Source organism: Mesorhizobium sp. M0088 (assembly GCF_040322895.1).
Taxonomy (GTDB): Bacteria; Pseudomonadota; Alphaproteobacteria; order Rhizobiales; family Rhizobiaceae; genus Mesorhizobium.
In genome coordinates, this window is record NZ_JAMYUI010000018.1 from 1 (window position 1) to 113,956 (window position 113,956).

Below are 113,956 nucleotides of genomic sequence, written 5' to 3' on the forward strand. Positions count from 1 at the left end.
GGTTATTTTTTTTAAAATTCCTTGTTGTTTTGGGGTTTTGTCACTTGGTACCATGTTTTTTTTTTTTTTGCCGGGTTTTGCCCCCTGGGGCCCCGCGGGGGGGGCCGTTTGACCCCGCCGGGCGGCTTGGGAGGTCAGCGCAGCGCCTGCTTGGCGAGCTCAGCGACGATCTCGTAATTTTCGGGCGTGACGAAACCGGCGCCGGTGTCGACATTCATCGGCGCCAGCCCCAGAACAACCTGCTGGCAGAGGCTGAGGATCGGCAGATAGCCCTGCAGGAACGGCTGCTGGTCGGCGGTCAATTGCACCCAGCCGCCCTTGAAGCCCTCGACGATCTGCGGGCTGGTGTCGAAGCCGAAATTGAATATCTCGCCCGCCTTGCGTCCGGCCGCCTGCATGTAGGTCGATACATTGCCGAGCATCTGCCCGCCGGGATAGCCGACCGCCTTGACGTCGGGATTGTTGAGCAGCGCCGCGGTAATCACCGGAATGGCCAGATTGGGATCGGACGCCCATTCGCCGCTCGGCGGAGAGGACAACTGGATGACCTCGACGCCAGCGTCCTTGAGCGCCGCCACCGTGCCGCGCTCGCGCGCGCCGCGGCTTTCGTTTTCGAACGGACCGATCATGATCGCCTTGTCGCCGGCCTTCAGCTTGCCCAGCTTGAACGCCTCGGCGCCGAGCGCGCGGCCCTGCTGCTCCTGCTGGGCGCCGACATAGCCGCCGCCGAATGCTTCCACCACCTTCGGCACCGGCACGTTCTGGTACATCATCTTGATGCCGTCCTTGTGCGCCTGTTCGGCGAGCGGCATGATCGACGCGTCGCCCGGGTGGCCCATCATGGCGATGCCGTTGGGCTTGACCGCGACGGCCTCACGCAGTTGCTGCACCATCTTTTCGATGTCCCACTGGGAGAAGATGTAGTCGACCTTCGGCCCGAGATCGGCCTCTGCCTGCTTGGCGCCATTGTAGACGATGGTGCCGAAAGCGTCGCCCTCGGCGCCACCGACGAAGAAGCGGATGTGGACGTCCTTGCACCATTTGGCGTCGAGCGCCCGCGCGGGCAAGGTGGAGATCGCAGCGGCAAGCATCGTGGCGGCGGCCACGACGGTCGAGCGCAGAACTGTCCTTCTCATCGTCATGCTCATGCACTTATCCTCCCTTTTTGTCCTCGCAAGCGAGGGGTTCGACATTCGCTTCGGCAATGTGCGTTGCAGACATCCCGGCCGGCTCCTCCCGCCGGCCGATCCTCACATCGGGTTCGGCAGGTAGCTGGTCCCTCCCCGGCATTGCTTGAGATATTCAAGCGCCCGCACCTGGCCGGTGATCTCGAGGTCGCCGCGATAGACCGGGTCGTGCCAGCCTTCGATATCGATGGCCCCCTTGTAGCCGGCCAGCCGCAATTCGCTGATCACCCGCGTCCAGTCGCTGTCGCCGAAACCGGGCGTGCGCATCTGCACGAAGGGCAACCGGCCGAACACGCCATGCTCGCGGATCACGTCCCAGCGCACCGTCGCGTCCTTGCCGTGCACATGGAAGATGCGCGGCGCCCATTTGCGGATCTGGGGTATCGGATCGATCAGGTAGACGAGTTGATGGCAGGGCTCCCATTCCAGCCCGAGATTGTCATCGGGCACTTCGTTGAACATCAGCTCCCAGGCGTCCGGATTGTGGGCAATGTTCCAGTCGCCGGCGGCCCAGTTGCCGTCCATGGCGCAGTTCTCGAAGGCGATGCGCACGCCCTTGTCGGCGGCCCGTTTGGCCAGCGGACCCCAGACTTCCTTGAAGCGCGGCAGGCTGTCGGTCAGCTTCTTGCCGCGTAGGCGGCCGGTGAAGCCGCTGACCATCGAGGCGCCGAACAGATGCGCGTTGTCGATCACCGTCTCCCAGGCCTTGAGCACGCCGCGATCGACCTCGCCGTCTTCCAGCGGATTGCCGAACACGCCGAGCGAGGACACGGTGACGTCGGCATCGCCGATCGCCTCGCGGATCTGGCCGGCGAGAAGCGCCAGGTCCTTGCCGCCAAGCGTCTGCCAGAAGAAGGGTTGGATGCTCTCGAAGCCGAGCGGCAGGATCTGTTTGACGTAAGCCGCCGGGTCGTCGAGATTGGCCCGCACCATGGTGCCGATCCGGATGTCGAGAAGCGGGTTCGGCGTCATTGTGCGTCCTCTGCGATTGTCACGCGGCGGCCGGTCTCGGCGCTTTCGATGGCGCCAAAAACCATGGCCAGGCTCTTGATGTTGTCGGCGCCGCGCGTTTCCGGCTCGGTGCCGGTCTGGATGGCGTGCACGAAATCCTGAAGAATGCCGAGATGGCCGCCGACGCGATCGGACGCATCGAGCGGCGGCACCGCGATCGGCTGGGTTTTGTCGAACATTCCGTCGCGGCCCGGCATCACTGCTTCCGCCCTCAGCTCGTCATTGCCGTCCCAGATGAGGCTGCCGCGCTCGGCAACGATGCGCCAGTTGCCCTCCCAGCTGGTGCGGAAGCCGGCCGCGCACCAGCTGCCCGCATAGGTGAAGACCTTGCCGCCGCCGAGATCGAAGACGGCACTGGCCGACGATCCCTGCCGGTACCAGGAATTGGCCGGCTCCCATTCCTGGCAGTGGACGCCGGCCGGCTCGCCGGCGACCATATAGCGGGCGGCGTCGAATGTGTGGATCGCCATGTCGAGCAACAGCACATGCGCCATCTCCTCGCGAAAGCCGCCGAAATGCGGCGCGACGAAGAAGTCGGCGTGGATGCTGGTCGGCGTACCAATGGCGCCGGAATCCAGGAACCTGCGGATGCGCCTGACATTGGCGACATAGCGGCGGTTCTGCACGACGGCGTGAATGCGCCCGGCGCGGCGAGCGGCCTCGACGATGGCGCGCGCATTTTCCGGACTGTCGGCGAGCGGCTTTTCCGTCAGCAGATGGCAATTGTGGGCAAAGGCGGAAAAAGCGACTTCGCGCCGGGCGGCTGGAACCACCACGTCGAACACCGCTTGCGGTTTGGTCTGGTCGAGCACGGCGTCGAGATTGCTGCCGATGACGGCATTGGTGAGGTCGTATTCGCGCGCCCTCGCCCGTGCCCTGTCGGCATCGAGATCCACGAGGCCGATAAGGGTGAGCCCGTGGATCTGCCTGATGGCATCGAGCCAGGCCTTGCTCATCGCTCCGCAGCCGACCAGGACGACATCGATCATCCAGCGCTCCTCCTCCGCTCGGTCCCTCCAGACCGATCGTCACGGCATCCACGGCAGGACCGTAAACGTTTTTCCGTAAACGTTTACGAGAACACACCCGAAGGCGTAGAATGTCAATCGGCCCTTGGCGAAATTCGTCTTACCGCCTTGGCCTGAGCGGCTACCGGTGCTAGCCAAGCAAGGGGGAGAAAGTCTCTTGGCGTCCAGCATTCACGACCTTGCCCGTCACCTGAACATTTCGATCGGCACGGTATCGCGGGCGCTGAACGGCCGCGCCGACGTCAACGCCGACACGCGCCAGCGCGTGCTCGAGGCGGCCAGGACGCTGAACTATTCGCCGAACCAGTCCGGCCGCAGCCTGAGGCAAGGCGCCACCCGTTCGATCGCCTTCATGCTGCAGCCGCATCCCGGCGACCAGCAATATGGCGAGCCGTTCTTCATTCCGTTTCTGATCGGGCTGCAGGCCAGGCTTGCCGAAAGCGGGCTCGACCTGACCGTGGTCATGGGGGCGCCGGGCGACTACCAGCAGGAGCGCTTGCGCCGTGTCGTCGAGACGCGCCGCGCCGATGCCGTGCTGCTGGCCTGGACGCGGCGCGAGGACGAGCGCATCGACTATCTCACGCAAGCCGGCTTTCCCTTCGCCACGCTCGGCCGCAGTCGCTCCGGAGCCAAGTCCTATCCTTCCCTCGACCTCGATTTCGAGAAGGCCGGAGCCGATGCCGTCGACCGCCTGGTGGCGCGCGGTCACCGCCGTATCGCCGCTATCCGTCCCTCACTCGACCTCAATTTCGGCTATCTGTTCCTCGCCGGCTACCGCAAGGCCCTGAAGCGGCACGGCATCGAGGTCGACCCGGAGCTGATCGCGTCCGGCTTCATCAACGAGGCCGGCGGCTACAAGGTGACGCCCCAGGTCATGCGCTCCAAGGCCCCGCCGACCGCCATCATCTTCAACAATGATGCAATGGCGCTGGGCGGCTGCAAGGCGCTGGCCGAGATGGGCATCAGGCCGGGCCAGGACATGGCGGTAACCGTCATCGTCGACACGCCGCTCTGCCGCTATTTTTCCCCGGCGTTGACCGCCTTCCGCCCGGCGCTGGAGCCAATGGGACAACGACTCGCCGAAATGCTGCTGGCGTCGCTTCCCGCCTTCGCCGGCCCGGAGGGGCCGCGGATCATCCGCGAAGTCTGGCCGCTGGAACTGGTGGCGCGCGACAGCGATTGATGGTGGCAGCAGGGCCGCCGATGTCGTCTCCCCTCAAACAGCACACCGGTGCCGCAGTGCACCGGCCGCAACCTTGAATGCGCGGGAGGCGCTGCAGGTTCCGGATCGCGCCACAACCAGGGCGATCAGCGAGAGCCGGCCTTAAGACACTGGCGCCGCTCCGCCCTCTGCCGTGCGCCGCGCGATAAACTCATCCAGCACGCCTGATGTGGCGGCAGCCGTTGCCGGCGGCGCGAAATCGGCAAGCACCCGCCTCCAGACGCCGGTGGCGCGCTCGCTCGCTGTCTTCGAGCCGCTCTGCGTCCAGTTGCCGAAATTCGACCAGTCGGCCACCAGCGGTTCGTAGAAGGCGGTGCGGTAGCGCGCCATGGTGTGGCCGGCCGAGAAGAAGTGGCCGCCCGGCTGCACCTCGGCGATCGCCTCGAAGCCGATCGTATCGGTATCGCCGGGCGTCGCGGCGCAAAGTTCAGCCACCGTCTGCAGCGCCTCGATGTCGGTGATCAGTTTCTCGAAGGAGACACTGAGGCCGCCCTCCAGCCAGCCGGCGGCATGGATGCACATCGTCGCCCCGGCCAGCACCGAGCCCCACAGCGCGAACTGCGTCTCGTGCGCGGCCTGCGCGTCTGAGATGTTGGCGGCACTGCCGCCGCCCGATCGCCACGGCAGTCCGGTGAAGCGCGCCAGCTGACCGGCGCCCAGCGTCGCCTTGACGTGCTCGGGCGTACCGAAGGCCGGCGCGCCGGATTTCATGTCGACATTGGAGGAGAACGAGCCGTAGACGACCGGTGCACCGGGCCGCACGATCTGCGCCAGCGTCAGCCCGGCGAGCGCCTCGGCATGCTGCAGCGTCAGCGCGCCGGCGACCGTGATCGGCGCCATCGCGCCAGCCAGGCAGAACGGCGTGATGACGGAGATTTGGCCCGCGCGGGCGAAATCGATGATGCCTTGCGCCATCGGGATGTCGAGCTGGCGCGGCGAGTTGGTGTTGATGACGGTGTAGCAATATGCATTTGCCAGAAACTCGTCCTGCGACAGGCCGCGCGCCAGACGAATCATCTCGAACCCGTCCTCGACTTGCGGGGTGCCGCGCGCGAAGACGAACGGGAGCTTGTCCGACAGCGTCAGCTGCGCGCGGTTGACGGCATAGTGGCGAAAGCGGTTGTCGACATCCTGCGGTTCGATGCAGGGCCCCAGCATATGCAGCACGTCGAAATGCTGCACCAGCCGCATGAGATCCTCGAAATCCGCCAGTGTTCCCGGCCGCCGGCCGCGCTCGAGATCGGTGACGTTCGGCGCCCCGCATCCGGCGAGGAAGGTCATCGAGCCGAGCTCCAGCGTCAGATCCCGGGCGCGCGAACCGGCGTGAGCGTGGATCGATCTCGGCGCCGTGGCGAGTGCCGCCGTCACCATGTCGCGGCCGATGCGCACCATGTCGGTGTCCGGATCGACCAGCGCGCCGGCGCTGGCGAAAAGCTCACGCGCCTGCGGCAGCAGCACCTTGATGCCGAGTTCTTCCAGCACCCGCAGCGCCGTGTCGTGAATCGCGGCCACTTGATCGTCCGAAAAGATCGGCTGCGGCAGGAACGGGTTCTTCAGCGAATGGTAATTGGGACGGCGGCTGCTTTCGCTGCCGGCCTCGCCCGTGCGTCCACGCCGGCGCTCGCGCCTGCCGTCCCGTGCCGCGTCATCGACCATCGGAAATCCTCCTCATTGCCGCATTGCCTTGCCCAGGGGATCATAGGGCGAGGCCGCGACGACATGCGCCGGCCGCTCCTCACCCACGACATGCACGGAGAGCGCGGTGCCCTCGCCTGCGAAATCGCGGTCGACCAGCGCCAGCGCCAGGCTCTTGCCGACCGTATAACCGTAACCGCCCGAGGTGACGAAGCCGACGCGCCGGCCCTGATGCCAGACCGGCTCGAAGCCACCGGCATCGGCGTCGAGCGCATCGATTTCCAGCGTCACCAGGCATTGGCCGCTGCCGGCCTCCCGCTGCTTCAACGCTGCTTCGCGGCCGATGAAGCCGCTCTTGCCGAAAGCGATGAAGCGGTCGAGACCGGTCTGGCCCGGCGTGTAGCCTTGCGTGAATTCGCGCGACCAGATGCCAAAGCTCTTCTCCAGCCGCAGTGCATTGAGCGCGTAATAGCCGATTTCGGCAAGGCCGAGATCCTCGCCCGCCGCCAGCAGCGTTTCGCGCAGAGTGGCATGCATGGTCACGGGGCAACTGATTTCGAAGCCGAGCTCGCCTGATATAGACAGCCGCGCTACACGGGCCTGCACCATGCCGATGTCGAATGTGCCGCAGGCCATGAACGGCAGCGCTGCGCCGGACACATCCTGATGCGTCGTTCGCTCCAGTATCTTGCGCGCGTTCGGCCCCGTCAGCAGGAAACCGCTCATCGTGTCGGAGAGGTCGGTGACGGTGACGCCTTCAGCCGCATAGCTCTCGAACCAGCGCATGTGGAATTCCCGGAGATAGTAGGAGCCCATCAGCCAATAGCTGCCGCCGCCCCAGTTGAAGACGGTGAGGTCGCCCTTCAGCCGTCCGTCATGGCCGAGCATCGGCGCCAGGCCGGCCCGCCCCGGCTTCGGCAGCCTGCAGGCGAGCAGCCGGTCGAGCCAGGCTTCCGCACCTGGCCCCGCCACCGCATAGCGCGAATAGGCCGAGATATCGACGAGACCGGCGGCGCGCCGCACCTGCAGCGCCTCGTCGCCGACGATGTCGAAGGCGTTGGAGCGCCGCAGCGTCGTGTTCTCGGCAAATCCCATCGGCGCGAAATAGGCCGGGATTTCCAGCCCCCAGGAAGCCGTCCATTCGCATCCCGCCGCGCTCATGCCGTCATAGGCACCCGGACGTTTCAGCGGCCGGCCGGCGGGCAGTCGTTCATTGGGAAAGGTCATCACGAAGCGGCGCGAATAGAACTGGCGCGTCGTCTGCCTGAGATATTCCCGGTTGGCGGCGAAGGCGCCGTAGCGAGCGATGTCCATGCCGAAGATGTCGGCCTGCGGTTCGCCGAAAATCATCCACTCGGCCAGCGACTTGCCGACGCCGCCGCCCTGGCTGAAGCCGGCCATGACGCCGCAGGCGACCCAGTAGTTCCTCAATCCGCGCACCGGTCCGACGATCGGATTGCCATCCGGCGTGAAGGTGAAGGCGCCGTTGACCCATTTGCGGATGCCGGCCGTCGCCAGGCAAGGAAAGCGCTCATGCGCCTTGGCGAGTTCGGGGCTGATGCGGTCGATGTCTTCCGGGATCAGCTCGATGCCGTAGTCCCACGGCGCGCCATCCATGTTCCAGTGCTTCGGGTTCTGCTCGTAAACGCCGAGCAGCACGCCCTTGCGCTCCTGCCTGAGATACGAAAAGCCGTCGAGATCGACGGCGATGCCGATTTCCCTGTCCAGCGCCGCGATCTCGGGAATGTCTTCGGTGATGAAATAATGGTGCTCCATCGGCGTCACCGGCAGGTCGATGCCGGCCATGCGGCCGAGCTGCTTTGCCCACAGCCCGCCGGCATTGACGACATGCTCGGCGATGATGGTGCCCTGCTCCGTGACGACATCCCAGCGACCGTCGGCGCGCGGCTTCAACTCGACCACCCGGTTGCGCAGGATGATGTCGGCGCCGCGCTTTTTTGCAGCGCCGGCATAGGCGTGCGTCGTGCCGTACGGGTCGAGATGGCCTTCGTTGGAATCATGCAGGCCGCCAAGCACGCCGGTGACGTCGACGATCGGGCAGATCGCCTTGATCTCATCGGGCGTTACCAACCTAGCGGTCTCGATGCCGACCGACTGGAACACCGCCCAGGCCGATTTCAGCCACTCCCAGCGCGCGGGATCGCTGGCGATGTTGACGCCGCCGGTCATGTGCAGGCCGATATCCCAGCCGGATTCGGCCTCGATCTCGCGGTAGAGATTGATGGTGTAGTCCTGCAGCGCCGCCACGTTGGGGTCGGCGTTGAGCGCATGGAAGCCTGCCGCCGCGTGCCAGGTCGAACCGGCCGTCAGTTCGGCGCGCTCGATCAGCGCCACATCGCTCCAGCCAAATCGCGTCAGATGATAAAGGACGGAGGCCCCCACCACGCCACCCCCGATGACGACTGCGCGGTAGTGCGACTTCAAGGCTTCCCCTCCACGGTTAGTCCGAAGGCTGGAGCATATATGCACTGGACATAAGTGTCTAGTGCCGCGCGCGCGCATCGTTTTTCGTCGACCGTCGGCATGCACTGCGCGCTGTCACGCAAGCATCATGTTCGCGCCGTAGACCGCGTTTCGGGGAGGCTTGCGCGGCATCATCGATGTCGCACCTCTTTCAGTTTTTCGTCCCGCGGCCGCTCCGGCACATCCGTCACAAAGAGGATTATCCATGAAATACCTGTATCGAACCGCGTCGCTTGGCGTCGCGCTGGCCTTGTTCACCGCCGTGACGCCGGCGCTCGCCGACAGCACCGCGACCGTCGGCGGCACGAGCTTTGTCAACAAAGGGCTGGTCGGCGTCGGCCGCATCCCGGCCGCTCAGCGCGACAAGTTCGGCGAGACGTTTGGTTCGGGCTCGGGCATGTCGATCGACACATCAGGCTGGACGCATGAGGCCGCCGGCTACAAAGGTTCGCTCTGGCTGCTGCCGGATCGCGGCTACAATGTCGTCGGCACCACCGGCTACCGGCCGCGCCTCAACACCGTCGCCATCGAGTTTACCCCGGTGGCACCAGGTGCGGCACCTGCTGCCGGCCAGCAGCAGACCGGCGTCAAGGCAACGCTCGCCGACACCATGCTTCTCACCGACGACAAGGGCGCTGATGCCACCGGCCTCGATCCGCTCAACGGCGTGCGCGCGGCGAGCGGCGACATGCCGATCCTGCCCGAAGCCAACGGCAAGCTGGCGCTCGACAACGAAGCCATCGTGCGGCTGCCCGACGGCTCGATGTTCATCTCCGATGAATACGGCCCGAACATCTACCGGTTTTCCGCCGACGGACATCTGTTGTCGGCGACCCAGCCACCGGCTGCGCTGGTGCCGATGCGCCACGGCGCGCCGAACTTTGCCTCGGACAATCCGGGCCCAGGTGCTGCCGAACCCGATCCGAAGGATCCCGACACCGGCCGCCAGAACAATCAGGGCCTCGAAGGCATGGCGATGACGCCGGACGGCAAGTTCCTGATCGCGGTGCTGCAGTCGGCGCCCCGCCAGGATGGTGGCGATTCGCCCGCGACGCGCCAGAACACCCGCGCGCTGGTCTATGACGCCTCCGACCCCGCTCATCTCAAGCTTGCGCATGAGTATGTCGTGCCGCTGCCGGTGTTCAAGGATGCCAAGGGCAAGACCAAGATCGCCGCACAGAGCGAGATCGTGGCGCTCTCCGACAAGACCTTCCTGATGCTGGCGCGCGACAGCGGCAACGGCCAGGGGCTGAAGGGCGACACCTCGCTGGTGCGCCAGATCTTCGTCGTCGACGTCTCGGCCGCGACCGACATCGCCGGCGGCGCCTTCGATGCCGCCGACAAGCCGCTGGCACCCAAGGGCGTGCTCGATCCGTCGGTGACGCCGGCCAAGCTGACGCCGTTCATCGACATCAACGACAAGGGCGAACTCGGTCGCTTCGGCCTGCACAACGGCGCGCCGAACGACAAGAATAACTTGTCGGAGAAGTGGGAGGCGATGTCGGTGGTCAGCGTTCTCGATCCGAAGCTGCCCGACGACTACTTCCTGTTCGTCGCCAACGACAACGACTTCCTCGCTCAGGACGGTTTTCAGGTCGGCGCACCTTACAAGGCGGAAGACGGCGCCGATGTCGACACCATGTTCCTGGTCTATCAGGTCACGCTGCCGGGTCTGGCCAAGAAGTAACCACCCACTGCACGGGCGGGCGTGCTTGGCGCGTCCGCTGGGGCTCGCGGCTGGGCATGAACGGGGCAGCGGCCTTTCAACCGTGCGGCGCGTTCGCAAGGGTGCATCTCGGTCCCGCCTGCGATATCATCGTGGACTGGATCCAAATCACCATCCGCCGAGCTGCCCGCCATGGACGAAAAAATGCCCGCGCGCCGGCGCACCGGCGACCTGACCAGCGGCCCGATCCCGCGCACGCTCTTGCTGTTCGCCCTGCCGGTGCTCGGCTCCAACGTGCTCCAGTCGCTCAACGGTTCGATCAACGCCGTCTGGGTCGGCCGTTTCCTCGGCGAATCGGCGCTGACCGCCACCTCCAACGCCAACCTCGTCCTGTTCCTGATCCTCGGCACCGTGTTCGGCATCGGCATGGCGGCCACCATCCTGGTGGCCCAGTCGGTCGGTGCCCGCGACCTGCCCGAGGCGCGCCGCATCGTCGGCACCAGCGCGACGTTCTTCTTCCTTGTTTCCGTTATCCTCGCGGTCTGCGGCTGGATCTGGGTCGACGCCATTCTCAACACGCTCGGCACACCGGCCGATGCCTTGCCGCTCGCGCGCTCCTATCTGCGCATCATCTTCGTCGCCGTGCCGATGATGAACCTTCTGTCCTTCGTCATGACCGTGCTGCGCGGTGCCGGCGATTCACGCACGCCCTTCTTCTTCATGGCTCTGGCCGTCGTCCTCGACATCGTGCTCAACCCATTGCTCATCCGCGGCATCGGGCCGTTTCCCGAACTCGGCATCGCGGGCTCCGCCACGTCCACGCTGATCGGCCAGACGGTAAGCGTGATCGCCATCCTGATCGTGCTCTATGTGCGCAAGCATCCGCTGCGGCTGGCCGGCGCCAACCTCGCCCTGCTGCGGCCCGATCCCGCCTTGCTGCGCATCGTCGTCTTCAAGGGCGTGCCGATGGGTCTGCAGATGATCGTCATTTCGGCGGCGGCATTGACGGTGATGGGTATCGTCAATTCCTACGGCTCACAGGTCGCCGCCGCCTATGGCATCGCCGCCCAGCTGTGGACCTACATCCAGATGCCAGCGCTCGCCATCGGCGCCGCGGTGTCCTCGATGGCGGCGCAGAATGTCGGCGCCGGGCGCTGGGACCGGATCGGCCGCATCGCCGCCTCCGGCGTCGGCTTCAACCTGGTCCTGACCGGCGCGCTGGTTGCCGTGCTGTCGGTTTTCGACCGTTCGGTGCTGAGCCTGTTCCTGAGCAGCGACAGCGCGGCGATCGACATCGCCGTCCACATCAACAATGTCGCCTCGTGGTCGTTCATCCTGTTCGGCATAACCATCGTGCTGTTTGCCACCGTACGAGCCACGGGTGCCGTGATGCCGCCGCTGATCATCCTGGTGATCTCGGTGCTGGTCGTGCGCACCGGCTTCGCCTATTTCATGCGTGGCGTGATCGGCGAGGAAGCGCTGTGGTGGAGTTTCCCGGCCGGCTCGATCAGCTCGCTTGTACTGGCGGCGGCCTACTACCGTTTCGGCCGCTGGCGCACCACGCACATGATCGAGAACAGGCCGGCGGCCGGCGAGCCGCCGGACACCGGTCTTGGCGTGCCGCGCGGACGCGCGCATCTTTCGCCTGAAACACCGAACGGCTGAAGCCAGGTTGCGCTGGATCGCCCCCAAACTTCAACGCCTCTGTTTCAATCCAAAACCCAGTGCCACCAGCGCAAACGCCACGATCATGCCGGCGAACGCCAGGCTGCAGTGATGGGACTGGCATAGGTCGAAACGATACCGATGCCGATGACAGGCAAGGCATTGCCGACAAAGCAGCAGATGAAGAAGCTGGACACCACTTCGGCGCGACGATCCTTCGGCGCGATCTCGTTCACCACTTGCAGCCCGCCACGGTAACCAAGCGCCGCCGCAACGCCGCAACAGGCCGTCGCAGCAACCATCAGTGTCATCGAGGCCAGTATCTGCGCCGCCACCACCAACACCACGCTTGGGATCATCAATGCCAGCGCAGCCAGCATCGCCTTGTTGCTCTTCATGTGCATCAGAACGACGATGCTGATCGCGGTGACGATCGCCAGTTCGAAGAACAGCGCGCCGGCGACGGCGTGGTTGATCACATGCAGCTGCTGCGCCAGGATGCTCGGCGCCAAGGCGGCGTAGAACCCGACCAGCGCCATCGCGCCGAAGCCGGTCACCGCCGGCGCGACGAAGCGCGCACGGATCTCCTCCGGGATGGAAAGTTGCGGCCGCAAGGAAATCCGCCCGAGGCTGCCCGGCTTCGCCACCGTTTCGCGAGTGCGCCAGACCAGGATCGTCACCACCACAAGTGCTGCCAGATAGACAATGAAGATCAGCCGCAACGGCCATGGTTCATATTCAGCCAGAAGTCCCGAAATCAGTGCGCCGAAGCCGAGGCCGAGGAAATTGGTGCTGGTGGCAATCACACTGGCGCGCGACTTGTCCGCGCCGGGAAGAAGTTCTGCAATCCACGCGGTTCCGGTCCCCGCGCCGACGCCGATGCCAAGTCCGCTCAGGATGCGGGCGACGTCGAGCGAGGCGACGTTTCCGGCAAACAGGAAGACAAGCGCACTGACGATGGCGACAAGCATCGCTGCCAGGCTCGCGGGCCGGCGCCCGACGACATCGGACACCCCGCCGAACATCAGCAATGCCGCCAGATTGCCGACGACATACACGGCGTAGATCAGCGTCAGGGTGATTTGTGAAAAGCCGAATTGCTGCTTGTAGACGATATAGAGCGGCGTCAGCACCGTGCTGCCGGCAAACAGCACCGCAATCATCGCGGCGACGGTGGGGATTGCAAGAGCATCGCTGCGGGCCTCGTTGTGCGTATGCGCCAAACCGCGAATGGTCATGGCCAACCTCGTCACCGGTTTCAGGGATAGCGACCTTAACGCGCTTTCATCTCCGACGTTCCGGCCGGCCGGCAGGCTCCTGACAGCATGGAGGGCATTGACCGGGCGCCACGTTCGTTGTGAGCGCTCAACCCAGGCGATGGCATATTGGGACTTCCTCCCATAACCTATGCTGAGGCCAGGAGGATTTATGGGCAAAGGCAGGGTCGAGGCATTCACCGATGGCGTCGTGGCTATCATCATCACCATCATGGTGCTTGAGTTGAAAGTGCCGCATGGCGAGGACTTCTCCGCCCTGGTGCCGTTGTGGCCGATCTTCTTCTGCTACGTGCTGTCCTTCATCAATGTCGGCATCTACTGGAACAATTTGCACAACATGTTCCACGCCGTGCAGCGGGTCGACGGGCGCGTGCTGTGGGCGAATCTCAATCTGCTGTTCTGGCTGTCGCTGATGCCGGTGACGACGGCCTTCATGGGCGAGAACCACTTTGCACCGGTGCCGGTCGCGGTCTATGGCACCGACCTCGCGCTATGCGCCATCGCCTACACCATGCTCGCCGCCGCGCTGCATCGCCTGCACGGCAACGATACCGCCTTTGCCAGGGCGCTGGGTACTGACCGCAAGGGGAAGCTCTCGCTGGCTGTCTACATCGTGGCCGTCGTGCTGACCTTCGTCAGCCAGTGGATCGGCGTCGCGCTCTATGTGCTGGTCGCGACGATATGGCTCGTACCGGATACGCGCTTTGCGCGGGTGATTGAAAAGTAGCTGTCTTCACGCATTTTCAAGGCAAAGCGCTGCACGTCTTTCCCGGTGTTGCGTTACTTGCGCATCGCTTTCAGTTTTTCCGCCACCGATGCAGCGAGGTCGGCATAGCGCTCCTCCAGCCGTTCCGCGGCCTTGATGATCGAGAAATCATGGCCGAACTTTTCCAGCGCCATGCGCAGCTTCTCGACGAACTCGGCTTGTTTCTCCAGCGCGGAAAAGAGCGTCTTCACCTGCGTTTCGCTGATGTCGGGGTTGGCCAGCATCTGCGGCACCTCGCGGCCCATCTGGTCGCCAATAGCGGTCTGTTCCTTCAAAATTGCAACCCAGTCCGTCAATCAGGAAATCTCCGTTTGTCCCCAGGGCCAAAGTTTGTTTTGTCCCCAGGGCAAAATCTCTTTCGCGGAGGCAAAGGGCAACATGCGCAGCCTCGACCGAACTGGTCAACCCGACAAGGCGAGCAGAGGCTTGCACCGGCCGGTTCCGACGCTAAGTCTGCGCCATCGAACAAGGAACCCATCGCCCATGATCACCGACGCCGAGATCCAGACCGCCCTGCCCGCGCTTGCCCCAGGCAATGCCGCCGTGATCACCGGCGCCGCCAGCGGCATCGGTCTGGCGGCCGCCAAGCGGCTTGCACTGATGGGCATGAAGATCGTGCTGGCCGACATTGGCGGCGCGCGACTGGACGACGCCTCGCGCGCCGTTTCTGCGATTGCCGGCGACGATGCCGTGCTTGCCGTCGCCGCCGACGTTTCGAAGGCGGATGAGGTGGACCGCCTCGCCGAGAGGGCGTTCGGCGCCTTCGGCGGCGTGTCGCTTCTGATGAACAATGCCGGCGTCGGCGACAACCCCGGAAAGCCATGGGAAAACCGCGATGGCTGGAAACGGCTGCTGGACATCAATTTCTGGGGCGTCGTGCATGGCGTGGAGGCCTTCGCGCCGCGCATGCTGGCCTCGGCCAGGCCGGGTCTGATCGTCAACACCGGCTCCAAGCAAGGCATCACCACGCCGCCCGGCAATCTTGCCTACAATGTTTCCAAGGCAGGGGTGAAAACCTTCACCGAGGGTCTGGCGCATGCGTTGCGCAATGAACCCGGCGCCCATGTCGCCGCCCATCTGCTGATCCCCGGCTTCACCTTTACCGGCCTGACCGAGGGCGCGACGGAAAAACCTGCCGGCGCCTGGACCGGCGAACAGGTCGTTGATTTCATGCTGGAATCCCTGACCAGAGGCGATTTCTACATCCTGTGCCCGGACAATGAGGCGGCGCGGCCGCTGGATGAAAAGCGCATGGCCTGGGCAATCGGCGACATCATCGAAAACCGCCCCGCTTTGTCGCGCTGGCATCCGGACTACAAAGCGCCTTTCGCGACCTTCATGAAAGGCTGATCTTCAAGCCGCCTGCTTTTTCGACCCGCGCTTCCTCGCCACAGCCTTCTTCGCCGCCGTGTCGGCGATCTGTTCGTCATGCCGCTTTGCCGCACGCTCGCATTTGGCGCGGATTTCCTCCACTTCGGATTCGGTCAGATGTTCGATGCCGATGAAGTGGTTGTGGCCCTTGCCGACCCGGATCAGTTCGTCGAGCTTGGCCTGGATCGCCGCGCCGTCGCGGTTCTGAGTGTTCTGGATCAGGAAGACCATCAGGAAGGTGATGATGGTCGTGCCCGTGTTGATGACGAGCTGCCAGGTGTCCGAAAAACCGAAGAACGGACCGCTCACCGCCCAGACGGTTACGATCAGGCAACAGACGGCGAATGTCGGCGGCAGGCCGGCTATGCGGGCGACCCAGTTGGCAACCTTGGTGAAATGCTTTTCCATCTATCGAATCCCTCGACGCTGCGGCGCGATGAGAAACAACCAGCGACCGTTTCAGGTTCCCGATGCAAACAAATACCTCGCGCGCAATTGAATACACCCATAAAGTGCATAGGGCGAAAAACACACTTTATGGGTTGAATGTCACAGTAACCGTGCAGGCAAGAGTGCCTGTTCCTTCCGCTTCACAGCGGTTTGCCTCCAGCCCCTTCCGCCGCGCCACCCCCGCATGGCGGAAGGGGTTTCAATCCGACATGTTTGCGCAAGCTCAGACGGCGTCGTTTTCCCAGCGATCGAGGAACGTTTCGATCGGCATGGCCTGCATGTCGGGAACCGCTCTGGCCAGCTTTTCGACCGGCCAGTCCCACCAGGCGAGAGCTTCGATCCGCGCCGCGATATCCGGAGTGAAGCGTGGCCGGAGAGCCTTCGCCGGCACGCCGGCGACGATCGCATAGGACGGCACGTCACGCGTCACCACGGCGTTGGCGCCGATGACGGCACCGTTGCCGATGGCGACCCCAGGCATGATCACCGCGCCGTGGCCGATCCAGACATCATGGCCGATGGTCACGGCTTTTGCCTGCCGCCGCTCGCGGAAGGCGGCATCGACGCCCAGCCAACGAAAATACTCGTTCGGCCGGTAGCTGAGCTTGTGCTGGGTCAGCCGCTCTATGGGATGCTCCAGCGCATTGATACGGCTGTTGGCGGCGATCGAGCAGAATTTCCCGATCGTCGTGTAGATCGCTTCACAGTGGCGTTCAAAATAAGAGAAGTCGCCGACATTCACCTCGCGCAGCACCACCCGCTCGCCGATCGAGGCATAGCGGCCGAGCTTGCACGCCTTCAACTCCGCGGTCGGATGGATGCGCGGCTCAGGGTCTTTCGGGACGAGATTTTCGGAACGGTCCATGCCGGCGGCTTTACCTCCAGGCGATTGGTCCCGCAAGCGGGGCCAATCGTGCGCCCGGGACGGAGCTGAATCGCCTATTGCGGCTTGCCTTTGCTCCACACCACGTTCTGGCCGTAGAGCGGCACGGTGGTGACCGACATTTTGGCCGAGCCGTTCTGCACCTGGCGCGAATGCGAGAGATAGATCAGCGTCTCATTGGGCTTGTCGTAGATGCGGTTCACCACCTGCTTCTTCCAGATCAGGCTGATGCCTTGCTTGAACACCTCCTCGCCGCCCTCGCTCATGTCGATGTCGCCGATCGTGATCGGGCCGGTCTGGCGGCAGGAGATGGAGGAATCGGACGGATCCTCGAACCAGTTGCCCTTGTGCAGGCGATCGATGATGCCGCGGTCGAAATAGGAGACGTGGCAGGTCACGCCTTCCACTTTCGGATCCTTGATCGCTTCGACGATGATGTCGTTGCCGAGCCAGTCGACACCGACCTTGCCGACTTCCTCGGCGACCGCGGCACCGGCGCCAACGACAACACACGCGGCCAACGCGCCGCCGATCAGTTTTCGCCCAATCAGTCCGTGCCCAATCAGTCGTGGCAAGGGAGCCTCCTGCGGTTCGAGTTGCCGGTCACAGGTGGGGCGAGCAGCCCGGCTTTGCAAGCAGATAGGTCGACACCACTGCGGTTGCGGCAACGCGGCACTTTGCCTGTGCGAGGCCGAACCGCTAAGACTGTCGCACAGGCGCGGCATTGAGCCGGCGCGGCGATTTCTGCAGACGGACTTTTCTGATGATGCGTTCTATCCTGGTCGGCATTCTCGTCCTGATGGCCGCCGGTATCGGCTGGCTGACCTTCGACTGGTACCGCGGCCATTATGGAGGCGAGCCCTTCGGCGCTGCCTTCACCCTGGTCGACCAGAAAGGCGCGCCGATCACCGAGGCTGCCTTCAGGGGGCAGCCCAGCGTCGTCTTCTTCGGCTTCACCCATTGCCCCGAGGTCTGCCCGACCACGCTGTTCGAACTGGCCGGCTGGCTGAAGACGCTCGGCGACGACGGCAAGAACCTGCACGCCTATTTCGTCTCGGTCGACCCCGAGCGCGACACGCCGGAAGTGATGAACGCCTATGTCAGCAATTTCTCCGACCGCATCGTCGGCATCACGGGCGATCCCGACAAGGTCCACGCCATGGCCAAGTCGTTCGGCATCTACTGGAAGAAGGTCGACCCCGGCGACGGCGACTACACGATGGACCACACCGCCTCGGTGCTGCTGCTCAACGCCAATGGCGACTTTGCCGGCACCATCGCCTACGGCGAAAGCGCCGATACGGCCATCGCCAAGCTGAAGCGGCTGGCGGCGAAAGGCTAGAGCTTGATCCCGAAAAGTGGGAACCGGTTTTCGGGCAAGATCATGCTCAAAAAGAAACAGATTTCATGACCCAGACGCGCCTTTACTTCACCACCGGAAAGACCGAGTCCGTCAGCATTTTCGCGGCGCTTGAGGCAGCCTTCGAGGAAGAAGGGCTGCCGATCGCCGTCCTGGAGGTCGACGAGGACAAGGACATCCACGAAGTGTCGCTCTATGCCGATGGCGACGTCGATGCGGTCGAGACCCGCTTGAACGACATCCTTGCCGGCCTTTCCCTGTCGAAGCCGATCGAGCGCGAGGCCCTGCCCGACATCGACTGGGTGGCGCATTCGCTGGAAGAGCTGAAGCCGGTGCGTGCCGGACGTTTCTTCGTCCACGGCGCGCATGACCGCCGCAAGCGCCACAGCGGCGAGATCGCCATCGAGATCGAGGCTGGTCTTGCCTTCGGCACCGGCCACCACGGCACCACCGCCGGCTGCCTGGAAATGCTTGAAAGAGTGGTTCGGCGCGAGCATCCGCGCAATGCGCTCGACCTCGGCACCGGCAGCGCGGTGCTGGCGATTGCAGTCGCCAAGCTGGCGCATATTCCTGTGCTGGCCACCGACATCGATCCGGTGGCGGTGCGGGTGGCTGCCGCCAATGCGCGGCTCAATCACGTCAAGGCACTGGTGGAAACGGTGACCGCGCCGGGCTTTCACCACCCGGTCTTCGGCAAGCGCGCGCCCTTCGATCTCATCGTCGCCAACATATTGGCACGGCCGCTGATGCGGCTGGCGCCGCAAATGGCTGGCCACATCGCGCTCGGCGGCTCGATCGTGCTGTCAGGCATCCTCGACCGCCAGCGCGACGCCGTCATCTCGGCCTATGTCGGCCAGAATTTTCGCCACGTCAGAACCTTGCACCGCGAGGGCTGGGTGACGATCCACCTCAAGCATTGAGCCCGGGACCGACCGAGCTTGGACCAAGTTCCCCCGGTTGTCAGTCCAGCGATGCTGTAGCAGGTTGCGCGCAGCCGGAAATCGATTCCGATTTCCCGGTCCATAGGCTACGGTCCCGCCGATATCAGGAGGCCCACAATGTTCCAGACCTTCGATTCCGCCGGCGATCCGGCCGTCGGCAAACCGCGCGTGGCGCTCCTGCGCCAATGGCTTGAAGCCAACGGGCTGGACGGCTTCATCGTGCCGCGTGCCGACGAGCATCAGGGCGAGTATGTCGCCGACCGCTCGGCGCGGCTGAAATGGCTGACCGGTTTCAGCGGCTCGGCCGGTGTCGCCATCGTCCTGCGCGACCGCGCCTTGGTCTTTGTCGACGGGCGCTACACGCTGCAGGTGCGCAGCGAGGTCGACCTGGACGTCTTTTCGATCGAAAGCCTGGTCGACAATCCCCCGGCTGTCTGGCTGAAAGACAATCTTGGCAAGGGCGCACGGCTCGGCTTCGATCCATGGCTGCACACGATCAGCGAGGTCAAGGCGCTGCAGGCCTCGGCCGACAAATCAGGTGCGGTCCTGGTGCCGCTCGACAAGAACCCGATCGACATCATCTGGAAGGATCAGCCCGACGCGCCGGTGGCTCCCGTCGAGCTTCACCCGATCGGCTTTGCCGGCGAGCTCGCCAAGGACAAGCTGGCGCGGCTGGCGGGGGCGATCGCAAAGGACGGCGCCACCCATGCCGTGCTGACCGACCCCTCCTCCATCGCCTGGGCCTTCAACATCCGCGGCGGCGACGTGCCGCACACGCCGCTGGCACTCGGCTTCGCCATTCTCGCCGCCGATGGGTCGCACCAGCTTTTCATGGATAAGCGCAAATTCTCGCGCCAGGTCGCGGCCTATCTCACCCAACTCGCCGAGCCGCATGGGCCCGGCGAATTCCAAGCCGCGATCGTCGCCCTTGCCAAGAGTGGCGCGAAAATCGCGCTCGACCCGGTGCTGGCGGCCGACCGGCTGCGCATGCTGGTCGAGGCCAATGGCGGCGCCGTCGTTGCAGCAGCAGACCCCGCCCGCATCCCGCGCGCCACCAAGAACCAGGCCGAGATCAACGGCTCGCGCGCCGCGCATCGGCGTGACGGTGCGGCCGTGGCGAAGCTTCTGTGCTGGCTGGAGCGGCAAAAACCCGGATCGCTCGATGAGATATCGGTGGTCACCCGGCTGGAGGAGACGCGGCGGCAGACCGGCGAGGAAACGCAGATGCCGCTGCGCGATGTCTCCTTCGACACCATTTCGGGCGCCGGTCCGAACGGTGCCATCATGCATTACCGCGTGTCGCGCGCCACCAGCCGCAAGCTGCAGGCCGGCGAGCTTTTCCTGCTCGACTCTGGTGCGCAGTATCAGGACGGCACCACCGACATCACGCGCACCGTGCCGATCGGCCAGCCGACGCAGGAGATGCGCGAACGCTTTACCCTGGTGCTGAAAGGCATGATCGGCATTTCCACCTTGCGCTTTCCCGCCGGCACGCGCGGCTCCGAGATCGATGCCGTCGCGCGCATGGCGCTGTGGAAGCACGGTTGCGACTTCGCCCACGGCACCGGCCATGGCGTCGGCTCGTATCTGGCCGTGCATGAAGGGCCGCAGCGCATCGCCCGCACCGGCACCGAAAAGCTGCTCGAAGGCATGATGCTGTCCAACGAGCCGGGCTACTACAAGGAAGGCGCCTACGGCATCCGCATCGAGAACCTGATCCTGGTGACGCCGGCGCAAGAGATCGAGGGCGGCGACATCGCCATGCACGGCTTCGAGACGCTGACGCTGGCGCCGATCGATACCAGGCTGGTGCAGTCGGACCTCCTGACGCGCGACGAGTTGCACTGGCTGGACTCGTACCATGCGCGCGTGCTGGCCGAGATCGGCCCGATGCTCGACGGCGAAACGCTGGCCTGGCTGGAAAAGGCCACGGCGCCATTGCCGCACGACGCGAAGATTTGAAATCAGTCTTGGAAGGTCGGCGCCGCCCCTCATCGCCCTGCCGGGCACTTCTCCCCGTATAGTGACGGGGAGAAGGATGCCGTCATCGACGATTTCGCCAACCGCCAACGTTGCAGAAAAGCGCCGAGGTTGAGACAAATCCCTTCTCCCCGTCACTATACGGGGAGAAGATGCCGGCAGGCAGATGAGGGGCAGCGCTAACGGTTCAAGTCGATCGCGCCCAGACCCTAGCCCACAAATTGCCGCGCCAAAATCAGAACCGCAGCCCCCGCCAGAAACATCGACATCAGTCCACCGCGCAGCGAAACCACCGCAGTGACGACCAGTGCGGCCCACTCCGCCGGCCCGGCATTCAACAGCTCGGGCGCCACCAGCGTCGTCAGCACAGCCGCCGGCACGGCATTGAGGCCGGCCTCGACGCGGGGATGGATTGTTTCGAAGCGGGAGATGACCAGATGCCCGCCGATGCGGGTGAGATAGGTGGCGATTGCGCCGGCGATGATGATCCAGAAGGTCGTGCTCATGGCCGTGCCTTTACGCCGCTGTGATGGGGAGGCAGGATGACCGCCAGCAGCACACCGGCGACAGCGCCAATCGAGACATGCCAGGGCGAGCCCACGGTCTTATAGGCGATGATCGAGGCGGCGGCGCTGGCGATGACCACCGGCAGCCACAGCGGCCGCTTGCGGAAGCCCAGCACGAGACCGAGGAAATAGATCGGCAGCAGGAAATCGATGCCGAGCGCATGCGTGTCGGGGATCAGCTTGCCGAACATCGCGCCAAGCGCGCTTTCGACGATCCAGAACAGATAGACCGGCAGGCCAAGCCCCAGATACCAGGCAAAGCCGACCGTCTGGCCCGATTGCGCCCGCGCTTCGGCCACCGCGAATTGCGGATCGGTGAGGATGAAATAACCAAGTGCCTGCTGGATGACAGGCCAGTGCGCGATGCGCCGGCCGATGCCGGCGGAATAGAGCACGTGGCGGAAATTGACGGCGAAGATCGACAGCACGATCAGCCACGGCGCCACATGCTGGCCGAACAGCTGGATGCCGACCATCTGGCTGGCGCCGCCATAGACCAGCGCGCTCATCAGGAAGGCTTCCAGGACCGAGAAACCATTGTCGACGGCTAGCGCACCGAACAGCACCGCAAACGGCGCCGACGCCACCACGACAGGCATCGACAGCCGCACGCCCTGCCAGAAATCGCTTTTATCGCCGCTCTCGGAAATTGCTTGCGCCGACATGGCCTCTCCTTGATCAGGGCCTGATGTAGGAAGCGCTGCCTGCCTTGTCACACGAATTCGCTTGAGCCAAACGATCAGCGGAAATGATCGTCGGGTTACCGGAGCCGGAGGCTAGTCAAGCGAACCTTTGCCCTCGATCGCCCTGCCCCAGTCGAGCAGCGGCTTGGCGCGCAAGGTGAAATCGACGAGTTCGTCGACCAGATCAGCCGTATGGATTCCGGCCGGATCGATGACATGCTGGACATAGAAATGCCGGTGGCGGATGGCGGCGACCAGATCGGGATCGCTGATTTCCTCGAAGCCGCGTGGCGTACGCTTCATACGGCCTTCGGTCTCGAGTTCAAGCCGGTTCTTCTTCAACGCCGCCACCAGGCCACGAAAATTGTCCGGCTTGGTCGCGATGGCTTTGCGCATCGCCAGCAGCAGCGCCGGTTCCGGCTGCCACCAGGCAATGTCGGCAAAACAGCGCTCAAGCCCGATATGCACGTAGAACACACCCTGCTCCATCTTGGTGCCGTCGGGCGACAGGATGGCCGACAAATGCCTGTTGTAGGGTCGCTTGTCTTTGGCGAAGCGCACGTCGCGATTGATGCGGAACAGCGACTTCTTGCGGTCGCCGCGCAGGCCGAGGCCTGCCTTTGCGAAGCGCTCGGTCAGCGTGTCGACGAGATCACTGAGCGGATCGCGCAACTCCTTTTCGAACAGGTCGCGGTTTTCTAAAAACCACTCCCGGCTCTGGTGGAAATCCAGCGCCTTCAGGAACGGAATGGCTTTCGGGCCGAAACCCTTGAATGCGCCTTCCATCACGCCTTGCCGATCCGTACCAGCCAGGCATCCTCGTCGATCACCTCGATGCCGAGTTCGCTGGCGAGCTTGAGCTTGGAGCCGGCACCCGGCCCGGCGACCACCAGATCCGTCTTTGCCGAAACCGAGCCCGCGACCTTGGCGCCGAGGCGCTCCGCCATCGCCTTGGCTTCGGAGCGTGTCATCTTCTCCAGCGAGCCCGTGAACACGACCGTCTTGCCGGCGACCTCGCTGTCGGCCGAGACGTTGACGATATACGGCTTCGGCTTGACTTGGCGGAGCAACGCGTCAAGCACGTCGTCATTGCGCTCATTTCCGAAGAAGTCGCGCAACGCATCGATCACGGTATCGCCGATGCCATTGACCGAGGGGAAAACCGTGTGAGGATCCTCCGCTGCCGCTGTCTCCTTGCCGACCCGGATCAGCTCCTCGATGGTCGAGAAGGTGCGGGCAAGCACGGCGGCCGTCGTTTCGCCGATATGGCGGATGCCGAGCGCGAAGATGAAACGGTCGAGCTCCGGCTCGCGGCGCGAGTCGATGGCGGCGAACAGCTTGTCGAGGCCCTCATAGTTGCGATCCTCGACGCTGCGCACATTCTTGCGCGTCTTGCCCGATGCGGCCTCGCGCTGCCTTGCCTGCTCCTCGCGGCGCTCGGCCAGCGCCCTGGTGACGGCCGGACGGCGATCCCTGAGCGTGAAGATATCGGCGGCGGTCTTGATCAATCCCGCATTGAAGAACGTGTCTATGTTCTCCGCGCCGAGGCCTTCGATGTCCAGGGCGCCGCGTGACACGAAGTGGCGCAATCCCTCCACCGCCTGCGCCGGGCAGATCAGTTCGCCGGTGCAGCGCCGGCGGGAATCTTCCTTGCCGGTCTTTTCGTTGATCTCGCGCGTCGCCGGCGAGCCGCAGATCGGGCAAGTGTGAGGGAACTCGTAAGGCACCGCATCAGCAGGCCGCTTGTCGATGACGACGCTGACGATCTGCGGAATGACATCGCCTGCCCGCTGGATCACGACCGTATCGCCGATGCGCACATCGATGCCGTCGCGGATCGGCTCGCCGGTCGAGTCCAGGCCCTTGATGTAATCCTCATTGTGCAGCGTGACGTTCTCGACCACGACGCCGCCGACTGTGACCGGCGCCAGCCGCGCAACCGGCGCCAGCGTACCGGTACGGCCGACCTGGATGTCGATCTTCTGCACGGTCGTCATCGCCTGTTCGGCCGGGAATTTATGCGCGACCGCCCAGCGCGGTTCGCCGGTGACGAAGCCCCAGCGGCGCTGCAACTCCAGCTGGTCGACCTTGTAGACGACGCCGTCGATATCGTAGCCGAGCGCCGAGCGCTGCTCCTCGATCCGATGATAATGCGCGATCAGCTCCTCGGCCGATTTCGCCCGCACCATCAGCGGACTGATCTTGAACCCCCACTCGGCGAATTTCTGCACCGAATCATATTGGGTCGGAGCGGGATCCGCCGTCGTGTAACCCCAGGCATAGGCGAAGAATTTGAGGTTGCGGCTGGCGGTGACGGACGGATCCTTCTGGCGCAGCGATCCGGCCGCCGTATTGCGCGGATTGACGTAGTCCTGGCCGCCGGCCGCAGCCGATCGCTGCTTCAGCGCCTCGAATTCCGCATAGGTCATGTAGACCTCGCCGCGGATCTCGATGGTTTCGGGCCAGCCCGAGCCTTTCAGCTTCGCTGGAATATCGGCAATTGTCTTCAAATTGGCGGTGATGTCTTCGCCGACGGCGCCGTTGCCACGCGTCGCGCCCTGCACGAACACACCGTTTTCGTAACGCAGCGAGGCCGACAGCCCGTCGATCTTCGGTTCGGCTGTGAAGGCGATGTCGAGCTCCTTGTCGCGATCGAAGAACCGCCGGCCGCGTTCGATGAAATCCGTGACGTCATCGTCGGTATAGGCCTTGGCAAGGCTGAGCATCGGCACGGCATGGCGCACCTTGGCAAAGCCTTCCGCAGGTGCCGCTCCGACCCTGAGCGATGGCGAATCCTCGCGCACCAGCGCCGGAAAGCGCTCCTCGATGGCAAGGTTGCGCCGTGCCAGCGCATCATACTCCGCATCGGTGATAACAGGCGCATCTTCGGTATGGTAACGCCGGTCGTGCTCGGCGATCTCTTCCGCCAGCCGTTTCAGCTCGGCTTCGGCCTCGCTTTCGGTCAGGGCATCAACGGGTTTTTCGGACATGCTTTTCTTCCCCGAACGGTGGCGCTACACAATAGATCAGGATTCTAGGAAAATCATTCCTGAACAGCAGGATGGAGCCATATCCTGACTCGATCCCTGACATCAGCTGTTCTTATGCAGCCGTGGTGTTCTCACGCAGCAATCGCTCCGCGGCGGCGCGCGCCTCGTCGGTGATGGTGGCGCCGGCCAGCATGCGTGCGATCTCTTCCTGCCGCGCCGGCCGGTCCATTTCGGCAATGCCTGTGGCGACACGGTCGGTGGTGCCGGATTTGGAGATCAGGAAATGCGTCGCCGCGCGTGCCGCCACCTGTGGCGCATGCGTCACCGACAGCACCTGGACGCGCTTCGACAGTCGCGCCAGCCGCTGGCCGATGGCGTCGGCGACAGCGCCGCCCACACCGGTGTCGATTTCATCGAACACCAGCGTCGGCGCCGAACCGCGGTCGGCCAGCGCCACCTTCAGCGCCAGAAGGAAGCGCGAAAGCTCGCCGCCGGAGGCCACTTTCATCATCGGTCCGGGCCGCGTGCCTGGATTGGTGCGCACCCAGAACTCGATCTGGTCGATCCCCTCTTCCATACGGCTCTCGGCCTCGCTCTTCATTTCCACGATAAAGGCGGCGCGTTCGAGCTTCAGGGCCGGCAGTTCGGCCATCACGGCCTTGGTCAGGCCGACCGCCGCCGCATGACGCAGCGAGGACAGCTGCGCGGCGGCAATGTCGTAGGTCTCGCGCGCGGCGGTGGCTTGCTTTTCCAGCCCGTGCAGGCGCTCCTCGCCGGCATCGAGATCGGCGAGATCGGCCGACATCGTGTCGCGCAGCTGCGCCAGATCGTCTACGGCGACGCTGTGCTTGCGCGAGGCCGCGCGCAGCGAAAACAGTCGCTCCTCCGCTTTCTCCAGTCGCTGCGGATCATATTCGGTGGCGCGCAATGCTGCCTCGACGCCCGATTGCGCCGCGTCGAGCGACAGCATCGCCTCATCGAGCGATTTGACGACATCGTCGAGCAGTCCGGGCGCCTCCGTCACCTTGCGCTGCAGCCGCCGCAACAGGCTGGCCAGTTGCGGCAGGGGCGAAGATGGGCCCGACAGCACATCCTGCGCGTCATGGATTTCGGAAGCGATCTTTTCGGCCCGCATCATAGACGCGCGCAATTCGGCAAGGTCGGTCTCCTCGCCCGGCTGCGGATCGAGCTTGGTCAATTCCGCCACCGCCGCGCGCAGATAGTCGGCCTCGCGCGCGGCCGCCGCCACCTTGGCGCGGTGGCGCGACAGCTCCTGCTCGCAGGCGCGCCAGTGCCGCCATGACTCGCCGGTCGAGCGGACGGCGCCGAGATGGCCACCGAAAGCGTCGAGCACCTCGCGGTGCGCGCCGGGATCGACCAGCGCACGCTCGTCATGCTGGCCGTGGATCTCGACCAGCGCGCGCCCGACGTCGCGCATCAGGGTGACGCTTGAAGGTTGATCGTTGACGAAAACACGGGTGCGGCCGTCCGCCGTCTGCAGGCGGCGCAGGATGATGTCGCCATCATCCTCGATCGCATTGTCGGCAAGCAGCGTACGGGCCGGATGATTGCGCGGCACGTCGAAGACGGCGATGACCTGGCCCTGTGCCGCGCCATGGCGCACCAGCGACGCGTCGCCGCGCGCTCCGAGCGCCAGCGACAGGGCATCGAGCAGGATGGATTTGCCGGCACCGGTTTCGCCGGTCAGCACCGAAAGGCCCGGCTGGAAGTCGATATCCAGCTTCTCGATCAGGACGATATCGCGGATCGACAGTCTGGAAAGCATCAGAACCCGAATCTAGAACGGCACGCGACCATTTGCAGTCGCAGCGCCGCACTATCTTTTTGTTTGAGCACCGGATCAATCCGAAAAGCGCTGTGGCGCTTCAGTCGATGCTCATACGTCAGGCGCCGGTGATCATCTTCCCGGCTTTGGATATCCACGACCCGGCATTCTCGCGCGGTGCAAGCCCATTGCTCTGCAAGAGCTTGTAGGAATCCTTGTACCATGGGCTGTCGGGGTAGTTGGTGCCGAGCACGGCGGCGGCGGTTTGTGCCTCCGAGGTCAGACCCATCGCGTAATAGCTTTCGGTCAAGCGGGCGAGCGCCTCCTCGACATGGCGGGTGTTGGAATAGTTCTCGACCACGGTGCGGAAGCGCTTCACGGCAGCGATGTATTCACGCCGCTCAAGATAGTAGCGGCCGATCTGCATTTCCTTGCCGGCCAACTGGTCGTTGGCGAAGCGGATCTTTTCCTTGGCGTCTTCGACATATTCCGATGTTGGCCAGCGCGTGACCAGATCCTGCATCGTCTGGACGGTCTGGCGCGCTTCCTTCTGGTCCTGCGTCACGTCCTTGATCTGACGGTAGTAGCTCAAGCCGATGATGTACTGCGCATAGGCGGCGTCATCGGTCGACGGGTAAAGCGTGAGATAGCGCTTGGCCGAGCCGATCGCCTCATCGTAATTGCCCTGGCGATAGTCGGCGAAAGCGCCCATCACCATCGATTTGCGGGCCCATTCCGAATAGGGATGCTGACGGTCGACGGCGTCGAACTTGCGGCTCGCCTCCTGCAGGCGCCCGGCATTGAGATTGGCAAGGCCCTGATTGTAGAGAACATCGGCCGGCTCGGTCTGCTCGACATAGGTCGACAGGTCGATATCTTTCTCCGACGACATGCAGGCCGACAGAAAGAGCGATGGAACAACTACTGAAAGCGCCAGGAAAACAGCCCTCTGCGGTGCTTTCAATTGACCAACTCGCTTGAAGAACATGATTGGATCTCGCCCTTTCGGCGCTATTTCAATGCCAGTTGCATGCCATTGTTTCAAAACTGGTCCCCACTTTTGAACGACATGCATTAATCGACGGCAGCAGCCATAAACCATAACCGCCTTGCCCGGCAACGCTATCTCCGGCCAATCGCGCATTTTTGTGGCGGCCGGACGCCACTTGGACATCAATGCAATTTCACTGGCGGGTGGTGCATTCCTGCAACATTCGCTATCACCATGGAACCCGAAAAAACCCTGGGAAATCAGATCATCCAGGGTGCGTAGAGTGGCGCATTGACGGCGTTCATCTCAGCGCTGCGGCCACGCTCACGGCGCGTCGTCTCGACGATCTCGAACGCCGTGCGGTCCGAGAGCAGACGGCGCAGGGCCGCGGCATTCATCCTGTGGCCGCCGCGATAGGAGCGGAAGCAGCCGATGAAGCGGGCGCCGGCCAGCGCCAGGTCGCCCATGGCGTCCAGCGTCTTATGTCGCACGAATTCGTTGGGGTAGCGCAGGCCGCCCATATTGATGACGCGGTTGTCGTCGCCAATGACCAGCGAGTTCTCCAGCGAGGAGCCGAGCGCGTAGCCTGCGGCCCACAGCCGCTCGACATCCTTCATGAAGCCGAAGGTGCGGGCGCGCGCGATGTCACGACGGAAAATATCGGCATTGAGGTCGGAGGCAAACAGCTGACGACCGATCGCCGGGCTTTCGAAGTCGATCTCGATCTCGAAACGGGTCCCGTCATAGGGCCGAAACTCCGCCCACGAGGCGCCGTTCTCGATGCGGACCGGCTTGATGACCCTGATATAGCGCCGCTTGACCGAGAGCGTCTCGATACCCGCCTGATCGATGGCTTCGACGAACGCCATGGCGCTGCCATCGAAGATCGGAACCTCGGAACCATCGATCTCGACAGCGACATTATCGATGCCGAGCCCAAACAGCGCCGCCATGATGTGCTCGACCGTGGCGATATGCTCGCCGGCGGGATCACCAAGCATGGTGCACAGGTCGGTAGCGCCGACTTCCGAAACCAGGGCACGAAACTCGCGGCCCTGCTCCGCACCGTTGAAAAGCTGGAAAACGATGCCGGTGTCGGCATCCGCGGGCACGAAGCTGATGGACACTTCCTTGCCGCTGTGGACGCCGGTGCCGGTAAGCGACGCGCGCGTCTTCAATGTCGTCTGATAGTCGTGCAAGACAATCCCCATAAGCCCGTAATGCCTAGGTCCGCTTCTCCAGCCCGAGGGCGCGGCTCTTGTGTGAATCGGCTGGCAGGGTGACTTCCCCCGAAATCCCGGCAAACCGATGATGGTAGGCGGCGAAGATAATGTCCCGTCAGGGAGACTCCAAATCACGGTTTCTTACTCTGTGTAACCGCAAAATGGAACGAGTGCGACTTGGTAAGTCGTTGAAATCACATCATTTAAAACATTAACAGGCAAGCGATTCCTCGCTTGCCTGTTAACAAATGTTACAGTCCGTTTACCAATCAGTTGGCCTGGCGGCGCAGGAACGCCGGAATCTCCAGTTGATCGTCTTCCTGAGTCGTCCTCACCTGCGGCGTCAGGCGGCCCTGATCATCGAGCTGGCCGCGGCGCGGCGCATAGAGCTGCGCATCCTGGCTGGCGAGACGGCGCACTTCGGGCGCGGCCTGGCGCAGCTTGGGCTCGCGCGGCTGCGCCGGCTGCAGCCGTGCGGGTTCTTCCTCGCGGCGGGTCAGGCCATTGGTCAGGCGCTTCAGCAGGCCCATCGGTCCGCTGTTGTTCTCGTGGTCGACCGGGCGGCTCTTGGCATCCACCTCGGCCTTGACGACCGGCGGAAAGTCCTCGACGCGCGGCATGCGCTGCGGCGCCATGGCAACCGGCTGCGGCGCCTCGCGCTGCAGCATCTCGCGCGGCTGCGGGGCCGGCTGCATCTGCTGGACCACCGGCTGCGGCATCGGCTGGGCGGGCGGCGCCTGGAAGATCTTGCTCTGCGGGCGGAAATCTTCAGCGTGGGCGACCGGGGCCGGGCGCGCCTGCGCCATGGCCGCGGCATTGGCTTCGGCCAGATGGATGGCTTCCGCGACCGGGTCGATAGCGCGTGGCTCGTATGCCGCCTGCTGGACAGGCGCCGGACGAACCTCCGCGATCTGAGCCGCCGGGCGGCTGGCCGGCTTCGGAGGCGCCGTGCGGATCGAGATCGGTGCGGCGGCGATTTCAGCCGCCGACTTGTCGATGCCGGTGGCAACCACCGAGACGCGGATGACGCCTTCGAGTTCCTCGTCGAAAGTGGCGCCCAGGATGATGTTGGCGTCCTGGTCGACTTCCTCGCGGATACGGGTCGCGGCTTCGTCGACTTCGAACAGCGTCAGGTCGCGGCCGCCGGTGATCGAGATCAGCAGGCCCTTGGCGCCCTTCATCGAGGTCTCGTCGAGCAGCGGGTTGGCGATCGCCGCTTCGGCGGCGGCCATCGCGCGGCCCTCGCCGGAAGCCTCGCCGGTGCCCATCATCGCCTTGCCCATCTCGCGCATGACGGAACGGACGTCGGCGAAGTCGAGATTGATCAGGCCTTCCTTGACCATCAGGTCGGTGATGCAGGCGACACCGGAATAGAGCACCTGGTCGGCCATGGCGAAGGCGTCGGCGAAGGTGGTCTTGTCATTGGCCAGCCGGAACAGGTTCTGGTTGGGGATGACGATCAGCGTATCGACGCATTTCTGCAATTCCTCGATGCCGAAATCCGCGGTCTTCATGCGGCGCTGGCCTTCGAAGTGGAACGGCTTGGTGACGACGCCGACGGTGAGGATGCCCTTTTCGCGCGCTGCGCGGGCAACGACGGGAGCAGCACCCGTACCGGTGCCGCCGCCCATGCCGGCGGTGACGAAGCACATATGGGTGTTGGTCAGGTGATCGAGGATTTCATCGATGCACTCTTCCGCCGCCGCACGGCCGACTTCCGGCTGCGAGCCGGCGCCAAGGCCCTCGGTGACATGCGCGCCGAGCTGGATCAGGCGGCCGGCCTTCGACATGGTCAGCGCCTGCGCGTCGGTATTGGCCACCACGAACTCGACACCGCGCAGACCGGCGGTGATCATGTTGTTGACGGCATTGCCGCCGCCGCCGCCGACACCGAACACGGTGATGCGCGGCTTAAGCTCGGTGATGTCCGGCTTCTGCAGATTGATGGTCATTGTCTCCGTCCTTTGCCTTTCACGCCGCTTCGCCGCCGCGGCCGCCTATGGGGCTGTCCCCGTCAATTTTAGAAACTGTCTCTCAACCACTGACTCATGCGATGCAGTTTTCCGCCCGTTCCGGTCATTTTGAGACCGGAAATTCCTTTCGCCGGATGGCTCTCGAAGCTCGCCATCTGCGGATAGATCAGAAGCCCCACCGCAGCCGAGAAGGCCGGCCCCTTCGCCGCTTCCGGCAGACCGGCCACGCCGAGCGGGCGGCCGATGCGCACATTGCGTCCCAGGATGCGGCGCGCCGCCTCCGGCAGGCCGGCAAGCTGGCTGGCGCCACCGGTAAGAACCACACGCTTGCCCCCTGCATTGCCATAGCCGGACTTGTTCAGCCGGTCGCGCAGGAGTTCGAGCGTCTCGTCGATGCGGGCGCGCACGATGCGCGTCATCACCGAGCGCGGGATCTGCAAGGGCACGTCGCCATCGTCGCCGATCGGCTGGATCGAGACCAGGTCGCGGTCGTCCGCGCTGCCCGGCAGCGCCGAACCATGCATCACCTTCAGCCGTTCGGCGGCATCGAGCGAGGTCGACAGTCCCTTGGCCATGTCCAGCGTGACATGGTTGCCGCCAATGGCGATGGCGTCGCCATGGACGAACCTGCCTTCCGAAAACACCGAGATCGTCGTCGTGCCGCCGCCCATGTCGATGCAGGCCGCGCCCATTTCCAGTTCGTCGTCGACCAGGGCCGCCAGACCGCTGGCATAGGGCGTCGCCACCATGCGCTCGACCGACAGATGCGAACGGTTGATGGAAAGCTCCAGATTGCGCATCGGCGCGGCGTCGCCGGTCAGCACATGCATGTCGACGCCGAGGGCGTCGCCGACCATGCCGCGCGGATCGCGCACGCCGCGTTCGGCATCCAGCGAGAAACCGACGGGAAGCGAATGGATCACCTCGCGCTCGGCCTTCAGCGCCTGCTTGGCGCCGGCGCCGAGAACGCGCTTGATGTCGGCCTCGTCGGCCTCGTGGCCGCCTAGATTGATGGTGGCGGAGAAGGCTTCGCTCTTCAGCCGGCCGGCCGTCATGTTGACGATCAGCGAATCGACCGTCAGCCCGGCCATGCGCTCGGCCGCGTCGACGGAAAGGCGGATGGCATGTTCCGCCCTATCGAGGTCAACCACGACACCCGACTTCACGCCTTGCGATTTCTGATGGCCGATGCCGATCACCTGGATCCGGTGCGAGCGGCCGCGCAGCAGCTTGCCGTCATCGCATGGCTTCAGCTTGGCCACCATGCAGCAGACCTTGCTCGAACCGACATCCAGCACCGTCAGGGTGCCGGACCGGCGCGACGCGGCATCGCCAGGACCGCCAAGCCAGCTCATATCTTCGTCTCCGGCTTGCGCTTCAGGCTCTTGGGTTTCTCGTTGAGGGCGGCTTCGCGCTGCGTCGCCGCTTCCGCCGTCAACTGCACGACCAGCCGGTCCGTCAGGCGCATGTCGACGGCGGCGATGTCGCGCGACAGCAAGCCGTTGTCATGATCCATCTTGACGAGTTCGGCGAGCGCCTGTTCCTCGTCATCCTCGGGAAGCTTGATGGTGATGCCATTGTCCAGCTTCAGGTCCCAGCGCCGTTCGCCGACGCGGATATAACCTTTGATCCGGCTCGCGAGTTCGGGATATTTTTCGACCTTGGCCAGGAAATCGGGCGCGCTCGCCGGCGCGCCGGTGCCGATCAGCAGCGGCAGGAGCACCTGCTTGCCGCCCGAGAACGGCGCGATCATGGCGCCATTCCTCTCGATGACCGAAAGCGCGTCACCCTGCTGCCAGAGCGCGAAAGCCTCACGCTCCTCGACGCGCACTTCCAGAGTATGCGGGTAGACCTTGCGGACGGCCGCAACCTCGATCCACGGCAATGTCGCAATTCGTTCCCGCGCGGCCTCGGCATTAAAGCCGATCAGCGACGTCCAACCGTCGAGCTCAAGCCTGTCGAGTATGTCGATTTCCGAGGTCTGGCGATTGCCGACCACCTTAACCTGATCGACGGCAAATCCGGTACGGGCGGTGATGCTCTGCACGATACCCTCGACATGACCGCCGAGATAGGCGCCATAGGCACTGCTCGAGAAAATCAGCACGGCCGACATCATGGCCGCGGAAAAGCGCGGCGCCTGGAATTCCCCGACGCCCAGGCGCGCCAGAATGCGCACCGGGCGGCGCAGCATGCGCGGCAGCACGAAATGGCCCGACGACAATGGCAGGCCGAACAGCGCCGGCCCCGCCGCGCCCCTCTCCCAACCTTGTCTCCATTTCAACGCAGGCACGAAGCGTCCTCCACCATCCAACTCAACAAATCGCCAAACGAGTGCCCAGCCTGGGCGGCGATTTCAGGCACCAAGGACGTCGGCGTCATACCCGGCTGGGTGTTGACCTCGAGCCAGACAATCTCGCCGTTTTCGGAATGACGATCGTCATAACGGAAGTCCGAACGGGAAACGCCGCGACAGCCGATCGCTTGGTGAGCCTTGAGCGCCAGTGTTTGTATTTTTTGGTAAATATTCGGTGAAACTTTTGCGGGGCATTCGTGCTTTGATCCCCCGGCGACATATTTTGAATCATAGTCATAGAAGGAATGGCCGGTCGGGATGATCTCGCAGACGCCCAGCGCCACATCGCCCATCACCGCGCAGGTCAGCTCCCTGCCGTGGATGTAGCGCTCAACCATGACGGTATCGCCATATTTCCACTCGGACGAGCCGATCACCTGCGGCGGATGCGACTGGCCCTCATGCACGATGACGACACCGAAGCTCGAACCCTCATTGACCGGCTTGACCACATAGGGCGGCTTCATCGGATGCTTGCTCTGGATGGCGAAGCGGCTGGCGACCTTCGATTCGGCGACCACGATGCCGACCGACTTGGCAACCCGCTTGGCCTGCTCCTTGTTCATGGCCAGAGCCGAGGCGAGCACGCCGGAATGGGTGTAGGGAATGCCGAGATATTCAAGGATGCCCTGAATGGTGCCGTCCTCGCCAAAAGGGCCGTGCAGCGCATTGAAGGCGACATCGGGCTTGAGCTCGGCAAGCACGGAGCCGACATCGCGCCCGACATCGACACGGGTGACCTGGTAGCCTTCCTTCTCGAGTTCATCGGCACAAGCCTTTCCCGACGATAGAGACACGGGCCGCTCGGACGAAAAACCACCCAGCAGGACGGCCACATGCTTGTTTTTCATTCCCCGGCATCCCCTCTCTCACGGCGGACCAAAACCAGATTTTCCGCAACATTGAGTCAGAGTCTCCCGGCAGGTTGCCCCCCAGACGGAAAACGCTGAAAACGCGTCGAACGACTCAAATCAGGAAACGCTTTCGAGCAGAGAATCAGAGAGTTGATTCACTGGCAAGTGCTTACGATTCCGAGAGATTCACTTTCTGAGAAAATGGATGCGAAAAGCGTGTCGTTGAGTCTTTGCGGCAACGGTCGCGGACCGTGTCGGCCGTGTTAAAGTTCATGCATCACATGAACTTCAACACGCGCCACGCTGCGCTTTAAAGAAGCTGTCCCAAAAACTCCTGAACCGCATGTCCCGGCCGGAAATTGCCGATGCGCTTGATTTCCCATTGCAGCCGGATACCGGAATTCTCCAGCACCCGCGTGCGCACCGTCTCGCCGAGATATTCTAGGTCGTAGCCGGTCGCGGTTCCCGTGTTGATCATGAAGTTGCAATGCATCGGCGACATCTGGGCGCCGCCGATCATCAGGCCGCGGCAGCCCGCTCTGTCGATCTCCTTCCAGGCCGACGTGCCTTCCGGATTCTTGAAGGTCGAGCCGCCGGTCTTCTCGCGGATCGGCTGCACGGTCTCGCGATGGTTCTGCACGGCCTCCATCGCCGCCTTGATCGCCGCTCTGTCCTCGGCAAAGCCCTCGAACACGGCCGAGGTGAAGATCAGCCCGGCAGGCGCCGCCGAATGGCGATAGGCGTAACCCATATCGGCATTGCTCAGCGTCTGCACATTGCCCTTGCGGTCGAGCGCTCGCACTTCGACGACCCGCTCGCGCGTCTCGACGCCGTTGGCGCCTGCGTTCATCCGCAGCGCACCGCCGATTGCACCCGGAATGCCGTGGTAGAAATGAAAGCCGCCAATGCCGGCCTCGAGCGCCACCGCTGCGACGCGCTTGTCGGGGGTCGCGGCTCCCGCCTTGATCCTGATCGGCGAAATCACCTCGGCCTCGCCGAAGCCCTTGGCTGAAAGGCGGATGACAAAGCCCTCGATGCCGCCGTCGCGGACCAGAAGGTTCGAGCCGACGCCGACGACGGTCAGTGGTATCTCTTCAGGAACGGCTTTGAGGAATGCTGCAAGATCTTCCTCGTCGGCCGGCTGGAACAGCACCTCAGCCAGACCCCCTGCACGGAACCAGGTGATCTTGTCCATCTCGGCGTTCGGCGTCAGGCGGCCGCGCAGGCCGGCAAGCCGGTCGCCCAGTCTGTCGATCAGGGCCTGGCCGTGCATCATGAGACGGTCCCGCCAAGCTCTTTGGGCAATGCATAGGCCCATTGGGTGATGTTGCCGGCGCCCAGGAAGACGACGAAGTCACCCGGCTTTGCCAGATCACGGATGACGGGCGCGATCGCCGCCGGACCCTCGATGTAGCGTGCGTCGCGATGGCCCCCGGCGCGGATGCGCGACACCAGCGCGTCCGAGCTGACGCCGTCGATCGGCTCCTCGCCGGCCGCGTACACCGGCGCCACCATCACCGTGTCGGCGTCGTTGAAGCAGGTGGAAAACTCGTTGAACAGATCATGCAGCCGGGTGAAGCGGTGCGGCTGGGCAATGGCGATGACGCGACCTTGGGTGGCGCTGCGCGCCGCCTTCAGCACCGCCGAGATCTCGACTGGATGGTGGCCGTAATCGTCGAATATTTCGACGCCGTCCCACGAACCGGTATGGGTGAAGCGGCGCTTGACGCCGGCGAAGGACGACAGGCCCTTCTTGATCGCCTCGGCCGACAGGCCGAGCTCATGCGCGACCGCGATCGCTGCCGTCGCGTTGGAGACGTTGTGGCGGCCGGGCATCGGCAGGCGCAGGCCTGCTATGACAGTCTGGCCGCCTGTCTTGCGGTCGCGGATCACCACGTCGAATTCCGAAATGGCACCTGCCATGCGGTGATTGGTAAAGCGCACGTCGGCCTGCGCATTCTCGCCATAGGTGATGACCCGGCGGTCCTCGATGCGGCTGACCAGTGCCTGCACCTCGGGGTGATCGGTGCACATCACGCCAAAACCATAGAACGGCACGTTCTCGACGAACTGGCGGAACGCCTCGCGCACCTTGTCGAAGCTGCCATAGTGATCGAGATGCTCGGGATCGATGTTGGTGACGACCGCGATCTCGGCCGGCAGTTTCAGGAAAGTGCCGTCGCTTTCGTCGGCCTCGACCACCATCCATTCGCCGTCGCCCATGCGCGCGTTGGTGCCATAGGCATTGATGATGCCGCCATTGATGACGGTCGGATCGAGCCCGCCGGCATCGAGCAAGGTCGCCACCATCGAGGTCGTCGTCGTCTTGCCATGCGTGCCGCCGATCGCCACCGCCTGGCGAAAGCGCATCAGTTCGGCCAGCATTTCGGCCCGGCGCACGATCGGCAGCAGCTTTTCGCGCGCGGCCTTGAGCTCTGGATTGGATTTCTTGATCGCCGTCGAGACGACCACCACCTCGGCATCACCGAGATTTTCGGCCCTATGGCCGACGAAGCATTCGATGCCCTTGTCGCGCAGCCGCTGCACATTGGCGCTTTCGGCCTGGTCGGACCCTTGCACCTTGTAGCCGAGATTGTGCAGCACTTCGGCAATGCCGCTCATGCCGATGCCGCCAATGCCGATGAAATGCACAAGGCCGATGGTCTGCGGCATCTTCATGCTTGCGTCCCCTTCCTGAAATCCGAAACGGTTTTTTTGGACGCAATAGCCTCTGTAAGATCAGCGAGCAACCGTGCCGCGTCCGGCCTCCCGGCCGATTTCGCACCCGCCGCCATCACCGTCAGCCGATCGGGGTCTTCCATCAGCTCGCCGATGAGCGCTGCGATGCGTTCGGACGAGAGCGAGGATTGCGGATGCACTTCGCCGCCGCCGGCAGCGGCAAGGGCCGCCGCGTTCGCCGCCTGATCGTGGTCGAGCGCATAGGGGTAAGGCACCAGCAGCGCCGGCCGGCCGATGACGGCGATCTCCGAGACGGTCGAGGCGCCGGAGCGCGAGATCACCAGGTGCGCAGCCGCCATGCGCTGCGCCATGTCGGTGAAGAAGGGCGAGACCTCGACGGCGACGCCAAGCGCGGCATAGGCTGCCTTGACCCGCGCCACGTCATCCGCGCGCGCTTGTTGGGTGATCACCAGCCGCTTGCGCTGTGCGTCGGAAAGCAGCGCGATGGCTCCCGGCACGGCATCGGAAAAGAACTGGGCGCCCTGGCTGCCGCCGAACACCAGCAGGCGGAACGGCTGTTCCCCGGTCGATGCCGCATAATTCATCCTGGCCGCTTCCAGCACGGCCGGCCTGACCGGATTGCCTGTCGTCACCGTCTTCACACCGGCAGCACTGGTGTCCTGCGGCAGGAAGCCGCCGGCGATGGCATCGACACGGCCAGCCAGCGCCCGGTTGGCGCGCCCCATCACCGCGTTCTGCTCATGGATCAGCGTCGGCACCTTGCGCCGTGTCGCCGCGTAGAGCGGCGGCAAGGTTGGATAGCCGCCGAAGCCGACGACGGCATCCGGCTTGATCCTGCCGATGACGGCGGAAGCCTGGCGCACGCCGCGCCAGATTTTCCAGAAGGCACCAAGCAGGGCAAAAGGGTTTTTCGAGCCCATCGTCGCCGACTGGATCGGGTGGACGGCGGCGGCCGGAAAATGGCCGGCGAAACGCTCCGCACGGTCGTCGGTTGCCAGATGCACCGACCAGCCGCGCTCGTTCAACTCATGCGCCAGCGCCTCGGCCGGGAAAAGATGCCCACCGGTGCCGCCTGCCGCGAGAAGGATGACGCCTCTGGCCATATCACTCCGCCGGCACGGCGCGTTGCGACAGGCCAAAGCCCACCTGCTTGCGCTTTTCCGGCCGCTTGCGTGTCAGCGCCAGCACCATGCCCATCGAGATGGCGATGGCGATCTGCGAGGAGCCGCCATAGGAGATGAACGGCAGCGTCATGCCCTTGGCCGGCACAAGCTGGAGGTTGACGCACATGTTGATGACAGCCTGCAGGCCGAACACGGTGACGAGGCCGCCGACCGCATAGCGGGTGAAATCGTCATGCTCCTTCAGCGCCGTGTTGAGGCCGCGCAGAACGATGAAGGCGAAGATCGACATGATGAAGAAGCACATGATCAGCCCGAACTCTTCGCCCGCGACCGAGAAGACGAAGTCGGCATGGCTGTCGGGGATGACGCGCTTGACGGTGCCCTCGCCCGGTCCGACTCCGAACCAACCGCCATTGATCAGCGCTTCGCGCCCCATGTCGACCTGGAACGTGTCGCCCTCGCCGGTGAGGAACTTGTCGATGCGCAGGGCAACGTGCGGGAACACCGTATAGGCGGCAAAGACGCCGCCGACGCCGGCCGCACCCAGCGCGACGATCCACAGCCAGGGCAGCCCGGCCATGAAGAACATGATGCCCCAGGTGCCGGTCGTCAGCATGGTCTGGCCGAGGTCCGGTTGTGCCACCAGCAGCGACACGACCAGCACCAGCAGCAGCATGGCGAACAGATTGCCCGGAATATCGGGCTGGCGCTTGTGCTCGGCGAAAAGCCACGCGCACATGATGACGAAGGCCGGCTTCAGGAATTCCGACGGCTGGATCGACAGGCCGGCAAGCGACACCCAGCGGCGCGCACCCTTCACCTCGACGCCGATGTAGAGCACCGCCACCATCAGCACCAGCATCAGGCACAGGATGACCAGCGCCATGCGCCGGATCTGCCTGGAATCGAGGAAGGAAACTGCCAGCATCACACCGAGCGCCGGCACGGTGAAGATGATCTGCCTGGTGGCAAAGTGGAAACTGTCGAGGCCGATGCGTTCGGCCACCGCCGGACTGGCGGCGAAGGACAAGACGATGCCGAGCCCCATCAGCGACAGGAACGCCGCGAGGAACCAGCGATCGATCGTCCACCACCAGGTTGCCACCGGGCTTTTGTCGAGACGGCTTTGCATTATCGTGCCCCTCCGATGGGTTTCACACCCTCGATAGCATCCGCAGCTTGCCTGAAGGCTTCGCCGCGGACTTCGAAATTCTTGAACTGGTCGAAACTGGCGCAGGCCGGCGACAGCAGCACCACCGCCTCGCCGCTGTCGTCCTTAGCGGCATCATGCGCGGCGTGCTCGACCGCGGCGGCCAGCGTGCCTGAGATCTCGTAGGGAACTGCCTCGCCCAGCGTCGCCGAAAAGGCCGGCGCCGCCTCGCCAATCAGATAGGCCTTAGCGATGCGCGGAAAGAAGCCGCGCAACGGCTCGATGCCGCCTTCCTTGGGCAGGCCGCCGGCGATCCAGTAGATGCGCGTAAAGCTGGATAGCGCGGGTGCTGCCGCATCGGCATTGGTCGCCTTGGAATCGTTGATGAACAGCACATGGTCCTTGCGGCCGACCTGCTCCATGCGGTGAGCGAGGCCGGGAAAGCTTTCCAGCCCCGACTGGATTTCGCCAAGCTCCAGTCCGACCTTGAGGCAAGCGGCGACCGCCGCCAGCGCGTTCTGGGCATTGTGCTGGCCGCGCAGCGAGCCGATGCCTTCGAGGAAGGCGACGCGGCTGTAACGGCCGTGCACCGCTTCCATCAGATTGGTGCCATCGGCGAAATAGCCGTCCGTCAGTGGCAGGCGCTTGGAAATGCGGGTGACATGCCGCCCCGCCCGCTCCAGCCGCTCGGCGATCTGCGCGCACCAGGAATCGTCGATGCCGACGATCGCCGTCTCGCTGCCGGCTACCAGCCGCTCCTTGATCGCGGCGTAGTGCTGCATGGTGCCGTGGCGGTCGAGATGATCGGGCGTCAGGTTAAGCAGGATGCCCGCCGTCGGATTGATCGAGGGCGCGAGGTCGATCTGGTAAGACGAGCATTCGACCACATAGTGCCGATCGGGCTCGGGCGGATCGAGCGTCATCACCGCGCGGCCGATATTGCCGCCCATCTGGGTATCGCGTCCCGCGGCCTTCAGGATATGCGCGGTCAGCGCGGTGGTCGTCGACTTGCCGTTGGTGCCGGTGATGGCGATGAAAGGCGAATTTGGCGCGCTCAGCGTCCGCTCGCGGCAGAAAAGCTCGATGTCGCCGATGATCTCGACGCCTGAACCGCGCGCCAGCTCCACCGTCCAATGCGGCTTGGGATGCGTCAGCGGGACGCCCGGCGACAGCACGAAAGCCGAGAATTTCGCCCAGTCGGCGCCGCGCAAATCAGCGGTCGCAATACCGGCAATAGCGGCCTTGGCAACGCTTTCGGGATTGTCGTCCCAGGCCAGCACGTCCGCGCCGCCCTCGATCAGCGCGCGCGCCGTCGCAATCCCCGAGCCACCGAGCCCGAAGAGGGAAACGCGCTTGCCTGAAAAGGATGCGGCGGGGATCAAAGGGCTTCCTATCTCAGCTTGAGGGTCGACAGGCCGACCAGCGCCAGGATGACGGCGATGATCCAGAAGCGGATCACCACCTGGCTTTCGGTCCAGCCGAGCTTTTCGAAATGATGGTGGATCGGCGCCATCAGGAACACCCGCTTGCCGGTCATCTTGAAGTAGCCGACCTGGATGATGACCGACAGGATTTCCACGACGAACAATCCGCCGACGATGACCAGCACGATCTCGTGCTTGGTGGCGACCGCGACGGTGCCGATCAGGCCGCCCATGGCCAACGATCCGGTGTCACCCATGAAGATCGCCGCCGGCGGCGCGTTGAACCAGAGGAAGCCGAGGCCGGCGCCGATGACCGCGCCGAGCACGACCGCCAGTTCACCGGTGCCGGGCACGAAATGTATCTGCAGATATTCGGCGAACACGGCGTTGCCTGAGAGATAGGCGATGACGCCGAAGGAGGCCGCCGCGATCATGATCGGCACGATCGCCAGCCCGTCCAGACCGTCGGTGAGGTTCACAGCATTGCCTGCTCCGACGATGACGAAGCAGGAGAACGGGATGAAGAACCAGCCGAGATTGACGATGAATTCCTTGGCGAAGGGAAATGTCAGCGAAGAAGAGAACGGCGCCTGGCCATTGTGCATGATCACCCAGGCGGCGATGCCGGCAATGACGAATTCCAGCGCCAGCCTTGCCTTGCCGGAAAAGCCGAGATGCGACTGCTTAGTCACCTTCAGATAGTCGTCGTAAAAGCCGATCGAGCCGAAGCCCAGCGTCACCAGCAGCACCACCCAGACATAGATGCTCGACAGGTTGGCCCACAAAAGCGACGAGCCGATAATGCCCGACAGGATCATCAGTCCGCCCATGGTCGGCGTGCCGGCCTTCTTGAAATGCGTCTGCGGTCCGTCGGCGCGGATCGGCTGGCCCTTGCCTTGCCGCAGCCGCAGCGAATTGATGATGGTCGGCCCGAAGATGAAGACGATCAGCGCCGACGTGATCAGCGCCCCGCCGGTGCGGAAGGTGATGTAGCGGAAGACATTGAAGACCGAGACCTTGTCCGCAAAATCGACGAGCAGTGTAAACATGCGCTTTTCGTCCCCCGACCTAGGTCTGTTTTCTGGCTGTCGATTCAGCCGGGAATTTGCCCAGCAGCGCATCGACCAGTTTTGCAAAACCGATGCCCTTCGACGATTTGATCATCACCACGTCGCCCGGCCTCAGCGCGGCAAGCAGCACCGGCTTCAGCTCCTCGACACCGGCGCGGTATTCCGTCTTGATCTCAGCCGGCAGCGCTTCTGCCAGCACCCGCATTTCCGGGCCGCCGAGAAAGACGGTCTGCGTGCCCGTGCCGACGATGAGGTCGGCAAGGGCTGCATGCAGCTTGGCCGAGTGGTCGCCAAGTTCGAGCATGTCGCCGAGCACGGCGATGCGGCGGCCCTCGCCCGTCACAGGCGTCGCGTTGAGCAATGCCATGGCAGCAGCCATCGATGCCGGATTGGCGTTGTAGCTTTCGTCGATCAGCGTGATCAGTCCACCTGGGTAGCTCGAAGTCGAGCCACCTGGGTGGCTCGAAGTCGAGCCACCGGGATGGCGCAGCACATGGCGCTTGCCGCGCCCGCGCTCGGCAGAGAGATCGGCCAGTGCTGAAGCCACCTTGTCGAGATCGGCGCCGACCAGATGCGCCGCACCCAACACCGCCAGCACGTTCTGCACCATATGGCGGCCGGGCGCGCCGATCCGCGCCGTCACTTCGTGGCCGCCGATCCTGGCGATGATGTCGGAATGATCCGCATGCAGTTCGCATTTGGTGAGCTTGAAGGTAGAGCGCGCATTCTCGCCGAAGCCGTAGACGTGCTCGACACCGGCGGCATGGGCCATCTTGTCGAGCAGCTTAAAGCGCGCATCGTCGCGGTTGAGGATGGCGGCCCCCTCGGGCTCCAGCCCTTCGAAAATCTCGGCCTTGGCCTTGGCAATCTCGTCGAGATTGCGGAAAAAGCCGAGATGCGCCGCCGCGATCATGGTGACGATGGCGACATGCGGCCTCACCATTTTTACCAGCGGCCGGATTTCGTCGGGATGGTTCATGCCGATCTCGAATACGGCATAGTCGCAATCATCAGGCATGCGCGCCAAGGTCAGCGGCACGCCCCAGTGATTGTTGAAGGACTGCGCCGAGGCGTGCACCTTGCCGACGGCTTGCAGCACATGGCGCAGCGCTTCCTTGGTCGTGGTCTTGCCGGCCGAACCGGTCACAGCGATGATTTTCGCGCTCGAGCGGGCGCGCGACGCAACTCCAAGCTTTTCCAGTGCGACCAGCACGTCCTCGACGACGATAATCGGCGCCGTCAGCCGGCCGAGCGACGGCAGCTTGCCTTCGGCCACCACCAGCACGCCGGCGCCGGCCTTGATGGCGGCGGTTGCGAAGTCATGGCCGTCCATCGCCTCGCCCTTGATGGCGAAGAAGGCGTCGCCCGGCTGCAGGCTGCGGCTGTCGATCGAAATGCCGGAAATGCCTTCCGGCATCGGCCCTAACGGCCGCCCGTCCATGGCGGCAACCAGCGCCTCGCAGGTCCACAGCAAGCTCATGCGGCACGCTCCGTAAGTGCCGCGCGAACTTCCTCGTGATCGGAGAAATGCAAGGTCTCGGAGCCGATCGTCTGGCCTTCCTCGTGCCCCTTGCCGGCCACGATCAGCGTGTCGCCGGCATGCAGCATGGCAACCGCCTCGTGGATCGCCTGGCGCCGGTCGCCGATCTCGATGGCACCGGGGGCGGCGGCCAAAATAGCGGCGCGGATCGTTTTCGGCACTTCGGAGCGCGGATTGTCGTCGGTGACGATGACAACATCTGCAAGCCGCGTCGCAATCTCGCCCATAATCGGTCGCTTGCCGCGGTCGCGGTCGCCGCCGCAGCCGAACACGACGATGACGCGGCCGGTGGTGAATGGGCGCACCGAGGACAGCACGTTTTCGAGCGCGTCGGGCTTGTGGGCGTAATCGACATAGACCGGCGCGCCATTGCCGGTGGTGCCGACGAGGTCGAGCCGGCCTGGGGCGCCCTTCAATTTCTCCAACGCCAACAATGCCTTGGCTACAGGTGTTCCCGTGGAAATGGCAAGACCCGCCGAAACCAGCGCATTCGAAATCTGGAAATCACCGGCCAGCGGCAGGTCGATCTCGTAGAGCACGCCATCGGCCTCGACCTCGGCCCGCTGGCGGTGGCGCTCGTGCTCGACCCGCTTCAGCCTGAGGAAATCGCCATGGCGGCCGACCGTCAGCACTTCGAGCCCGGCGGCCCGCGCCGCCTGAATCGTCGGTGCCGACCATGGATCGTCGGCGAAGATGACGGCCGGTGCGCCTTTCGGCAGCAGCGCATCGAACAGACGCAGTTTGGCGCGGTGATAGTCCTCGATGGTCGGATGATAGTCCATATGATCGCGGCCGAGATTGGTGAAGCCGCCGGCCGCCAGCTTCACACCGTCCAGACGGCGCTGGTCGAGCCCATGGCTGGAAGCCTCCATCGAAGCGTGGGTAACGCCGGCATCCGCCAATTCCCGCAGCAATTGATGCAGGGCGACCGGATCGGGTGTCGTCAGCGAGCCATAGTCGTTGCGCCCAGGCGCCACCACGCCAGTGGTGCCGATCGAAGCGGCGGCATAACCGGACTGCTCCCAGATCTGCCTGGTGAAAGCCGCGACCGAAGTCTTGCCGCTGGTGCCGGTCACCGCGACCATTATCTCAGGCTGCTTGCCGAAATAGCGGGCCGCACTCAGCGCCAACGCGAGGCGCGGATCGTCGACTGCCAATACCGGGACCGACAGCCCGGCAATGGTGCTGCCCTTGCCCGCTACGATCGCGGCCGCACCGCGCGCGGCGGCGTCGGCGGCATAAACGGCACCGTCGGCCTTGGTTCCCGCGAGCGCAAAGAAGACAACACCCGCTTTTACCTGACGGGAATCCGAAGAAATCCCTGTAACCTCCAGATCGACGGAAGCTATTCCCTCGACGGGCAGGATACCGGCTAGATCTCTGAGCTTCATCGAGTCCCGTTCACCGCAACAAAATAGCGCGCTGTTGCCGGCGCGCCCTAAGAATCACTGATAGGAAACCAGCGTTGCACCATTTTCATGGCTGAAATCTGGCTTCACGCCAAGCATGGCAGCTGAACGCCTGATGATATTGCCGGCCATGACCCCCGCATTTGCGGCCGCGACATCCGTCATGCCGGGCTTTTCCGGGTGCGGGGCATCGGCAATGGTAAACACCAGATACTGCGGATCGTCCATCGGGAAGGCGGCGACGAAAGTGTTGAAATTCAAGTCCTTGGAGTAGCGGCCATTGACGACCTTCTCGGCCGTTCCGGTCTTGCCACCAACGCGGTAGCCGGGGACTCTGGCGTTTCGGGCAGAGCCCTTCTCGGCATTGAGCGAATAGAGGTAGCGCATGCCTTCGACGGTCTTTTCGCTCACCACTTTCTTGGCGGTGGCCATCGCTTCCGCCTGCGTACGCACCAAAAAGGTAGGGTTCATCAGGAAGCCGCCATTCATCAACGCCGCGCAGCCCACAGCCGCTTGCAGCGGCGTCGTCGACACGCCATGGCCGAAGGCGATGGTGAATGAATTGACCTGTTTCCAGACCTTCGGTTCAGTCGGACGGGCAGTCTCCGGCAATTCGGTCTGCATCCTGTCCAGAAGGCCAAGGCGATGCAGGAATTCGCGATGGCCCTCGATGCCGACCATCTCGGCTTCCCTGGCCGAGCCGATGTTGGACGAATAGAGGAACACCTCCGGCAACGACAGCACACGGTTCTTGCCGTGGAAATCGTGAATGGCCTGATGGCCGACCCGGATTGGATGCGAAGCATCGAAGCGGCTCGCCATCGTCGCCTTACCGGAATCGAGCGCCATGGCTGAGGTGAAGCTCTTGAAGGTCGAGCCCATCTCGTAGAGGCCCGCCGACATGCGATTCAGCCGGTCCTTGTCCTGTGCATTGTAGGGATTGTTAGGATCGAAATCCGGCACCGAGGCCATGGCCACCACTTCGCCGGTCTTGACGTTGAGCACGACGGCGCCGGCCCCCATGGCACGATAGCGCTCCAGGCCCGCGGCGATCTCGTCGCGCACCACATGCTGCACGCGCAGATCGATCGAAAGCTTTACCGGCTTGAGATCCTTGGCAATGGCAAGGCCCGATGCCTGCAGGTCGCTCAAGCCTTGCTCGTCGACATATTTCTCCATTCCGGAGATGCCCTGGTTGTCGATGTTGGTGAGGCCGACAATGTAGGACGAGGTCTCGCCGCTCGGATAGAAGCGGCGCTTTTCGGTACGGAAGCCGAAACCGGGAATGCCGAGCTGCATGATGTCGGACTGTTGCTTGGGCGTCAGCTGCCGCTGCAGCCAGACGAAACCGGCGCCGCTCTTCAGCTTGTGGTAGGTCTGCTCATAGTCGATGTCCGGAAGCACCGTCGACAGCTTCTCGATCGCCTCGTCGGCGTCGACAATGCGGCGCGGTTCTGCAAACAGCGACGCCGTCTTGATATCCGTGGCCAGCACTTCGCCGTTGCGGTCGACGATGTCGGGCCGCGATGCCGTCACCCGGCTCTGCGGACCGCCCGACATGTCGGGGGTCTGGAAGCCGAGATAGACCAGCCGCCCTGATATGGTCGAGAAGATACCGAAGAACACCGCCATGGTCATGACGATGCGCGTCCTGCCCTTGCCGCCGGTCGCCTTGCGGGCGCCCTCGACCACGATCGATCCATCTTCACTCGTCCTGGCGCGACGCTTCAGCAGTTTGCCGATCATTGGGCGATGCCTCCGGTCACGACGGGATCCTTACTGTCCGAAGGCGCTTGGTCGGAATTGTCGGCCATGCCGCCCTGGCGTCCCGACAGGATGTCCTGAATGTCCAGGGATTTGGCCGGCAGGTCGCCGATGCCGCCGATCTGGCGGGCGCTGACCGGCTCGAGTTCGAGCTGCGACTTGTAGAGTTCGGCGAGCTTCTGCAGCCGCGACGGCTGGGTAAGCAGGCTCCAGTCGGCCTTGAGCAGGTCGATCGTGTCCTCCTCATAGCGGATCTGCGCATGGATCTTCTGCACCGCGGCCAATTGTTCCTCGGCCTCGCGCTTGGCCTTGTAGGTAAGGGCCGCGACCGCAACCATGACGGCGATCAGGACAATGTCGCTGGTACGAAACACTTAGCTACCTCTCCCCCGGCCGGCCTGTGCCGGGAAGCGTTGGGCTGGGAAGTTTTGGAAGGCCGAAAATCGAAAAATCGCTGCTGCGCGCTGGCGCATCCGTGCGGATTGCCCCGCGCAGCCTGGCCGAACGGGCGCGCGGATTGGCCGCCACCTCGACGTCGCCGGCAGTCACGCCGCCGCCCGCCTTGCGGAACGTCGCGGTACGGGCATGCGCCTCGGGCAAATGCCGTGAGCCGGTCGCGACGTCGGCCCGGTCGGCGATGAAACGCTTGACGATGCGGTCTTCCAGCGAATGGAAGGTGACCACGGCGAGCCGTCCGCCCGGCTTCAGCGCGCGTTCGGCCGCGAACAGGGCCTTGGCCAGTTCACCAAGCTCGTCATTGACGAAGATGCGCAGCGCCTGGAAGACGCGCGTCGCCGGATGGATCTTGTCCTTCGGCGCACGGCCGATATGCGTCTCGATGGCGTCGGCCAGTTCCAGCGTGCGCTCGAACGGGCGCTTTTCGCGGCGAGCCTCGATCATGCGGGCGATGCGCCCGGCATGACGCTCCTCGCCGAGGAAGCCGAAGATGCGGGCAAGATCGCCCGGCTTGAAGGAATTGACGACGTCGGCGGCGCTGAGGCCCGATTGCGCCATGCGCATGTCGAGCGGCCCGTCGGCGCGGAACGAAAACCCGCGCTCGGCCTGGTCGAGCTGCATCGAGGACACGCCGATGTCGAGCACGACGCCCTCGGCGCTCTCGACACGTTCGTCCAGCGTTGAGAACGGTGCCTGCACCAGCCGCAGCCGGCCGCCGGACTGCGCTTCCAGATCGCGCCCGGCCGCAATGGCATCCGGATCGCGGTCGATCGCCACCACGGAAGCGCCCGTCGCCAGAATGGCCCTGGTGTAGCCGCCGGCGCCGAACGTGCCGTCGATGATGAGGTCGCCCTGCGCCGGCGCCAACGCTTCGAGCACCTCGGCAAGGAGGACCGGAATGTGGCGGGCCGATCCGCCAACGGCGTGCCCATCTACGGCGCGAGGAAGGTCATCGCCGTGGCCTGCCGTCATTCCGGTCGCTCCCCAGGCTTCGTCCCCTGCCGAAGCTGCAAAAGCCGTGCCCGCGCCTGCGCCCCATAGGCGGCAAGCCGTCCCGGCTCCCAGATCTGAAAGAAATTGCCGCGCCCGACAAAGGCCACTTCCGCCGAAATGCCGGTATGTTCGCGAAGGAAATCGCTCATCGTGATGCGGCCGTCCTGGTCGAGTTTCAAGAAGGTTCCGTCGCCATGGCAGAAGAACGACATATCGTCCGCCGTCTGCAGGAAGGGATCCTCGAGCGCGATGCGCTGCTCGTAGCGGTCGAGCAGATCGAGCCCGCCGACATCCATCGCCGGCAGATCCAGGCAGCGCAGCGCATAAAGTTCCGAATAGCCGCGCTTCTGCACGACCGCACGGAAATGCGCGGGAACGGACACCCGTCCCTTCGCATCGATCCTGCTCACCGTGTTTGACAGAAACCGGTCCATTAAATGCTACAGCCGCTTGCGCCGCCGCACCCCTCTCCATCTTGTCGCCCGCGCCGCCGCGGCGCGTTCCCTGCCCCGTATCAGCCTCGTCCGCACGGGCAAAAACCGGCAAACGCGCAGCCGCCGCGGCTGCCCGATTGGCGTACGCTTTACCCTGACACGGAACGAAGGCTTTGATGTCTAGATGGGATATCATGGGGTACTATGGGCGTCAACGGGATTAGGCTTCACAAACACGCGCGCCGCGACCAATGAGAGCAGCCTCGCCGACACGTCTCGTCTTTATGGTCTATTAAGCCTAACGAACCGTTTAGAGCCGCCTGGCCCAACCGGACGCGCCTTGCCGAGCGCCGCTGCCGGGCATAGCGTCTCGCCACATCTCGTCGGTCGCAAACAGGGTTGGAAATTCGATGTCCGAAACTGCAAAGTCACGCGCTGCAGCGCTTCCTCACCTGCGTCGCAGCGGGCTTGCCATGGGCGATTCCATTCCCCTGCCACTGACCATGGCCGCCATCTTTCATGCGCCCGGCGACGCCACCGGTTTCAACCAGTACGGGCGATTCAGCAACCCGACCTGGGACGCGGTCGAACATATGCTGGCCCATCTGGAGGACGCGCCTTGCGTCGCCTTCCCTTCAGGAATGGCGGCAATCTCGGCGGCGTTTTTTGCCGTGCTCAAGACTGGCGACCGTATCCTGCTGCCATCGGACGGCTACCACACGACAAGAGCGCTGGCCGATCGCTTCCTCAAGCCGCTCGGCATCGCCTACGATGTCAGGCCTACCTCGACCTTCCTCGACGGCGGCTTCGATGGCTATCGCCTCGCCTTTGTCGAAACCCCTGCCAATCCGGGGTTGGATATCTGCGATATCGCCGCCGTTGCCGATGCTGTTCACAAAGCCGGCGCGATCCTTGTGGTCGACAACACGACCATGACACCCTTCGGCCAGCGGCCGCTCGACCATGGCGCCGATATCGTCGTTGCCGCCGACACCAAGGCACCCAACGGCCATTCAGATGTGCTGTTCGGCCATGTCGCCAGCCGCAATGCCGAGATCATCGCCGCCGTGACCGGCTGGCGCGAAGTTTCCGGCAGCATTCCCGGACCATTCGAAGCCTGGCTGGTGCATCGCGGCCTGGAGACACTGGATGTGCGCTTCGATCGCATGTGTTCCTCGGCGGAAGTCATCGCGCGGCGGCTGCAGGGCCACCGGGCAATCAGCGACCTGCGTTATCCCGGACTGGAAGGCGATCCGTCGCACAACCTTGCCCGTGCCCAGATGGAGCGCTTCGGTTTTCTGATCTCTTTCGAACTCGCCTCGGAGGACAAGGCCGAGGATTTCATCAACAATTGCGCCTTGATGCAGGCCGCGACATCCTTCGGCGGCGTCCACACCTCCGCCGAGCGGCGCTTGAAGCGAGGCGATGCCGTTGCCGGCGGCTTCGTTCGCCTCTCGGTCGGCTGCGAGCCGGTGGAAGAGCTCTGGAAGGCAATCGAGACGTCGCTGGACAAGATCGGCGGCTGACCGGACCGATCACGGGCCGAGATCGTCGGCTTCTATGTTGCGATAGCCGTGCAGTACACGAATGATCTCGATCGCGTCGTCACCTACACGATACAAGGTGAGATAGTCGCCAACGAGCAGATGACGGACGCCGGGCGCGATGTCATCGCGCGGCGGCCGGAGAAGGGATAGGTCTCCAGTTGCTGCCACCGTGCCTCGATGCGATCGAGCAACCTATCCGCTGCGACCTCGCTATCGCGTGCAACATGAAGCCAGATCGCGATCAAATCGTCTTCTGCGCGCGCGTTCCGGACGATGAATAGCGAATTCATGCTGCGTCGTCAGATCGCAAGCGCCTCCGCGCCTCGGCCTTGATTTCATCCATCGACGCAAATCGTCCCGGCCCGCTGTCTATCCCTTCCTGCACCAGCTTGCGCAACTCATCGAGCGTATAGCCGAAGAGATCGCGCCGATCCTTCCATTGCCGCAGCGCATCTCGGATCACTTCGCTGGCGGAGGCATATTCGCCGGCGGCGACGACATCATCCACCGCCTGCGCCAGTTCCGGCGACAGCGTGATGCTGCGTTTGTCGACCTGTCCCATGAGAAGCTCCCGGTACCATTCCCGATCATGGTACGATTTAATCGCACCGGTTTCAAGCAATGGCCGACTCTCGCTCGCACGGATGAACGGCCGGGCAGGCTTGAATCAACAGGCGCGCCCGAGGGCGCAACCTGCTGAATTCAAGAGACTTCTCTTGATATCGGGGGAGAGAGTTGCCAGCTGGCCTGTAAGCCGGGTTCTGTATGGCCCTCGCCCCTTGCGGGGCGAGAACGTGGCGGCCATTCATCTTGGGCGCATGTTGCCATGTGCCTCACGCAACCTACCCGGACGGTGAGCCGGAAACAGCCCTCGAGGGTTTCCCCTCGCACCGTCCCTATTCGGTCTTGCTCCCGGTGGGGTTTACCGTGCCGCTCCTGTTGCCAGTCGCGCGGTGGGCTCTTACCCCACCCTTTCACCCTTACCCCGAATCCGGCAAGCCGGATCGTGGCGGTTTGCTTTCTGTGGCACTTTCCCTGGGGTCGCCCCCGCCGGCCATTAACCGGCACCGTGTTTCCATGGAGCCCGGACTTTCCTCACCCACGACCTTTCGGCGTTTGCGGGTGCGGCCGCCCAGCCAGCTGGCAGAGCGTATAAAGGGGTTCGCGCCCGAAAACGCAAACGAAAAAGCAGACTTATGCGGGCGATCCAAGCGCAGCCATCTGCACCTTGACCTTGCCGCAATAGGCGGCCGACACCGGGTTCATCCGCGTTGCGGCGTGGCCGGCATTGTATTTCAGAATCGTGCCGCAGGTCGTGCCGCCGCCGAGGCTCCGCGCCATGGCAAGGTATTTCATGCCGTATTTGATGTTGGTGTCGGGATCGAACAGGCCCTTTGCGGAGCCGCTATAGCCCATCATCCGAGCCGTGGCCGGCTTGATCTGCATCAGGCCGATCTCGCCTGCGCCGCCGACGATGTTGGGCCGGTAGTTGCTTTCGATCTGGATGACCGCCGAGGCGAGCGATACCGGAACGCCTTCGATCGCCGCATAGCGGGCAACGATAGCGGAATACTGACCGCTGCTGGCCACCGCGGCCGTTGAGGCTGCCGCGTTCCGGACACCGATCGACGCCGTTGCCGTCATGTCGACGGTTTTTCGGCCACGCTTCGTCTGCTTTCTGGCGGACTTCTTCGGCTTGGACCAGCTTGCTTTTTCTATTTTCGCGGAAGCCCGCTTCGTCGCCTTGGCGTCGTGGCCTGCCTTGCCGCTTCTGGCCTGTGGGGCCTTGCCGCTTTTCGCGGATGCCACGACAGGCCCTTGATCGGCTCGCGGGCTGAGGGGCGCGGCATCTGCGGCACTGAAGGCAAAAGTCATTACGCCGGCAGCAAGAGCTGCCGTTAAAACGGTAAATTTCTGCATGTGATCCTGTTCTGTCTGAACCGCGCGAAGATGTTCACGCAGCAACGCCTAACCAACGTCGGAACAACCCGGGGGGCTTGGGGTCCGACATCTACACGTCAGCCGTTTGACGCCCGAATTGGTGTCAAACAAGGCCAGGCAAGTCACTTTGAGTGACAGCTTGTAACTTAAGGATTGGAAAGAATTGCTTGGGAGAGGCTTTCCGGAGGTCAGCGCCTCACGGAAGCAAGCAGCCTTTGCAGCGTCCGCAGCGTCGAGCCGTCGGCAACGCCGTCCACCTTGCGCGGCCGGAAATGACGCTGGAAGGCCTCGACCACCGCCTCCGTCTGCCGGTCGAAAATGCCCGATATTTCAACGCCATAACCGTAGAGCGCCAGCATCGACTGCAACGCTTCGACGTCGCCGCCGGTATCGCCGGTTGTCAGAGTGGCGCCTCGCCTGACGGGCGCGGCCGCCACGAGATGGCCGACACCGGCCTCGAACAGCGTCCGCCACGGAAACTTCTCGCCGGGATCGATCTTGCGCCCCGGCGCAACATCGGAATGCGCGAGTACCCGCTCGGCGGCGATCGAATGCCGACCGGCGATCCCACGGCACAGCCCGACCACCGCATCGATCTGCCGCCGGGGGAAACCGGGATAGCCCAGCGAATGCCCCGGATTGACGATCTCTATGCCGACCGAACAGGAATTGATGTCGGCCCGTCCGAACCACGAACTCTTGCCGGCATGCCAGGCGCGGTCGCTTTCCCTGACCATCTGCACGATATGGCCATTCTCGTGGACGAGATAATGCGACGAGACCTCGCTGGCCGGGTCGCAAAGCCAGGCCTCGGCCCCGGCGCCGGTCGCCATACCGGTGTAGTGCAGCACGATCATGTCAGGCCTGGGCGTCCCGCGCCGCGGGCCGAAATTCGGCGATACCCTGACTTCGGCACGTGGCTCGTCGGGCAGAAAGCCGCTCATGCGTGGCGCAGGCCCCGCTCGATCATCTCGTAGGCAACGTTGATCGCCGCCACCCTGGTGGTCGCGATCTTGATGAATTCCTGGGGCAGGCCGCGCGCGATCAGCCGGTCCGGATGATTGTCGGAAACCAGCTTGCGATAGCGCTTCCTGACCTCTTCGAACGGCTTGCCGCGCTCAATGCCAAGCACGACATAAGGATCCCCGGCGCCCAGGTTGACATGTCGCGCCATGATGGTCTCGTAATGCGCTTCGTCGATGCGGAAAATCTCGGCGATGCGGTGCAGGAAGTGGCCTTCGCGCTCGTGCACCAGCCCGTCGGCCTTGGCGATGTGGAACAGACCGTCGAGTATGTCTTCCAGCATCACACAATTGGAATGCCCGGAACCGCACATCTGCGCCATCCGCTCTGCATAGGTCTCGAAACCGGCCACGTCGCGCTGGGCGAGATCGAACAGACGCGCCACATTGCGCGTCTCCTTCGGCGGCACTTCGAATATTTCCTGGAAGGCGCGCACCTCGTCCTGGGTGACGATACCATCGGCCTTGGCCATCTTGGCCGACAGCGCGATCATCGCCACCGAAAAGGCGACACGCCGGCGCAAATCCGCATCGCCGGCGAAAACCGTGCGCACGGCCTCGACTACGTCGGCGACACCCGACGAGGCTGAGGATGAAACGCGGGTGATGAATTCGCCGAGGCGATCCCAAATGGACATGGCCTGCTTCTTAGAGCCACCGCCCGCTCCTATCAAGCCGGGACAGTGCCGCAGGCTTTGCGCGACAAATCGATCGGACTCGAACGCCACGGCGCTCGGACAATATGAAAAAGGCCAGCGCGAGCCGGCCTTTCTCATTCATCACACGAAGTACTGCTTGCTCACTACTGCGCGGGCGCAGGAGCTGGTGTTGCCGGAGCCGGCTCGGCAGGCTTCTCGGGTGTGATGCTCTTCGTGGTCGAATTATCCGTTGCCGGAGGCGTCGCGGCCGGCGGCGTGGCTTCCGGGGTAGCCGGCTTCATCGGTTCCTCGGCGGCTGGCGGATTGGTGCTCTGGGTGGTGGTATTGTCCGTACCGCTGTCACTGCAGGCGGCGACGCCAAGCAAGGCCAGAGCGGAAACGGACGCGAGAATGAGCTTTTTCATTTGTCTCTCCTTCAACACACGCTCACGTTGCCGTGAGCGGTCGAAGGACAAATGCGTCAGACGGCCATGAGTTTCGTAACGTTGCGTTTCGACATGTAACATCGTCTGGTCCATTTGCGATTGCCGCTCAGCTCGTGGCGAACTAACAGAATGTGCCGAATCACCGATCGAACGGAAAAGCGCCAGGGGCTGTCATGACCGAAAAATGGGATTTCTGGATCGACCGCGGCGGCACATTCACCGATGTCATCGGCCGAGATCCGGAAGGCGGGCTGCACCCGCGCAAGCTTCTCTCCGAAAACCCCGAAGCCTATAACGATGCTGCCATCCAGGGCATTCGCGATCTTCTTGGCTTGTCGGCCGGCGACACGATCCCAAGCGGCCTGATCGGCGACATCAAGATGGGCACCACAGTCGCCACCAATGCGCTGCTGGAGCGCAAGGGCGACCGCGTGCTTTTGCTCATCACCAAGGGCTTTCGCGACGCGCTGAAGATCGCCTACCAGGCGCGTCCGGACATCTTCGCCAAGGAGATCATCCTTCCCGAACAGCTCTACGAGCGCGTCGTCGAAATCAACGAGCGCGTGCGCGCCGATGGCCGCGTCGAACAATTGCTCGACATCGCCGCCTGCAGGCCGGCGATCGAACAGGCCAGGGCCGATGGCATCGATGCGGTCGCCATCGTCTTCATGCACGCCTGGAAATACCCCGACCACGAGAAGGCGGTGGCAAAAGTCTGCCGCAAACTTGGTTTCAGCCAGGTCTCCGTCAGCCATGAGGTCTCGCCGCTGATCAAGCTGGTCGGCCGCGGCGACACCGCGGTGGTCGATGCCTATCTGTCGCCGATCCTGTCACGCTATGTGCAAAGGGTTGGCCAAGAGCTCGGCGTCCTCTCCCCCCTCGAGGGGGGTGAGGAACGATGGGCCGAAGGCCGAGAAAAAGCCAACGATTTGGCTTTTTCAGCGACGAACGCCCGAAGCCATAGCGAAGGGCAGTCGACAAAGCGGCCAGAGGGGGTCCTCTCAGAAGGCACCGCCACGACGTCGAGCCCGGTCGATCCGACCCCACCCGGCGGCTTTGCCGCCACCCTCCCCTCGAGGGGGAGGGAAAGCCCTCGCCTCATGTTCATGATGTCGTCGGGCGGTCTCACCGCCGCCGACATGTTCCAGGGCAAGGATGCGCTGCTGTCAGGACCGGCCGGCGGCGTCGTCGGCATGGTCGAGACAGCCAGGCTCGCCGGCTTCGACAAGGTCATCGGCTTCGACATGGGCGGCACCTCCACCGATGTCGCCCACTATGACGGCGAATACGAACGCGCCTTCGACACCGAGGTCGCCGGCGTGCGCATCCGCGCGCCGATGATGCGCATTCATACCGTCGCCGCCGGCGGCGGCTCGATCCTGCATTACGAGGCCGGCCGCTTCCGGGCCGGACCGGATTCGGCTGGCGCCAATCCCGGCCCGGCAGCCTACCGGCGCGGCGGCCCGCTCGCCGTCACCGACGCCAACGTCATGCTTGGCAAGCTGCAGCCCGATTTCTTCCCGGCGATTTTTGGACCCGGCCAGGACGAGCCGCTCGACGTCGAGACGGTGCGAGCAAAATTTGCGGCACTCGCCGCCGAAATCGGCGATGGGCGGTCGCCCGAGACTGTCGCCGAAGGGTTCGTCACCATCGCCGTGGAGAACATGGCCAATGCCATCAAGAAGATCTCCGTGCAGCGCGGCTACGACGTCACCGAGTATCTCCTCAACTGCTTCGGTGGCGCCGGCGGCCAGCACGCTTGCCTGGTCGCCGACGCGCTCGGCATGGAGGCGGTGCTGATCCATCCCTTCTCTGGCCTGCTGTCGGCCTATGGCATCGGCCTGTCCTCGGTCTTTGCCTCGCGCCAGCAGGCGCTGCTGAAACCGCTTGCCGAAGAGTCCAGAACGGAGATCGGCAACCTCATTGCCATTTTGAGAAAAGCCGTTGTCGCCGAACTCGCGGCGCAAGGCATCGGCGAGGATACGGTCGCCACGAAGCCGGTGCTGCACATTCGCTATGACGGCACCGACACGACACTCCCGGTGAATTTCGAGGCGGATTCGATTTTCCAGGCCAGGCGCGATTTTGAAATCGCCCACAAGGCGCAGTTCGGTTTCGTCTATTACGACAAGCCGATGATCGTCGAGACCGTCGGTGTCGAAGGCACCGACACCGGCGGCACCGGGCGCGACGAAACTGAATCGCGAACCGAAGACCTTGCCGTAAGCCCTTCGCAAACCCGCGAAATCTTCACCGAGGGAGAGTGGCGCACTTCACCCATCTTCCGCCGCGAAGCGCTGAAGCCGGGAAACAGGGTTGCCGGACCTGCCTTGATTATCGAGCCGAACCAGACGATCGTCATCGAGCCGGGCTGGCTGGCCGAAATCACCGCCAGGAACCATGTGCTCCTGCGCCGTGTCGAGAAAAAGCGCCGGCAGGCAGCGCTCGGCACGGAGGCCGATCCGGTCATGCTGGAGGTCTTCAACAACCTGTTCATGTCGATCGCCGAGCAGATGGGCGTGACGCTGCAGAACACCGCCTATTCCGTCAACATCAAGGAAAGGCTGGATTTTTCCTGTGCAGTCTTCGATCGCACCGGCGCACTGGTCGCCAATGCACCGCACATGCCGGTACATCTCGGCTCGATGGACCGCTCGGTCGAAACCATCATCCGGCTGAATTCCGGCGACATCCACCCCGGCGACGTCTTTGCCCTCAACGCGCCCTACAATGGCGGCACGCATCTGCCCGACATCACCGTGGTGACGCCGGTGTTTTCCCTCCCCCTCGAGGGGAGGGTGGCCGCGCAGCGGCCGGGTGGGGTCCTCTCAGAAGGCACCGCAAGAGCGTCGAACCCGGTCGATCCGACCCCCTCCGGCGGCTTCGCCGCCACCTCCCCCTCGAGTGGGGAGGAAATCCTGTTCTGGGCCGCCTCGCGCGGCCATCATGCCGATATCGGCGGCACGGCACCCGGCTCGATGACGCCGCTCGCCACCACGGTCGACGAGGAAGGCGTGCTGTTCGACAATTTCCGCATCGTCGACCGCGGAAAATTCCGCGAGAAGGAGCTGGAAACGCTGCTCACCGACCACCGCTATCCAGCCCGCAATCCGCACCAGAACATCGCCGACCTCAAGGCGCAGATCGCCGCCAACGAAAAGGGCGTCGCGGAACTGCGCAAGATGGTCGCGCATTTCGGCCTCGATGTCGTCGAGGCCTATATGGGCCATGTCCAGGACAATGCCGCCGAAAGCGTGCGCCGCGTGCTGGAGCGGCTGCCCGACAGTTCGCAGTATGAGTACCCGACCGACACCGGCCAAATCATCAAGGTGAAGATCACGGTCGACCGGCAAAAGCGCGAGGCGACCGTTGACTTCACCGGCACATCACCGGTCATGAAGAACAATTTCAACGCGCCGGAACCGGTCGCCCGAGCCGCCGTGCTCTATGCCTTCCGCGTCATGGTCGAGGACATGATCCCGATGAATGCCGGGTGCCTGCGGCCAATCAACATCATCATTCCCGATGGCTGCATGCTGAAACCCGCCTACCCCGCCGCGGTCGTCGCCGGCAATGTCGAGACCTCGCAGCATGTCACCAACGCGCTGTTCGGCGCCATGGGCGCCATGGCCAACGCGCAAGGCACGATGAACAACCTGACCTTCGGCAACAAGACCTACCAATATTACGAGACGATCTGCTCCGGCTCGCCGGCCGGCCGGATGAACTCCGGCCGCGGCTTTGCCGGCACCTCCGGCGTCCACACCCACATGACCAATTCGCGCCTCACCGACCCGGAAGTGCTGGAGCTGCGCTTTCCCGTGCTGCTCGAGGATTTCCACATTCGGGAAGATTCCGGCGGCAAGGGCAAATGGAGCGCCGGCGACGGCACCAAACGCACCATCCGCTTCCTCGAAAAGATGGAATGCGCGATCCTGTCCTCGCACCGAAACCGCCCGCCGCAAGGTCTGGACGGCGGCAGCGACGGCGAGGTCGGCTCGACCAAAATCCGTCGCAAGGACGGCACGATCGACACGCTGAAAGCCTGTGACCAGACCGTGCTGCAGGCAGGAGACGCCGTCATCCTGACGACGCCGACACCGGGGGGATTCGGCCACCGGTAAGGAGGCGTCAACAGGCTGTCACCGGCCTGTCATGACCCTGGGCTACCCGCTTGCGGCAAAGCAAATGGGGAATCATCTTGCCATGACGGACGTTTCCGCAGATCTGGTTTTTCGCCGCGGCAAGGAAGTTGGAAAGGCCGTCTACCAGAACCGGCCGCTGTCGAAGGCCGGCATTTCGGAGCGGCTGTTCGCCTTCCTGTTCTCCGGCCTCGTCTATCCGCAGATCTGGGAAGACCCCGATGTCGACATGGAGGCGATGCAGCTTGGCCAGGGCCACCGCGTCGTCACCATCGCCTCGGGCGGCTGCAACATCCTGGCCTACCTCACGCGCTCGCCGGCCCGGGTCGACGCCGTCGACCTCAACACCGCGCACATCGCGCTGAACCGCATGAAGCTGGAGGCGGTGCGCCATTTGCCATCGCAGGGCGACCTGTTCCGCTTCTTCGGCGCCGCCGACACCAGCCACAATTCGAAAGCGTATGACCGTTTCATCGCGCCGCATCTCGATCCTGTCAGCCGTCACTACTGGGAGCGCCGCAACTGGCGCGGCATCAGGCGCATCACTGTGTTCGACCGCAATTTCTACCAGACCGGCCTGCTCGGCCTGTTCATCGCCATGGGCCATCGCACGGCAAAGTTCTTCGGCGTCGACCCCGCCGGCATCATGCAGGCCAGGAACATCGGCGAGCAGCGCCGATTCTTCAACGAGGAGCTGGCGCCGGTCTTCGACAAGAAGCTTTTGAAATGGGCGACGTCGCGCAAGGCCTCGCTATTCGGCCTCGGCATCCCGCCGGCGCAGTATGATTCGCTGATCACTTCTGGCGACGGCACCATGGCCAGCGTGCTGAAAGCCCGGCTGGAAAAGCTCGCTTGCGATTTTCCACTGGAGAACAACTATTTCGCCTGGCAGGCCTTCGCCCGGCGCTATCCGAACCCCGGCGAGGCCGCCCTGCCCGCCTATCTCGAAAAACAGAATTACGAGACCATCCGCGGCAATGTCGACCGCGTCGCCATCCACCATGCCAATCTGATCGAATTCCTCGCCGGCAAGGATGCAGGCTCCGTCGACCGCTTCGTCCTGCTCGACGCACAGGACTGGATGACCGATGACCAGCTCAACGCGCTGTGGGCGGAGATCACCCGTACCGCGTCGGCCGGCGCCCGCGTCATCTTCCGCACCGCCGCCGAGCCCAGCCTGTTGCCGGGCCGCGTCTCCAACTCGCTGCTTGAGCAGTGGGATTATCAGGACGAGGCTTCGCGCGAATTTTCGGCCCGCGACCGCTCGGCCATCTATGGCGGCTTCCACCTCTACCTAAAGCGCGCGGCATGAGCACCAGCGAGCTGCCGACCAGCCCCGAATTCAAGGCCAACCATGCCGAACTGATGGACGGCGTCTACCGCTGGCAGCGCCACATCTACGACCTGACACGCAAATACTATCTTCTCGGCCGCGACCGGCTGATCGCGGGGCTCGATGTGCCCGCCGGCGGTACCGTGCTGGAACTCGGCTGCGGCACCGGCCGCAACATCATCCTGGCCGCGCGTCGCTATCCCGACGCGCGTTTCTTCGGCCTCGACATTTCGGCCGAGATGCTGGAGACGGCCAGCGCGGCGATTGCCCGCGAGGGCCTGCTCGATCGTGTCACGCTCGCCCAGGGCGACGCCACGGCATTCGATGCCAGGGCGCTGTTCGGACGCAATAGCTTCGACCGTGTCTTCGTGTCCTATTCACTGTCGATGATCCCCGGCTGGGAAAAAACAGTATCGGCAGCGCTTGCCGCCCTGTCGCCGAACGGTTCGCTGCACATCGTCGATTTCGGCCAGCAGGAAGGCCTGCCTGGCTGGTTCCGAGCGCTGCTGCGCGGCTGGCTGAAAAAGTTCCACGTCACGCCGCGTGAATCGTTGCGCGAGGTGCTGGAATCAGAATCGCGGCGAACCGGTGCAAGCTTCCGTTTCCGCACGCTTTATCGCGGCTATGCCTGGCTGGCGGTTATCAAGATCACTTCCTGAATATTGCCGTGGGAAAGGCACATAAAGGCGAAGCAGCCACGATCCGTTGGATCAACGTTGCCTTATGAACCCGAGAGCGGTACACTATCTCACATGCATGGAAGCATGTGGTGATCATCGGCTTCAGGGATGAATGGCTGCGGGCCTTCTTCGTGGAAGACACCCATTCTCGCAACATTCCGTCCGATCTCGAAAGCCGTTTGTTCCGCAAGCTCCAGATGATTGACGACGCGATGATCGATCAGGATTTGCGTGTGCCGCCCAGCAATCATTTCGAGAAGCTGCGCGGCTTTCTCGAAGGCTTCCATTCAATACGCGTCAACAAGCAATGGCGGCTGATCTTCCGCTGGGACGGCGGCCGCGGTGAGGCGTCGGACATCTATCTCGACGACCACAGCTATAGATGAGGTGAGAACATGTTGATGACCGCACGCAAGCCGGCAACGGTTGGCGAAATTCTCACGGAAGAATTCATGCAGCCGCTTGGCCTGACGCAGGCGGCTTTGGCCGAGGCGATGGGGGTCCAGCGCAAGCATGTGAACGAATTGTGCAACGACCGCCGCAACGTGACGGCGGCGACCGCGCTTATTCTGGCGCGGGTGTTCGGCAACAGCCCGGACTTCTGGTTGAACGTCCAGCGCCGCAGCGATCTTTGGCAGGTCATGAACTCGCCCGACGAGCGGGCGCGAGTTGACCGCGCCAAGCCATTGGCGACAGCTGCATAGCAAAGAGTTTGCGCCGCGCTAATGCAGCGCCTTGATCAGCGCCCCCACCATCGTCTGCGGCCGGTAGCCGAACTTGGCAGGCGTCAGCCCTAGCCGCACCACCACCAACTGCTCCGAAGGGATGATGGCGACCGTCTGCCCGTCATGGCCTTCCATCCAATACGTGTCCTTGGGCAGGCCTGCCGCGACGCCGGCGCCGGGGTTTTCCTCATCGCCCGGGGCCTCGATCCACAACTGACCCTTGCCGTAGACCTTCGAGGCGGATGCCGGCTCGCGCATCCAGTCGACGAAACCGGTTGGCAGGATCTGGTTGCCGTTCCACACCCCGCCCTGCAGCAGGAACTGGCCGAAGCGCGCCCAGTCATGCGCGGTCGCGTAAAGATAGGACGAGCCGACGAAGGTGCCCTGCTCGTCCGTCTCGAGCACCGCGCTATGCATGCCAAGCGGCTCGAACAGGGCGGTGCGCGGCCATGTCAGCGCCTTGGCCTTGTCGCCGACCGCGTCCTGCCAGAGGCGCGACAGCATCACCGCCGTACCGCTCGAATAGGAAAACACTTTGCCGACCTCGGCCGCCAGCGGCTTTGATTCGGCAAAGCTCGCCATGTCAGGTTCGAGATAGAGCATGCGCGTGACGTCGGCGACGTCGCCATAATCCTCGTTGAACTCCAGCCCGCTCGACATCGCCATCATCTCGGCAAGGCTGATGGCGGCGCGGCCGTCCGCCTTCCACGGCGCGAACAGGTTTTTGTCGTCGAAAGCCATCTTGCCGTCCTTGACCAACGTACCGACGATGGCGGCGTTCACCGTCTTCGTCATCGACCAGCCGAGCAGCGGCGTCTTGGCGGAAAAGCCGTCGCCATAGCGCTCGGCGACGACGCGGCCATTCTTGACCACCACCACCGCCCGCATGCCGGTGCCGGTCAGCGCCGCATCGTCGAGCAGTTTGGCAACAACCGGATCCTGCGATGCCTCAACCCGCTCGCCTTCCGGCCACAGGTCGCCCATGGTGGCCGCCGACGGCTCCGCCTGGATCGCGGTCCGCCGCGCCTTGCCGACATCGCCGTCCGGAACCGAAGCGCAGCCCAACCCGTCGCGGGCGACGGCGACGCTCTTGCCGAGGAACCCGAACAGACCGGCAGACACCGTTCCCCTGTTCTTGTCCACCGAAACACGCATTAACCGCAGCAGGGGATGCCCGGGCGCCTGCACGTCGACGGCCAGCACCTCATTGGGATCGCGGCCGGCAATGAAGACGTTCGAACAGACGATCTTGGCCGAGTAACCCGAGCCGACCCTGATCAACTCCGGCGGGGAGATATAAAGCCAGGCAAAAAGCGCGGCGATCGCCAAAACGATCAGGCCAAGCAGCCATTTGACGATCTTGACGACGATCCGCATTTATTTCCTCCGGGCCCTGCGCGAGCCCTTATGTCATCGATTTTCGCCATTGCTTCCGCAAATCACAAAGCTTGTCGAGCGCCATCAACGGATTATCAACCATGATCGGCGATCACAGGATATGCTGAGCGATGCTGTGGGGCGATCGCTCGGAGGGGGCCCAATCACAAGCCGGCCATCAGGTATAGACCCATCAGCGACCGGCTGAATCCGGCTCGGGAATTGCGATGCGCCGTCTTGCGGGCTTCATTATGCTAGCGCTGCTTGGCGCGTGCTCGACAGTAGACGATCTCTCGCCGCTGTCGCCGTCGGCGTCGAGCAGCCCGACGGTCACTGTCCGGGCGCCGCGCTTTGCCGATTCCAAGCCGCATGAATGGGAGAGCGGCGCGCCTTGGAACTATGCCGTCCACGGCACCGATGTTTCCAAATACCAGACCTCGGTCGACTGGCCGGCGGCCAAGGCCAGCGGCATCTCCTTCGCCTTCATCAAGGCGACCGAGGGCGGCGATCGCTTCGATGAATACTTCAACGAGCATTGGACCCGGACCAAAGCTGCGGGCGTTCCCCGCGCCGCCTATCACTTCTACTATTTCTGCACCCCGGCTGCCGTGCAGGCGCGCTGGTTCATCCGCAACGTCCCCGTCGATCGCTCGGCGATGCCGCCGGTCCTCGACATGGAATGGAACCCACAATCGCCGACCTGCAGGCTGCGTCCCGACGCCGCCACGGTGCGCGCAGAGATGACCACCTTCCTCGAGATCGTCGAACGCCACTACGGCAAGAAGCCGATCATCTACACCTCGGTCGACTTCTTCGACGACAACGGCCTGGCGGGGTTCCGCGGCTATCCGTACTGGCTGCGTTCTGTCGCCGGCCATCCACGTGAGAAATACGGCAGCCACCCCTTCACATTCTGGCAGTACACAGGAACCGGGATCATTCCGGGCATGACCGGCAAGGCCGACATCAACGTCTTCAACGGCAGTGAAGCCACCTGGAACAAGTGGCTGCGGCAGAACACCCGTTGACACCGGTTCAACGGCAGCACCGCCCTGCACCAAATCACTCCAGCAGAGCTTCCGTTGAACCGGTGCAGCGGCACAGAAGCCGGCGGAATAAGGGGCTGCGGCACAAGAACCGTTGACACCGGGCCTGCCGCCTGCTTTTCGACACAGCCAGGGTGAAAAGTGCAACCGCCGGCAATTCAGGGCGTTGGGCCTCCGGGGGAGCACAACAACTGCCCGCTATTCGTTTCGAGAGGAAGCTGATGCGACTGCGTTCCAAAGTCCTCGCGGCTGCGCTGACCCTGTGTGCCACGGCCTTGCCGGCAATGGCGCAGGAATGCGGCGGCGACTTCGAGACGTGGAAGCAGGGCGTCGCCGCGGAAGCCAAGGCGGCCGGCGTCGGCACTGCCGGTCTCGACGCCCTTGAAGCGGCAACCTTCGACGACAAGGTGTTGGCACGCGACCGCGCCCAGGGCGTCTTCACCCAAACCTTTGTCGACTTTTCCAACCGCATGATCTCGGCCTATCGCCTGAAGCAAGGTGCGGCGAACATGAAGAAATACGCGGATGTCTTCGCCCGCGCCGACCAGCAGTTCGGCGTTCAGGCGCCGATCATCGCCGCCTTCTGGGCGCTGGAGACCGATTTCGGCGCCGTGCAGGGCGACTTCCACACGCTGAGCGCCCTGGTGACGCTGTCGCATGATTGCCGCCGCCCGCAACTGTTTCGGCCTCAGTTGATACCGCTTCTGCAATTGATCGATCGCGGCGTGCTGCCGGCCAACGTCACGGGCGCCTGGGCCGGCGAGATCGGCCAGACGCAGATCCTGCCCTCCGACTATCTGGCACGCGGCGTCGACGGCGACGGCGACGGCAAGATCGACCTGCGCGGCAGCGTGCCCGATGTGATCATGACCACCGCCAACAAAGTGCTGTCGCGCGGCTGGAAACGCGACCAGCCCTGGATCCAGGAAGTCCGCGTGCCCGAAGACATGCCGTGGGACCAGACCGGTCGCACCAACAAGCTGCCGCTGTCGCAGTGGGCGCAATGGGGCGTCACCTACCCCAGCGGCGCGCCGCTGGTCGACAACGGCCTCAAGGCAGGCTTGGCGCTGCCCATGGGCCGTAAGGGGCCCGCCTTCCTCGCTTATGACAATTTCGACGTCTATCTCGAGTGGAACCAGTCCTTCACCTATGCGCTGACCGCGGCCAACCTCGCCGCCAGGTTGGGGGGCGCAAAACAGTTCGACCCGCGCAATCCCGAGACCGGTCTAAACAACGATCAGATGAAGGCTCTGCAGACCAAGCTCGAAGCCAGGGGCTACGACGTCGGCACCGTCGACGGCATTCTGGGCACCAACACCCGCGAAGCCATCCGCAAGGAACAGATGCGCCTCGGCATGGCCGTGGACGGCTGGCCGACACCGGAGCTTTTGGGGAAGCTTTAGCGAATAGCGAATAGCGAATAGCGAATAGCGAATAGAAGGTAGTCCTTCCTTGCTGCTGTCTCGGCAAATCTTCCCTATTCGCTACTGGCTATTCCCTATTCGCTAATCCGCCATCGTCTCCAAACTGGCAAACCCCTGCGGCGCGTCGCCCTCGTCGAACGGCGTCGTCACCTCGACGAAGGTGTCGGGGTAAAAGCCGTTGAAGCGGGTCCTCAGCGAGAGCGAATAGGCGCCGATATGGCCGATCTCGATCCAGTCGCCGGTGTCGACCGTTTCCGGCAGCCAGAACGGCCGCGACAGGATGTCGACGGAATCGCAGGTCGCCCCGCAGACCTTGAACGGCACGATGTTCTTTTCCTCGCCATTGCGCGAGCGGATCGCCGGATCAGGAATGAAGCGGGCCGGCAGCGTGATCTTTCCGGTCCATGAATCCGACAGCGACGCCCAGATGCCGTCATTGATGTAGAGCCGCTTGCCCTTGCGCAGCAGCACCCGCACGATCAGCGACAGGCAGCGCGCCACGATCACGCGGCCCGGCTCGGCCACCAGCGGCATCTGGTCGAACTGATACTCTTTCAGATCGCCCGAAAGCCGCGACATGATCTGGCCGAGCGACGGCATCTCGATCTGCTTGCGGTTGGGGTCATGGCCGTATTCGGCGGGGAAACCGCCGCCGACGTCAAGCCCTGCAATATCGAAGGTCAGCCGGTTGCGCACCCAATCGGCGGAGGCCAGCGCCCGCTCATAGGTGTCGGGATCCTCGATCTGACTGCCCACATGAAAACACAGGCCAACCTTGTATCCGGTACGGTTCAGCCGCTCGGCAAGTTCGACGGCATAGGCCGGCCCGGCGCCGAACTTCTTCGACAACTCGTAAGCGGCATGCCCCTTGGTCTGCACCCGCACGAACACGCTGATCGAGCCCGGATCGATGTCGAGCGCCCGCACCACCCGTGTCAGCTTGGTGATCTCGTCCTCGTGATCCAGCGAAATGACGCGGATGGCGTATTTCTCCAGCGCCAGCTTGATATCCGACTGGGCCTTGACCGGATGCATGTAGAGCATCTCGGCATCGGGAGAGACGGCACGCACGGCGGCGAACTCGCCCGGCGACGCGACGTCGAAAGCCTTGACGCCGGCTTCGACCAGGGTCTTCAGCACGATCTGCTCGCCATTGGTCTTGACCGCATAGGCGGTCTTGCCCGGGAACATGCCCATGAACTGCCTGGCATCCGCCATCAGCACCTGCGGGCGGAAGCAATAGACCGGATCGTCCGGGCGAAGCGCCAGTGCCGCCTCGCGGGCATTCTCGAATCGCTGCATCGACGAATCCTTGATCTAGCCTGCGCACAATTAATCCAAGCTAGCGGCTAATGAAAACAATTCTGTGTCTCGTACGGCTGACGCTGGGGCGCTAGGTCTTGGCGGCAGGCGTTTGCCATCAATCACGTTTCGGGTGGCCCTTGTCGCCGAACCGGATATGGCTTCTGCCTGACTGGCATACGTCTGGGAGGGCGACTCACATGGCAATGGCCGCGACATCCGCACCACGCGGGCCGATGGTGCTCAAGGATTGGGGGCAACTCCTGCTGCTCGGCGCGATCTGGGGCGGCTCGTTCTTCTTCGCGCGCATCGCGGTGGCGGAACTCCCCCCGCTGGTGCTGGTGCTGTTTCGCGTCGCCATTGCCGCGATTGCGCTGCAGATCTATCTCGGTCTGCGTGGCCCGTCCTTTCGCCTCGCGCTTCCGCATGCCGGCCTGTTCTTCCTGCTGGCGCTCACCAACAATGTCGTGCCCTTCTCGCTGATCTTCGCCGGCCAGACGGAGCTCGGAGCCGGCATCGCCTCGGTGCTCAACGCGACAACGCCGTTCTGGACGTTGATCCTCGCCAACGCGCTGACATCGGACGAAAAGCTGTCCTGGAACAAGCTCGCCGGCATTGCGCTCGGCATCGCCGGCACGGCTGTCATGATCGGCCCCGGCCTGCTTGCCGGGCTCGGCGGCCCGGTCTGGGCCAAATTCGCGCTGATCGGGGCTTCGCTGTCCTATGCCGTCGCGCTGATGGTTGCCCGCCGCTTCAGGGGCGTGCCCTCGCCGATCATCGCCACCGGACAGTTGACGGCATCGACCATCATCATGATCCCGATCGTGCTCTTCACCTACGGTCCATCCGGCCTGTTCTCGGCCTCGCCGCCGGTCTGGGCGGCGGTGCTGGCACTGGCGCTGCTGTCGACCGCCTTCGCCTACATCCTCTATTTCAACCTCGTCGCCTCGGCCGGCGCCACCAATGCCTCGCTGGTCACGCTTGTCGTACCGGCCAGCGCGATGCTGCTCGGCTTCCTGTTCCTTGGCGAGCGGCTGGAACTGTTCGAAATCGGCGGCGTGGTGCTGATCGCGCTCGGCCTCGTCACCATTGACGGGCGGTTGTTCGGCCGACGTTAGAGCGCCGCGCGTCCACTGGACGCGCAAAGGATGCTCTAACCACCCAATTGCCCCGCATCGCGAAAGTTGAATTCGGCTTCCGCAGCGGTAGCGCTGCCATGACACGGCAGCGACACGAGTCGGCCACATTTTATTCACAGGCCTGAAGCCGGTTTTTGCTTAGGAGTTTCAAAGCCTAACGGCAAAAGACATGTCGCGGATTTCACAATCACGTCGCAATGCAGCACATTTTCCGCTTGCCTGTGGCACAAATGAACCTAGACTCCGTGACATAGCTCTTTAAGAGGAGGCTATGTCATGGGACTTACGAGGCCTATCAACGCATTGATGATCTGTGCTGCGTTCGCCTTTATCGGAGCCCTTATTATGGGCTTCCTTCCCTGACCGCCAAAGCGGGGAAGACCAGCACCCAAATAGTCCAACCAATTCAAAAGGCCGGGTTTTTCCCGGCCTTTTGTCGTTCAACCCACTCTCATGCCGCAGCTGATCCGGCGGCCGCCGCCTCGTGCGAGCGGATGCCGATCATATGACAGATGGCAAAGACCAGATCGGCGCGGTTCATGGTGTAGAAGTGGAAATCGCCGACACCGCGCTCGACAAGGTCCATCACCTGTTCGGCCGCCACCGCCGACGCCACCAGCGCATGCGTCTGCGGGTCCCGGTCGAGGCCTTCGAAACGCTCCGCCAGCCAGCCGGGCACATGCGCGCCCGCCCTCGCGGAAAAGTTCGCGACCTGCTTGAAACTGTGAACCGGCTGGATACCCGGCACGATCGGGATGTAGATGCCGGCGCGGCGGACGCGCTCGACATAGCGCTCGTAGAGATCGTTGTCGAAAAAGAACTGAGTGATGGCACGCGTCGCGCCATTGTCGACTTTGCGCTTCAGCATCTCGATGTCGGTGGCGAAATCGGGGCTTTGCGGGTGCTTTTCCGGATAAGCCGCGACGGAGATGTCGAAATCAGCAATCGCCTTGAGCCCGGCGACCAGCTCCGCGCCGTTCTCGTAGCCACCGGGATGCGGCCGGTACGGTTCGCCGACGCCGGAAGCCGGATCGCCGCGCAGCGCCACGAACCGGTTGATGCCGATCGATTTGTAATCCTGGATGACCGCGTCGACCTCGTCGCGCGTTGCCCCGACACAAGTCAGATGCGCCGCTGCAGGAATACCGGTTTCCGTCAGGATGCGCTTTACAGTGCGCGCGGTGCGCTCTCGCGTCGAGCCGCCGGCGCCGTAGGTCACCGAGACGAATTTCGGCTTCAGCGGCTCCAGCCTCGTCACCGTCTCCCACAGCCTCGCTTCCATCTCGTCGGTCTTCGGCGGGAAGAATTCGAAGGAAACCCTGACCTTGTCGCCAATGTCGGGGCGGCGGGAAAAGCGGAACTGGTTCATCAGGCGGTTTCCCTTATCTGCCTTGTGTCGTTGGAAGGATCGGCGATCAAGAGGCGCCGGTCGCGGCCAAGCCAGAGTTTTACGGTGAGCCTGGCCTCGTTGCCGCCACGCGGCTCGAATTCCTGACTGTCTTCAAGATCGAGGCCGGCTTCCGAAAACCAGTCGGCGATCTGCCGGTCGGAAAAGCCGAGCCGCATATGCGCGTGTTCCTCACGCAGGAATTCCAGCGCATGCGGCGCGAAATCGACGATGACCAGGCGTCCGGCCGGACGCAAAAGCCGCGCCGCCTCGTGGATGGCACGGGCGGGATCGTCGAGATAGTGCAGCACCTGATGGATGGTGACGAGATCGAAGGCATCGCGCTCGACCGGCGGTGCGAAGATGTCGCCCTGCCGAACCTGCGCGTTCGAAACGCCTGCCTTGTCCAGATTGGCGCGCGCCACGGTCAGCATCTCGCGCGACATGTCGATGCCGACACCACGCCGATAAAGCGGCGAGAAGATTTCAAGCAGCCGCCCGGTGCCGGTGCCGAGATCGAGCATCGACTGGAACGGCCGCTTGCCGACCAGTTTCAGCATTGCGGCTTCGACGGCGCGGTCCGGCACATGCAGCGATCGGATATGGTCCCAGCTTGCCGCATTCACGGAAAAATACGCGACCGCCCGGTCCTGCCGCTTGCGCTTGACCGAGGCCAGACGCTCAAGATCGCGCTCGACCTGCGGATCGGCGCCGCGAATGCCGGAAACCAGCCCCATGACGAAGTCCCGCGCGGAATCCGCATCCGACAGGCGGAAGAAGGCCCACGACCCCTCCTGGTAGCGGCCGATCAGCCCTGCCTCCAGAAGCAGTTTCAGGTGCCGCGAAACGCGCGGCTGCGACTGGCCGAGAATTTCGGTAAGATCGGAAACCGTGAGGTCACCGCGCGACAGAAGTGCCAGTATGCGCAATCGGCTGGATTCGGCCGCCGCCTTTAACGTATCCACCATAGTGTCGAGCGAGACATGCATCAGCGTATTCTCTTTGAAAAGATATAAACATATGTTTATGTCGATTTTAGCGACCTTGCAAGCGCTATGTCGCTTCCGGACAAGAAAATGCCGCTTGTGTGGCGTTTTAAGAGACGTGGACCATGACTGAAACGCGTGAGATGTTCGAGGCGCGCGAAGGCGAGCAGAGGCTGGAGAACGATCCGGCCTTGATGCCGCCTGATGGCGGGATCGTCTTCATCGGCCGCATTGCCTCGCCATGGACGACGCGCGAAACCTGCCCGAAGAACATGCGCGCCGCGCGCGAGACCGGGCAGAAGGCGGTGCTGACCATCGACACAGCCTACCGAAGTGGCCTGCAGGGGCTGGAGCGCGCCAGCCACGTCATCATCCTATCCTGGCTGCATCATGCGCCGCGGGACCTGATTGTGCAGAAACCGCGCCATGCCGCTGAAGCGAAAGGTGTATTTTCGCTGCGCTCCCCTGCCCGCCCCAACCCCATCGGGCTGCATGTGGTCCGGCTCGTCGCGCTCGACCAACGCACCGGCCGCATCGACCTCGACGCCATCGATGTGCTCGACGGCACGCCGGTCATCGACATCAAACCTTATTTCGCCTCGACCGACGCTATTGCCGAGGCGACCATCGAAGGGCGCGACGAGCCCGATCGGACCCGGCGATGACAGCGCCGACCGGCCGCCGCCGCGCCATCGCCAAGGCGCTGACCGCTCTTCTGCCGCTGGCTCCCTATGCCGACATGGAGAAGATCCGCACCGACGCCGGCGCGGTCCACATGAAGACCTTGCCGCCGGGCATCGCCGTATGGCTGGCGACGATTGCCCATATCCGCCACATGCACACCGATTACGAAAAACTGCTGAGCGAAGGCTATGACCGCGACTCGGCGCGTTTCTTCGTCATCGAGCAGACCAACATCGTGCTCACCCGCTGGCGCGCAACCCGCCTGCTCGACGCCGACGACGAGGAGGAATGACCACGGCTACTTCCGCTTCAGCACGGCGACCGCATTGTAGGGCTGGCCATCGGCGTGGCCGACCCAAATCCAGGACAGATTGCCCTTGTAAAACCTGACGGTGATGTTGCCTCCGTCGATGCATTTGTCCTGACCGTAGGTGATGTTCTCGTGGTATTCCGCCGAAATGTCGTCCCTTGACGTCTGTGACAGCGATCCGCCGCAGCCGAGTGACGGATAGTCGATCGACGCGCTGCCATCGTTGATGGTCATGGCGACCGCCCAGTCGGCGCCGGCGTCACCCGCCGGGCTCTGGTGGCCATTGCCTACCCAGGTGCCGCTCAGCGACGGCACGTTCACCGCGCAAGGCAGGTTCTGGAAGATCGGAGTCAATTCGCCGCCGGTTTTCTCGCAGCGATAGGTCTGCCCGCCCTGGCACAATTCCTCGCCTTCGCGCGCGCACTGGGCGCGGGCGTCGCCCGCAGCGGCGAACATCATCATTGCCGCTGTGACGGCCCCAAACCTGCCCATTTTCCCCTCCCGTTCAGACCCGGAACGATAGGGCAATCGCGATCGAATGTATCGGCCAGATCGTCATGGAGGCCGAACAGCGCCGGGCGGGTGGCTCTATGCCTTCTGCCCAGCGCCGCTAGCCTCTCGCCTGCGTGACAGGAGGCCCCGATGAGCCGGACAATGGCAACACAGGACGAGAAGCGACCGCCCGTCGTCGACGACCGCCATGTCGACCCGCACTCCTATCCCGAGGGGGTCGCTTTCCTCGACGGCCAATACCTGCCGATGTCGCAGGCCAAGATCTCGGTGCTGGACTGGGGTTTTCTGCATTCCGACGCAACCTACGACACCGTGCATGTCTGGAACGGCCGCTTCTTCTGCCTCGATTTGCATCTCGACCGCTTCTTCGGCGGGCTGGAAAAGCTGCGCATGACCATCCCCTTCGATCGCGACGGCGTGACCGAAATCCTGCACAATTGCGTGGCGCTGTCGGGTCATCGCGCCGCCTATGTCGAAATGCTGTGCACGCGCGGCGCCTCGCCGACTTTCAGCCGCGACCCGCGCCAGGCGGTCAACCGCTTCATGGCGTTTGCCGTGCCGTTCGGCTCGGTCGCCAATGCCGAGCAGTTGCGGCGCGGCCTGCGGGTCGCCGTCAGCGACAAGATGCGCATTCCGCCGGCCTCGATCGACCCGGCGATCAAGAACTACCACTGGCTCGATCTGGTGCGCGGCCTCTACGATGCCTATGATCGCGGCGCCGAGACCGCGTTGATCCTCGACTTCAACGGCAATGTCGCCGAGGGTCCGGGCTTCAACGTCTTCTGCGTCAGGGACGGCAAACTGTCGACGCCTTCCATTGGCGTGCTGCCCGGCATCACCCGCCGCACTGTCTTTGACCTGTGCGCAGAACAAGGTCTTGCCGCCACCGCGGCCGATGTCAGCGTCACTGCATTGCGCGAGGCCGACGAGGTCTTCATCACCTCGACCGCGGGCGGCATCATGCCGGTGACCGAGATCGACGGCGCGGCGATCGCCAACGGCAAGGTCGGACCGATCACCAGCCGGCTGATGGCGCTCTATTGGGAGAAGCACGAGGATCCGGCGTGGTCGTCTCAGGTGAATTATCCCCGATAGTCAGCAAGGCCTCGAGAAAAACCGCAAGGATTGAGCCCGCCACTTTTGCTTGGGCAGCGCAGCCTGCCCTCAGGCTCGATAGATCCACTGCTCCGGCACGCGCACCGAGATTTCTTCGCCGTCCCTGACCGTTCCCGGCTTCTCGACCCAGGCGACGACGCCGCGCAGCCGCTTCGCCATTTTTGGGAACAGCAACGCGCCAGCTTCGACGTCGGCCATTCCGGCGTTTTCGGCGATCGACCGGCCGGCGATGCGGCAAGGTCCGTTCTGTGCGTCAACCTTGATGGTGACGCCGCCCTTGAAGAACAGCAGCGTGCCGGCCGGCAGCATGGAGAGGTTCGGCACCCCTTCGATCACAAGATTGGCGCCGATCCACTCCGGCCTGATCTCGGCCAGGCCCATGCGCTCGGCGACAACCGCCAGCTCGTCCGCTGCCACGATGGACAATTGCCGTTCGTTGCGCATTTCTGTGCCGCGCGGATACCAGGGCTCGCGCCCGCCCGAGCGCCGCGTCGGTCCGGCATGGAAATCGCCTGATATGCCGTCGAAACCCAGCCGCAATTCGTCCACCGGGCGCGTCTGAAAATGATCCGCCGGTGCCACGTAAAGCGCTGCCGCCTTGGCGGCGAGCTTTCGCGCAGGGATGATTTCGATCGGCTTTTCAGCCTCGGGGAAGAGATCCAGCATGGCGTTCTTTTCTCTCGTCATCCAGCGAATTAGCCGGGCGGACTTCGCGGCGTCCAGTCGAAAGTGCTGATCGTCCGATCAACGTCACCGATGGGATGGCGATCGCCAGGCGAGTGCCGATGCTGGTGCCCTTCGCACCAGCCTGACGCAACAAGACGTATTGCGCGCCAAGGTGTGTTGAGAGTCAGGTCAGGCCGAGCCGGGGAAGCGCAGGAAGCTGCCATTCGCCGGGCGGCCTCACCTGAATATCGACATAGCTAGAGCATCCGCAACAGCGCGCCGCCTATCGAATACCCCGCGCCAAAGGCGCAGATCAGGCCGAAATCGCCGGGCTTCATGTCGGCGTGGTTCTCCGACAGCGCGACGATGGCGCCGGCGCCCGCCGTGTTGCCAAGCCGCTCCAGCACCATCGGCGCGCGGTCGTGGTCGACCTCGTGGCCGAACGACAGTTTCAGGATCATCGCATTCATGCGTGCATTGGCCTGATGCAGCCAGAAGCGCCTGATCGCCTGCGGCGTCAGCCCGTGCTCGGCCAGGAATTCGACGATGAATTTCTGCCCGGCAACGGTGACTTCCTTGAACACCTTGTTGCCGACCTGCTTGATCAGATTGCCTTCCAGATTGATCATGTAAGGATCATCCTGGGCGGTGCGGGCGTGATAGCCCAGATTGGTGCGGATGTTGTTCGACATCTGCGTCCAGACGCGCGTGTCGAGCACTTCGAAGCGCCCCGGCCGCTTGTCGCCCTTGGCCAGCCCTTCGACCACCATCGACACCGAAGCGTCGCCGAAGATGAAATGCGTCTGCCGGTCGCGAAAATTGAGATGGCCGGTGATGATCTCGGGCGTCGTCACCAGAATGCGCTTGTGCGCGCCCGACCGCACCAAATTGACGGCTATGTGCAAGGCGGCCGCCGCCGAAGAACAGCCAAGCCCCATGTCAAAGCCGGCGCCCTTCGTCCCCAGCGCCTCCTGCATTTCGATGGCGATCGCCGGATAGGGCCGCTGGTGATGCGAGGCCGAGCAGATCACCAGGTCTATATCCGACGGCTGCAGCCCGGCATGGTCGAGGGCCTTCTTCGCCGAGGCTATGCCGAACTCGGCCTCCAGCGACAGCGCATCGTCGGGCCGTGCGGGAATGCGCGGCGCCATCCGGGTCGGGTCGAGGATGCCCTCGCGCTCGATCACATGACGGGTGCGCACGCCCGAGGCGTGGACGATGAAGTCGCTGTCCGATTTCGGCAGCGGCGGCTCGCCAGTATCCTGGCGACGCGCGTTCTCCATGTCGACCCAGGCATTGAAGCTGGCGACCAGTTCTTCATTGGTGATTGTGGGTTCGGGGATCTCAACGCCGATGCCGCTGATGATGACGCGATGCATGTCCAGTCCGTCCCATCCGCAGGCGCTGCGGCTTCATGTGGGCGCCGGAACGCTCCGGCGCAACAGTTTTCTCACCGAGGCGGTTTACGCCGGCTTAAACCAAAGATCTGGGCCGACTGAAGCCGATCCCTCGACATGGCCACAGCCAAAGCCAAGCGGCCCTAAGGCGCCGCGCGACATGGATAATCAAGCTCGTTTTGCGACAATGAAAATGCGCGGAAAGCGCAAAAGCACCTTGCCATCAGCCGTCTTCGGATAGGCCTTGGCGATCTTGGCCGTGTAACATTCGAGGAACATCGCCCTCTCCTCGGCGTCCAGCGGATCGAGGAACGGCTTCAGACCCGTCGATTTCACCCATTCGACGATCGCCTGCGCGTCGGCAAGCGGATGGTTGTAGATGGTGTGCCAGATATCAAGCCGGTCGCTGAGCGGCGACAGCAGGTCATAGTAGAACGACACCGCCGGCAACGGCCCGCGTGCCGCGCCCTTGAGCTTTTCGGCAAATGGCATTTCGGCGGCGGTCTCCCGCATCAGGCGGTGCGAATCCTCGCCCAGATTGTCGGGCATCTGGACGGCAAGTGCGCCGCCTGGGGCGAGGAAGCCCATCAGCCGCTGGAACACCGCCGGATGGGTAGGCAGCCATTGGAACACAGCATTGGCGAAAATCACGTCGACCGGCTCCGCCGGCTGCCATTCGGAGGCATCGGCGAGATCAAAGGTGACCTCGGGCAGGCGCGCCCTCGCCTTCTCGATCATGTCGGGCGAAGTGTCGAAGCCGCTCACCTCAGCATCCGGCCAGCGCTCGACAAGCAGCGCGGTCGAGTTGCCCGGCCCGCAGCCGATGTCGACGACCCGGCGCGGGAAGTCCACCGGCACCTGCGCGACCAAATCCCGCGCGGGCCGCGTGCGCTCGTCTTCGAATTTCAGATATTGGGCGGCGGACCAGTCGGGCTTTTGTGAAACGGCGCTGTTGTTCATCGATAGACCTCGCGTCGGTTGCCTATTTCCACGACCAGGACGACCAGGCGACTATCCCAGAACTGGACGATGATCCGGTAGTCGCCGACGCGAAACCGCCAAGCTTCTTCTTTGCTTGCAGTAAGGCGTTTGGCAAGAACTCTTGGATCGGGATGCGCCGAAACTCTCCCGGCGAGGAATTCGAGGACACGGCGTTGGTCCTTCGTCGAAAGCCTCTCAATGTCCTTCTTAGCGCGCGGCGTGAACTCGACACGCCAGCTCATTCAGTGGCGGGCTTGTTGCTACGCTCGTCGCCTTCACGAAGTTCAAGCTGGCGGATCATCTCCTCCAGCGGGATACGAACACCGTCATCATTCCTGACCCGTTCCTCGGCAATCCTGGCGTCCTGCCAATCCTCGATGGCCTCGAGGATCGCGTCGACTGCAACCTGATCGGTCGTGCGGCCGCTTGCCTTAGCGATGTCGGCCAGTAGCTTTTCAGTCTTTTGCGGCAGTTTCACTGTGATCATGGAAAGCTCCGTCAACCCAATTTAGGCCAAACGACGATTGCCTGCAACGGATCCTGCCCTTACCGCGTCAGCCTCTTGTAGGTCATGCGGTGCGGGTTGACGGCATCAGGCCCGAGGCGACGGATCTTGTCCTGCTCGTAATCCTCGAAATTGCCTTCGAACCATTCGACATGGCTGTCGCCCTCGAAGGCGAGGATGTGCGTCGCCAGGCGATCAAGGAACATACGATCGTGCGAGATGATGACGGCGCAGCCGCCGAAGTTTTCCAGCGCGTCTTCGAGTGCCGCCAGCGTTTCGGTGTCGAGATCGTTGGTCGGTTCGTCGAGCAGCAGCACATTGCCGCCGGTCTTCAACATCTTGGCCAGATGCACGCGGTTGCGCTGGCCGCCGGACAGATTGCCGACCTTCTGCTGCTGGTCGCCGCCACGGAAGTTGAACGACGCGCAATAGGCGCGCGTGTTGGCCTCGAACTTGCCGAGCTTGACCACTTCTGCGCCGCCGGAAATCTCTTCCCACACCGTCTTTGACGGATCGAGCGCATCGCGGCTCTGGTCGACATAGCCGAGCTTGACCGTTTCGCCGACGCGGACCGAGCCCGCATCCGGCTTTTCCTGGCCGGTGATCATGCGAAACAGCGTCGTCTTGCCGGCGCCGTTCGGGCCGATGACGCCGACGATGCCGCCGGGCGGCAGCTTGAATTCCAGGCCGTCGATGAGCAGCGTGTCGCCAAAGCCCTTCGACAGGCCTTCCGCCTCGATCACCACATTGCCGAGCCGCTCGCCATGCGGAATGACGATCTGCGTATCGCTCGGACGCCGCTTGTCGGCTGCATCCAAAAGATCCTGGAACGCCTGGATACGCGCCTTGGACTTGGTCTGGCGAGCCTTCGGGCTCGACTGGATCCATTCGCGCTCGCGGCCGATGGCGCGCTGGCGGGCATCGTCCTCGCGGCCTTCCTGCTTGAGGCGCTTGGCCTTGGCTTCGAGGTATTTGGTGTAGTTGCCCTCATAGGGAATGCCGCGGCCGCGATCGAGTTCGAGGATCCAGCCGGTGACATTGTCGAGGAAGTAGCGGTCGTGGGTGATGATCATCACGGCGCCCGGATAGGCACGCAGATGCTTTTCCAGCCACGCCGTGGTCTCGGCGTCGAGATGGTTGGTCGGTTCGTCGAGCAGCAGAAGGTCGGGCTGGCGCAGCAGAAGCTGGCAAAGTGCGACGCGGCGCCGTTCGCCGCCCGAAAGCTTGGTGACTTCCGAATCCTTGGGCGGGCAGCCCAGCGCTTCCATCGCCATCTCGACCTGCTGTTCGAGATCCCAAAGGTTGAGCCGGTCCATTTCGTCCTGGAGCTTGGCCGACTCGTCGGCCGTCTCGTCGGAATAGTTCATCATCAATTCGTTATAGCGTTCGATGACGGCGGTCTTGGCGGCGACGCCTTCCATGATATTTTCGAACACGGTCTTGTCCGGATCGAGCGCCGGCTCCTGCGCCAGGTAGCCGACAGTTGCGCCTTCGGCCAGCCAGGCTTCGCCGTTCCACTCCTTGTCGAGCCCGGCCATGATCTTGAGGATCGTCGACTTGCCCGAACCGTTGGGGCCGAGGATGCCGATCTTGGCGTCGGGATAGAAGGAGAGATGGACATTCTCGAGCACCTTCTTGGTGCCATAGGCCTTGTTGAGGCCGGCCATGTGATAGATGAACTGGCGTGCCACGCGCGCTTTCCCTGAAAAAATGACTGGCCCAGAAAACTGACTGGATCTGTCGAATTGAGTGGAGGTTGGCCGCTATGTAGGCGATGCGGCGGCGAACGGCAATCGCTTTTGCCATATCTGCCCGGTCACACGCGGAAGTGTCCGCCAACCGCCGAAGTTTTCCACCAGCACGAAGCGTGCTGAAATCTCCGGTTAACTCTTCGGCGTCAAAACAGGATCGGAGTGGAATCGCTCGCTATTCGCGATTTCGAGAAAGAGATCGGGTCGACGGCATTGCTGAACAGTTTCCTGCTCCTTGCCGAAGCGGTCGTCTACTTCAGCGTCATGGTGACGCTTTTCCGCTTCAGACGGCGTATCGGCCTCGGCGTATTCGTCTGCGCGCTCGGTGTCATGCACTTCCTCGAGACCTATCTCGCCAGCGTCTTTTACGTCGCTCTGCCGTTCGGCATGGTCTCGCCTGGCTCGGCGGTGCTGTTTTCCGGCAAGCTGGTCATGCTTTTGCTGCTCTATATGAAGGAGGACGCTGCAACCGTGCGTCAGCCGATCTACGGCCTGCTGCTCGGCAATGCGCTGATGATCGGGCTGGTGCTGCTGCTGCGCCTGCACGTCATCGCGGCACTTCCCGACGGCAGGCTTCCAGACATCGGCTTCATCGACCAGATGGGTTGGCTGATGGTGTGGGGCACGACGCTGCTGTTCGTCGATGCCATCCTGATCATCCTGCTCTACGAAAAGCTTGGTCGGTATCTTCGCAAGGCGCCGTTCGCGCGCATCCTGATTTCGGTCGCTTGCGTGCTGACCTTCGACCAGGCCGGTTTTTTCACCGCCCTGCATTTCGTTGCCGGCGCGCCGATGGCCGTCTTTTTCGGCGGCTGGTTCGCCAAGATGGCGGCGGCGGTGACCTTCAGCACCATGCTCGTTGCCTATCTCAAATGGTTCGAGGAGCGCCAGGTCACTGCGCCGCGCGGATTGACCGATATCTTCGATACGCTGACCTATCGCGAACGCTACGAAGCGCTGGTCGAACATGTCGGCCGCGACGGGCTGACAGGCCTGCTGCATCGCGGGCGCTTCGACGCCGACGGTGAAGCCGCCGTCCAGGTCAGCCTGCGTACCGCCAGGCCGCTCAGCCTGCTGATCATCGATGTCGACCATTTCAAATCGATCAACGACCGTTTCGGCCATGCCGAAGGCGACAAGGTGCTGAAGGCGGTCGCTGCCCTGCTTGGGGAGACGGCAAGCGCCGAAGACCAGGTGTTCCGCATCGGCGGCGAGGAATTCGCCATCCTCAGTTCTCGTCCGCACCCGGTCGCCAGGCTGTTCGGCGAAAGCATTCGCCATGCGATCAAGGGCTCGGCCACCACCAGCCGCTTCGAGCTCACCGTCAGCGCCGGCGTTTCCAGCGTCGGCGAAACCACACGCTGCCTTGCCGACCTGTTCGCGCTTGCCGACCAGCGTCTCTACAAGGCGAAGTCGACCGGCCGCGATCGCGTCGTCGGCGAGCCGGGCGGCCACGAAGCCGACACGGCCGCTGCGTGGACCAAATCCGCACGGATCTAGTTCGTTACGACTTCCTCTGCCGTCGAAAGCCCGTCACGGTTGAAACCGCCATCAGCGCGATCGCCAGCCATTTCAGCGCCGTGATAATCGGCCCGGCCTCGATATCGTAGGCAATGAACAGCAGGATGCCCGGCACCAGCAGGCCGCATAGGATCAGCATGATGCGGTTGATCTGCCACGAGACTTTCGACGCCAACGCCTCGTCGCCGGGCGCGGAAACAAATGCTGCTCGCATCGTCTTGCCGCCGACCAGCATGGCCGAAAGACGCATCGAGATCGGCAGGCCGAGCCCGATGATCAAGAAAGCGCAAGCGGCCAGCAGCGAGGAGAATTTCAACGCGCTGGTGTCCGCCGGCACCGGAAACAGCAACGTCGCCAGCGGCAGGAAGGCGCCGAAAATGCCGATCGCCGCGATAATGATGAAGATCACCGCATTGACGATCGTGAACAGCTGGTACGTGCCGACGCCGATCGGTTCGGAGAGCGTTCGCATGCGTGCCCATTCGGCGTCGGTATACGAAAAGCCCGGCCATTCCATGCGGGCATCGTTTATCGAGACCATGCCCTTGGCCCAGAAAGCCAGCCGCGCCAGCGCGCTGCTCGTCATGCCATCCATTGCCGCCCCCGCCAGAATGATGCGCTCGCAGCATAGCACCAGGGCACGGCAGGGCGACAGTCCGGTACCTCTGTTGAGAGTTACTGGAAGCCGATCGCGTCGACATTGCCTGTCGGGCAACCGGCCTTGTTGGTCGGCACCGAAGCCAGCAGCAGATCCTTGAGCGAGCTGTTCGGGCCGATCGGGCCGGCGAGGCCGAGCGTCAGTTCGCCGATCAGCCGCCTGCCGCTCGACGGATCGATGACACAGGACACACGCACCCGGTCGCCTGCCCCCGCGCCGAAGGCAGTGTCGAAAGCGCCGCGAATCTGGTCCGCCGTCAGCTTGCCGCCGATGTTCTTGGCAAAGAGATCGCGCACCGGCGAGCTGTTCACCGCGCGCATCAGGTTGAGCGCGTCGGAGAAATAGTCCTGCTGGCTCTTGCCGTAGCAGGTGCCGTGCTTGATCCATTCATGCCGCTCGAGGTGGGAGGCCGTTCCAGGCATCACCTGATCGAGCTCCGTGCGGGTGTTGGCGTCCAGATTGACCGGCGGCAGGTCTTTCCAGTGGGCCGGATTGTCGTTGGCCTTGTCGCTCGCCGTCGCCTGGCAATAGAAATTGCCGTTCGGCTGCGGCCACAACCCATGCAAGGTGAAATGCGTCGCGTCGAAATCACCGGCGTTCTGCGCCTTGCATTCGGTCTTGTTCGACTTTGTCTCGCAAAACGCCGGCTGCCAGCTCAGCGCGAAGACGTATTCGGGTTTTCCCGACGCCGCCGGCTTGCCTTGGCCGTCAGGTGCGGCCGGCACGGTCGCCGCGCTGCTGCCGGAAACATGGCCGCAACTGACCTTCACCCAGCGGCGCTCCGGATCGGCGCCCGGCACCAGGATAAGGTAGTGCGTCGGCGCATCCTTGTTGCCGGCAAGCAGCTGGTAGCTCTTCCCGGCATCGGTCGAGACATTGCCGGGGTTCTTGCCGTTCTTGATCGCTTGCGTCGCCGGACAGGCAGCGTCGGCGACGAAGCTGCCGCTCATCTTGACGTCGGCACGCGCCGCCCCGGCCAGCGACGCCGCCAGCATGGCCAATCCGAAAATGACAGCACTACGCATGGAAAATCCCCGGCTGGACAAGTGGGCGACAGACTGAAGCTGTCTCCATGTCAGAATTGCGATATTTTGCTGGCCAAACGCAAGAAACATCGTCGCGAAAAGCGGGTTTGCCGGATTGACGCATAATGTGGGCCGGCGCAAACAAAGCCAACGACGATAATGCAAGGGCGGGACCAGGCGGCATGTCATTCAGCCAGCAGCGCGTGGTTGCCTCGCCGACCGGTGCCGAGCTCAATCTTTTCGTCAGGCAGGCCGACGGCCGGGCACGCGCCGTCGTCCAGATCAATCATGGATTGGCCGAGCACGCGGCGCGCTATGCCCGCTTTGCCGATTTTCTTGGCTCCCGCGGCTTCCACGTCTATGTCCACGATCATCGCGGCCATGGCGCGACCAAGGCGCCCGACGCGCCGCTCGGCAGGTTCGCCGACAGGCATGGCCCCGCCAAGGTGATCGCCGATATCGGCGCCATCCATGACCTCATCGCCAGCGAACAGCCAAACAGACCGGTCATCCTGTTTGGTCATTCGATGGGGGCATCCGTGGCGTTGAATTTCCTTTTAAGTCATTCGCCACGCGTCCATGCCGCCGCGATCTGGAACGGCAATTTCTCCCAAGGCCTGCTCGGGCAGGTGGCGCTGGGCGTCCTTGCCTGGGAGAGAATGCGGCTCGGCTCCGACGTGCCATCGCGTCTGTTGCCGAAGCTCACCTTCCAGGCCTGGGGCAAAGCGGTGCCCAACCACCGCACATTGTTCGACTGGCTGTCGCGCGACGAGGCGGAAGTGGCGAAATACATCGCCGATCCGCTCTGCGGCTGGGATGCTTCGGTGTCGATGTGGCGCGACGTCGTCGGCATGGCGCTGAACGGCGGCAAGGATGCCGGCTTTGCCGGTATCCGACGCGACCTGCCCGTCAGCATCGTCGGCGGCGAAAGGGATCCCGCCTCGGATTATGGCAAAGGGATCACGCATCTTGCCGGCCGCATGCGCGCGATGGGCTTTTCGAATCTGGTTTCAAAGGTTTACGCCGACACCCGCCACGAAAGCCTGAACGAGGTGAACCGCGACACCATCATGGATGATTTCGCCATTTGGGCCGAAGAAGTCCTCAAAGCGTGACGGATTGGCCCATTGCAAGAGCCGTGACAGCCGTTGCAGGGCTTGATAGAGGCTCTGCTTTCGCAGCAATCACGGTGATTGCGGCAACCACGGTGATTCATGGCTGAGCCCCCGCTGAAAGGCGTCCGCGTCGTCGAACTCGCCCGCATCCTTGCCGGGCCATGGGCCGGGCAGTTGCTTGCCGATCTCGGCGCCGATGTCATCAAGGTCGAGAGCCCCGATGGCGGCGACGACACCCGCAAATGGGGGCCACCCTTCGTCATGGGCAAGGACGGCGAGAACCTGTCGGCCGCCTATTATCATTCCTGCAATCGCGGCAAGCGCTCCATCGCCATCGATTTCTCGACACCGGAAGGCGCCGAGACCGTACGCCGGCTGGTCGCCACCTCGGACGTGCTGATCGAGAACTTCAAGCTCGGCGGCCTGAAGAAATACGGCCTCGACTATGACAGCCTGCGCCAGATCAACCCGCGCCTCGTCTATTGCTCGATCACCGGCTTTGGCCAGGATGGTCCCTACGCGCCGCGCGCCGGCTACGACTTCATCATCCAGGCCATGGCCGGCATGATGTCGATCACCGGCGAGGTCGGCCGCGAGCCGCAAAAAGCGGGCGTCGCCATCTCCGACATCTTCACCGGCCTTTATTCGGTCATCGCCATCCAGGCAGCATTGCGCCATGCCGAGCAGACCGGCGAAGGTCAGCACGTCGACATGGCGCTTTTCGACACCCAGATCTCGGCCCTCGGCAACCAGAATTTGAACTATCTCGTCTCCGGCCAATCGCCGGTGCAGATGGGCAACGCACACATGAACATCGCCCCTTACGAGGTGGTGCCGGTCAGGGACGGGCACATTATCCTGGCGGTCGGCAATGACGGCCAGTTCGCCAAATTCTGCGCCGCTGTTGGAATGGACGACCTGCCTGCCAATCCCGACTTCGCCACCAATCCCGCCCGGGTCGCCAACCGGGTCAAGCTGCGCGAGCGCATGATCGAGGCGCTGAAGATTTTTGACCGCGATCCGCTGCTGGCCAAGCTGGAAGCGGCCGGCGTGCCGGCGAGCCCGATCAACACGATCGGCCAGATGTTTGCCGATCCGCAGACGATCGCGCGCGGCATGCGGCTCGATCTCGACGACGGCCATGGCAATCTTCTGCCTTCGGTGCGTGCGCCGATGGTGATGTCCGGCACGCCGCTGGTCTATGAGCGCCCCTCGCCGCGCCTGGGCGAGCACACGCAAGAAATCCTTGCCGAACTGGAGAAGTCTGGACAATGAAGACCGGCGGACAACTCATCGTCGACGCGCTCGAAGCCAACGGCACCGACCGCATCTATTGCGTGCCCGGTGAATCCTATCTGGCGGTCCTCGACGCGCTGCACGACTCTGCGATCCGCACCATCGTCTGCCGCCAGGAAGGCGGTGCCGCGATGATGGCCGATTGCCACGGCCGCCTGACCGGCAAGCCCGGCATCTGCTTCGTCACCCGCGGCCCCGGCGCCACCAACGCCTCGGCCGGCATCCACATCGCCATGCAGGATTCGATACCCGTCATCCTGTTCATCGGCCAGGTCGCCAGCCACGCCAAGGAGCGCGAGGCTTTTCAGGAAGTGGACTACGTCAGGTTCTTCGGCGACATCGCCAAATGGGTGGTCGAGATCGACGACGCCTCGCGCATCCCCGAATTCGTCACCCGCGCTTTCGCTGTGGCGACGTCAGGCCGCCCCGGCCCGGTGGTGATCTCGCTCCCGGAAGACATGCTGACCAGCATCGTCGAGGCGCCCATCGCCTTGCCGCACACGCCGGTGGAAACACGGGCCGGCGAAGCGGAGCTCGATGCGCTGGAAAAGCTGCTGGCTAAGGCCAAGCGGCCGTTCGTCATCCTCGGCGGCACGCGCTGGGACGCCGAGGCGGTTGCACAAATGCGCACGATCGCCGAGGCCTGGTCGCTGCCGGTCGGCTGCTCCTTCCGCCGCCAGATGCTGTTCGATCATCTGCATCCGAACTATGCCGGCGATGTCGGCATCGGCATCAATCCGAAGCTGGCGACAGCGATCAAGCAGGCCGATCTCGTGCTGCTGATCGGCGGCCGCATGGGCGAAATGCCCTCCTCGGACTACACGCTGCTGAAAAGCCCCTACCCCGACCAGACGCTGGTGCATATCCATGCCGACGCCGGCGAACTCGGCCGCGTCTACAGGCCGACACTGGCGATCAACGCCTCGCCGTCCGCCTTCATCGACGCTTTCGCCAGGCGCAAGCCGGCCTCCGCACCCGTCTGGGCAGCCGAAACGCCAAAGCTGCATGCCGCCTATCTCGACTGGTCGACGCCACCGGAAGGCGGCCCCGGCTCGGTCCAGATGGGGCCGATCATGAACTACCTCGAAAAGATGTTGCCCGACGACGCCATCCTCACCAACGGCGCCGGCAACTACGCCACCTGGGTGCATCGTTTCCACCGCTTCCGCCGCTTCGCCACTCAAGGTGCGCCGACGTCAGGCTCGATGGGCTATGGCACGCCTGCGGCCGTCGCCGCCAAGGAGCTGTTCCCGGAGCGCACCGTGGTCGCCTTCGCCGGCGACGGCTGCTTCCTGATGAACGGGCAGGAATTCGCCACCGCCGTGCAGTATGACCTGCCTATCATTGTGGTCGTCGTCAACAATGGCATCTACGGCACCATCCGCATGCATCAGGAGCGCGAATATCCCGGCCGCGTCGTCGCCACCGATCTTAAGAACCCCGACTTCGCGGCTCTCGCCCGCGCCTATGGCGGCCATGGCGAAACGGTCGACAAGACCGCCGATTTTGCTCCCGCCTTCGAACGTGCCCGCGCCAGCGGCAAGCCGGCGATCGTGGAAATCCGCCTCGACCCCGAAGCGATCACGCCGACCAAGACGATGACGCAGATACGCGACAAGGCGTAGTCCAAACAAAAAAAGAGGCGGTCGCCCGCCCCTTTTTGTCATGCGGCTTGCGCTACTTGGCGGTCTCGATCTGTCCGCGGATTTCGCCGTCCTTGTTGGCTGCCGTGTGCACGTTGACATAGTCCTTGCCGCCCATCAGGTCGGCGGCCTGCGCGTCGGTCAGCACGGCCGACCCTTTGATCGGGCTCTTGAGCTTGCCCTTGAACGGGATCGCCACCCCGGCGTTTTCACCCATCGCGGCTGGGCCGTGAATATGCCCGGCGGTCGCCGGCCCGCTCAGCCCGGAATATTTGACGTTCCAGCTGAGTTTCTTCGTGGCCTTGTCGAAGGTAAGAGCTGCGGTGCCCTTGCCTTTCGTGGTCACCGGCGGGTTCTGCTGGGCGCCGTCGAGCGTCGCTTTCAGCTTCACCGTCTCGGCCAGGGCCGGCGCCGCCGTAAGGAAGGACGCCGAGATGGCCAGTGCCGAAAGCATCGGCGCCAAGGATTGGATACGCATGAGAATCTCCGTTTGCTGATGACATCCAGCCACGGCTCCCCGGCGCGCGGATGTATCGGCACAAGGCTTATAAGAGCGAATGGCTGCGCGCGAGTAACACTTACGTGCAGACTAATGGACCGCGCGATACCGGCGGCGTCAGACGGCTGCCAGCGCCTGCGTCAGGTCGGCGATCAGATCATCCGGGTGCTCCACGCCGATCGACAGCCTGACCGTGGTCTCCAGCACGCCGATGCGTTCGCGCACCTCGAAGGGTATGCCCGAATGGGTCATGGCCGCGGGGTGGCTGGCCAAGGATTCCGTTCCGCCCAGGCTCACCGCCAGCTTGAAGATCTGCAGGTTGTTGAGAAAGGCGAAAGCCGCCTTCTCGCCGCCCTTGATATCGAAGGAGAAGGTCGAGCCGGCACCAGTGCATTGCGCCCTGTAGGTGCGGCCAGCGGGCGTTTCCTCGCCCAGGAACGGAAGGTAATGCACCTTCTCGACCTTGGCATGGTCGCGCAGGAATTCGGCGACCAGGCGCGCATTGTCGTTGGCCCGCTCCATGCGGATCGACAGCGTCTCCAGCGAGCGGCCAAGCATCCAGCAGGAATGCGGGTCGAGCTGCGTGCCGATCGCGCCGCGCAGCGCCTTGATCGGCTTGGTGACCGCCTTGCTGCCCATGGCGGCGCCCGCGATGAGGTCGGAATGGCCGCCGACATATTTGGTCAGCGAATAGACGGACACGTCGGCGCCATGTTCGATGGGCCGCTGGAACACCGGGCCGAGCAGCGTGTTGTCGCACACGACGATCGGCGTCGACCCTTGGCTCGCGCCGATCTCGTCGGCGATCTTGCGCATCAGCGCGATGTCGACCAGGCTGTTGGTCGGGTTTGACGGCGTCTCGATCAGGATGACCGACACGCGGCCCTTCGCGACGGCGGCGTCGGCGGCCGTGCGCACCGCTGTCTCATCGACGCCATCCGCGAAACCGACAGCGCCGATACCGAAGCCGGAGAGCGTGCGCGTCAGAAGCGTCTCCGTGCCGCCGTAAAGCGGCTGCGAATGAAGGATGACGTCGCCCGGCCTGATATAGGCGAGTAGCGTGGTGGCGATCGCCGACATGCCGGATGAAAACAGGATGCAGGCATCCGCCCCCTCATAGATCGCCAGCCGGTCCTCGACGATCTCGCTGTTGGGATGGTTGAAGCGCGAATAGACCAGGCCCGACGCCGTGCCGCTCGGCGGCTCCTTGCGGCCGGAGGTGTAGTCGAAGAAGTCGCGTCCTTCTTCCGCCGACTTGAACACGAAGGTCGAGGTCAGGAACACCGGCGGCTTGACCGCACCCTCCGAAAGTTGCGGATCGAAGCCATAGCTCAGCATCAGCGTCTCCGGGTGGAGCTTGTGGTTGCCGATATGGGTTTTCGACGGGCGTGGCGCGGTCATGAGCTTTCCTGCCTGTTCGAGTGACATAGTGAACGGCAATTTATGCGATCCCTTTCCGCCAGTCCTTGCTATTTTTGGGCTCTCATGGCTGCATTCCCGCAACAAATTGCCCGGAGAGACGGAAAGTGCAGCAGAAGATAGCCGATGATTTCGACCGCAGGATCCTGCGCGAACTGCAGGCCGACGCCCGCATCACCAACAATGAGCTTGCCGAGCGGATCGGCCTGTCGCCGTCGCCCTGCCTGAGGCGGGTGCGGCGGCTGGAGGAAACCGGTGTCATCAGGGGCTACACCACGCTGGTCGATCCCTCAGCCTTCGGCTGGAACATGGTCGCCATCGCCACCATCCGGCTCAGCCGCCAGAACGAAGACGAGATCGTCATGTTCGAGGACGCGATCCGCGGCTGGGAAGAGGTGCTGGAATGCCACCTCGTCACCGGCTCGCGCGACTATGTGCTGAAAGTGGTGACGGGAAGCCTTGAGCAATACGAGCGCTTCATCAAGGAAAAGATCGCGCGGCTGAAATGCGTCGCCTCGATCGAGACCAGCTTCGTCATGAACACCATAAAGGAACGGCGCCTCTGACATTTCTGCCGGAGGCGCCGCGTCTCGAGATCATGCGCAGTAGGCTTACTTGACCGCCTTGTCCGTGATGGCGGTGGTGTAGGCGCCGGTCGGCTCCTTGGTGATGATCTTCTGGTCGAGCAACGCCTTGGCGGTGCGCTCGTAGGTCGCCGGGTCGAGCTTGCCGTCGGCATTGTCGATCAGCTTGGCGACTTCGCTCATCATGCGCTTCTGGTGGTTCTCGTCCTGGCCGCCGCCGTCCATGACGATGCCAGCGGCTTCGTCATTGTTGTCGATGGCGTATTTCCAGCCCTTCATCGAGGCGCGCACGAAACGCACCATCTTGTCTTCGAAGGCCGGGTCCTTGAGCTTGTCTTCGGACGCATAGAGCCCGTCCTCAAGCAGGTCGTTGCCCATGGCCGAGTAGTTGAACACGGTCAGCTGTTCCGGCTTGTAGCCGGCGTCGATCAACTGCCAGTACTCGTTGTAGGTCATGACCGAGATGCAATCCGCCTGCTTCTGGATCAGGGGCTGCACGTCGAAGCTCTGCTTCAAGACGGTGACGCCGTCCGGGCCGCCGTCTGTCTTGAGGCCGAGCTTGTTCATCCAGGCGTAGAACGGATACTCGTTGCCGAAGAACCAGACGCCCAGTGTGTGACCCTTGAAGTCGGCTTCGGTCTTGATCGGGCCGTCCTTCGGGCAGACCAGCTCCATGCCTGCCTTCTTGAACGGCTGGGCGATGTTGACCAGCGGCACGCCCTTTTCGCGGGCGGCCAGCGCACCGCCCATCCAGTCGACGATGACATCGGCGCCGCCGCCGGCGATCACCTGCTCGGGCGCGATATCGGGACCGCCCGGCTTGATGTCGACGTCGAGACCTTCGGCCTCATAGAAACCCTTGGCCTTGGCGACATAGTAGCCGGCAAACTGAGCCTGCGTGACCCATTTCAGCTGCAACGTCACCTTGTCGGCGGCCATTGCCTGGAACGCGGCGAGCGACATCGCGCCAGCCAGAACGGGAATAATCAGTCTTTTCATTTTTTTACCCTCTGAAGTTAGTGCCCTAAACCCACCGCCCCTATCCACCACGGACAGAGGGATGCCAAAACGTGACGGCTCTTTCGACAAGAGCGACCACGCCATAAAAGACCGAACCTGCAAGTGCTGCAACTGCGATTTCGGCCCAGACCATGTCGATGTTCATCCGCCCGACCTCGGTCGAGATGCGGAAGCCCATGCCGACGACGGGCGTGCCGAAGAACTCGGCGACGATGGCGCCGATCAGCGCCAGCGTCGAGTTGATCTTCAGCGCGTTGAAGATGAAGGGAGCAGCGGCCGGCAGCCTAAGCTTCAGCAGCGTCGGCCAGTAGCCCGACGCATAGGTGCGCATCAGGTCGCGCTCCATGTGGCCGGAGGCAGCCAGACCGGCGACCGTGTTCACCAGCATCGGGAAGAAGGTCATGATGATGACAACAGCCGCCTTGGACTGCCAGTCGAAGCCGAACCACATGACCATGATCGGGGCGACCCCGATGATCGGCAGCGCCGAGACCATGTTGCCGATAGGCAAGAGGCCGCGCCGCAGGAACGGCACACGGTCGGCGAGGATTGCGGTGATGAAGCCGGCGCCGCTGCCCACCACATAGCCGAAGATCACCGCCTTGAAGATGGTCTGGCGGACATCCGCGCCGAGCACCGGCAGCGAACCGGCGATGCGTGCGCCGATGGCGCTTGGCGGCGGCAGAAGGATGAAGGGAATGCCGGCCCCGCGCGTCACCGCCTCCCAGATGATCAGGATCCAGGCGCCGAAGATGGCGGGGATGATCAGGTGCAGCGCGGTGCGAGCCCATTTGGCGAAAGGACGCAGCGACGACAGCACCGCCACGCAACGCCAGCCAAGCAGCCAGGCAGCGGTGAGCAACAGGAAGAACGGCGCCCGTGCCAGGCCCTCGAAACCGGTGATGCCGCCAATCAGCAGCCAGGCGGCCAGATGCGCGCCGATGAAAAGCACAACCGCTTCGACGACGGACGGTATTCTGGTCATCGAGATCAAAGCGGCGAGAAGCAGCACGCCGAAGATCAGCCAAGTCGTCGCCACATAGGGATATATCAACGTCCCTGCAGGCTGCGCCAGCGCATCCACTTTCGGCGCGGCGATCGGGCCGAGCGCGACCGCGATCAGGCACAGCACGATCGCCAACACCGCCTGCCAGGAGGGTTTCAGCCAGTTCATGCCGGCCTCCCGCCCATGGCGCGGTCGACGAGGCGCCCGGCAATGCCGACAACCATGACGAGAAGTGCTGCCACCACAGACCCAGCAACCAACGCCGACCAGATGTCGATGGACTGGCTGTAATAGGCGCCGGCGAGCAGCTTGGCGCCGATGCCGGCGACCGCACCGGTCGGCAGTTCGCCGACGATGGCGCCGACCAGGCTTGCCGCCACCGCCACCTTCATCGAGGTGAACAGGAACGGCACCGAGGCCGGCACGCGCAATCTCCAGAAGGTTTGCGCACGACTGGCATTGTAGGTGTGCATCAGGTCGAGATGCATGATCTCGGGTGAGCGCAGCCCCTTCACCATGCCGACAGTCACCGGGAAGAATGACAGATAGGTCGAGATCATCGCCTTCGGGATCAGGCCGCTGATGCCGATCGCCCCCAGCACGACGATGATCATCGGCGCCACCGCCAGGATGGGAATGGTCTGCGAGGCGATGATCCACGGCATCAGGCTGCGGTCGAGCGTCGCCACATGGACAATGCCGACAGCGATGATGATGCCGAGCGCGGTGCCGAAGGCAAAGCCGAGCAGCGTCGACGACAGCGTCACCCAGGCATTGTAGACCAGGCTGCGGTTCGAGGTGATAGGCCGCAGGAAGGTGTTCTCGAAGAAATTCACCGCCACCTGATGCGGCGCCGGCAATGTCGGCTTCGGCTGCGACAGCGTCTTGCCGATGAGTTCGCTGAACGTGGAGGTCTCACCGGCGCGACGGTCGAGATCGTGCTGGAACGGCGTGTTGAGGATGACAGCGAAGACATACCAGAGCACGACCACGCCTGCGAGGATCGAGGTCACGGGGATGAGTTTGTCGCGGAAGGTGTCCATTAGGTGCGCTCCCCTTTGCCCAACGGCAAAGAGCGGCCATACCCATTCTTCGTCATCCTAGGGCGAAGCAAGGAGCGAAGCGACGCGGCGCAGACCCTAGGATCCATGCCGTTACCTCTGTGCTCCACAACGGTGCGGAACAAGGCTCCCTGTGCCTCGCCCTGCTTGGCCTGTTTTCTCAACCGTTTTCGCCTTTCGGCCGGCGTCACGGCATGGATCCTAGGGTCTGCGCAGGCCGCTTCGCGCCTGCTCCGCCCTAGGATGACGAAGGCGCGGTGGGCCGCCCCCTCACCCGACCTCCGCTTCGCTCCGGCCACCCTCTCCCCGTTGGGGAGAGGAGGGAGCCCGTCGTTTGCTCCCTCAATCATCATAGCTGTGCCCTGCCCGCAGCCCGTCGCGCACGCGCGCCGCGATCGCCAGAAACTCCGGCGTCTCGCGGATGTCGAGCGGCCGCTCTCTCGGCAGTGTCGATTCGATGATGTCGCTGACGCGGCCCGGCCGCGGTGACATGACGACGATGCGCGTCGACAGATAAACGGCTTCCGGAATGGAGTGGGTGACGAAGCAGATGGTCTTGTTGGTGCGTCCCCACAATTCCAGCAATTGCTCGTTGAGATGGTCGCGCACGATCTCGTCCAGCGCGCCGAACGGCTCGTCCATCAGCAGCAGGTCGGCGTCGAAGGCCAGCGCACGGGCAATCGAGGCGCGCTGCTGCATGCCGCCCGAGAGCTGCCAGGGATATTTCTTCTCGAAGCCTGAGAGGTTGACGAGATCGAGCGTGCGCTTGATCCGCTCGCCCTGCTCCGCCCTGGACAGGCCCATGATCTCGAGTGGCAACCCGACATTGCGCTCGATGGTGCGCCACGGAAACAGGGCGGCGGCCTGAAAGACATAGCCATAGGCTCGTTTCTCGCGCGCCTGCTCTGCTGTCATGCCATTGACGGAAATCGTCCCCGAGGTCGGCTTCTCCAGATCTGCGATGACGCGCAGCAGCGTGGTCTTGCCGCAGCCCGAAGGCCCGATGAAGGAGACGAACTCCCCCTTGCCGATGGTGAGATCGACGTTTGACAGCGCCTGCACCGGCCCGTCATTGGTCTGGAAGGTCAGTCCGAGTTTGCTTGCCGCGACGACGGCTGGCGAAGTCCCCGTCATCGGCTGCCGCCTGCCTGTTTCCGTCCCTGCGGCGGCTGGAATCCGATTGCTTTTATCGCGATGTTGTTTTCCACTTACCCTGTCCCATTTGGCCCTGTCCCACTGACCTTGTCCCACTCGATCGACGCCCGGAGTTTCCCCGATGTCGCCCAAACCCAGTTGTCATCTTATCCGCCCTGAAAGCACTTATGAAGGCAAGCAGGGATTGACCTATTTCGCCGGCATTGCCGCCGAGACCGTCGGCGCTTCCGGCATCTGCATGCACATGCTCACCATGCCGCCCGGCGCGCGCGCCAAGGCGCATATGCATGAGAGCCACGAGACGGCGATCTACGTGCTCTCCGGCGAAGTCCACACCTGGTACGGCGACCGGCTCGAGCATCATATCGTGGTCAAGGCCGGCGACCTCTTCTACATTCCGGCCGGCGTGCCGCATCTGCCGGCCAATCTGAGCAGCGCCCCGTCTTCGGCCGTCATTGCCCGCACCGATCCCAACGAACAGGAAAGCGTCGTCCTGCTGCCGGAACTGGATGCACTGGTCGCCTGAAGCCGGTATCGACGGGCTAGGATCCCACCGGTCAATTGCCCGAGGTTTGCGCTGCCCCTTATCGCCCTGCCGGGCACTTCTCCCCGTATAGTGACGGGGAGAAGGACGATTTCGCCAATCTCCGACGTTACAAAAAAGGGGGGCGAGGTTGCGTTCATCTCCCTTCTCCCCGTCACTATACGGGGAGAAGGTGCCGGCAGGCGGATGAGGGGCGGCGCCGAGTTCGGCAATTATCGGCACTGCGACACATCCCCAAAGGCGGCGCCGTGTTTGTCGGCAATCATCCGTTTCTTGGCGTTCTTCGAGCCGCGCAAGCTCAAACCCCGGTCGCCGGGATGCCGGTGCGTTCCACCTTGCGCGGCGCGGAGATTTCCTTCCACGTCGACAGCGCCCGGTTGACCGCCGCATTCGGCTCGCGGCCAACGAACTCGCCATGACCGGACTTGGCCTTGACCTCGGCCTCCTGGATCGACAGTTCGCCACGCGAGAACACGAACCGCGGCAGACCGGTCACCTCGAACCCTTCGAACACGTTGTAGTCGATGACAGATTGCTGCTTCTTCGAGGTGATCTTCTTCTTGCGCTGGGGATCCCAGACGACGATGTCGGCGTCGGCGCCCTCTACGATGGCGCCCTTCTTCGGATACATGTTGAGGATCTTGGCGATGTTGGTCGAGGTCACCGCGACGAACTCGTTCATCGTCAGCCGGCCGGTGTTGACGCCGGTGGTCCAGAGCACCGGCATGCGGTCTTCAAGCCCGCCGGTGCCGTTCGGAATCTTGGTGAAATCGCCGACGCCGTTACGCTTCTGCTTGGTGGTGAAAGCGCAATGATCGGTCGCCACCACCTGCAGCGAGCCCGCCTGCAGGCCGGCCCACAGCGAATCCTGGTGCAATTTGTTGCGGAAGGGCGGGCTCATCACGCGGCGCGCCGCATGATCCCAGTCCTTGTCGAAATACTCGCTCTCGTCCAGCGTCAGGTGCTGGATCAGCGGTTCTCCGAACACCCGCATGCCCTTCTGCCGCGCCCGGCGGATCGCCTCGTGGCTCTGCTCGCAGGAGACATGCACGACATAGAGCGGCACGCCGGCCATGTCGGCGATCATGATGGCGCGGTTGGTCGCCTCGCCTTCCACTTCGGGTGGCCGTGAATAGGCGTGGCCCTCGGGGCCGTTGTTGCCGGCAGCCAGCAGCTTCTGCGACAAAGCGGCAACGACGTCGCCATTCTCGGCATGCACCAGCGGCAGCGCGCCGAGATCGGCGCAGCGCTGGAACGACGCATACATCTCGTCGTCATCGACCATCAGCGCGCCCTTGTAGGCCATGAAGTGCTTGAACGAGGTGATGCCCTTGTCGACGACAGTGGCCATCTCGTCGAACACCTGCTTGCCCCACCAGGTGATCGCCATGTGGAAGGAGTAGTCGCAGGACGCTTTCGAGGTCTTGTTGTCCCACATCTGCAAGGCTTCGAGCAGCGACTGCTGCGGCGCCGGCAGGCAGAAATCGACCACCATCGTCGTGCCGCCGGAGAGCGCGGCGCGGGTGCCGGATTCGAAATCATCGGCCGAATAGGTGCCCATGAACGGCATTTCGAGATGGGTATGCGGGTCGATGCCGCCCGGCATGATGTAGCAACCGGTGGCGTCGAACTCGTGGTCGCCATGCAGGTCCGAGCCGATGGCGACGATCTTGCCGTGCTGCATCAGCACATCGGCCTTCCAGGTGCGGTCGGCGGTGACGATGGTGCCGTTTCGGATAACTTTTGTCATTAGCTGTTCCCTTGTTCTCTTCGCGCTTCTTTGCGAGCGTCGTTTGGAAGGTAGATTCTAAGCTCACTCCATGATGACAGCCGTCTCCACCACCGCATGGAACAAAACATCGGCACCTGCCGAAGCCCATTCCTTGGTGATCTCCTCGGCCTCGTTGTGGCTGAGGCCATCGACGCAGGGGCACATCACCATGGCGGTGGGCGCGACGCGGTTGATCCAGCAGGCGTCATGGCCGGCGCCGGAGACGATGTTGCGGTGGGAATAGCCGAGACGTTCGGCGGCATCGCGGATCGCCTTGACGCAACCCGCGTCGAAGGTGACCGGATCGAAAGCGCCGACCTGCTCGATCTCGTAGCGGATGTCGAGCGCATCGCAGATCGTGTCGATGCCTTCGCGGATGCGGCCGTCCATGGCGTCCAGCACTTCCTTTTCCGGGGAGCGGATGTCGACGGTGAAGACGGTGCGGCCGGCGATGATGTTGCGCGAGTTAGGATAGACCTCCATGTGGCCGACCGCGCCGACGGCGTCCGGCTGGTAGTCCATGGCGATCTCATGCACCAGTTCGATCACCCGGGCCATGCCGAGCCCGGCATTGCGGCGCTTGGGCATCGGGGTCGAGCCGGTGTGGGCTTCCTTGCCGGTCAGCGTCACCTGGAGCCACTTCAGGCCCTGGCCATGAGTGACGACGCCGATGTCGATATCTTCGTCCTCGAGAATCGGACCCTGTTCGATATGCAGTTCGAAGAAGGCGTGGATCTTGCGATCGCCGACCTTCTCGCTGCCTTTCCAGCCGATGCGCTCGAGCTCCTCACCGAATTTCTTGCCCTGCTTGTCGACATGCCCGTACACATCGGCCTGGTCGAGCACGCCGGCGAACACGCCGGACGCCATCATCGCCGGCGCGAAGCGCGAGCCCTCCTCATTCGTCCAGTTGGTGACGACGATCGGATGTTTGGTCTTGATGCCGAGATCGTTGAGCGAGCGCACCACTTCAAGCCCGCCCAGCACGCCGAGCACGCCGTCATACTTGCCGCCGGTCGGCTGCGTATCGAGATGGCTGCCGACATAGACCGGCGGCAGGCTTGGATCGGTGCCTTCGCGGCGGGCAAACATCGTGCCCATTTCATCGACGCCCATTTCGAGCCCGGCCGCATCGCACCAGCGCTTGAACAGATGCCGCCCTTCGCCGTCTTCGTCGGTCACGGTCTGGCGATTGTTGCCGCCGGCGATGCCGGGACCAATCTTCGCCATCTCCATGATGGAATCCCACAAACGATCTGAATTGATTCGCAGATTCTCGCCGGGTGCGGCCATGCTCTAAAACCTCATCGATTGCGGGGCGTCCCCCTCCCCTCGAGGGGAGGGTGGCCGCGAAGCGGTCGGGTGGGGTCGGCTGACATATGCTCAACCTTCCCCTTGACCATCTGCGCGACATGCCACGCGCTGTTTATGACATCGGGCTCGCCAACACGGAAGACGTGAAACCCGAGAGAGCGCAGATAGGCATCACGAACAGCATCGTGCCGTTTACCCTTCCCGTGTTCGTGCAGATCACCGTCGACCTCAACGATCAGCTTCACCGCCAAGCAAACGGAGTCAACGATATAAGGCCCAATCGGGCACTGACGGCGAAACTTGATGCCTCCCGATTTCAACTCCCGCAGTTCATACCACAGGAGGGATTCGCCCTCGGTCGCGTGAACTCGAAGCGCGCGCGCCTTCTGGCGCATTTCGAAGCTCACGCGGGTACGGGGCATCAGACGCGGCCACGCAGCAAAAGATCAGGTCGGCACCCAGTCGCACCGACCCCACCCGACCGCTTCGCGGCCACCCTCCCCTCGAGGGGGAGGGATATCCGCGTCCAGTTCGTCAATCTATGGCTCGCAAGACTTCTCTGACATGGTCGATCAATTCGTTGATCTGGCCCTTGGTGATGATCAGCGGCGGCGACAGCGCGATGATGTCGCCGGTGGTGCGGATCAGCGCGCCGCGCTCGAACGCCTTGACGAAGGCCGAGAAGGCCCGCTTGGTCGGCTGGCCGGCGATCGGCGCCAGCTCGATCGCGCCGATCAGGCCGATGTTCCTGATATCGATGACGTTCGGCTCGCCTTTCAGCGAATGCAGCGCGTCTTCCCAGTACGGCGCCAGCTCCTCGCCGCGGGTCAGCAGGCCCTCTTCCTTGTAGGTGTCAAGCGTGCCGAGTGCGGCCGCGCAGGCGATCGGGTTGCCCGAATAGGTGTAGCCGTGGAAGAACTCGATCATGTGCTCGGGGCCGGTCATGAAGGCGTCGTGGATCTCCTTCTTGACGAACACCGCGCCCATCGGGATGACGCCGTTGGAGACGCCCTTGGCGGTGGTCATGATGTCTGGCGTGACACCGAAATAGTCGGCGGCGAACGGCGTGCCGAGACGGCCGAAACCGGTGATGACCTCATCGAAGATCAACAGGATGCCATGCTTGGTGCAGATCTCGCGCAGCCTCTCGAGATAGCCCTTCGGCGGCAGGATGACGCCGGTAGAGCCGGCGACCGGCTCGACGATGACAGCGGCGATGGTCGAAGCATCGTGCAGGGCGACGATGCGCTCCAGTTCGTTGGCGAGTTCCGCACCATACTCCGGTACGCCCTTGGTGAAGGCGTTCTTTTCCGGCAGATGCGTGTGCGGCATATGGTCGACGCCGCCGAGCAGCGTGCCGAACATCTTGCGGTTGGTGACAATGCCGCCGACCGAGATGCCGCCGAAATTGACGCCGTGATAGCCGCGCTCGCGGCCGATCAGCCGGGTGCGCGAGCCCTCGCCCTTCACACGATGATAGGCGATGGCCATCTTGAGCGCGGTCTCGACCGATTCCGAGCCGGAATTGGTGAAGAAGACATGGTCCATGCCCTTGGGCGCGAGGTCGACCAGGCGGTTGGCCAGTTCGAACACGATCGGGTGGCCCATCTGGAAGGCGGGCGCATAGTCGAGCTCGGCGGCCTGCTGCTGGATCGCCTCGGTGATCTTCGGCCGGCAGTGGCCGGCATTGACACACCACAGGCCGGCGGTGCCGTCGAGCACCTTGCGGCCATCGCTGGTCGTGTAATGCATGTCCTTGGCGGACACCATCATGCGCGGCGCCTGCTTGAACTGCCGGTTTGCCGTGAACGGCATCCAGAATGCGCTGAGATCGTTCGGCGTGACTTTCAGCCGGTTGGACATGACCAGGACTTCCCCTTGTAATCTGTTTCGCTGCGCCCAACGCTTGGTCTTTGCCGCGTTTTCATGCTACGCAAATTTTTGACCGATTGGACAAACGTTAGCACCGCCCTGTCGGCGGTCAAGGATTACTAGCGGAAATGCGGCACCTGAAGTGCGTTCCACAGGCTAGGGAAAAACTGGTCCAGAGAATTGGTCCAGATGACCTTGAACGCGAGGTTTGGCAACACGAGGGCTTGCAACGGTGACCATCGGCACGGACGCCCCTCGCCGCACCCGCATCCAGCAGGAAAAGCGCGAACTCATCCTGGAGGCGGCGCTCGAGGTTTTCTCGACCAACGGTTTTCGTGGCTCGACCATTGACCAGATCGCCGAAGCCGCCGGCATGTCGAAGCCGAACCTGCTCTATTATTTCCGCCGCAAGGAAGACATCCACGAGACGCTGATGCAGCGCCTGCTCGACACCTGGCTGGCGCCGCTGCGTGAACTCGATGACATCGGCGACCCCTTGACCGAATTGCGCAGCTACATCAGGCGCAAGCTGGAGATGGCACGCGACTTTCCGCGCGAGAGCCGGCTGTTCGCCAACGAGATCCTGCAAGGCGCGCCGCGCATCATGCCGCTGCTGGCGGGCGAACTGAAAACGCTGGTCGACGAGAAGGCGACCGTCATCAAGGGCTGGATGCGCGCCGGCAAGATCGCCAAGACCGATCCGTGGCACCTGATCTTCTCGATCTGGGCGACGACGCAGCACTACGCCGATTTCGACGTCCAGGTCCGGGCCGTGCTCGGGCCGAACCGCGGCGGCGACGGCCGCTTCGAGGATGCGGCCCGCTTCCTGGAACAACTGTTTCTTGATGGGCTGAAGCCGAAGGGGTAGCAGCGAGATCACGTCTTGGCTCAACTTGGCAGTCGTCGGGCTATCCCAGACGGTGGGGATTGGCCGAAGCGCACATTGATTTCGTCATTCTAGGGCGAAGCAAGGAGCGAAGCGACGCGGCGCAGACCCTAGAATCCATGCCGCGACTTCAACGCGCCGCAACGGTACAAATTCTGCTCCGCTGTACCCTTCGACCAATGTCACGGAATGGATCCCAGGGTCTCCTCGACGCCGCTTCGCGGCTGCTCCGCCCTGGGATGACGAAGTGGAGGGTTACGCGCTGCGCCGCTCAACCGGCAGCGCGTCCAGCAATGTCTGCAGCTTGGCGACCGAGTTCTGCTCGGCGAGCGGCGTGTAGACGATCAGCTTCATGTCCGAGCCGTCGCCGATCGACAGGCTCATATGCTCGAAGGTCATGGCGCCCGCGCTCGGGTGCCGGACATGCTTCACCCCCGACAACCGGTGCGCGACGTCGCGCTGCGGCCACCAAGCGCGAAATTCGGGGCTCGAACGCGTCATCAACTCGATCAGCCGCTCGAAATCCGGATCGCCGACATAACGCGCACTCGCGGCCCGGAAGGAGGCCAGCACGGTGCGCGCCAGTTGCTCCCAGTCGACCAGCAGGCGCCGGTGGTGCGGGCTCGTGAACACCATGTGGACGATGTTGCGGGCGTCCCCCTCCAGCAAGCCATAGTCGCCGAACACCGCGACGGCAGCCGGGTTCCAGGCCAGCACATCCCAGCGTCGCCCGACAACATAGGCCGGCTGCAGCACCAGGCTCTGCAGCATGTGCAGCAACGGGCCGTCGACTTTTTCCGGCGCCACGGCACGGCGCTCCGGCTGCTGGCGGTCGGCGAGGATGAACAGATGCTGTTTTTCGGCGGCGTCGAGGCGCAGTGCTTCGGCAAGTGCCGTCAGCACCTCGACCGAGGGCCTGACCTCCCGCCCCTGCTCCAGCCATGTGTACCAGGTGGTGCCGACACCGGCGATCATCGCCACCTCCTCGCGGCGCAAGCCCGGCGTACGCCGCCTGAGACCGGTGGCGATGCCGGTGGCCGAGGGCGTCAGCCTTTCGCGGCGCGAGCGCAGGAAGGCGCCGAGTTCGCGCCGGCGGCTGTCTTCAGCCGAATGTGTGGGGGCAGCGTGGGGTTGGGACTCCATGCGGGTATTATAGCAGTATTGATACCAGGATAAAGTTTGAACTGTTTGGCCCGCGCCAACTGTCCCATCTTCGGTTCAGAGCAACAGAACGGAGGCTCTGAACATGGAACTCAAAGACAAGACGATCCTCATCACCGGCTCTACCGATGGCGTCGGCCGGGTCGTCGCGCAACGGCTCGGCGCCGCGGGCGCCCGTGTGCTGGTGCATGGCCGCGATGCAACGCGCGGCAAGGCTGTTGTCACCGGGATCGAAGCCGCCGGCGGCAGGGCGGAGCTTCTGGTCGCCGACCTCTCGTCGCTGGCCGAAGTGCGCCGGCTTGCCGGAGCCGTGCGCGCCCGGACGGATCGGCTCGACATCCTCATCAACAATGCCGGAATCGGCACAGCGGGCCAAGGTGCCAAAAGGCAGGTCAGCGCCGACGGCTACGAACTGCGCTTCGCGGTCAACTACCTCGCGGGTTTCCTGCTGACATCGGAGCTTCTGCCGTTGCTGAAGGCGAGTGCGCCGGCCCGCATCGTCAATGTCGCCTCTGCGGGGCAGCAGGCGATCGATTTCAGCGATGTCATGCTGACCCGCTCCTATGACGGCGTGCGTGCCTATTGCCAGAGCAAGCTGGCGCAGATCCTGTTCACAGTCGACCTTGCGGAGCAGCTGAAAGGCACCGGAGTCACCGTCAACGCGTTGCATCCGGCGAGCTACATGAACACCACCATGGTCCGGCAGGCCGGGGTGACGCCGTGGAGTTCGGTCGAGACCGGCGCCGACGCCATCCTCAACCTCGCCGCCTTACCCGCGCTCGACGGGAAAAGCGGCCTCTATTTCGACGGCCTGCGGGAATCCCGCGCCGATACCCAGGCCTATGACGCCAAGGCAAGACAACGTCTGCGAGCCTTGAGCCTTGATCTCATCGGCACGGCCTCCCCCACATCAAAGGAAGACCATTCATGACCAAGACAATCGAACACACCGTCATCATCGGCGGCTCGTCCGGCATCGGCCTGGCGACGGCGCGAAAACTGCTTGGCCCGGGCATGAAGGTGACCATCACCGGGCGCAACGAGGACAAACTGAAGAGCGCTTGGACAAGCCTTGGCAGCGCTGCCGGGAAGGCTGCTTTCGACGCCGCGAAGCCGGATGAGGTCCGCCAGTTCTTCGAGAGCCTCGGTCCTTTCGACCATCTGGTGCTGGCGGCCAGCGGCGGCAAGGGCCTCGGCCCCTTCCCGACGCTTGACCTGAGCGACATCGGCAGCGGCGTCGAGGAAAAGGTCCGCCCGCAGCTGTCCTGCCTGCAGGCCGCCTTGCCGACACTCAACAAGGCCGGATCGGTCACCTTCATCTCGGCGGTGTCGGCGCAGCTCGCGACGCCCGGCGTCACCGGTATCGCCGCCATCAACGGCATGCTGTTGACTGTGGTGCCGATCCTGGCCCTGGAACTGAAGCCGCTGCGCGTCAATGTCGTGGCGCCGGGCGTCATCGACACGCCCTGGTGGGATTTTCTGGCCGAAGAGCAGAGGCAAACGATCTTTGCCGACTATGCCGGCAAGACCCCGGTCGGCCGCGTCGGTCGGGCCGAAGACGTGGCCGACGCAATCGCCTTCCTCGTCTCCAACGGCTTCATGACCGGCCAGGTGCTGACCTGCGACGGCGGGCTGAGATTTGCGGCATAGGAACAGCGACTATCGGACTCCGACGGGACCTTAATTGGCCTTCTTTGGAACGCGGTCGTTCTCGTCCGCGGGCCTGTCGCCTGCCGGTTTTGCCGAAACAGGCTTTTCCGGCACATGGGAATAGTCAGATGTATCCGCCCCATACATCTTGTTGTCGATCGCCTCTTGCCAGCTGTAGTCCGCGTCGGACGGTGAAACGTCGGCGATCTCATGGCGGGAGGAGCGAGCGTGAAGCCAGTTCGGGGTGATCTCTCGAACCAATTGTGCAAAGCGTCCCATCGAAACCGTTCCTTTCCTTGTCCTTTCCAGGAGGCGCGATCACGGTTGCGTCGGCTGCACCTAGAGTTGACCTCTCAGCCAGGCCAGCGTCTCGGCAACGCCGGCCAGCCCGTACTGCGCGGTGGTTTGCGCCGGTGGTTTGACCCGTATCGATATGCCGCCGGCATCATTGATCGTTTCGAAGCCGTTTTCGTCCGACGTGTCGTCGCCCAGGAAGACCGGGCGGCGACCTGCGAATGGCGCAATCTCCATGAAACGCCGGATCGCGGCACCCTTGGCCGCCTCCAGCGGCAGCAATTCCACGCCGGCGTTGCCGGCAACCACCCGGTAGCCCTTTGGCAGGCCGGCCAGCGCCTGCTCGACAAGCTGCGTCGCGCGCGGAAGCAGATGCGGGGCGGCGCGCGTGTGGATGGCCAGCACCCGTCCCTTGCGCTCGATATAGGCCCCACGACCGAGCTCGGCCTCGATCTCGTCGGCAAGGGCTGCGATATCCGCCGGCTCGTCCGCGATTTCGACGTCGTCGTCCGGCAGGAGCCGATGTTCCAGGCCATAGAGCCCGGCGGCGCGTAGTTTCAAAGGCTGAAACAGATGGTCGACGGCCGCAACGGACCGGCCCGTGATGAACGCCAACGCCCCGTTCAGCTTGCGGTCCAGGCCTTGCAGCAAGGAGCGAAGCTCGTCGCTGACCGAGACTGCGTCCGGGTGCTCGGCATGTTCCAGCAACGTGCCGTCGATGTCGAGGAACAATGCCCACTCGCCGGCCAGAACAGGCTGCGGTTTCTCCATGACGGCCTGCGGCTTTTGCAGGGTCTCGCCAATAATCTTCTGCAGCGTATCGCTCATGACATCGCCATCCGTCTGCGCTCAAAGATGGAGACGACATTGTCGACGCTGGGCGGCGGGTCGCCGGCGGCACCGGTTACCCGATCGAGGTCTCCGCGCTTGCGCAAACGCGCCGCATCCAGAAGCATGCTGCCGGCCCAGCGATAGACGTTGTTGTTGCGGATCGTCTCGCGCATGGGTCGCATGCGCTCGCGCTGTTCTTCGGGCGCCATGGTCAATGCCTGCAACAGCGCTCCGCTCATCATGGCGGCATCGTAAGGGTTGACGATCAGCGCCTCCAGCAATTCGCGCGAGGCGCCGGCGAATGTGCTCAGCATCAAAACACCCTGCTCGTCGTCGCGCGCGGCGACGAATTCCTTTGCGACGAGGTTCATGCCGTCATGCAGGCTGGTGACCATGCATATGTCGGCGGCCCGATAGATCTCGTACACCTGTTCCTGCGAATGATGTTCGGCCACCATGATCACCGGCCTGTAACCCTCGCTGCCATAACGCCGGTTAAGCTCTTCGGCATAACGGTGGCACTCGTCATGGAGCAGCTTGTAGGCTGGCAGCGTGCCGCGGCTGGGTGCCGCGACCTGCAGGAAGACAAGTTTTCCGATCCATTCAGGCTGTCGCTTGAACAATTCGTTCAAAGCGTGGAACCGATCAAGAATGCCCTTGGTGTAATCGAGGCGCTCGACCCCGACGGCCAGCTTCACATCCGCTTTAAGGCCGAACCTCTCGCGCATGCGAGCGCGGCAATCGTTGACATCAGGAAGTTTCGCCAGCAGGTCCGCCGGCCATTCTATCGAGATGGGATAGGCGTGCACCAATGTGGTTCGTCCGCCGTAGGAGATGGCCGCATCGGCCCGCTCGATGCGGCTTTCCAGGAAGCGATCTACGCTTTCGGTGAAATTGTTGGCGTGGAACTGGGTGTGGAAGCCGATGATCGAACTGCCGAGCAGCCCTTCGAGGATGCGTTCACGCCAGGGACAGATGCTGTACACTTCCGAATTCGGCCACGGGATGTGCCAGAAAGTGATGACGATCGCCTCCGGCAGGCGCTCGCGGATCATGCGCGGCAGCAGCGCAAAATGGTAGTCCTGGACCAGCACGATCGGCCGCTCGTTGCGGGCCTCGGCAACCACCGTATCGGCAAACTTCCGGTTGACGGCTTCATAGGCAGCCCAGTCGGAGGCGCGAAAAATCGGCCGGGTGAAGGCGATATGGCAAAGTGGCCAAAGGCCCTCATTGGCGAAACCGAGATAATAGCCCTGATGCTCTTCCTCCGTCAGCCAGACCCGGCGCAACGTGTAGGACGGGTTGCCAGGCGGCACCTGCACACGATCGTGGTCGTCGACGGTGAGGCGGTCCGCCGTTCCGCCGCCATAGGCGATCCAGGTGCCGGCACAGGCGCGGGTAATGGGCTCGAGCGCCGACACCAGTCCGCTGGCCGGGACGAGCAACTCGACGCCGTCGCCCTTCACATTGTGGATGTACGGTTCGCGATTGGACACAACGATGACCTGCGCATCGGGCAGATCGTCGGCCAGGATCTTGCGCAATGTTTCGGGCGACCAGGTCACCAGCGCGGCATCGGCCGATTGGCCATTCTTTTCGAACTCCCGTATCACCTTGCGCGCGGCTTCCGCGGCCACATCTTCGCCGGCCGTATGTGCGACCGCAGGTGGATGACGGCGACGGTGCCGCGATATGGAGAGGAAAACGGCAAAAGCGGAAAAACCGAGGCTCGCGAAGATCAGAACCCAGAGCAGGTCCGCACCGTAGTTTGTCATTGAATGTCAACTCACCCCGGCCGTCGGCGACCGTTTGTTCGTGTTCCCGTTTGAAATGGTCTGCCGACCACGTGGTCAGCGTTCGGACCTGTATTTTTGCAACGCACAAAGCTCGGATCGGTTCCGGCAATTTTGTTCGGATCATGTCCTTACGATGAGCGGCACCAGCCCTTCATGGCGGTCGGCAAGGAAAGCGACGACCCGGTCACCGACGCGCTGGAAGGTGAGATCGACTACCCGGTCGCCGACGCCCAGGTGCCGCAGTGTCAGCGTGTCGATGCCGATCGGCAGTCTCGGGCGGGTGACGCGGATTTCGCCATCCCAGCCGTCGATCTCCAGGCCAAGGCAGGCCTGCATCAGCATGAAGGCGGATCCCGCCGACCACGCTTGCGGCAGGCAAGCGACGGGATAGGCGATGGGTGCTTCGCCCGGCGCGCGTGTAAACCCGCAGAACAGTTCGGGCAGCCGCATGTTGAAATGGACCGCGGATTCGAATGTGCCGCTCATCAGGCGAACCACGCTTTCACGCTCGCCATAATGCGCCAGGCCGGCACCGCATATGGCGGTGTCGTGCGGCCAGATCGAGCCATTGTGGTACGACATCGGGTTAAAGAACACCGCATCGTCGGCAAGCGTCCTCAGCCCCCAGCCGGAATGGAAGGAGGCGGAAAGCAGCTGGTCGGCGACCATCTGTGCCCGCGCCGGCTCAGGCAATCCGACAAAGAGCAGATGCCCGGCATTCGAGGTCCGCACCTTGCAGGGCTCGCCGGCACCGTCGATCGCGAGGGCATAGAAGCCGAGATCGTCAAGCCAGAAATCGCGTTCCACCGCCACCCGCATCGCCTCGGCGCGGTCCTCCCAGTGATCGGCTTTGTCGTCCTCGCCACGGCGGCGGGCAAGCTTGGCCAGCCCGCGGAAGGCGGCAAAGACATAGCCCTGCACTTCGACCAGGGCTATCGGGCCCTTGGGAATGCGGCCATCGGCATGGAAGACCGAATCGAAACTGTCCTTCCATCCCTGGTTTGCGAGGCCGGACTCGGCCGCTCGCTGGTAAGTCACGAATCCGGTCTCCTGGCCCGCCTCCTCCGTCCATTCGGCCGCCGCGCACAGCGAAGGCCACAGGCCGTCGATGAACGCCATGTCACCGGTACGATCGGCGTAGGCGCAAGCAAGATAGATGTAGAGCGGTGTCGTATCGACGCCACCGTAGTAGCGGCCGAAGGGAAGCTCCCGCAGCGCCACCATTTCGCCTTTGCGGGTTTCGTGCATGATCTTGCCCGGCTGCGAATCGCTGAACGGCGAGGTCTCGGTCGCCTGATGCTGGGCCAGAAAGGCCAACACGCCCCGCGCCAGGCCGGGATTGAGCCACAGCATCTGCAGCGCCGAGATGACGCCGTCACGACCGAACGCCGTCGAGAACCAGGGGATGCCGGCATAGGGATAGGGGCCGGTCGCCAGTTCGGTGGTCAGCAGCGCGACATCGGCGCGGGCGCGCTCGACCCAGTCGTTGAAGACGCGGCCGGAGCTGCGCACCGTCGCGCCATGGCGACGTTTGGCCCGCATGCCAAAGCGGGCGCGGGCGGCAGCGGCGCGGAACCGGTCGCGGTCGGGCTTGTCGGCCACCTCGGGACCGACCTCGACATAGAGCACCTTCCTGCTGCGCTTGGTCACGGCGATCAGGAAATCGGCACGGTTGGCTGTCAGTTGGTCCGGCGCCTGCGAGAACGATATCGCAGAGAGGCGGGCCAGGCCGTCGAGCCCGTCATAGCGCAGCAGGACCGACGTCGCGTCTGTTTCGGCGGCATGGGCCAGCCCACGCTTCAGCCGTGTCGACCCCCGCACTTCGAACATGTCGCGGAAATCGGCGGAATAGTGCAGGGAGACGCTGATCGTGGAGTGTTCCCGGCTGTAATTGGAAAGCGTGATGCGTTCGAACAGCCTGTCCTGCCAGAGCAGTCTGACGCGTTCGATGTGGATGGCTCCCTGCGGGATGTCGCGTCCGCCGGCGCTCTGTATCGGCAGATTGGTCAAATTGGTGGTGAACAGCACATTGTCCTGGCTGAGCGAGGCGCCGAGCAGCGATGTCTGCCTGCCGCCGACGGTCAGCCGGAACTCGGAAAGAACCCGTGTGTCGTCGCGAAAGAAACCGTCGCCGGCTCCACGTATGTCGCCATAGGCGTCGGCAACCGCGAAGCAATCGCCCTGCTTGAGCGCAAACAGCCGATGCGGCTCGCGAGGGGCGGTGGCGTCGAGCGATGCAAGCGCAACCGCGGGATCGAGCTGGCGCTCATCGAGTTGGGCCATTCGTCAAAGATCCCTGTTGTTTCGTTGTCGTGGCTCGAGCACGTCGTTGCTCAAGACGCCTTCGCCTCGGTCGGCACGCCGATCAGGCGTGCATAGGCGGCCAGATAGTCGCCGGCCATTCTTCGAGCGGAAAAACGCTTTTCAAAAACGGCCCTCACCTTGCGCCTGTCGAGTTGCAGCAAATCAGGCACCGCGGCGACCGCGCCATCCATCGTGTCAGCGATGAAACCGGTGACGCCTTGATCGATGATCTCGGACAGCGCACCGCAATTCCAGGCGATCACCGGCGTACCGCAGGCCATGGCCTCGATGGCGGCGAGCCCGAACGGCTCCGGCCAGTCGATCGGGAATAGCAGGCCGGCCGCCTTGCCGAGAAATTCCGCCTTCTGGTCCTCCTCGATCTCGCCGACATAGACGATGCGATCGCCGTCGATCAACGGTTCGACCACCTCGTGGAAATAGGCGCGGTCGTCGTCGCCGATCTTTGCCGCAAGCTTCAGCTTGAGCCCCGACCGCAAGGCGATCTCGATGGCGCGGTCCGGGCGCTTGTCGCGTGAGAACCGGCCGAGGAAGGCAAGGTAGGGTTCTTCCGCCGTCGTCTCGAAAGTCGGTTCGTAGAGAGTGGTCGGCAGCCCGTGATGGATCGTCGCCAGCCAATTGGCCTTGGCAAGGCCCGCCTTCTGGCTGTGCGAAATGGAAATCAGGGGAAAACGCGGAAACCGTTCATAGGCCGGCGCCAGGTCCACATAATCCAGCCTGCCATGCGGCGTCGTCACCGTGCGGTCGGCGAGATCCTCGAAGAAGGAAAAGTGCAGGAAATGGCTGAGGTGGAAGTGGATGACGTCGAACTCCGACGCCCGTTCCCTCACCTGCGCAAGCATCGAAAGATGCGCCGCGATCTCGGATTTGAGCGGACGCGGATCGAGGCGCAGCGCGCGTTCCCGGCTGGGTACCAGCGTCGCGGAAGTCTGGCTGTCGCCACTGGCGAACAGCGTCACCTCATGGCCCAGATCGACCAGCGCTTCGGTCAGATACGAGACGATGCGCTCGGTGCCGCCATAGAGCCTTGGCGGCACCGATTCATAAAGCGGCGCGACATGGGCGATTTTCATATTCCATCCTGGATGCTGGGCATGCAGGTGTGAATGCGTCAACGGCTCGATTGGTTCCGATTTTATGATCGAGCCGTGGGCACCAGAGGCCGCAGTCGGCATGGAACTGTGCGTCAAACAGATTGCGCGATCAGGGTCAGAAAGCCACCGCTCAGCGCGACATTGCCGACGAAGCCGTTGATGCGGGACGCACGGTCCTGGCCCTGATGGTCCCAGAAATTGTGAAACATCGGCGTGGCGACGATGAGGAACAGCAGCAGCACCGCGGCCGCGAGTGCCGTCCACAATCCTGCGATGACCAGCACGCCGGCGGCGATCTGAAGCACGATGCCGAGCCACAGCGCCAATCTTGCCTGCGGCACACCGCGCGCGGCCATCAGCTGGGTCAGGAAGGCCGCGTTCTGGATGTTGCGCAGGCCGGCGAAGACGAAGGCGCCGCCGAGCAACAGGCGAGCGAGAAACAACAAGGTCGAAGGCAAATCGGCAGGCATCAAACGCTCCCTTTGAAAGTGGAGCGCCGCCTTTCGACGGCGCTCCCAACATAACCGGACAATCAGGCGGCCTTCGCCGCCGGCACCGGGTGAATGGCCTGGAACGGGATGCACAGCCGGTTCCAGGTGTTGATCATGCCGAGCGCAACGGAAAGCTTGACCAGTTCCTCTTCCGAGAAATGCTCGAGCGTCTTTGCATAGAGTTCGTCCGGCACGCCATTGCTGGCGATCAAGGTGACGGCTTCGGTCCAGGCCAGGGCAGCGCGTTCGCGCAGGGAAAACAGCGGCGATTCCTTCCAGGCTGAAACCAGATAGAGCCGCTGCTCGGTCTCGCCGTCGCGCCTCGCCTCGCGGCTGTGCATCTCGACGCAGAACGAGCAGCCATTGATCTGCGATGCCCTGAGCTTGATCAGGTGCAGCAGGCTCACCTCGAGCCCGCATTCGTCCACCGCCTTGTTGAGCGCCGACACAGCCTTCATGATCTCCGGCGCCTTGGCGAAAAATTGCAGCCTCTGTTTCATCTTCCTGTCCTTTCAAATCTGCTTTGGGTTTGGGTCTACGGGGTTAACTGGATTTCTGCGGCCGCTGGTGGCGCTCGACGAAGGCGCAGCTCGCAGCAAGCGACCTGGGATCGCCTTCTGCCGCATAGGTGGCCACGATATCGGACAGCTTGGTCTCGGCGAGCGCGGCGCGATAGGCACGCTCGGCCTTCAGCATCGCGGCGTTGATGCCGCAGGGTTTGACATAGGCCGAAGCATTGAGCTTCACCGGACCGCGCTGGCGGATCTCGCCGCAACGGAAAGCCGGCTCGCGGCCCTCGATGGCCAGCACGATGTCGAGCAGCGTGATGCGCTCGGCCGGCCGCGCCAGCCGATAGCCACCGGCAGGCCCGGGCACCGATTCCAGGATGCGCGCCGCGCTCAGCATGTTGAGATGCTTCAGCAGATAGCTAGGCGACAGGCCAAAGGACTCGGCCAGAGCGGCGCCAGGCATGGTGCTGTTCCCCTCCACACTGGCCAGCGTGGCAGCGCAATGGATAGCTGCCTCAACGCCCTCGCCCAGCTTCATTGGATCGGCTCCTTTATCATGGATATATACTATCGTGGATAATTATTATCTGCAATAGGAAAATTAAGAACGGCGCTCGAAAGCGCCGCTCTTTTGTTGGGGTAAGTCCCTATTCCGCAGCCACCTTGGCCATCGGATTGTTCGGGTGCGTCGTCCAGTTGGCATAGACCGGCGATACCGGCCTGCCGGTGCGCTGGTCCATCACGCCTGCCGCCAGCGGTTCCATGGTGATGCAGTTCTCGACCGGGCAGACATTAACGCACAGATTGCAGCCGACGCATTCGGCCTCGATCACCTCGAAGTGCCTGACGCCGTCGACCATGCTGGTGATCGCCTGGTGCGAAGTGTCCTCGCAGGCGAGGTGGCAGCGGCCGCATTTGATGCAGGCATCCTGGTCGATACGCGCCTTGGCGACGTAGTTCAGGTTGAGATACTGCCAATCGGTGACATTGGGCGTGGCGCGGCCGACGATGTCGTTGAGCGAGGCGTGCCCCTTCTCGTCCATCCAGTTTTCGAGGCCCGCGATCATTTCCTGCACGATCTTGAAGCCATAGGTCATTGCCGCCGTGCAGACCTGCACATTGCCGGCGCCGAGCGCCATGAATTCGGCAGCATCGCGCCAGGTGGTGATGCCGCCGATGCCGGAGATCGGCAGGCCGCGGGTTTCGGGATCGCGCGCGATCTCGGCCACCATGTTCATGGCGATCGGCTTCACCGCCGGGCCGCAATAGCCGCCATGCGAGCCCTTGCCGTCGATTGTCGGCTGCGGCGCGAAGCTGTCGAGGTCGACACCGGTGATCGAGTTGATGGTGTTGATCAGCGACACCGCGTCGGTGCCGCCGGCATGTGCCGCCCGTGCGGGCTTGCGCACATCGGTGATGTTGGGCGTCAGCTTGGTGATGACGGGCATGCGGGTGTTCTGCTTGCACCAGCGCACCACCATTTCGATATATTCCGGCACCTGGCCGACGGCGGCACCCATGCCGCGTTCCGACATGCCGTGCGGGCAGCCGAAATTGAGCTCGATGCCGTCGGCCTCCGTCTCCTCGACCACCGGCAGGATCGCCTTCCAGGCCTCCTCGACGCATGGCACCATCAGCGAGACGACGATGGCGCGGTCGGGCCAGTCCTTCTTGACCTGCTTGATCTCGCGCAAATTGACCTGCAGGTCGCGGTCGGTGATCAGCTCGATGTTGTTGAGGCCGAGCAGGCGGCGGTCGGCGCCCCAGATCGCGCCGTAGCGCGGGCCGTTGACGTTGACCACCGGTGGGCCTTCCTCGCCCAGCGTCTTCCACACCACGCCGCCCCAGCCGGCCTTGAAGGCGCGGATGACGTTGTAGGCCTTGTCGGTCGGCGGCGCCGAGGCCAGCCAGAACGGATTTGGCGATTTGATGCCGACGAAATTGTTTCTGATATCTGCCATGCTCATGCCCTCCCGTTCGAGGTCAGTGCCCGATTGATGCTCTCCGCAGCGTCGCGGCCTTGCGCGACCGCCGAGACGGTCAGGTCGTCGCCACCGAAGATGCAGTCGCCACCGGCCCAGACCCTGTCGAGCGACGTGCGCCCTTCCGCATCGACCTTGATGCGGCCGGCTTCAAGATCGATCGACGCACCGCTGCCATTAAGGGCGACCGGCACAAAACTCTGTCCAATCGCCTTGAACACCTGGTCGGCAACGAGCGTCAGTGTCTCGCCGGTGCCGGCAAGCCTGTCGCCGTTCAGCGCCGTGTATTCGAGTTCGACGGCGGTGACCTTGCCGCCTTCGGCGATCATCCGCTTCGGCTGCAGCCAGTGGCGGATGCTGACGCCGTTGGCTGCCGCCAGATCCTGTTCGAATTCGGAAGCGTTCATGTGCTCCTGGCCGCGCCGGTAGCAGATCGTCACCTCCTCGGCGCCGAGCAGCTTCGACTGTACCGCGGCGTCGATGGCCGTCATGCCTCCACCGATGACGACGACACGGCGGCCAACCGGCAGGCCGGAAAGGTCGCTGGCCTGGCGCAGCTCGGCAATGAACTCGACCGCGTTGATGACGCCGTCGGCCTCCTCGCCTTCGGCACGCAGCGCGTTGACGCCGCCAAGCCCCATGCCGAGAAACACCGCATCGTAATTGCGGATCAGATCCGACAGCTGATAGTCGCGGCCGAGCGCCTTGCCGTTCTGGATGTCGATGCCGCCGATCGCGGTCACGTAATCGACCTCGGCCTGGGCGAAATCGTCGACACTCTTGTAGGCGGCGATGCCGTATTCGTTGAGGCCGCCGGCCTTCGCGCGCGCCTCCAGGATGGTCACGTCATGGCCGTGGCGGGCGAGCCGGTGCGCGGCGGCAAGGCCGGCCGGCCCGGCGCCGACCACGGCGACCGTCTTGCCGGTCGGCTCGGCGCGCGGATAAAACTGCTTGTTCTCGCCCATGGCGACATCGGTGGCGTAGCGCTGCAGGCGGCCGATCTGCACCGGCTTGCCTTCCGCCACTTCGCGCACGCAGACTTCTTCGCACAGCGTTTCGGTCGGGCAGACGCGGGCGCACATGCCGCCCAATATGTTCTGGTCGAAGATGGTCTTGGCCGAACCGATCGGATTGCCGGTCGAGATCTGGCGGATGAACAGTGGAATATCGATCGAGGTCGGGCACGCATTCATGCACGGCGCGTCGTAGCAGAAATAGCAGCGATCGGATTCGACCAGCGCCTCGTGGTGATCGAGCGGCGGATGCAGGTCGGAAAAATTGTCCGCATACTGGTCGGCCGAGAGCCTGCCGCCCGCAATGCCTTCCCTGAATTGGCCTTCTGGCATCGTCAGTTCCCCATGTTTTCTTTTGAGGAAGGCTAGCACGTTTTATTTTTTTATCAATTGGTCAATTTTCGGCGCAAGCCCCTGAAAAGGCTCGACAATAACATGATTTTTTTAGTCATGTTATTGGAGGCGAGGGCCACTTTTACAGTGCGCGCGAATGGCCGGGTTCAAGCTTACAGCCATGAATGGTCTTGACCTCGTCGGCTACCAGTTGCTGCAGCCGCCACAGATTGCGGTCATGGATGCCGAATTCCTCGAGATGGCTGACCGTGTTGTAGAGATATTCGGCGCCGGATCCAATATGCCCGCAGGCTCTGGCCAGCACGCTCGCCACTCTGTCCAGCGGCTGGTTCAGCGACGTTCCCCTGCCCTTCACGCCGACCCAGAAGCCAAGCGCGCGCAGCGTACCTTGCGGCGTATGCACCGGCAGCCACCGGACCGTCTCGATGCTTTCGTGGTCGCTGATCTCGCGTCGCAGCAGCCTTTCGATCTGCGCCGGCTTTTCGCCCTCCGGCAAGCGGTAGATCACGCCGTTGCAGCGTCCGCCCCGTTCGAGCGCCATCATCAACCCCGGCTGCTCGGCGCTGCCGCGCCACCGCACCATGTCGAGGCAGAAGGACCGGTGCCAGCCAAAAGCCGTGGCGAGCTGTAGCTCCACCGACTCGAATTCCGGCTTCCAGATCAGCGACCCATAGGCGAACACCCATAGCGGTCCCTCATCGGCTTCATTGGACAGCCGCAAGGCAAGGTCTCGAAAGTCCTCGTCGTTCATGTCTGTCCAGCTCGGGTCCGGGCCGGGATCGGCCTCTTCCCGATGGCACAGTGCGACAAGCTCGGGCGTGAGCGACATCAAGCGCATGGACGACAACCCCTCATGACCGCAGAGAAATCGAAAACCAGCGCGCGTGCAACCAGGGAACGCTTGGCACGCATGCCCATTGTTGTCCGGGCGATGTCGGATTTCCGTCGTGAGGATCGTCCTATGATGGACGACGATCGATGCATGAAAGGTGAGGAGACCGAAAATGCCAAAAACCCCGATGCCCTTCTTCTGGTACGAACTGATGACATCAGATCTCGACGCCGCCGAGGCGTTCTACACCCAAGTGGTCGGCTGGACGGCGCAGCCCTTCGATAAGGCACCCGGCATGCCGCGCTACATCGTGATGAATGTCGGCGAACGTGGCGTCGGCGGGCTGATGACCTTGCCCGAGGATGCCGCCAAGATGGGCATGCCGCCGGCCTGGCTTGGCTATATCCACACCAGGGATGTCGACGTCGCCACGGCATCGCTGGAGACAGCCGGCGGCACCGTTCACCGGCGGCCCGACGACATTCCGGGCGTCGGCCGCTTTGCCGTCGTCGCCGATCCGCAAGGCGCGACCTTCATGTTCCTGCAGCCGAACGGCCCGGACCAGCCTGTCGTGCCGGCCAGCACGCCGGGCCACATCGGCTGGCACGAGCTTTATACGAGCCACTGGAAAGCCGCGTTCGATTTCTATTCCGAGCAGTTCGGCTGGGTCGACGCCGGCGATTTCGACATGGGTCCGATAGGCACTTACCAGACTTTTACGGCTGGCCCCGAATCCGGCGGCGGCATCATGAACAAGCCGGAGCAGATCCCGGTGCCGGTCTGGCAATTCTACTTCAACGTTGCGGCCATCGACGCGGCCGCAAAACGGGTCACCGACAATGGCGGCAAGATCCTGATGGGCCCGATGGAGGTCCCCGGCGGCAGTTGGATCGTCCAATGCCAGGACCCGCAAGACGCGCACTTCGCCTTGATGGCGCCAGTCCGCTGACCGCGATCGAAAACCGCTGACACAAAGCGCGGGTTTTCATCAGACCACCGATGAAGGCCTCTACCCCTGCCTGGCGCCGTCTCATTCCGGCGCCAGCACCGCAACCTTCAACTCAGCTTTTTTCGCGCCGCTGAACTGGACGGTGGCCGGGCCGGGCGCAAGCTTGAAGCGCACGCTCTTGCGGATGCCAGGGCATGTTTTCACGCCACTATAGCCCGCCGACTTGATGGCCTGGCCATCCTGGATGACATCGATCCAGGCCTCCCCCGAGAGACTTATCTGAATGGCTCCCTCGGACGGCACTTCCACGCTGGCGACGGCTCCAAACGTGTCTGATGCCGGCGCACGTTCGGGCGCCACCGCAAAACCGGCTTTCTCTACCGGCACCAGCGCCAGGTCCGCAGCCGCACCAACCGCCAGCGCCGCTCCGGGCGGCGTTGCCGGTGCCGCGGCAAACAGGGTCTGCTCCCGCGTCACCGGCCATTTGAAGGCCTCACAGCCGGCGTCCTCGGCCATGGCGAAGCTGGTGCCTGCGACGATCGCGAACAGGCTGATGACGACTTTTTTCATGGCAAGACCCCCTCACATTCAGATTGTTGTACACGCATTGATACAACCATAGAGGTATTAATGCAACCCTGGCGAGAAACATTTGAAGGGAATTGGGAACATTCACCAATCACTGATTGTTGATGGCAAACCAGGGGAAATGAATGGTCCAATGCCGGGCGATAAACTATGGCCGATCCCGGAAGCTAAAGGAGTTTTAGATGAAGCCTTTCGACGGCCTTGCCAGATATCAGCCGCAGGCACTCGGCA

Annotated in this window: 105 protein-coding genes, 1 other RNA gene and 1 pseudogene (1 of these 107 cut by a window edge); 31 read left to right on the forward strand and 76 right to left on the reverse strand. The window is 63.5% G+C overall.

From position 1 onward, the window contains the following. Positions 1–134: 134 nt before the first annotated feature. The 3 genes from NKJ67_RS21610 to NKJ67_RS21620 form a co-directional block, all read right to left on the reverse strand. Complete coding sequence (locus NKJ67_RS21610; RefSeq protein ID WP_127269007.1) at positions 135–1,148, reverse strand: substrate-binding domain-containing protein; 1,014 nt, start codon at positions 1,146–1,148, stop codon at positions 135–137. Positions 1,149–1,250: 102 nt separating this feature from the next. Next, positions 1,251–2,159: a sugar phosphate isomerase/epimerase family protein gene (locus NKJ67_RS21615; RefSeq protein WP_352582959.1), complete on the reverse strand. Its 909-nt coding sequence runs from the start codon at positions 2,157–2,159 to the stop codon at positions 1,251–1,253. Beyond that, the gene (locus NKJ67_RS21620; RefSeq protein ID WP_352582961.1) at positions 2,156–3,187 is read right to left on the reverse strand and encodes a Gfo/Idh/MocA family protein; all 1,032 of its coding nucleotides are present in this window, start codon (positions 3,185–3,187) and stop codon (positions 2,156–2,158) included. Before NKJ67_RS21620 ends, NKJ67_RS21615 begins: the two co-directional genes overlap by 4 nt. 196 nt (positions 3,188–3,383) lie before the next feature. Between NKJ67_RS21620 and NKJ67_RS21625 the strand changes: the two genes are divergently transcribed. After that, complete coding sequence (locus tag NKJ67_RS21625; RefSeq protein ID WP_352582963.1) at positions 3,384–4,409, forward strand: LacI family DNA-binding transcriptional regulator; 1,026 nt, start codon at positions 3,384–3,386, stop codon at positions 4,407–4,409. A gap of 141 nt (positions 4,410–4,550) precedes the next feature. Here the strand turns inward: NKJ67_RS21625 and NKJ67_RS21630 are convergent, their stop codons facing one another. Both NKJ67_RS21630 and NKJ67_RS21635 read right to left on the reverse strand, forming a co-directional pair. Further along, positions 4,551–6,104, reverse strand: coding sequence for a trimethylamine methyltransferase family protein (locus NKJ67_RS21630; RefSeq protein WP_352582965.1), 1,554 nt, complete (start codon positions 6,102–6,104; stop codon positions 4,551–4,553). A gap of 12 nt (positions 6,105–6,116) precedes the next feature. Next, entirely contained in the window at positions 6,117–8,528 is a 2,412-nt protein-coding gene (locus tag NKJ67_RS21635) for a GcvT family protein (RefSeq protein WP_352582967.1), read from the reverse strand. Between the two features lie 244 nt (positions 8,529–8,772). Here NKJ67_RS21635 and NKJ67_RS21640 point away from each other — a divergent pair, with 244 nt between their 5' ends. Both NKJ67_RS21640 and NKJ67_RS21645 read left to right on the forward strand, forming a co-directional pair. Beyond that, positions 8,773–10,254, forward strand: a complete 1,482-nt coding sequence (locus NKJ67_RS21640) for an esterase-like activity of phytase family protein (RefSeq protein WP_352582969.1) — start codon at positions 8,773–8,775, stop codon at positions 10,252–10,254. A gap of 171 nt (positions 10,255–10,425) precedes the next feature. Beyond that, a complete protein-coding gene (locus NKJ67_RS21645; protein ID WP_502905227.1) occupies positions 10,426–11,898 on the forward strand; it encodes an MATE family efflux transporter in 1,473 nt (490 codons plus the stop codon). Between the two features lie 83 nt (positions 11,899–11,981). On the opposite strand, the gene NKJ67_RS21650 is transcribed toward NKJ67_RS21645, so the two are convergent. Beyond that, the gene (locus NKJ67_RS21650) at positions 11,982–13,136 is read right to left on the reverse strand and encodes an MFS transporter (RefSeq protein WP_352582973.1); all 1,155 of its coding nucleotides are present in this window, start codon (positions 13,134–13,136) and stop codon (positions 11,982–11,984) included. Between the two features lie 190 nt (positions 13,137–13,326). On the opposite strand from NKJ67_RS21650, the gene NKJ67_RS21655 reads away from it, so the two are divergent. Beyond that, positions 13,327–13,902 carry a TMEM175 family protein gene (locus NKJ67_RS21655; protein WP_352582975.1) on the forward strand — a complete coding sequence of 192 codons (576 nt, stop codon included), beginning with the start codon at positions 13,327–13,329 and terminating at the stop codon, positions 13,900–13,902. 53 nt (positions 13,903–13,955) lie between these two features. On the opposite strand, the gene NKJ67_RS21660 is transcribed toward NKJ67_RS21655, so the two are convergent. Beyond that, entirely contained in the window at positions 13,956–14,237 is a 282-nt protein-coding gene (locus NKJ67_RS21660; RefSeq protein WP_023813121.1) for a hypothetical protein, read from the reverse strand. A gap of 187 nt (positions 14,238–14,424) precedes the next feature. Between NKJ67_RS21660 and NKJ67_RS21665 the strand changes: the two genes are divergently transcribed. Further along, positions 14,425–15,291, forward strand: a complete 867-nt coding sequence (locus tag NKJ67_RS21665) for an SDR family NAD(P)-dependent oxidoreductase (RefSeq protein WP_352582977.1) — start codon at positions 14,425–14,427, stop codon at positions 15,289–15,291. 3 nt (positions 15,292–15,294) lie between these two features. On the opposite strand, the gene NKJ67_RS21670 is transcribed toward NKJ67_RS21665, so the two are convergent. The 3 genes from NKJ67_RS21670 to NKJ67_RS21680 all read right to left on the reverse strand — a co-directional run bounded on the left by NKJ67_RS21670 (position 15,295) and on the right by NKJ67_RS21680 (position 17,220). Then, on the reverse strand, positions 15,295–15,720 hold the full coding sequence (locus NKJ67_RS21670; RefSeq protein ID WP_128309939.1) for a low affinity iron permease family protein: 426 nt from the start codon (positions 15,718–15,720) through the stop codon (positions 15,295–15,297). A gap of 265 nt (positions 15,721–15,985) precedes the next feature. Beyond that, entirely contained in the window at positions 15,986–16,627 is a 642-nt protein-coding gene (locus NKJ67_RS21675; RefSeq protein WP_352582980.1) for a transferase hexapeptide repeat family protein, read from the reverse strand. Positions 16,628–16,701: 74 nt separating this feature from the next. Then, the gene (locus NKJ67_RS21680; protein ID WP_127269254.1) at positions 16,702–17,220 is read right to left on the reverse strand and encodes a CreA family protein; all 519 of its coding nucleotides are present in this window, start codon (positions 17,218–17,220) and stop codon (positions 16,702–16,704) included. A gap of 188 nt (positions 17,221–17,408) precedes the next feature. Between NKJ67_RS21680 and NKJ67_RS21685 the strand changes: the two genes are divergently transcribed. From NKJ67_RS21685 to NKJ67_RS21695, 3 genes are all read left to right on the forward strand, one after another. Further along, on the forward strand, positions 17,409–17,987 hold the full coding sequence (locus NKJ67_RS21685; RefSeq protein WP_352582982.1) for an SCO family protein: 579 nt from the start codon (positions 17,409–17,411) through the stop codon (positions 17,985–17,987). 65 nt (positions 17,988–18,052) lie between these two features. After that, the gene (locus NKJ67_RS21690; RefSeq protein ID WP_127269252.1) at positions 18,053–18,925 is read left to right on the forward strand and encodes a 50S ribosomal protein L11 methyltransferase; all 873 of its coding nucleotides are present in this window, start codon (positions 18,053–18,055) and stop codon (positions 18,923–18,925) included. A 138-nt stretch (positions 18,926–19,063) separates the two neighbouring features. After that, on the forward strand, positions 19,064–20,908 hold the full coding sequence (locus NKJ67_RS21695; protein ID WP_352582985.1) for an aminopeptidase P family protein: 1,845 nt from the start codon (positions 19,064–19,066) through the stop codon (positions 20,906–20,908). A 227-nt stretch (positions 20,909–21,135) separates the two neighbouring features. Here NKJ67_RS21695 and NKJ67_RS21700 read toward each other — a convergent pair whose 3' ends face one another. From NKJ67_RS21700 to mraZ, 23 genes are all read right to left on the reverse strand, one after another. After that, a complete protein-coding gene (locus NKJ67_RS21700; protein ID WP_127320663.1) occupies positions 21,136–21,432 on the reverse strand; it encodes an AzlD family protein in 297 nt (98 codons plus the stop codon). After that, positions 21,429–22,157, reverse strand: coding sequence for an AzlC family ABC transporter permease (locus tag NKJ67_RS21705; protein ID WP_352582987.1), 729 nt, complete (start codon positions 22,155–22,157; stop codon positions 21,429–21,431). The genes NKJ67_RS21700 and NKJ67_RS21705 overlap by 4 nt, the downstream gene beginning before the upstream one ends. A gap of 111 nt (positions 22,158–22,268) precedes the next feature. Beyond that, positions 22,269–22,961: a DUF2461 domain-containing protein gene (locus NKJ67_RS21710; RefSeq protein ID WP_128364686.1), complete on the reverse strand. Its 693-nt coding sequence runs from the start codon at positions 22,959–22,961 to the stop codon at positions 22,269–22,271. Continuing rightward, positions 22,961–25,165 (reverse strand): NAD-dependent DNA ligase LigA, encoded by a 2,205-nt coding sequence (gene ligA / locus NKJ67_RS21715; protein ID WP_352582989.1) that lies wholly within the window; start codon positions 25,163–25,165, stop codon positions 22,961–22,963. Before ligA ends, NKJ67_RS21710 begins: the two co-directional genes overlap by 1 nt. 112 nt (positions 25,166–25,277) lie before the next feature. Then, positions 25,278–26,951 carry a DNA repair protein RecN gene (gene recN / locus NKJ67_RS21720; protein ID WP_352582991.1) on the reverse strand — a complete coding sequence of 558 codons (1,674 nt, stop codon included), beginning with the start codon at positions 26,949–26,951 and terminating at the stop codon, positions 25,278–25,280. A gap of 118 nt (positions 26,952–27,069) precedes the next feature. Continuing rightward, complete coding sequence (locus NKJ67_RS21725) at positions 27,070–27,939, reverse strand: outer membrane protein assembly factor BamD (protein WP_127269547.1); 870 nt, start codon at positions 27,937–27,939, stop codon at positions 27,070–27,072. A 263-nt stretch (positions 27,940–28,202) separates the two neighbouring features. Continuing rightward, complete coding sequence (lpxC, locus tag NKJ67_RS21730) at positions 28,203–29,153, reverse strand: UDP-3-O-acyl-N-acetylglucosamine deacetylase (RefSeq protein ID WP_023813134.1); 951 nt, start codon at positions 29,151–29,153, stop codon at positions 28,203–28,205. A gap of 281 nt (positions 29,154–29,434) precedes the next feature. Next, a complete protein-coding gene (gene ftsZ, locus NKJ67_RS21735) occupies positions 29,435–31,117 on the reverse strand; it encodes a cell division protein FtsZ (protein ID WP_127273569.1) in 1,683 nt (560 codons plus the stop codon). A gap of 68 nt (positions 31,118–31,185) precedes the next feature. After that, positions 31,186–32,493 (reverse strand): cell division protein FtsA, encoded by a 1,308-nt coding sequence (gene ftsA, locus NKJ67_RS21740; protein WP_352582993.1) that lies wholly within the window; start codon positions 32,491–32,493, stop codon positions 31,186–31,188. Next, a complete protein-coding gene (locus tag NKJ67_RS21745) occupies positions 32,490–33,431 on the reverse strand; it encodes a cell division protein FtsQ/DivIB (RefSeq protein ID WP_128308278.1) in 942 nt (313 codons plus the stop codon). Before NKJ67_RS21745 ends, ftsA begins: the two co-directional genes overlap by 4 nt. Next, on the reverse strand, positions 33,419–34,345 hold the full coding sequence (locus NKJ67_RS21750; protein ID WP_127328876.1) for a D-alanine--D-alanine ligase: 927 nt from the start codon (positions 34,343–34,345) through the stop codon (positions 33,419–33,421). Before NKJ67_RS21750 ends, NKJ67_RS21745 begins: the two co-directional genes overlap by 13 nt. Before the next feature lie 313 nt (positions 34,346–34,658). Further along, complete coding sequence (gene murB, locus NKJ67_RS21755) at positions 34,659–35,624, reverse strand: UDP-N-acetylmuramate dehydrogenase (RefSeq protein ID WP_027034937.1); 966 nt, start codon at positions 35,622–35,624, stop codon at positions 34,659–34,661. After that, positions 35,621–37,027 (reverse strand): UDP-N-acetylmuramate--L-alanine ligase, encoded by a 1,407-nt coding sequence (gene murC, locus NKJ67_RS21760; protein ID WP_023813140.1) that lies wholly within the window; start codon positions 37,025–37,027, stop codon positions 35,621–35,623. Before murC ends, murB begins: the two co-directional genes overlap by 4 nt. Further along, positions 37,024–38,151 carry an undecaprenyldiphospho-muramoylpentapeptide beta-N-acetylglucosaminyltransferase gene (gene murG, locus NKJ67_RS21765; RefSeq protein ID WP_128308279.1) on the reverse strand — a complete coding sequence of 376 codons (1,128 nt, stop codon included), beginning with the start codon at positions 38,149–38,151 and terminating at the stop codon, positions 37,024–37,026. Before murG ends, murC begins: the two co-directional genes overlap by 4 nt. A gap of 1 nt (position 38,152) precedes the next feature. Continuing rightward, positions 38,153–39,304: a putative lipid II flippase FtsW gene (gene ftsW / locus NKJ67_RS21770; RefSeq protein WP_127270939.1), complete on the reverse strand. Its 1,152-nt coding sequence runs from the start codon at positions 39,302–39,304 to the stop codon at positions 38,153–38,155. Beyond that, positions 39,304–40,704 (reverse strand): UDP-N-acetylmuramoyl-L-alanine--D-glutamate ligase, encoded by a 1,401-nt coding sequence (murD, locus tag NKJ67_RS21775; RefSeq protein ID WP_127397483.1) that lies wholly within the window; start codon positions 40,702–40,704, stop codon positions 39,304–39,306. The genes ftsW and murD overlap by 1 nt, the downstream gene beginning before the upstream one ends. A gap of 8 nt (positions 40,705–40,712) precedes the next feature. Next, positions 40,713–41,795: a phospho-N-acetylmuramoyl-pentapeptide-transferase gene (gene mraY, locus NKJ67_RS21780; RefSeq protein ID WP_013530954.1), complete on the reverse strand. Its 1,083-nt coding sequence runs from the start codon at positions 41,793–41,795 to the stop codon at positions 40,713–40,715. A gap of 19 nt (positions 41,796–41,814) precedes the next feature. Continuing rightward, entirely contained in the window at positions 41,815–43,296 is a 1,482-nt protein-coding gene (locus tag NKJ67_RS21785; protein WP_352582996.1) for a UDP-N-acetylmuramoylalanyl-D-glutamyl-2,6-diaminopimelate--D-alanyl-D-alanine ligase, read from the reverse strand. Beyond that, positions 43,293–44,747 (reverse strand): UDP-N-acetylmuramoyl-L-alanyl-D-glutamate--2,6-diaminopimelate ligase, encoded by a 1,455-nt coding sequence (locus NKJ67_RS21790; protein ID WP_127269410.1) that lies wholly within the window; start codon positions 44,745–44,747, stop codon positions 43,293–43,295. The genes NKJ67_RS21785 and NKJ67_RS21790 overlap by 4 nt, the downstream gene beginning before the upstream one ends. A 54-nt stretch (positions 44,748–44,801) precedes the next feature. Continuing rightward, positions 44,802–46,511 carry a peptidoglycan D,D-transpeptidase FtsI family protein gene (locus NKJ67_RS21795; RefSeq protein ID WP_027034944.1) on the reverse strand — a complete coding sequence of 570 codons (1,710 nt, stop codon included), beginning with the start codon at positions 46,509–46,511 and terminating at the stop codon, positions 44,802–44,804. Next, positions 46,508–46,903 (reverse strand): cell division protein FtsL, encoded by a 396-nt coding sequence (gene ftsL, locus NKJ67_RS21800; protein WP_127271473.1) that lies wholly within the window; start codon positions 46,901–46,903, stop codon positions 46,508–46,510. The genes NKJ67_RS21795 and ftsL overlap by 4 nt, the downstream gene beginning before the upstream one ends. A gap of 4 nt (positions 46,904–46,907) precedes the next feature. Then, a complete protein-coding gene (gene rsmH, locus NKJ67_RS21805; protein WP_352582999.1) occupies positions 46,908–47,957 on the reverse strand; it encodes a 16S rRNA (cytosine(1402)-N(4))-methyltransferase RsmH in 1,050 nt (349 codons plus the stop codon). Next, complete coding sequence (mraZ, locus tag NKJ67_RS21810) at positions 47,954–48,412, reverse strand: division/cell wall cluster transcriptional repressor MraZ (protein ID WP_013530948.1); 459 nt, start codon at positions 48,410–48,412, stop codon at positions 47,954–47,956. The genes rsmH and mraZ overlap by 4 nt, the downstream gene beginning before the upstream one ends. Before the next feature lie 410 nt (positions 48,413–48,822). On the opposite strand from mraZ, the gene NKJ67_RS21815 reads away from it, so the two are divergent. Further along, entirely contained in the window at positions 48,823–49,938 is a 1,116-nt protein-coding gene (locus NKJ67_RS21815) for a cystathionine gamma-lyase (protein ID WP_352583001.1), read from the forward strand. A gap of 9 nt (positions 49,939–49,947) precedes the next feature. Here the strand turns inward: NKJ67_RS21815 and NKJ67_RS21820 are convergent. From NKJ67_RS21820 to NKJ67_RS21850, 7 genes and pseudogenes are all read right to left on the reverse strand, one after another. Beyond that, positions 49,948–50,249 (reverse strand): annotated as a pseudogene (locus NKJ67_RS21820) (type II toxin-antitoxin system RelE/ParE family toxin). Further along, on the reverse strand, positions 50,246–50,521 hold the full coding sequence (locus tag NKJ67_RS21825) for a type II toxin-antitoxin system ParD family antitoxin (RefSeq protein ID WP_027034949.1): 276 nt from the start codon (positions 50,519–50,521) through the stop codon (positions 50,246–50,248). Before NKJ67_RS21825 ends, NKJ67_RS21820 begins: the two are co-directional and overlap by 4 nt. Positions 50,522–50,693: 172 nt before the next feature. Continuing rightward, an RNA gene (gene rnpB, locus NKJ67_RS21830) (RNase P RNA component class A) lies at positions 50,694–51,103 on the reverse strand. Between the two features lie 50 nt (positions 51,104–51,153). Further along, entirely contained in the window at positions 51,154–51,879 is a 726-nt protein-coding gene (locus NKJ67_RS21835; RefSeq protein WP_352583003.1) for a lytic transglycosylase domain-containing protein, read from the reverse strand. Between the two features lie 209 nt (positions 51,880–52,088). Next, positions 52,089–52,844: an N-acetylmuramoyl-L-alanine amidase gene (locus NKJ67_RS21840; RefSeq protein ID WP_352583005.1), complete on the reverse strand. Its 756-nt coding sequence runs from the start codon at positions 52,842–52,844 to the stop codon at positions 52,089–52,091. Next, positions 52,841–53,560, reverse strand: coding sequence for a J domain-containing protein (locus NKJ67_RS21845; RefSeq protein ID WP_127268668.1), 720 nt, complete (start codon positions 53,558–53,560; stop codon positions 52,841–52,843). The genes NKJ67_RS21840 and NKJ67_RS21845 overlap by 4 nt, the downstream gene beginning before the upstream one ends. Positions 53,561–53,724: 164 nt before the next feature. Continuing rightward, positions 53,725–53,985, reverse strand: a complete 261-nt coding sequence (locus tag NKJ67_RS21850) for a hypothetical protein (protein ID WP_081734943.1) — start codon at positions 53,983–53,985, stop codon at positions 53,725–53,727. A 194-nt stretch (positions 53,986–54,179) separates the two neighbouring features. Here NKJ67_RS21850 and NKJ67_RS21855 point away from each other — a divergent pair, with 194 nt between their 5' ends. The 5 genes from NKJ67_RS21855 to NKJ67_RS21875 all read left to right on the forward strand — a co-directional run bounded on the left by NKJ67_RS21855 (position 54,180) and on the right by NKJ67_RS21875 (position 60,865). Next, a complete protein-coding gene (locus tag NKJ67_RS21855; RefSeq protein ID WP_352583008.1) occupies positions 54,180–58,130 on the forward strand; it encodes a hydantoinase B/oxoprolinase family protein in 3,951 nt (1,316 codons plus the stop codon). A 31-nt stretch (positions 58,131–58,161) separates the two neighbouring features. Next, positions 58,162–59,460: a BtaA family protein gene (locus NKJ67_RS21860; RefSeq protein ID WP_352583010.1), complete on the forward strand. Its 1,299-nt coding sequence runs from the start codon at positions 58,162–58,164 to the stop codon at positions 59,458–59,460. Continuing rightward, positions 59,457–60,140, forward strand: a complete 684-nt coding sequence (locus tag NKJ67_RS21865; RefSeq protein ID WP_256746972.1) for a class I SAM-dependent methyltransferase — start codon at positions 59,457–59,459, stop codon at positions 60,138–60,140. Before NKJ67_RS21860 ends, NKJ67_RS21865 begins: the two co-directional genes overlap by 4 nt. 110 nt (positions 60,141–60,250) lie before the next feature. Further along, positions 60,251–60,547: a type II toxin-antitoxin system RelE/ParE family toxin gene (locus NKJ67_RS21870; RefSeq protein ID WP_352583013.1), complete on the forward strand. Its 297-nt coding sequence runs from the start codon at positions 60,251–60,253 to the stop codon at positions 60,545–60,547. A 9-nt stretch (positions 60,548–60,556) separates the two neighbouring features. After that, on the forward strand, positions 60,557–60,865 hold the full coding sequence (locus NKJ67_RS21875; protein ID WP_023813159.1) for a HigA family addiction module antitoxin: 309 nt from the start codon (positions 60,557–60,559) through the stop codon (positions 60,863–60,865). A gap of 18 nt (positions 60,866–60,883) precedes the next feature. Here NKJ67_RS21875 and NKJ67_RS21880 read toward each other — a convergent pair whose 3' ends face one another. After that, positions 60,884–62,263, reverse strand: a complete 1,380-nt coding sequence (locus NKJ67_RS21880; RefSeq protein ID WP_256746971.1) for a serine hydrolase domain-containing protein — start codon at positions 62,261–62,263, stop codon at positions 60,884–60,886. Between the two features lie 227 nt (positions 62,264–62,490). Here NKJ67_RS21880 and NKJ67_RS21885 point away from each other — a divergent pair, with 227 nt between their 5' ends. Next, the gene (locus NKJ67_RS21885) at positions 62,491–63,291 is read left to right on the forward strand and encodes a glycoside hydrolase family 25 protein (RefSeq protein WP_256746970.1); all 801 of its coding nucleotides are present in this window, start codon (positions 62,491–62,493) and stop codon (positions 63,289–63,291) included. A 239-nt stretch (positions 63,292–63,530) separates the two neighbouring features. Then, positions 63,531–64,712 (forward strand): lytic murein transglycosylase, encoded by a 1,182-nt coding sequence (locus tag NKJ67_RS21890; RefSeq protein WP_352583015.1) that lies wholly within the window; start codon positions 63,531–63,533, stop codon positions 64,710–64,712. A gap of 102 nt (positions 64,713–64,814) precedes the next feature. Here the strand turns inward: NKJ67_RS21890 and NKJ67_RS21895 are convergent, their stop codons facing one another. After that, complete coding sequence (locus NKJ67_RS21895; RefSeq protein ID WP_013530936.1) at positions 64,815–66,035, reverse strand: alanine racemase; 1,221 nt, start codon at positions 66,033–66,035, stop codon at positions 64,815–64,817. Positions 66,036–66,235: 200 nt separating this feature from the next. Here NKJ67_RS21895 and NKJ67_RS21900 point away from each other — a divergent pair, with 200 nt between their 5' ends. Beyond that, positions 66,236–67,153 carry a DMT family transporter gene (locus NKJ67_RS21900; protein WP_352583017.1) on the forward strand — a complete coding sequence of 306 codons (918 nt, stop codon included), beginning with the start codon at positions 66,236–66,238 and terminating at the stop codon, positions 67,151–67,153. Positions 67,154–67,625: 472 nt separating this feature from the next. Here the strand turns inward: NKJ67_RS21900 and metF are convergent, their stop codons facing one another. Together metF and NKJ67_RS21910 are read right to left on the reverse strand one after the other, a co-directional pair. Then, on the reverse strand, positions 67,626–68,543 hold the full coding sequence (metF, locus tag NKJ67_RS21905; protein WP_352583019.1) for a methylenetetrahydrofolate reductase [NAD(P)H]: 918 nt from the start codon (positions 68,541–68,543) through the stop codon (positions 67,626–67,628). Then, the gene (locus tag NKJ67_RS21910; RefSeq protein ID WP_023813166.1) at positions 68,543–69,550 is read right to left on the reverse strand and encodes an ArsR/SmtB family transcription factor; all 1,008 of its coding nucleotides are present in this window, start codon (positions 69,548–69,550) and stop codon (positions 68,543–68,545) included. The genes metF and NKJ67_RS21910 overlap by 1 nt, the downstream gene beginning before the upstream one ends. 122 nt (positions 69,551–69,672) lie before the next feature. Between NKJ67_RS21910 and tsaA the strand changes: the two genes are divergently transcribed. After that, positions 69,673–70,212 carry a tRNA (N6-threonylcarbamoyladenosine(37)-N6)-methyltransferase TrmO gene (tsaA, locus tag NKJ67_RS21915; RefSeq protein ID WP_023813167.1) on the forward strand — a complete coding sequence of 180 codons (540 nt, stop codon included), beginning with the start codon at positions 69,673–69,675 and terminating at the stop codon, positions 70,210–70,212. Beyond that, on the forward strand, positions 70,209–70,523 hold the full coding sequence (locus NKJ67_RS21920; RefSeq protein ID WP_127260329.1) for a DUF2293 domain-containing protein: 315 nt from the start codon (positions 70,209–70,211) through the stop codon (positions 70,521–70,523). The genes tsaA and NKJ67_RS21920 overlap by 4 nt, the downstream gene beginning before the upstream one ends. Positions 70,524–70,529: 6 nt before the next feature. On the opposite strand, the gene NKJ67_RS21925 is transcribed toward NKJ67_RS21920, so the two are convergent. After that, positions 70,530–71,033 (reverse strand): hypothetical protein, encoded by a 504-nt coding sequence (locus NKJ67_RS21925; protein ID WP_352583022.1) that lies wholly within the window; start codon positions 71,031–71,033, stop codon positions 70,530–70,532. A gap of 150 nt (positions 71,034–71,183) precedes the next feature. Between NKJ67_RS21925 and NKJ67_RS21930 the strand changes: the two genes are divergently transcribed. After that, positions 71,184–72,149, forward strand: a complete 966-nt coding sequence (locus tag NKJ67_RS21930; protein ID WP_352583023.1) for a D-amino acid aminotransferase — start codon at positions 71,184–71,186, stop codon at positions 72,147–72,149. 69 nt (positions 72,150–72,218) lie between these two features. On the opposite strand, the gene NKJ67_RS21935 is transcribed toward NKJ67_RS21930, so the two are convergent. From NKJ67_RS21935 to ettA, 6 genes are all read right to left on the reverse strand, one after another. Then, positions 72,219–72,836, reverse strand: coding sequence for an MOSC domain-containing protein (locus NKJ67_RS21935; RefSeq protein ID WP_352583025.1), 618 nt, complete (start codon positions 72,834–72,836; stop codon positions 72,219–72,221). Positions 72,837–73,093: 257 nt separating this feature from the next. Further along, entirely contained in the window at positions 73,094–74,215 is a 1,122-nt protein-coding gene (locus NKJ67_RS21940; protein WP_352583027.1) for a beta-ketoacyl-ACP synthase III, read from the reverse strand. Positions 74,216–74,401: 186 nt separating this feature from the next. Then, positions 74,402–75,193: a trans-aconitate 2-methyltransferase gene (gene tam / locus NKJ67_RS21945; protein WP_352583029.1), complete on the reverse strand. Its 792-nt coding sequence runs from the start codon at positions 75,191–75,193 to the stop codon at positions 74,402–74,404. Continuing rightward, on the reverse strand, positions 75,190–75,456 hold the full coding sequence (locus tag NKJ67_RS21950) for a type II toxin-antitoxin system RelE family toxin (RefSeq protein WP_352583031.1): 267 nt from the start codon (positions 75,454–75,456) through the stop codon (positions 75,190–75,192). The genes tam and NKJ67_RS21950 overlap by 4 nt, the downstream gene beginning before the upstream one ends. After that, complete coding sequence (locus NKJ67_RS21955; protein ID WP_352583033.1) at positions 75,453–75,701, reverse strand: DUF6290 family protein; 249 nt, start codon at positions 75,699–75,701, stop codon at positions 75,453–75,455. The genes NKJ67_RS21950 and NKJ67_RS21955 overlap by 4 nt, the downstream gene beginning before the upstream one ends. Positions 75,702–75,760: 59 nt before the next feature. After that, entirely contained in the window at positions 75,761–77,410 is a 1,650-nt protein-coding gene (ettA, locus tag NKJ67_RS21960; protein WP_027034974.1) for an energy-dependent translational throttle protein EttA, read from the reverse strand. 273 nt (positions 77,411–77,683) lie between these two features. On the opposite strand from ettA, the gene NKJ67_RS21965 reads away from it, so the two are divergent. After that, positions 77,684–78,970, forward strand: a complete 1,287-nt coding sequence (locus NKJ67_RS21965; RefSeq protein ID WP_352583112.1) for a GGDEF domain-containing protein — start codon at positions 77,684–77,686, stop codon at positions 78,968–78,970. 4 nt (positions 78,971–78,974) lie between these two features. On the opposite strand, the gene NKJ67_RS21970 is transcribed toward NKJ67_RS21965, so the two are convergent. After that, positions 78,975–79,586 carry a hypothetical protein gene (locus tag NKJ67_RS21970; protein ID WP_352583035.1) on the reverse strand — a complete coding sequence of 204 codons (612 nt, stop codon included), beginning with the start codon at positions 79,584–79,586 and terminating at the stop codon, positions 78,975–78,977. 80 nt (positions 79,587–79,666) lie between these two features. Further along, positions 79,667–80,674 (reverse strand): ribonuclease T2 family protein, encoded by a 1,008-nt coding sequence (locus tag NKJ67_RS21975; RefSeq protein ID WP_352583037.1) that lies wholly within the window; start codon positions 80,672–80,674, stop codon positions 79,667–79,669. Between the two features lie 182 nt (positions 80,675–80,856). Between NKJ67_RS21975 and NKJ67_RS21980 the strand changes: the two genes are divergently transcribed. The 3 genes from NKJ67_RS21980 to NKJ67_RS21990 all read left to right on the forward strand — a co-directional run bounded on the left by NKJ67_RS21980 (position 80,857) and on the right by NKJ67_RS21990 (position 84,710). Then, positions 80,857–81,789 (forward strand): alpha/beta fold hydrolase, encoded by a 933-nt coding sequence (locus NKJ67_RS21980; protein ID WP_352583039.1) that lies wholly within the window; start codon positions 80,857–80,859, stop codon positions 81,787–81,789. Positions 81,790–81,888: 99 nt separating this feature from the next. Then, positions 81,889–83,064, forward strand: a complete 1,176-nt coding sequence (locus tag NKJ67_RS21985; protein ID WP_352583041.1) for a CaiB/BaiF CoA transferase family protein — start codon at positions 81,889–81,891, stop codon at positions 83,062–83,064. Further along, on the forward strand, positions 83,061–84,710 hold the full coding sequence (locus NKJ67_RS21990) for a thiamine pyrophosphate-binding protein (protein WP_352583043.1): 1,650 nt from the start codon (positions 83,061–83,063) through the stop codon (positions 84,708–84,710). The genes NKJ67_RS21985 and NKJ67_RS21990 overlap by 4 nt, the downstream gene beginning before the upstream one ends. Positions 84,711–84,762: 52 nt before the next feature. Here the strand turns inward: NKJ67_RS21990 and NKJ67_RS21995 are convergent, their stop codons facing one another. Next, positions 84,763–85,206: a CHRD domain-containing protein gene (locus NKJ67_RS21995; RefSeq protein WP_352583044.1), complete on the reverse strand. Its 444-nt coding sequence runs from the start codon at positions 85,204–85,206 to the stop codon at positions 84,763–84,765. Between the two features lie 138 nt (positions 85,207–85,344). Further along, entirely contained in the window at positions 85,345–86,628 is a 1,284-nt protein-coding gene (locus NKJ67_RS22000) for a cystathionine gamma-synthase family protein (protein WP_352583046.1), read from the reverse strand. A 125-nt stretch (positions 86,629–86,753) separates the two neighbouring features. On the opposite strand from NKJ67_RS22000, the gene NKJ67_RS22005 reads away from it, so the two are divergent. Next, the gene (locus NKJ67_RS22005; RefSeq protein WP_352583048.1) at positions 86,754–87,212 is read left to right on the forward strand and encodes an Lrp/AsnC family transcriptional regulator; all 459 of its coding nucleotides are present in this window, start codon (positions 86,754–86,756) and stop codon (positions 87,210–87,212) included. Positions 87,213–87,257: 45 nt separating this feature from the next. Here the strand turns inward: NKJ67_RS22005 and NKJ67_RS22010 are convergent, their stop codons facing one another. The 4 genes from NKJ67_RS22010 to NKJ67_RS22025 form a co-directional block, all read right to left on the reverse strand. Next, the gene (locus tag NKJ67_RS22010) at positions 87,258–88,229 is read right to left on the reverse strand and encodes an ABC transporter substrate-binding protein (protein ID WP_013894623.1); all 972 of its coding nucleotides are present in this window, start codon (positions 88,227–88,229) and stop codon (positions 87,258–87,260) included. A 40-nt stretch (positions 88,230–88,269) separates the two neighbouring features. Next, positions 88,270–89,424, reverse strand: coding sequence for an ABC transporter permease (locus NKJ67_RS22015; RefSeq protein WP_352583050.1), 1,155 nt, complete (start codon positions 89,422–89,424; stop codon positions 88,270–88,272). Further along, the gene (locus NKJ67_RS22020) at positions 89,421–90,299 is read right to left on the reverse strand and encodes an ABC transporter permease (RefSeq protein WP_352583052.1); all 879 of its coding nucleotides are present in this window, start codon (positions 90,297–90,299) and stop codon (positions 89,421–89,423) included. The genes NKJ67_RS22015 and NKJ67_RS22020 overlap by 4 nt, the downstream gene beginning before the upstream one ends. Before the next feature lie 360 nt (positions 90,300–90,659). Continuing rightward, a complete protein-coding gene (locus tag NKJ67_RS22025) occupies positions 90,660–91,451 on the reverse strand; it encodes an ABC transporter ATP-binding protein (RefSeq protein ID WP_352583054.1) in 792 nt (263 codons plus the stop codon). Between the two features lie 142 nt (positions 91,452–91,593). Between NKJ67_RS22025 and NKJ67_RS22030 the strand changes: the two genes are divergently transcribed. After that, positions 91,594–91,998 (forward strand): cupin domain-containing protein, encoded by a 405-nt coding sequence (locus NKJ67_RS22030; RefSeq protein ID WP_352583056.1) that lies wholly within the window; start codon positions 91,594–91,596, stop codon positions 91,996–91,998. A 316-nt stretch (positions 91,999–92,314) separates the two neighbouring features. Here the strand turns inward: NKJ67_RS22030 and hydA are convergent, their stop codons facing one another. The 4 genes from hydA to aptA form a co-directional block, all read right to left on the reverse strand. Continuing rightward, on the reverse strand, positions 92,315–93,766 hold the full coding sequence (gene hydA / locus NKJ67_RS22035) for a dihydropyrimidinase (protein WP_352583058.1): 1,452 nt from the start codon (positions 93,764–93,766) through the stop codon (positions 92,315–92,317). Positions 93,767–93,829: 63 nt separating this feature from the next. Further along, complete coding sequence (locus NKJ67_RS22040) at positions 93,830–95,080, reverse strand: Zn-dependent hydrolase (protein WP_352583060.1); 1,251 nt, start codon at positions 95,078–95,080, stop codon at positions 93,830–93,832. Positions 95,081–95,091: 11 nt separating this feature from the next. After that, on the reverse strand, positions 95,092–95,496 hold the full coding sequence (locus NKJ67_RS22045) for an endonuclease domain-containing protein (RefSeq protein ID WP_352583062.1): 405 nt from the start codon (positions 95,494–95,496) through the stop codon (positions 95,092–95,094). Positions 95,497–95,635: 139 nt separating this feature from the next. Next, on the reverse strand, positions 95,636–96,964 hold the full coding sequence (gene aptA / locus NKJ67_RS22050; protein ID WP_127271138.1) for an omega-aminotransferase AptA: 1,329 nt from the start codon (positions 96,962–96,964) through the stop codon (positions 95,636–95,638). Between the two features lie 241 nt (positions 96,965–97,205). On the opposite strand from aptA, the gene NKJ67_RS22055 reads away from it, so the two are divergent. Beyond that, entirely contained in the window at positions 97,206–97,841 is a 636-nt protein-coding gene (locus NKJ67_RS22055) for a TetR family transcriptional regulator C-terminal domain-containing protein (protein WP_352583064.1), read from the forward strand. A gap of 273 nt (positions 97,842–98,114) precedes the next feature. On the opposite strand, the gene NKJ67_RS22060 is transcribed toward NKJ67_RS22055, so the two are convergent. Continuing rightward, positions 98,115–99,002, reverse strand: a complete 888-nt coding sequence (locus NKJ67_RS22060; RefSeq protein WP_127382854.1) for a helix-turn-helix transcriptional regulator — start codon at positions 99,000–99,002, stop codon at positions 98,115–98,117. A 103-nt stretch (positions 99,003–99,105) separates the two neighbouring features. Between NKJ67_RS22060 and NKJ67_RS22065 the strand changes: the two genes are divergently transcribed. Both NKJ67_RS22065 and NKJ67_RS22070 read left to right on the forward strand, forming a co-directional pair. Further along, entirely contained in the window at positions 99,106–99,951 is an 846-nt protein-coding gene (locus tag NKJ67_RS22065) for an SDR family NAD(P)-dependent oxidoreductase (RefSeq protein ID WP_352583066.1), read from the forward strand. Next, positions 99,948–100,670, forward strand: coding sequence for an SDR family oxidoreductase (locus NKJ67_RS22070; RefSeq protein ID WP_352583068.1), 723 nt, complete (start codon positions 99,948–99,950; stop codon positions 100,668–100,670). Before NKJ67_RS22065 ends, NKJ67_RS22070 begins: the two co-directional genes overlap by 4 nt. Before the next feature lie 30 nt (positions 100,671–100,700). On the opposite strand, the gene NKJ67_RS22075 is transcribed toward NKJ67_RS22070, so the two are convergent. The 11 genes from NKJ67_RS22075 to NKJ67_RS22125 all read right to left on the reverse strand — a co-directional run bounded on the left by NKJ67_RS22075 (position 100,701) and on the right by NKJ67_RS22125 (position 112,194). Further along, a complete protein-coding gene (locus tag NKJ67_RS22075) occupies positions 100,701–100,949 on the reverse strand; it encodes a hypothetical protein (RefSeq protein WP_127269146.1) in 249 nt (82 codons plus the stop codon). Between the two features lie 60 nt (positions 100,950–101,009). After that, positions 101,010–101,735 carry a trehalose-phosphatase gene (otsB, locus tag NKJ67_RS22080; RefSeq protein ID WP_164749458.1) on the reverse strand — a complete coding sequence of 242 codons (726 nt, stop codon included), beginning with the start codon at positions 101,733–101,735 and terminating at the stop codon, positions 101,010–101,012. A 53-nt stretch (positions 101,736–101,788) separates the two neighbouring features. Further along, a complete protein-coding gene (locus NKJ67_RS22085; RefSeq protein ID WP_352583070.1) occupies positions 101,789–103,570 on the reverse strand; it encodes an alpha,alpha-trehalose-phosphate synthase (UDP-forming) in 1,782 nt (593 codons plus the stop codon). A gap of 141 nt (positions 103,571–103,711) precedes the next feature. Continuing rightward, positions 103,712–105,874, reverse strand: coding sequence for an amylo-alpha-1,6-glucosidase (locus NKJ67_RS22090; RefSeq protein ID WP_128364229.1), 2,163 nt, complete (start codon positions 105,872–105,874; stop codon positions 103,712–103,714). A gap of 50 nt (positions 105,875–105,924) precedes the next feature. Then, positions 105,925–106,986 (reverse strand): glycosyltransferase family 4 protein, encoded by a 1,062-nt coding sequence (locus tag NKJ67_RS22095; RefSeq protein WP_352583072.1) that lies wholly within the window; start codon positions 106,984–106,986, stop codon positions 105,925–105,927. Positions 106,987–107,099: 113 nt separating this feature from the next. After that, positions 107,100–107,477, reverse strand: a complete 378-nt coding sequence (locus NKJ67_RS22100; RefSeq protein ID WP_023813201.1) for a DoxX family protein — start codon at positions 107,475–107,477, stop codon at positions 107,100–107,102. Positions 107,478–107,539: 62 nt separating this feature from the next. Then, positions 107,540–107,998 (reverse strand): carboxymuconolactone decarboxylase family protein, encoded by a 459-nt coding sequence (locus NKJ67_RS22105; protein ID WP_023813202.1) that lies wholly within the window; start codon positions 107,996–107,998, stop codon positions 107,540–107,542. Positions 107,999–108,041: 43 nt separating this feature from the next. Next, on the reverse strand, positions 108,042–108,545 hold the full coding sequence (locus NKJ67_RS22110) for an RrF2 family transcriptional regulator (RefSeq protein ID WP_352583074.1): 504 nt from the start codon (positions 108,543–108,545) through the stop codon (positions 108,042–108,044). A 109-nt stretch (positions 108,546–108,654) separates the two neighbouring features. After that, on the reverse strand, positions 108,655–109,968 hold the full coding sequence (preA, locus tag NKJ67_RS22115; RefSeq protein ID WP_352583076.1) for an NAD-dependent dihydropyrimidine dehydrogenase subunit PreA: 1,314 nt from the start codon (positions 109,966–109,968) through the stop codon (positions 108,655–108,657). 2 nt (positions 109,969–109,970) lie between these two features. Next, on the reverse strand, positions 109,971–111,335 hold the full coding sequence (locus NKJ67_RS22120; RefSeq protein ID WP_352583078.1) for an NAD(P)-dependent oxidoreductase: 1,365 nt from the start codon (positions 111,333–111,335) through the stop codon (positions 109,971–109,973). A gap of 142 nt (positions 111,336–111,477) precedes the next feature. Further along, positions 111,478–112,194 carry a gamma-glutamylcyclotransferase gene (locus NKJ67_RS22125; protein ID WP_352583080.1) on the reverse strand — a complete coding sequence of 239 codons (717 nt, stop codon included), beginning with the start codon at positions 112,192–112,194 and terminating at the stop codon, positions 111,478–111,480. A gap of 166 nt (positions 112,195–112,360) precedes the next feature. Between NKJ67_RS22125 and NKJ67_RS22130 the strand changes: the two genes are divergently transcribed. Beyond that, the gene (locus tag NKJ67_RS22130; protein WP_352583082.1) at positions 112,361–113,137 is read left to right on the forward strand and encodes a VOC family protein; all 777 of its coding nucleotides are present in this window, start codon (positions 112,361–112,363) and stop codon (positions 113,135–113,137) included. Positions 113,138–113,218: 81 nt separating this feature from the next. Here the strand turns inward: NKJ67_RS22130 and NKJ67_RS22135 are convergent, their stop codons facing one another. Further along, a complete protein-coding gene (locus NKJ67_RS22135) occupies positions 113,219–113,707 on the reverse strand; it encodes a hypothetical protein (protein WP_023813207.1) in 489 nt (162 codons plus the stop codon). Between the two features lie 200 nt (positions 113,708–113,907). Between NKJ67_RS22135 and NKJ67_RS22140 the strand changes: the two genes are divergently transcribed. Next, on the forward strand, positions 113,908–113,956 hold the beginning of the coding sequence (locus tag NKJ67_RS22140) for a DoxX family protein (RefSeq protein WP_352583084.1). 344 nt of this gene lie beyond the right edge of the window; the window shows 49 of its 393 coding nt (coding positions 1–49); the start codon lies at positions 113,908–113,910; its stop codon lies off the right edge, out of view.

Coding starts and splice junctions, on each gene's coding strand:
- NKJ67_RS21645 (WP_502905227.1), top strand. CDS start 10,426: ATGGACGAAAAAATGCCCGCGCGCCGGCGCACCGGCGACCTGACCAGC.
- NKJ67_RS21980 (WP_352583039.1), top strand. CDS start 80,857: ATGTCATTCAGCCAGCAGCGCGTGGTTGCCTCGCCGACCGGTGCCGAG.
- NKJ67_RS21875 (WP_023813159.1), top strand. CDS start 60,557: ATGTTGATGACCGCACGCAAGCCGGCAACGGTTGGCGAAATTCTCACG.
- NKJ67_RS21790 (WP_127269410.1), bottom strand. CDS start 44,747: ATGAAGCTCAGAGATCTAGCCGGTATCCTGCCCGTCGAGGGAATAGCT.
- ligA (WP_352582989.1), bottom strand. CDS start 25,165: ATGTCCGAAAAACCCGTTGATGCCCTGACCGAAAGCGAGGCCGAAGCC.
- tam (WP_352583029.1), bottom strand. CDS start 75,193: ATGAACAACAGCGCCGTTTCACAAAAGCCCGACTGGTCCGCCGCCCAA.
- NKJ67_RS21615 (WP_352582959.1), bottom strand. CDS start 2,159: ATGACGCCGAACCCGCTTCTCGACATCCGGATCGGCACCATGGTGCGG.
- NKJ67_RS21935 (WP_352583025.1), bottom strand. CDS start 72,836: ATGCTGGATCTCTTCCCCGAGGCTGAAAAGCCGATCGAAATCATCCCT.
- NKJ67_RS22090 (WP_128364229.1), bottom strand. CDS start 105,874: ATGGCCCAACTCGATGAGCGCCAGCTCGATCCCGCGGTTGCGCTTGCA.
- NKJ67_RS21640 (WP_352582969.1), top strand. CDS start 8,773: ATGAAATACCTGTATCGAACCGCGTCGCTTGGCGTCGCGCTGGCCTTG.
- NKJ67_RS21845 (WP_127268668.1), bottom strand. CDS start 53,560: ATGTCCATTTGGGATCGCCTCGGCGAATTCATCACCCGCGTTTCATCC.
- NKJ67_RS21925 (WP_352583022.1), bottom strand. CDS start 71,033: ATGGGCAGGTTTGGGGCCGTCACAGCGGCAATGATGATGTTCGCCGCT.
- NKJ67_RS21750 (WP_127328876.1), bottom strand. CDS start 34,345: ATGAAAAACAAGCATGTGGCCGTCCTGCTGGGTGGTTTTTCGTCCGAG.
- NKJ67_RS22070 (WP_352583068.1), top strand. CDS start 99,948: ATGACCAAGACAATCGAACACACCGTCATCATCGGCGGCTCGTCCGGC.
- rsmH (WP_352582999.1), bottom strand. CDS start 47,957: ATGACGGCAGGCCACGGCGATGACCTTCCTCGCGCCGTAGATGGGCAC.
- NKJ67_RS21990 (WP_352583043.1), top strand. CDS start 83,061: ATGAAGACCGGCGGACAACTCATCGTCGACGCGCTCGAAGCCAACGGC.
- NKJ67_RS22110 (WP_352583074.1), bottom strand. CDS start 108,545: ATGAAGCTGGGCGAGGGCGTTGAGGCAGCTATCCATTGCGCTGCCACG.
- otsB (WP_164749458.1), bottom strand. CDS start 101,735: ATGGAGAAACCGCAGCCTGTTCTGGCCGGCGAGTGGGCATTGTTCCTC.
- ftsA (WP_352582993.1), bottom strand. CDS start 32,493: ATGAGCTGGCTTGGCGGTCCTGGCGATGCCGCGTCGCGCCGGTCCGGC.
- preA (WP_352583076.1), bottom strand. CDS start 109,968: ATGGCAGATATCAGAAACAATTTCGTCGGCATCAAATCGCCAAATCCG.
- NKJ67_RS21930 (WP_352583023.1), top strand. CDS start 71,184: ATGAGCCGGACAATGGCAACACAGGACGAGAAGCGACCGCCCGTCGTC.
- NKJ67_RS22105 (WP_023813202.1), bottom strand. CDS start 107,998: ATGAAACAGAGGCTGCAATTTTTCGCCAAGGCGCCGGAGATCATGAAG.
- ftsW (WP_127270939.1), bottom strand. CDS start 39,304: ATGCAAAGCCGTCTCGACAAAAGCCCGGTGGCAACCTGGTGGTGGACG.
- NKJ67_RS21705 (WP_352582987.1), bottom strand. CDS start 22,157: ATGTCGGCGCAAGCAATTTCCGAGAGCGGCGATAAAAGCGATTTCTGG.
- NKJ67_RS22000 (WP_352583046.1), bottom strand. CDS start 86,628: ATGACCGCGCCACGCCCGTCGAAAACCCATATCGGCAACCACAAGCTC.
- NKJ67_RS21725 (WP_127269547.1), bottom strand. CDS start 27,939: ATGTTCTTCAAGCGAGTTGGTCAATTGAAAGCACCGCAGAGGGCTGTT.
- NKJ67_RS22085 (WP_352583070.1), bottom strand. CDS start 103,570: ATGACAAACTACGGTGCGGACCTGCTCTGGGTTCTGATCTTCGCGAGC.
- NKJ67_RS21700 (WP_127320663.1), bottom strand. CDS start 21,432: ATGAGCACGACCTTCTGGATCATCATCGCCGGCGCAATCGCCACCTAT.
- NKJ67_RS22030 (WP_352583056.1), top strand. CDS start 91,594: ATGTCGCCCAAACCCAGTTGTCATCTTATCCGCCCTGAAAGCACTTAT.
- NKJ67_RS22095 (WP_352583072.1), bottom strand. CDS start 106,986: ATGAAAATCGCCCATGTCGCGCCGCTTTATGAATCGGTGCCGCCAAGG.
- NKJ67_RS21655 (WP_352582975.1), top strand. CDS start 13,327: ATGGGCAAAGGCAGGGTCGAGGCATTCACCGATGGCGTCGTGGCTATC.
- NKJ67_RS21920 (WP_127260329.1), top strand. CDS start 70,209: ATGACAGCGCCGACCGGCCGCCGCCGCGCCATCGCCAAGGCGCTGACC.
- murB (WP_027034937.1), bottom strand. CDS start 35,624: ATGATGCACGGCCAGGCCCTGATCGACAGACTGGGCGACCGGCTTGCC.
- NKJ67_RS21795 (WP_027034944.1), bottom strand. CDS start 46,511: ATGATCGGCAAACTGCTGAAGCGTCGCGCCAGGACGAGTGAAGATGGA.
- NKJ67_RS21890 (WP_352583015.1), top strand. CDS start 63,531: ATGCGACTGCGTTCCAAAGTCCTCGCGGCTGCGCTGACCCTGTGTGCC.
- NKJ67_RS21685 (WP_352582982.1), top strand. CDS start 17,409: ATGATGCGTTCTATCCTGGTCGGCATTCTCGTCCTGATGGCCGCCGGT.
- mraZ (WP_013530948.1), bottom strand. CDS start 48,412: ATGGACCGGTTTCTGTCAAACACGGTGAGCAGGATCGATGCGAAGGGA.
- hydA (WP_352583058.1), bottom strand. CDS start 93,766: ATGACAAAAGTTATCCGAAACGGCACCATCGTCACCGCCGACCGCACC.
- NKJ67_RS22130 (WP_352583082.1), top strand. CDS start 112,361: ATGCCAAAAACCCCGATGCCCTTCTTCTGGTACGAACTGATGACATCA.
- NKJ67_RS21620 (WP_352582961.1), bottom strand. CDS start 3,187: ATGATCGATGTCGTCCTGGTCGGCTGCGGAGCGATGAGCAAGGCCTGG.
- NKJ67_RS21975 (WP_352583037.1), bottom strand. CDS start 80,674: ATGCGTAGTGCTGTCATTTTCGGATTGGCCATGCTGGCGGCGTCGCTG.
- NKJ67_RS22045 (WP_352583062.1), bottom strand. CDS start 95,496: ATGCGCCAGAAGGCGCGCGCGCTTCGAGTTCACGCGACCGAGGGCGAA.
- NKJ67_RS21690 (WP_127269252.1), top strand. CDS start 18,053: ATGACCCAGACGCGCCTTTACTTCACCACCGGAAAGACCGAGTCCGTC.
- NKJ67_RS22060 (WP_127382854.1), bottom strand. CDS start 99,002: ATGGAGTCCCAACCCCACGCTGCCCCCACACATTCGGCTGAAGACAGC.
- NKJ67_RS21815 (WP_352583001.1), top strand. CDS start 48,823: ATGTCCGAAACTGCAAAGTCACGCGCTGCAGCGCTTCCTCACCTGCGT.
- NKJ67_RS21910 (WP_023813166.1), bottom strand. CDS start 69,550: ATGCATGTCTCGCTCGACACTATGGTGGATACGTTAAAGGCGGCGGCC.
- mraY (WP_013530954.1), bottom strand. CDS start 41,795: ATGTTTACACTGCTCGTCGATTTTGCGGACAAGGTCTCGGTCTTCAAT.
- NKJ67_RS21610 (WP_127269007.1), bottom strand. CDS start 1,148: ATGAGCATGACGATGAGAAGGACAGTTCTGCGCTCGACCGTCGTGGCC.
- NKJ67_RS21850 (WP_081734943.1), bottom strand. CDS start 53,985: ATGAAAAAGCTCATTCTCGCGTCCGTTTCCGCTCTGGCCTTGCTTGGC.
- NKJ67_RS22040 (WP_352583060.1), bottom strand. CDS start 95,080: ATGGCCGCACCCGGCGAGAATCTGCGAATCAATTCAGATCGTTTGTGG.
- lpxC (WP_023813134.1), bottom strand. CDS start 29,153: ATGGGGATTGTCTTGCACGACTATCAGACGACATTGAAGACGCGCGCG.
- murG (WP_128308279.1), bottom strand. CDS start 38,151: ATGGCCAGAGGCGTCATCCTTCTCGCGGCAGGCGGCACCGGTGGGCAT.
- NKJ67_RS21675 (WP_352582980.1), bottom strand. CDS start 16,627: ATGGACCGTTCCGAAAATCTCGTCCCGAAAGACCCTGAGCCGCGCATC.
- NKJ67_RS21895 (WP_013530936.1), bottom strand. CDS start 66,035: ATGCAGCGATTCGAGAATGCCCGCGAGGCGGCACTGGCGCTTCGCCCG.
- NKJ67_RS21630 (WP_352582965.1), bottom strand. CDS start 6,104: ATGGTCGATGACGCGGCACGGGACGGCAGGCGCGAGCGCCGGCGTGGA.
- NKJ67_RS22020 (WP_352583052.1), bottom strand. CDS start 90,299: ATGGACACCTTCCGCGACAAACTCATCCCCGTGACCTCGATCCTCGCA.
- NKJ67_RS22025 (WP_352583054.1), bottom strand. CDS start 91,451: ATGACGGGGACTTCGCCAGCCGTCGTCGCGGCAAGCAAACTCGGACTG.
- NKJ67_RS21650 (WP_352582973.1), bottom strand. CDS start 13,136: ATGACCATTCGCGGTTTGGCGCATACGCACAACGAGGCCCGCAGCGAT.
- NKJ67_RS21970 (WP_352583035.1), bottom strand. CDS start 79,586: ATGGATGGCATGACGAGCAGCGCGCTGGCGCGGCTGGCTTTCTGGGCC.
- NKJ67_RS21825 (WP_027034949.1), bottom strand. CDS start 50,521: ATGGGACAGGTCGACAAACGCAGCATCACGCTGTCGCCGGAACTGGCG.
- aptA (WP_127271138.1), bottom strand. CDS start 96,964: ATGTCCAACCGGCTGAAAGTCACGCCGAACGATCTCAGCGCATTCTGG.
- NKJ67_RS21860 (WP_352583010.1), top strand. CDS start 58,162: ATGACCCTGGGCTACCCGCTTGCGGCAAAGCAAATGGGGAATCATCTT.
- NKJ67_RS21855 (WP_352583008.1), top strand. CDS start 54,180: ATGACCGAAAAATGGGATTTCTGGATCGACCGCGGCGGCACATTCACC.
- NKJ67_RS21940 (WP_352583027.1), bottom strand. CDS start 74,215: ATGCATCGCGTCATCATCAGCGGCATCGGCGTTGAGATCCCCGAACCC.
- NKJ67_RS22065 (WP_352583066.1), top strand. CDS start 99,106: ATGGAACTCAAAGACAAGACGATCCTCATCACCGGCTCTACCGATGGC.
- recN (WP_352582991.1), bottom strand. CDS start 26,951: ATGCTTTCCAGACTGTCGATCCGCGATATCGTCCTGATCGAGAAGCTG.
- NKJ67_RS21670 (WP_128309939.1), bottom strand. CDS start 15,720: ATGGAAAAGCATTTCACCAAGGTTGCCAACTGGGTCGCCCGCATAGCC.
- NKJ67_RS21710 (WP_128364686.1), bottom strand. CDS start 22,961: ATGGAAGGCGCATTCAAGGGTTTCGGCCCGAAAGCCATTCCGTTCCTG.
- NKJ67_RS21880 (WP_256746971.1), bottom strand. CDS start 62,263: ATGCGGATCGTCGTCAAGATCGTCAAATGGCTGCTTGGCCTGATCGTT.
- NKJ67_RS22010 (WP_013894623.1), bottom strand. CDS start 88,229: ATGAAAAGACTGATTATTCCCGTTCTGGCTGGCGCGATGTCGCTCGCC.
- NKJ67_RS21900 (WP_352583017.1), top strand. CDS start 66,236: ATGGCAATGGCCGCGACATCCGCACCACGCGGGCCGATGGTGCTCAAG.
- NKJ67_RS21865 (WP_256746972.1), top strand. CDS start 59,457: ATGAGCACCAGCGAGCTGCCGACCAGCCCCGAATTCAAGGCCAACCAT.
- tsaA (WP_023813167.1), top strand. CDS start 69,673: ATGACTGAAACGCGTGAGATGTTCGAGGCGCGCGAAGGCGAGCAGAGG.
- metF (WP_352583019.1), bottom strand. CDS start 68,543: ATGAACCAGTTCCGCTTTTCCCGCCGCCCCGACATTGGCGACAAGGTC.
- NKJ67_RS22135 (WP_023813207.1), bottom strand. CDS start 113,707: ATGAAAAAAGTCGTCATCAGCCTGTTCGCGATCGTCGCAGGCACCAGC.
- NKJ67_RS22015 (WP_352583050.1), bottom strand. CDS start 89,424: ATGAACTGGCTGAAACCCTCCTGGCAGGCGGTGTTGGCGATCGTGCTG.
- NKJ67_RS21995 (WP_352583044.1), bottom strand. CDS start 85,206: ATGCGTATCCAATCCTTGGCGCCGATGCTTTCGGCACTGGCCATCTCG.
- NKJ67_RS22100 (WP_023813201.1), bottom strand. CDS start 107,477: ATGCCTGCCGATTTGCCTTCGACCTTGTTGTTTCTCGCTCGCCTGTTG.
- NKJ67_RS21840 (WP_352583005.1), bottom strand. CDS start 52,844: ATGAGCGGCTTTCTGCCCGACGAGCCACGTGCCGAAGTCAGGGTATCG.
- NKJ67_RS22075 (WP_127269146.1), bottom strand. CDS start 100,949: ATGGGACGCTTTGCACAATTGGTTCGAGAGATCACCCCGAACTGGCTT.
- NKJ67_RS21955 (WP_352583033.1), bottom strand. CDS start 75,701: ATGATCACAGTGAAACTGCCGCAAAAGACTGAAAAGCTACTGGCCGAC.
- NKJ67_RS21885 (WP_256746970.1), top strand. CDS start 62,491: ATGCGCCGTCTTGCGGGCTTCATTATGCTAGCGCTGCTTGGCGCGTGC.
- NKJ67_RS21785 (WP_352582996.1), bottom strand. CDS start 43,296: ATGAGCTTGCTGTGGACCTGCGAGGCGCTGGTTGCCGCCATGGACGGG.
- NKJ67_RS21950 (WP_352583031.1), bottom strand. CDS start 75,456: ATGAGCTGGCGTGTCGAGTTCACGCCGCGCGCTAAGAAGGACATTGAG.
- ftsZ (WP_127273569.1), bottom strand. CDS start 31,117: ATGACCATCAATCTGCAGAAGCCGGACATCACCGAGCTTAAGCCGCGC.
- NKJ67_RS21665 (WP_352582977.1), top strand. CDS start 14,425: ATGATCACCGACGCCGAGATCCAGACCGCCCTGCCCGCGCTTGCCCCA.
- NKJ67_RS21985 (WP_352583041.1), top strand. CDS start 81,889: ATGGCTGAGCCCCCGCTGAAAGGCGTCCGCGTCGTCGAACTCGCCCGC.
- NKJ67_RS22125 (WP_352583080.1), bottom strand. CDS start 112,194: ATGCGCTTGATGTCGCTCACGCCCGAGCTTGTCGCACTGTGCCATCGG.
- NKJ67_RS22120 (WP_352583078.1), bottom strand. CDS start 111,335: ATGCCAGAAGGCCAATTCAGGGAAGGCATTGCGGGCGGCAGGCTCTCG.
- NKJ67_RS21695 (WP_352582985.1), top strand. CDS start 19,064: ATGTTCCAGACCTTCGATTCCGCCGGCGATCCGGCCGTCGGCAAACCG.
- NKJ67_RS21835 (WP_352583003.1), bottom strand. CDS start 51,879: ATGCAGAAATTTACCGTTTTAACGGCAGCTCTTGCTGCCGGCGTAATG.
- murC (WP_023813140.1), bottom strand. CDS start 37,027: ATGAAGATGCCGCAGACCATCGGCCTTGTGCATTTCATCGGCATTGGC.